The organism is Olsenella uli (genome assembly GCF_901212655.1).
In the GTDB taxonomy this organism is placed as follows: domain Bacteria; phylum Actinomycetota; class Coriobacteriia; order Coriobacteriales; family Atopobiaceae; genus Parolsenella; species Parolsenella uli_A.
Map to the genome: position 1 here is coordinate 1 of NZ_CAAKON010000009.1, position 88,754 is coordinate 88,754.

An 88,754-nucleotide genomic window follows, 5' to 3' on the forward strand; every position below is an offset into this window, starting at 1 on the left:
TTGGCCATGGAGGCCCCGAGGGACTCCTGCGCGTGTGTGGCCTTGAGCATCTTGGCCACCCTCTCGCGCTTCTGCCTGGGGACCTTGCCGAACGCGTTGCGGTGGAGGCGGACGGTGCGGCGCTGGTGCCTGGCCTGCGGGAACGCCTCCCCGAGCGCGCCGGGCATGCCTGGGGACTTGTCGCCGGTCGCCATGCGGACGCCCGATGGGCCACGCCCGCGCAGCCGCGGCGGGAACTCCCTCCACGAGTCCTTGGACTCGGCGAGGCCCCCGGAGCGGCCGATGGCCTCGCGGACGCCCTCGCCGCTCACGCCGGTGGCGACCATGACCGACGCGTTCTCGCAGGCGCCGCCCCGGCCGCGCTTGAGGTGCGCGCCGCCGGCGGACACGTGGGGGCACTCGCCCCCGGGCGGCCGGTTCCCCCATTCCTCGACCGAGGCGAACGCCTTGTCGTCGGGGTTGGAGACGGTGCCGGCCGACACGCCCGCGCCCCACGGCATCTGGCTTACGCCCTCGATGCGCCGGGTGGACGCGCCGGCGAGGCACGTCCCGACGACGGCCCCCTCGACGCCGGCCTCGCGCCTGCGGCATCGCTCGGTCACCGCGGTCTGGAACGTGGCGCCGCGCAGCCTCGGCACGTCAGGCTCCGCCTCGCCCGCCGACGTGACGGGCCTTCGCTTGTGGTGGCCCGACCGGTACGCCTCGCGCCCTGCCGCGCGCTCGCAGCGCCCGGCGTTCACCGATTCGTCGGCCTCCTCCCCGAGGAGCTGGCCGATGACGTCGCGCACGGTGTTTTTGGCGGGCTCCTCGATGTCGAGGCGCAGCGACTCCTCGTTAATTGATCCGATTGGTTCGGACATGGCTCCAGCCTTTCTCGGTCTTCTTCTGTTTGGTCGCAAAGAATCATGCCGATGGCTGGTGACCATGTCTTTTGCTTTCCTGGATGTACTCAGCTGTCAATTTGCGAAAGAAATTAAACGTGACCTCGTGACGTTGGGCTTTGCGCTTGGGTGCTCGGAGTTCATCATGCTGGGCGTGGAGCCCGACATGGCCAACGTCCTTGGCGCGCCGCTCTCTGCCGTGGACGACCTCGTGGGCCGCTTTGCGTTCGTCTATGCCATCTGCACGCCGGTACTTGGGCTCACCACGGGCCACTTCCGTCGCTTCTCGCTGCTCATCGCCTATCTCATGGTGTTCAACCTGGGCAACCTTCTGGCTGGCGTGGCGGCGAGCGCGTTTCTCACCGCTGTGGGCGTGGCCACGATCATCTCCAACCTCTCGAGCGGCGTTATCGCCTCGCGCTTTGGCATGGAGAGCCTCGCTGCCGGTGACAAGGTGGCCCTGCGCGGGCCTGCCGGCCAGCCCACCCCGGCCACCGTTGTGCCCGTGGCGCCGTCCAAGATCGTGGCCGACGCTGACCACGAGCTCGCCGGTAAGGCGCTCAACTTCGAGACCGAGCTCGTCGAGGTCGAAGGCTAGTCCTGACGTAGTACCCGTCTGAGCCTGCTCGCCCGGGCGGGCAATCGGCCCAAGCGCCTTGTCAGCCCAGGCGAGCCATGGCGCCCGCCCGGCTGCCATCCAGCGATGCTCGCGTCGCGTTGCTCCAAAGCAGACTATAGTCCCCGTCACGGCGTAAACGTTGTGATGGCTACCATAGCCGGCGTGAAGCATATGTATATACCCCCATGGGCATTAATTCGCGTTTCAGATAGTTTTTAGTCGAATATGGCTCTCTAGGGGTAAAAAATAGAACAAAAAGACTGCCATAAAGAACACGGAAGCTCCTTGGTGGCATGATGCCTGCTGTACAAAGCTATCGGTAGACCAACATGCTGCCGATATGCGCAGGCCATCTTTTTGCATCAGGAGTGACCATGAACCAGCACGCTCGTTCCAACGCATCGAACTCCATTAGCCGCCGCAGCTTTATTGGCGGCGCGGCAGCCCTCGTGGGCATGTTTGGCATCGGCGGCCTTGCCGGCTGCGGTGGCCAGCAGGCTCCCGCGGCTGCGACCACCGAGGCGGCTGCCACGACCGCGAGCACCTCGGGTGTTGATGAGGTCCTCGACGCGGCGTCGCTCAAGCGCATCGGCGGCAAGACCACCTACCCGTTCACCTACACCACGTACAACTACAACCGTGAGCCGGTCGAGGTCACCATCGACAAGGCCCCCGAGCGCGTGATGGCCGTGCAGCAGAACAACATCGAGACGATGCTGGCCCTCGGCCTCAAGGACAAGATCGTCATGGCCTACGGCCTGGACGACCCCTCTGCCCTGGGAGATCTCAAGGCCGACTTCGACCAGATCCCGTTCCAGGACGGTCAGCCTAGCAAGGAGGACGTCATCGGCGTCAACCCCGACTTCATCACGGCGTGGTACAGCACCTTTGCCGATGACTTCCTGGGCGATGTCGACTTCTGGCACAACCGCAGCTGCGGTACCTACATGTCGCGCAACAGCGCCTGCCGCGGCAAGACGGGCACCTACCACCAGACCATCTACGATGAGTTCCAGGACATCCTGCTGCTCGGTCAGGTCTTTGACAAGCAGGACGAGGCACAGGCGCTCGTCGACAAGATGCTCGACGAGGTCAAGAAGGTCCAGGACTACGCTAAGGCGCAGAACAACCACCCCACGGTGGCCGTGCTCGAGAACGAGGACGACAGCTACCGCGTCTACAGTGAGCTGACGCTTGGCGGCAACGTGGCCGAGGAGGCTGGCGCCACCCTGGCTGTGGGCAAGGGCGCGAGCACCGCGAACATCAGCGCCGAGGACCTGCTCGCTGCCAACCCCGACGCCGTGTTCATGGTGTGGTATGACGGCTTCCGCGACGCCACCAACTGTGTGACCGACATTACGGAGAACGACAAGTTCAAGAGCCTTGACGCCGTGAAGAACAATAAGGTGTTCCCCGTGGCGCTCACGGGCATCTACTGCAGCGGCCTGCACACCATCGACGGCCTGCGCGACTTCTACCAAGCGCTCTACCCTGATATGAAGTAAGGATTATCACCATCTGCACGCCGGCGAGCGTGGGCGCCCCAAGGGATGCCCACGCTCGCTTTGCGTGCCTTCGGTTTGGATACGACCATGGACTTGAAGAACGGAGTGGTTCGCGGTAAGCAGGTGTGGTGGGTGGCTGCCGTGGTGCTCCTCGCATTGCTCATCCTGTCGCTGCTGTGGGCCGTGACCATCGGTTCGGTTGGCCTGTCGGTGGGCGACGTCTACCGTGTGATCGCCTACCACCTGTTTGGCATTGGTGATTCGAGCCTGTACGGCGATGGAACCACCATGGGCGACATCGTGTGGCAGGTTCGCCTCCCGCGCCTTGTCCTGGCGATCGCCATTGGCATAGCGCTTGCCGTGGTGGGCTGTGTCATGCAGGCCGTGGTGAAGAACCCGCTTGCCGACCCCTACATCCTTGGCGTCTCCTCTGGCGCCGAGCTTGGTGCCACGCTCGCGATCCTTCTGGGTGTGGGCGCCGCGTTCGGTGATGGCTACGAGGGGATCATGGCGTTCCTCGGCGCATTCCTCGCGTCGATGGCCGTGGTGGGCATGGCCAACGTGGGCGGACGCTCGAGCAGCATCAAGCTCGTACTCGCTGGCACGGCCCTCTCAGCCATCTGCGGCGCCGTGTCGAACTTCCTACTGTTCGTGGTCAACAAGAACAGTGACGCCGTGGCCGCCGTGGTGCGTTGGACGATGGGCAGCCTCGCGGGTGCCGAGTGGGGCACCAACCAGCTCGTCCTCGCCATCGCCCTCGTGGGCGCCGTGTTCTTCTGGTCGCAGTACCGCGCGCTCAACATGATGCTACTCGGAGACGAGACGGCCGTGACGCTGGGTACCGACCTTTCGCGTCGGCGCATCGTCTACCTTGCGGTGGCCTCGCTGCTCGTGGGCTTCGCCGTGTATGCCGCCGGCATCATTGGCTTCGTGGGTCTCGTGGTGCCGCACATCGTGCGCATCCTGTTTGGCACCGACCACAAGAAGCTCATTCCCCTCGCTGCCCTCGTGGGAGCCATCTTCCTGCTGTGGGCAGACGTGCTGTGCCGCGTGGTCATTCCCCAGCACGAGATTCCCATCGGTATCCTCACGGCCTTCGTGGGTGCGCCGGCGTTCGTGTACCTGATGCTGAGGCGCACGTATGGCTTTGGGGGTGGCGAGTGATGGCGGAGGAAAAGACGCAGGTGTCCGCGGTGGACGAATCCAGCACCGCAATGGCTGGAACGCCCGCATCGGACGATCCCCGCGATGTCGCCGCTGTGACCGCGCGACGTGACGCCCGTCCCGCGGGAGCTAGCGTGCCCGCGGCCCTTGCGTGCCCGATGGAGCCTATGGAGATTCGCGCCGAAGACGTGAAGGCCGAGCTCGGTGGCACGCAGATCCTCAAGGGGATCAATCTCGACGCGGGTGCGCATAAGGTTGTGGGTCTCATCGGTCCCAACGGTAGCGGCAAGTCGACGCTGCTCAAGTGCATCTATCGCGTGCTGGCTCCGACGGGTGGTGCCGTGTACCTCGGCGACCAGCGGCTTTCTGACTATTCGGTGCGGGAGAGCGCCCAGCGCGTGGCGGTGCTCGCGCAGCACAACTACTACAACTTCGAGTTCTCCGTGCGCGACGTGGTGCTCATGGGTCGCTCGCCGCACAAGCGCAGCATGGAGCGCGACAATGCGCACGACTACGAGGTCGTGGCAGACGCTCTGCGCATGGTGGGGATGCAGGACTTCGCCACGCGCGGCTTCTCGACGCTTTCGGGCGGCGAGCAGCAGCGTGTGATCCTGGCTCGCGCCCTCGCACAGCAGACGCCCTGCCTCATCCTCGACGAGCCCACCAACCACCTCGACATCAAGTACCAGCTCGAGCTCATGGATATCGTGAGGGCGCTCGACCGCACGGTGATCTGTGCGGTGCACGACCTCAACATCGGTGCCATGTACTGCGACGAGCTGTTCGCCATCAAGGACGGTGAGGTGGTGACGAGCGGCACGCCCGAGGAAGTCATCACGCCGGCGCTCATTCGCAAGCTCTACGACGTGGAGGCAACGGTGTTCGTCGATGACGACGGCGTGCGCCACGTGCTCTACCGTCCTGGCTCTGTACGTTAGTCCCGAGGTGCTATAGCTCCAGCAACCTCGCACATCTTTGGGAGGCGCGCTTCAAGCAAGACGCCTCACTCCGTGAGCTTTATGGGAGGGGGCGTCTTGCTTTGCCAGTGCCTGATTCTCGTGCCTGGCTTTTGCCTACGCTTGGCTCTTACGCTCGCGGAGTTTGGGGACGATGCGCTTGACGATCCAGAGCACGGCGGCTACCAGCACGGTCGCGATGATCACGCACTTCATGATGTTCGAGATCCACTCGGCGTCTGCGGTGACACTCTGCCAGGCCGAGCCGGCGCCGTAGCCTAGGGTGCACAGCACGCTGTTCCACACGGTCGATCCCGCGAAGGTGTAGAGCGCGAACGTGGCCACGTTCATCTTGGTCGTGCCGGCCGGTATTGAGATGAGGCTGCGTACCACCGGGATACAGCGGCATATGAGTACCGTGACCTGGCCCGTGCGACCGAACCAAACGATGGCGCTCGAGATGTCGTCACCCTTGAAGCCCAGAAGGCGCATGGGTTTAGTGTCGAAAAAGGCCATGAGGCGCTCGCGGGAGGGCAACCGACCCACGCCGTAGAGGATGAACGCGCCCGCAACCGACCCTATGGTGGCGGCGATGATGACGCCGGGCGGCTGCATGTCGCTTTAGTGCACGAAGAAGCCGCCCATGGGCAGGATGAGCTCGCTGGGGATGGGCGGAAACACGTTCTCGAGGAGAATCAGCGCCGACACGGCGAAGTAGCCAAACTGGTCGATGAAGCTGAAGAAGGCGTCTTCCATGCGTTCCCTGATGTCGGTGGGTGCAGGCTGGGCACTGGTGCCCATGTTGCCTGTCGGGCTCTGGCGTCCGTGCCGCCTGCCGGGTGCTGGCGCCCGCGTCTCCCGTGGCGCACGGGTGCCCGATGCTGCCGGCACGCGCACCGTCTTCGGTCTTAACGACCTCACACGCGGCCGCACCGTGGCTCGCAACGGGGGCGCGAGCCTGGAGAAGGCGCGCCGCCGCGGTTTCCTCGAGTACGTCGAGGGCCCGGCGACCGGCTTTGCCCCCGGCTGGGACGAGGGCGCCGCGGGCGGCGAGGCCGACGAGGAGACTGGCGCCGCGGACGCCTCGCAGCCCGCCACGGCTTGCTCCTGCGCGAGCTCCGTGGACGCCTCGAATTCCGCTACGGTCTGCCCCTGCGACGCGACCAAGGAGGCGTAAGGCCATGTCCTTCGAGATCTCTCGCGACAAGTATGCCGCGATGTATGGCCCCACCACGGGCGACAAGATACGCTTGGCCGACACCGACCTCGTGATCGAGGTCGAGCGCGACCTCACCTGCTATGGCTACGAGGCCAAGTTCGGCGGCGGCAAGACCCTGAGCGACGGCATGGGCCAGAACGTCAAGGGCACCAGCACCAACGGCGTGCTGGACCTCGTGATCGCCAACGCGCTCATCCTCGACTACACCGGCATCTACAAGGCTGACATCGGCATCCGCGGTGGCTACATCGTGGCATCGGCCACGCCGGCAACCCCGACACCATGAACGGCGTGGCCCCAGGCATGACCGTGGGCGCGGGCACCGAGGCGCGCGCTGCCGAGGTGCTCCTTCTTCAAATCTGCGACTCCGTCTTTCCCATAGGGGCCTATTCGCACTCCTATGGCCTGGAGACCTACATCCAGCTGGGCCTCGTCCACGACGAGGCCACGGCCTGGCAGTTTGTGGAGCGCCAGATTCGCTTCCCGCTCACCTACACGGAGCTTTTGGGCATGCGCCTTGCCTTCGATGCTGCGCAAGCCGGTGACCTCGGGCGCATTGCCCTCGAGGAGGCCTGCATGGCGGCCTCCAAGGTGCCGGATGAGACCCGCACGGCCTCGCAGAAGATGGCCGCGCGCTTCTGCAAGACGGCCGCCGGCTTCCTCGAGGGCGAGGCCGCCAAGCGCTTCTCTGCTTATGTGGCGGGGAAGGAGGTCGCGTCGGACGATTATGCCGATGCGGTTGCTTCGTCTATGCGTGGAGGCATCGTCTCTCCTTCGGGTGGCGCGATTGGCGTTGCTGTGCCCGAGCGTAAAGGCCTTGCTTTTTTTGAGGGTGGTGCGGCCGGTGCCCCTTGTGCTCGGCCCGTTAGACGCCCCGTCCACATGGTCAACGCCGCTTACGGCGTCTTTGCCGCGCTTGCGGGCGTCGACGAGGTTGAGCTCCTGCGCCGCTACCTCTACAGCCAGGTCTCCGCGATGGTGACCAACTGCGTCAAGACCGTGCCGCTCTCGCAGACGGCCGGCCAGCGGCTCTTGTTCCGCTCGGCCGCACTGCAAGTCGAGGTCGTCGAGACCGCCCTCCATGCCAGCAAGGACCTCCTCGGCCTTTCCATGCCCGGCTTCGACGTCCGCTGCATCGAGCACGAGACCCTCTACTCGCGGCTGTACATGAGCTGACGAGTTCGGCTTTCTCCCGTCGTCCCGTTCGCGGCCTCCCGTTCCGCATCCCCTCTCGCCGAGAGTAGTCATTACGCACGTTTTCACGGCTTGAAACGGTTCCAAATGTGCGTAATGACTACTCTCGGCGAATCCGCGCTCCCTGCGACGTCCACTCCCCGCGCTCCCTGCGACGTCCGCTCCCCGCGCTCCCTGCGACGCCCGCTCCCGCGCGGCCTGTGGCTACGCCCGCTCCCTGCGTACCCTGGTCGGCTAGTAGCGCTGGTTCCCGCCGTGTTCATCGGCAAACTCGCTGATGGGAATGTATCCGCGGTCGGTGAGCACCTCTATGACGAAGGTCTCGTCGCTCGTGCGCGACTTCCCGTGTGCGCCCTCGTAGGTTGCCTGCGTAATGCGCGTGGGGTATTCGCCCCCGTCGGCCACGATGTAGAGCTTGCCTATGAGGTCGGTCTGCCCGTCGAAGGGTGTGTAGGGCGAAAACTCCCAGCGGGCGTCGAGGCCGAACCTCTCGTTCACTGCCTCGACGGCCGCGGCGCCCTGCTGTGCCTGCTCGGCCTCGTAGTTTGGGTTCACGGCGTAGACGGCCACGCCGAGCAGCGCGCCAACGAGGCCCACGATTGCGAGAATCCCAGCGCGCTTGGTCTTTGCGTCCATGGCGAACCCGGGGTAGTCATGGCGAAGGGCGAACCAGCGGTCCTTGAACTTGAGCCCGTTCCAGACGGCGAGGAACAGGAAGATGCACGCGACGGTCACGATCGCGAAGCTCGTGGAACTCGTGTTGAGGTCGACGTAGATGGTGTTCATGTTGCCGCTCATCGAGTAATCCATGCGGCCTCCCTGTAGCGGCTTGGTGCGTGCCCGCAATGATACGCCTAGGATTGCGGCGGCGATTGCGGTGTCCGGCCGTACGTGGAGGGACTGGCCGTGGCATACGTTCGCATCGGGGTTGCGGGGCCCGTGGGCTCGGGAAAGACGGCGCTCATCGAGGCGCTCACACGCAAGATGGCAGTCGACTATTCCATCGGCGTCGTTACGAATGACATCTATACCAAGGAAGACGCCGAGTTCCTCATACACCATGCCGTTCAAGGTGATGCGTCCGTTCCCCGTGCGCAAGGGCGCCCTTACGCACGCGGGCGAGGGCGCGGATCCCATCCAGGTGATGGTGATGTCCACCTCAGCGGGCATCATGGCTGGCGATGACCAGCGCGTGGGCATTTCCGTGGGCGGGGGCGCTACCTTGCAGGTCACCACGCAGGCGTTCGAGAAAGTGCATCGCATGGAGGGCGTGGGGTCGGCCCGCCGCACAATCCGCCTGGCCGTGGCAAGCGGTGGCTACCTCGACTACAGCCCCCGGCCTCAGATTCCCTTTGCCGGCTCGGCATATGCGGCGTCGACCGAAGTGGACCTTGTCGACGCAACGGCGCACCTTTCCTCCGCGGTGGTTTGCGCCTTAGCGGTCGAGCTCCTTGCGCACTGTGACCCCGCGCGTAATCGAAGCGATGCAGGCCACCACTATCAAGCAGGCAATAGCCGGGATGGCGGCGGAGACCGCAGGCCCCAGAATTGCCCCCGCAATCGAGAACAGGATGCTCACGACGTTGATCTGCGTGTGGGGCCCGAGCCTGCTCGGAACGTTGGCGCCCTTGATGCCCTGCGCCGCAGCCAGGAGGGCCGCGATGCCTGCCGCGATGAGCAGAATGTTCGCAAGCATGGCAAGCGTGGCGGCGTCCATGCCAAAGGCTTCCGCCTGGGCGTCGCCAGAAGAGACGATGCCGGCAATTCCCACGATGAGGGCGGCCACCATAAGGATGGCCTGGATAAAGCTGATGATTTTGAGTTGCTTGCGTGCTTGTGACATGCGTCCTCCCTTGCCAGAGCGCGTGCGCGCCGAATCGTTCGATGCCTATAGGGTATACCCGTGCCGGCGGCTGAGGAGGCCGGGGCCGCGGGGAAGGCGAGGGGGGGTCGGGTTCGCGGGGACCATGGGCTGACGGAGCCGCGGAGGACGTAGAGACCGGAATCCGAGGGAGCTGGAGGCGGCAAGCGCCGACGGCGCAGGCCCAAAGACGCAGACCTCGCTACTCGGACGCCTTCGCCCTCGTCGCAGCCTCGTGATACTGCCGCTCGTATCGCAGCGCAAACCCCCACGGGCAGCGCCACCGAGAGCGCCGCAAAGGGCACACCCGCGAGCGAAGGCCAGTTGTAGGCCATGCCGGCGTCGAGCACGTGCTGGCCCACCATGGCGCCGATGGCGTTGCCGCCGTTGAATGCCACCTGCACGCAGGCGGAGCCAATCATCCCGCCGCCGCCCTGGCCACACTCCACCATGGTCGAGCAAGCCCGCGCCCCGCCCCGGCGGCCCCGGGACTCGTCAGTGCGCGGCGATGGCCGGCGTTCCCGCCACGAAGGCGAGGTCGCCCGGCTCGATGCGCGTGTTGCCGTTGGGGATGATGGACTCGTCGCCGCGCTTGAGCATCACGATGACCATGCGGCTCGTGTCGGGCAGCTCGCGCAGAAGCTTGCCCGCCCAGCGGTGGCGTTCGCCCACGTGAATCTCGCGCAGCTTGAAGTCGTCGCGCGCCTCGAAGGTGGGCGCGGCGTAGACGAGCAGGTCGCCGGGCTCGATCACGGTGCCGCCACCCGGCACCACGCGCTCGTTGCCGCGGCGCAGGATGAGCACCACGATGAGGTCGCGCGGGGTGGGAACGTCGCGCAGGGCCCGGCCGATCCAGGGGTGGGAGGGGTCAACCTTGATCTTGATGAGCGAAAGGTCGCTCTCCTCCTGGAAGTCGTTGAAGGTACGCATGACGTTGGCGACCGGGTCGATCATGTTCAGGCGCTTCGCCAGAGCAGGCAGCGCCGAGCCCTGAATCACGAGCGACAGGATGACCACCACGAACACGAGGTCGAAGATGTTGAACGGTAGCTCGACCGCAACCGTCCAGGTGTCCGTCGCAAGCGTGCCTGGCATGGCCACTCCGGCGGTCACCACGTAGAGCGCAAACACGACGGAGGCGGCGCCGCGCAGGCCCGCCCACGATGCGAGGGCCACCTTGGAGAGGCTCGCGCCAAAGGGCTTGAGCACCACGAGCGCGGAGATCGGCCGTCCCACGAAGGTGATGAATGCAAACACGGCAAGCGCCAGCGGCAGCACGTCTGTCAGGCGGCTCGGCGTCACGAGCAGGCCCAGCAGGAAGAAGATCGCCATTTGGCAGACCTCGGTGATGACGTCGAAGGTGCGGGCCATGTCGCGCTTCTGGGGGATGTCGGCGTTGCCGAGCCACATGCCGCAGAGGTAGACGGAGAGAAACCCGTTGCCGTGCAGCACGCCGGGCAGGGCATAGGAGATGATTGCCGCGGCGATGAGGAAGATCGTCTCGCCCTGCTCCATCGAGAAGTCGAGCCGGTCGAGGGCGAGCTCTGCCAGCTTGCCGATGCCGATGCCAAACGCGAGGCCGATGATGATCTCCTCGGCCACCATGAGCGGCACGTTGATGTCTGACCCCACGAGGATGGTGGTGAGGATCACCGTGAGCATGTAGCTCATGGGGTCGTTGGAGCCGCTCTCGATCTCGAGCAGGGAGTCAGTGCCGTCGCGCAGCGAGAGCTTGGCCGAGCGCAGCACGTTGAAGACGCTCGCAGCGTCCGTGGAGGCGATGACCGAACCCACGAGCAGGCCCACAAGCCACTCGAGCCCCAGCACGTAGTGGCAGAACGCGCCCACGAGCCCCGCGGTGATGCCCACGCCCGCGGTTGAGAGCAGCACGGCCTGTGGCGCCACCGGCTTTGCCTCGCGCACGTTGGCGTTGAAGCCGCCATAGAACATGATGAACAGCAAGCCCGTGCAGCAGGCAAACTCGGTGAGGGCGTAGTCGTTGAAGTGGATGTGGATGGGGCCGTCCACGCCGCAGAGCAGGCCGAGGCCGATGAACACGAGCAGAGACGGCACCGGGAGCTTGGACGCGATGCGGTTGGACAGGACGCAGACCGCGATGACGAGGCCGGCAAGCAACAGGATGTTGTACATGTGAGGTACCTAACATTTGGGGACCACCCGATTATGCCCAATGACGGGACTTCGCATGGTGGCAGGGGCCGAACGGTCCAGCTTGGGTACAGTGGGGGAGTTGACGTTTCCGGCTATGCCCCTCGGGGCGGTAAGGCGGCCCATGGCACCAGAGAAGAAGCCATCGCAGGCAAGCTCGCTCCAGGCGAGCATGAAGGATAAGGTCCTTCGCTCTGCCAAGAAGGTCCAGGGCGTCCGACTCAAGCGCAAGGAGCCGGCGGAGCGCGCGCATGGCGACAACCCCTTTGTGGCCAGGTGCCGGCCCGAGCGCACGAGCCACTACCCAACGACGGGCCTCGTCGCCCGGTGGTGCGTCGTGGCGGCCATCGCGCTTCTGGTGGTGATTCGCTTCGACTCCGTGCTCGACGCGCTGGGCGTCATCGCGGAGATTCTCGCTCCGCTGCTCGCGGGCGCGGCCTTTGCCTACGTGCTCAACCTCGTGATGGAGCGCTGGGAGTCCATCTGGTTCCCCAACGTGAGGCGCGGCCCGCTCGCGGCGTTGCGCAGGCCGGTGTGCCTCATGCTGTCCGTGGCGAGCGTCGCGGCAGTGATCGCTGTGGTGGTCATGCTCGTGCGCGAGGAGCTGGTCGACGCCATCGCCGCCCTGTGGCGCGGCATCCTCTCCGCGAGCGAGGTGGCGAGCGAGACGGTACAGGCATCCGGCGCGCCGGCGGACTCCACCCTGCTCGGCTCACTGAGGGAGCTCGCTCGCTCCTCGAGCAGCTGGCAGCGCGCGCTGGAGAGCTACATCGAGGAGTCCGGCGGTGTGGGGGCGCTTGCCACCTCGCTCTTTGGCTGGGGCGGCAAGCTCGTGGGCGGCCTGGTGAGCTTCCTGATCTCCGTGGTCTTTGGCCTGTACCTGCTTGCGGGCAAGGAGGCCGCGCAGGCGGGCTTCGACCGCGCGGCGCGCCTTGTGCTGCCAAGCCACCTGTGCCAGATCGTGTCGCACGTGGCGTCCGTTGCCAACGAGTGCTTCTCGCGCTTCATCTTTGGCCAGTGCGCCGAGGCCTGCGTGCTGGGCAGCCTGTGCGCCATCGGCATGGCAATCCTCGGCATGCCCTATGCCGCTACGGTTGGCCTCGTGGTGGGCGTGGGCGCGCTCATCCCGTACGTGGGCGCCTGGATGGCGGGCGCCATCGGCGCGCTTATCGTCTTTTCCGTGGAGCCGATGCAGGCGGTGTGGTTCCTCGTGTTCCTCGTGGCACTGCAGGAGGTGGATGGCCACTTCGTGTACCCCAACGTCGTGGGCGTGGCCACCGGCGTGTCCAGCATCTGGGTGCTGGTGGCGGTGTTCGCGGGCGGCAGCCTGTTTGGCCTCACCGGCGTGCTGCTCTCGGTGCCGGTGGTTGCCACGTGCCAGTGCCTGCTGGGCGAGTGGGCCGACGCGCGCGAGGCGGAGCTCGCGGAGGCAGATGCGGCCGAGAGCGAGGCGGAGGCTGTCGTGGCTGGCGATGGAGCGCAGGCCGGCGGCTCTGCCGAAGACGGCGGTTCGGCCCAGGATGCCGTGGCAGGGGATGGTGGCCCGACCGACGGCGCGAGCGCGGACGAGCGCGGCGCGGTTTCTGGTGTCGCGGCTTCGGATGCTGCGGCTGACAACGCTGACCCTGCTACCATGTCCTAGCGATTCATCGACAACCAACAAGGAGCACCCATGTCCAACGAAGGCAAGAAGGTCCGTGCCCACTACCGCGGCACGCTCGACGACGGAACGCAGTTCGACAGCAGCTACGACCGCGGCGAGCCACTGGAGTTCACCTGCGGCGCCGGCCAGATGATTGCCGGCTTCGACGCTGCGGTGAAGGATATGCAGCCGGGCGAGAAGAAGACCGTGCACCTGGAGCCGTCCGAGGCCTATGGCGAGCGCCGTGACGACCTCATGATCGAGATTCCGGCCGACCACGCGCCGAAGGGCCTCAAGGTGGGCGACAAGGTGGCCCTGCGTGGTCCCATGGGCCAGCCCGTGCCCGTCACCGTGGCCCAGATCACGCCGGAGAAGGTCGTCGTGGACGCCAACCACGAGATGGCCGGCAAGGCGCTCAACTTCGAGATCGAGCTCGTGAGCGTCGAGGACTAGCGGGGAAGAGGCCTGCCTCCCTGCAACAAAGTGGGAGCCTCGCCGTCCAAAACGGGGACGAGGCTCCCAAGCTGTGGGGGTGATGTTGATTACCCGTCTAATTGGGGTGGGGCCGGCCGGGCGTCGCGCTACTTCTCGGAGGCGTCGCGCTACTCCTCGCGCCCGCGCAGGTTGGGGATGACGCGTTTCACTACCCAGAGCACAGCCGCAACCACGACGACGGCGAGGATGACGTACTTCACGACGTCACTGACCCACTCTGCCTCGGCGGCGATGGTCTTCCAGGCAGAGCCGGCGCCATAGCCCAGCGCGCAGAGCACGCTGTTCCACACGGCGGAGCCCACGAGCGTGTAGAGGGCAAACTTGGCCGGGCTCATCTTGGCGGTGCCGGCGGGGATGGAGATGAGGCTGCGCACTACGGGCACGCAACGGCAGATGAGGACGGTGACCTGACCCTTCTGGTCGAACCAGGTGATGGCGCTGGAGACGTCGGTGCCCTTGAAGCCGAGCAAGCGCATCGGCTTCGTCTCGAAGAACGCCGTGAGGCGCTCGCGTGAGAGCAGCCTGCCCACGCCGTAGAGGATGAACGCGCCCGCCACGGAGCCCACCGTGGCCGCAACGATGACGCCCGGAAGCTCCATGGCGGTCTCGTGCACGAGGAACCCACCCATGGGCAGGATGAGCTCGCTTGGGATGGGCGGAAACACGTTTTCGAAGAGGATGAGGGCCGAGACGGCCAGATAGCCAAACTGGTTGATGAAGTCGAGGAAGGCGCCTTCCATGTGTCTCCTGTCGTGATGCCGGCGCCGCGCCGGCGTGCGGTGGGCAGGGGCCCGTGGCCAGAACGTCTCAACCAGTGTATGCGCCACTCCTCTCCATCCATCGAAGCCCCACGGGATGCGGTTATGTGGTGGCTGCGTGTGGGCGCCGTGAAGGCGGCATGCAGGAGCAATGAAGGGCCGGTGAAGCCGCCTTTTTCGCGTGTAAGGAACCCCCGCGGGGGTAAACCGTAAGTACCTTCCTTCCTTTCGCCCCCGCCGCGCCCCCACGCGACGGGGGCACCCTTTTACCAACCAGGGCCCCGTGCCACCTTCGCGGCACGGGGCCCTATCCGTTTGTATGAGGTGCCACAATGTCGCACGCCACTTTACGCGAAGGAGCTCTCCCATCTGGGCGCCTCTCTGCGTCGAGCCGCCCCCAAGTAGTTCCAAGCCAGCCGACCCGTAACGAGCCCGATAACAACAGCTCCCTCCCACCTTCCCGAGCGAACAATCCGCAGCGCGCAAAGCGTGCGAGGACGTGAGTGAGGGAAGGCGGGAGGGGAGCGTCGTCCAGGTATCCGGCGAAGGTTACTTGACCCTCATTGCGCGCATTGCGTTCAGGATTGCGATGATTGCCACGCCCACGTCACCAAAGACCGCGAGCCACATGCTGGCGATGCCGAGCGCCGCCAGCACGAGGATGAGCAGCTTCACACCGAGCGCGAAGATGATGTTCTGCCACACGATGCGCATGGTCTTGCGCGCCAGGTGGATAGCCTTCGAGATGTTCGAGGGCTTGTCGTCCATGAGTACCACGTCGGCCGCCTCGATCGCGGCGTCCGAGCCCATGGCACCCATCGCGATGCCCACGTCGGTGCGCGTCAGCACCGGTGCGTCGTTGATGCCGTCTCCCACAAACGCAAGCTTCTCGCGCGGGCCCTCCGCCGCGAGCAGCTGCTCCACGCGCTCAACCTTGTCGGCTGGCAGCAGCTGGGCGTGATACTCGTCAATGCCGAGCTTCTGTGCCACGGCCGCGGCAACCTCCTCGCGGTCGCCGGTGAGCATGACGGTCTTCTTGACGCCGCAGGCGTGCAGGTCGCGAATGGTCTGTTCGGCGTCATCCTTCACCACGTCGGCAATCACGATGTGGCCCACGTAGCGGTCGTCGACGCTTACGTGCAGGATGGTGCCGGTGAGCTCGCAGTCGTGCCAGTGCTCGTGATGGCCCTCCATGAGCTTGTCGTTGCCCACGAGCACCACATGCTCGTCGATGCGGGCCACCACGCCGTGGCCGCTCTCCTCCTGCACGTCGGCGATGCGCTGGCGGTCGATCTCGCCCGAGTAGGCGGCCTTCACGGACAGCGCGATGGGATGGTCGCTGAAGGCCTCGGCGTAGGCGGCGCTGGAGAGCACGTAGTCCGGCTCGATGCCCTCCTCGGGGTGAACTGCCACCACGTTGAACGTGCCGTTGGTGAGCGTGCCGGTCTTGTCAAACACGACGGTGTCAACCTCGGCGAGGGTCTCGAGGTAGTTGGAGCCCTTCACGAGCACGCCGAGTCGGCTGGCGCCACCGATGCCGCCAAAGAAGGAGAGCGGCACGCTGATCACGAGGGCGCACGGGCAGCTCACGACGAGGAACGTGAGGCCGCGAAGAATCCAGTCGCTCCAGGCGCCCATGCCCGCGAGCGGCGGGATGATGGCGAGCAGCACCGCCGCGCCGGTGACGGCCGGCGTGTAGACCTTGGCGAAGCGGGTGATGAAGTTCTCGGTGCGGGCCTTCTTCTCGCTCGCGTTCTCCACGAGCTCGAGGATGCGGCTCACCGTGGACTCGCCGAAGGGCTTGGTGGTCTTGACCTTGATGAGGCCGGTCATGTTGATGCAGCCGGAGATGACGTCGGCACCCGCCTCCACGTGGCGCGGCACGGACTCGCCGGTAAGGGCCGCGGTGTCGAGCTGCGTGGAGCCCTCGGTGATGACGCCGTCGATGGGCACGCGCTCGCCGGGCTTCACCACGATGATGCTGCCCACGGCAACCTCGTCCGGGTCGACCTGCTCGAGCTTGCCGTCCTTGCCTTCGATGTTGGCGTAGTCCGGCGCGATGTCCATCATGGCGGCGATGGACTTGCGGCTCTTGCCCACCGCGTAGGCCTGGAACAGCTCGCCCACCTGGTAGAACAGCATGACGGCCGCACCCTCGGCCATGTGCGGGTCCGTGTCGGGGAAGAAGACCATGGCAAACGCGCCGAGCGTGGCGACGGCCATGAGGAAGTTCTCGTCGAAGACCTCACCGCGGCCGATGTTGTGAAACGCCTTTGCGAGCACGTCGTGTCCGGCAATGACGAACGGCACGAGGAAGAGCACGAAGCTCGCGTACACGTCGCCGGGCTCGCCGAAGGCCGCCTTGAGCGCCCCGAACTCGTCGAGCGCTGCCACCACGAAGAAGATGACGAGCGCGAGGATGATACGGTGCAGCTTGTGCTGCTGCGACTCCTTCTTATGACGACGCCTCTTCTTCGGCTTGGCCTTAGCCTCTGCCATGGCAACTCCTTAGAACATGCAGGCAACGGGGTTTTCGTCGCCAAACTCTGAACACATGAGCATTCGCTCATATAATCCGACTATCGAAGCCCTCGCGCCACCGTGATGGTTCCAGTAGGGGATATCCACCCAGGTAGCCACGGGGGCTAGCTAGTCAAAACTGGATTTCCGGTCGCTCGAGGGCTTGAGCTCACGCACATTGCGCAGCCGCGATGTGTTTGTGGCGAGCTGCCCGTGCGGGCGAGGACGTGCGCGAACCCGGGCCCCCGAGCGACTCCAGAGGGCCCCGGCTCTCTAGCGAATGATCTCGCAGTCCGGCTCCTCGTCGGCCGTGAAGTCGACGACGCGGCCGAGCACCTCGTCGAACTCGTCGTCGGCGGCCTCGAGCGTGAGCTTCTGCGTCATGAAGTTCACGGACACCTTCTGCACGCCGTCGAGCTTGGCCAGCTTCTCCTGCAGCTCGCGAGCGCAGTTGGCGCAGTCGATCTCGTCGAGCTTGAAGGACTTCTTCATGGTGGTGCCTTTCTCTCGGAGGCGCGCCCGCGGGTCTGCCTCGCTTGTTGACGTTCGTTCGGGACGTTGCGCTGCGTCCCAACCCGCTTGCCCCTACTCGCAGATGTGGTTGAGGCCCTGATTGAGCATGGTGTAGACGTGGTCATCCGCGAGGGAGTAGACGATGTTGCGCCCGTCGCGCTCGAACTTCACGAGATGCGCCTGCTTGAGCGTGCGCAGCTGGTGCGAGACGGCGCTTTGGGTGGTTCCGGTCTGCTCGGCGATGTCGGCCACGCAGAGGTCGCGGCCCATGAGGGTGAAGAGGATCTTGATGCGCGTGGTGTCCGAGAAGACCTTGAAGAGGTCTGCGAGGTCATAGAGCAGCTCCTCCTCGGGCATGCACTCCGGGGCCTCGCCCACCGGGATGGGGCAGTGCTGGGAGTCTGCCTGTACGGCTTCGTCTGCGTGCGTGGTGGTTTCCCTGTCGGCCATGGCGCCTCCTTGTTTATCCGTACATCTGAACAATCATTCATACGTTTCGTTTTCGATTATATGAATGGACGCTCATACGTCAAGGTACGTTAGCCATTTGACGGCATTTGGACGGCGTGCGGAATCGAAAGGCGGGCTTCGAGGCCCTTGGCGTTTCTGACGCTACGCCTCCACATGCACCTGACGGTACGCGATGCCGCAGCGGTCGAGGACGTTCTTGGACACAAGGTTGTCGACCGTGCCCTCGTACTTGTCGCTGAGGTAGACCACCTCGCCAATGCCCGCCTGCACGAGGGTCTTCGCGCACTCGTGGCAGGGGAAGAGCGTCACGTAGACGGTGGCATGGTCTAAGTCCTTGAGCGAGCCGCGGTAGTTGAGAATGGCGTTTGCCTCCGCGTGAATCACGTAGTTGTGCTTATCTAGCAGCGGGTCAGTGGTGGTTTCCCAGGGAAACTCGTCATCGTTGAGCCCGGTGGGCGTGCCGTTGTATCCCACGGAGAGAATGCGGTGGTTGGTGTCCGCGATGCAGGCGCCCACCTGCGTGTTGGGGTCCTTGCTGCGGAGGCTTGCCGCGATGGCGACGCGCATGAAGAACTCGTCCCAGCTGATGACGTCCGTACGCTTTCCCGGCATGTCTGCTCCTTTGCCGCGCCCGCTTCGAGGCCCTCGGTCTGTCCCGTCTCGGGCCGCGCCCGCCCGAGAGCCTCTCAAACTATTTGAGATTCTACCTTGACACGGCTCGTTTGAGGTCCATCATGATGGGCACAACGCAGGCATCCACAAGGGTGGATGTCGTCGAAGGGACTATGCAATGAGCCGCATCAACAACGCCATCGAGATTATTGCCGCGATTATTAGCTAGCGGGTTGGTGCAAACGAGCCAGCCCGTGATTCGCGGGCGGCTATCGAACGGGGCCGTCGGAAGCGATTCCTTCGGCCCCGTTTCCTTTTGCGTCAATCCGCTGGGCAGAGCCCATGCGTCGGCAGCCGCGAGCCCAAACAGGTCCGCTGCCGGCAAGACCGTCACGTACGAGAACGACGCCATGCAAACACTTCGGCGCACGTTGGAACACCCCAATCGCCCGACCGCCAGACCCCTTGAGGCGGAGGCGTCGCGACAACCCACATCCGGCCCCGCGGGGCCACGAAGGAGAACCCATCATGTCCGAGAACGATTCCTGCTGCTGCAGCTGCTCTGCCACCAAGCCCGCCGTCACCCTCAATGTCAAGCAGGAGGCCCTTGCCGAGGCCCTCTACCAGGCCTATCGCCGCAACTTCTACGGCCAAGAGAACAATCCGCTCAACATGGCCGACTGGGAGGGCGTCGTCACCGATGACGACACCGCCTATGCCGTGCAGGATGCGGTGATGGCCAAGAAGATGGGCCCCGTCGCCGGCTACAAGGTCTCGCTCACGAGCGAGGAGACCCAGAGGATGTTCGACTCCGGCTCGCCGCTCTATGGCGCGCAGGTGGCCGAGCGCTTTGTGCCCACGCCCTGCACGCTCGACCTACGTCACCTCAACGAGCCGCTCGTGGAGGTGGAGTTCTGCTTCACGGCCAAGAAGGACCTTTCGGCCGACATGTCGCTCGACGAGCTGCTGCACAACTGCACCGTCGCCGGCGACATGGAGGTGCCCGACGCTCGCTTTGCCGCATGGTTCCCCACGCTTTCCAAGTACCTCGTGATGAGCGACTGCGCGGTGGGCGGCTACGTGCTCTATGGCACGCCGGTCGATGGCGCCGAGCTCACGGTCGAGGGCATGGCCCAGGTGCATGCCAAGGCCTACCACAACGGTGAGTTCGTCAAGGAGGGCGACTCCTCCGAGGTGCTCGGCAACCCGGTGAACTCCCTCAAGTGGCTCGTGGGCAAGCTCGAGAGCCAGGGCAAGAAGTTCACCAAGGGCATGCATGTCTCCGTGGGCACCGTGTTCGTGCCGCCTGCGTTCACGGCCGGCGAGTGGCGCGTCGAGTTCTCCGGCCCGTTCGGCACGCTGGAGGTCACGGCTAAGTAAGCCTTGGGTTAGCCCGGCTACAAAGGAGCGCATACGGGCCAGACGGGCGGTTGCCTCAGGCGTGCGCGGATCTCCCACTCGTTGGGGACGGCCCTCGCCACGATGGCGTGGAAGCGCGCGTTGTGGCTGGGCTCGAGCAGGTGTGCCAGCTCGTGCGCCACGACGTAGTCGAGGCACTCGGGCGGATACGCCGCGAGCCGGATGTTGATGCGGATGCGACCGGTTCGCGGCGTGCACGACCCCCAGCGCGTGCGCATGTCACGCAGCTGCCAGTCGGAGGCTTGGGCGCCTATGAGTGCCTCCATGCGACCAACTGCCTCGGGCAGCGTCCTTGCAACCTCCGAGCGGTAGATGCCCGCCACCTCCTCGGGCGGCAGGGGCGCGCCGGCCATCTGGGTGACGCCCCAAAGCGGGTACGTGTCCGATTCGGCGTCATGATCGCGATTTGCTGCCTCGGTGCGCCGCGCCTGCCGCTCGAGCGCCGCCCGCACCCATGCCGCCCGCTCGGCCAGAAACGCCTCCGCCCGCTCGCGGCTCGTGTGCCATGGGATGCTCAATGTCACGCTGCCGTCGCGCCGCACGCGCAGGTTGAGGTTGCGCACGCGCTTGCGCGTCACCAAAACGGGGATGGGCCGCTCGGACCCATCCCCGTTCGTTACGTATGCCGTGAAGCTGGTTGCCAACGTGGCGCCGCCGGCCTAGGCGAACTCGATCTTGCCGGCCTCGGCATCCATCGACTGCACGATGGCAAGGCTCTCGAGCTGGTAGCCGCGCTCGCGCAGGCTCTTGCCGCCCGGCTGAAAGCCCTTCTCGATGGCGATGCCAATGCCCTCGACCACGCAGCCCGCCTCGTCGCAAATCTCGAGCAGGCCGTTCAGCGCGCAGCCCATGGCGAGGAAGTCGTCGATGACGAGCACGTGCTCGCCGGCGGAGAGGAAACGCTTGGCCACGATGACGTTGTACTCGCGCTTCTTGGTGTAGCTGCGAATCTTGGTGCGGTACTGGTCGCCGTCGAGGTTGATGGACTCGGTCTTGCGGGCAAACACCACCGGCACGTTGCCAAAGTGACGCGAGGCGGCAACCGCGATGCCGATGCCCGAGGCCTCGATGGTCAGGATCTTGTCGATGTGCTTGCCGGCGAACAGGCGGGCCCACTCGGCGCCCATGTGGTCGTAGAGCTCGACGTCGCACTGGTGGTTGAGGAAGTTGTCCACCTTCAGGACGTTGCCTTCGCGAACGATGCCGTCCCTCTGGATGCGCTCCTCAAGCTCCTTCATGCGATGGGTCCTCCCTGCTCGTGGTGTGCGGGCACGTCGCGCGTGTGGGCGTGCCGCTCGATTGCGTGTTGGCCAATCCGCCGGCCCGCGCCATGGCTTCGATGCGGGTCTCCGGCGAATGGTGCGCCCAAGCCGACGGGCGCGTGTATTCGAAACATTATGCAGCGTTCGAGGCCGTCTGTCCCCGCGCAATTACTTCTTTACACGCCAATACGCGCCTGAAACGTAACGGCAACGTTCAACAGATACGCTGATGAGACGAAAGCGGGGAGTGTGCCCGGTGCGAAGCGCCCGGGACGCTCCCCGCACTCGCCCGCAGACAAGGCCTGGCGCATGCCGCCTGGGCCAAGAGGCCGGCGCCAAGGGGCCCCGGCATCCGAGAGGTGTGTGCCATGGCGCTAATCAGGCCGCTGACCGAAGACTTCAACGAGTACGTGCGTGACGAGTCACGTACCGTGGGCGAGGCGGATACCATTTCCTTCCCAACAACCGAGCAAGACGTCCGTGACCTGCTGCGCGAGCTCCATGGTGACGGAACGGTGCATGCGGACGGCACGCCGGGCGGCGCCGTTCCCATCACGGTACAGGGTGCCCGCACAGGTCTCGCGGCGGGCGCCGTGCCCTATGGCGGACATGTCATGAACCTCTCGCGCATGACCGGGTTCCTCGGTCTGTGCAGGGGCGAGGACGGCACCTACTACCTGCGGCTCCAACCGGGCGTGGTGCTCTCCGCCCTGCGAAAGGCCCTGGCAGACAAGGCCATTCCCACCGATGGCTGGGACGAGGAGAGCCTGAAGGCCCTCGACGAGCTCTATGCGGGCCCCGAGCAGTTCTTCCCCACGGACCCCACCGAGGCCTCCGCGTGCCTGGGCGGTATCGTGGCGTGCAACGCCTCGGGTGCGCGCAGCTACCACTACGGCCCGGCCCGCCCGCACGTGAGCGGCCTGCGCGTGGCACTCGCGGATGGTGACATGGTGAGCCTGCGCCGGGGCGAGGTGCATGCCAACGGCCGCACGCTCCACCTCGTTACCGAGGGTGGCCGTGAGCTCACGCTCGACCTGCCCACCTATGTGATGCCCAAGACCAAGAACGCCTCCGGCTACTACGTGGAGGACAACATGGATGCCGTGGACCTGTTTGTGGGTTCCGACGGCACGCTCGGCGTCGTGACCGAGATCGAGGTGGCGCTCATGCCCACCCCGCCGGTGGTGTGGGGCGTCAACTGCTTCTTCCCCAGCGAGGCCGCCTCGCTGGACTTCACGGTGGCGGTGCGCCCGCGCCTGCGCCATGCCGCCGCCATCGAGTTTTTCGACCAAGGTGCGCTCGACATCCTGCGCTCCCAGCGCGAGCACAACGTTGCCTTCGCGGCCCTGCCCGATGTGCCCGAGCGCTATAAGTGCTGCGTCTACGTGGAGCTCGACTGCGCGGACGCGGACGAGGCCCTGAGCGAGCTCTACCAGGTTGGCGACGCCCTGCGCGAGGTGGGCGTGAGCGAGGACGACACCTGGGTGGCACGCACCGAGGTCGACCGCGAGCGCCAGCTCTTCTTCCGCCACGCGGTGCCCGAGAGCGTCAACATGCTCATCGACGAGCGCCGTCGCACGGACCCGGTGATCACCAAGCTGGGCAGCGACATGTCCGTGCCCGACGACCGCCTGCACGACGTTGTGGCCTACTACAGAAAGACGCTCGCCGAGGCTGGCCTCGAGAGCGCTGCCTGGGGGCACATCGGCGCCAACCACCTCCACGTCAACGTGCTGCCGCGCAACGCCGAGGACTTCAAGCGCGGCAAGCAGCTCTTTCGCGAATGGGCGGGCGAGATCACACGCATGGGCGGCGCGGTCTCTGCCGAGCACGGCGTGGGCAAGATCAAGCGAGACTTCCTGCTCACCATGTACGGGCCCGAGCACATCGTCGAGATGGCACGGCTCAAGCGCGAGCTCGACCCGGCGGGTCAGCTCGGGCGGGGCAACCTGTTCGACGAGTCGCTGCTGAGCGGCGAAGCGGAGGGCGCGGCCACGCCCGCCGCCTCCGCGGAAGGGGGTGAGCGCCGATGAAGATCGTCGCCTGCGTGAAGGCGGTTCCGTCCACCACCGAGGTGAAGATGGACCCCAAGACCAACACCATCGTCCGCGATGGCAAGCAGTCCGTCATCAACCCGTTCGACACTGCGGCGCTTGAGCTGGGCATTCAGCTCAAGGAGCGCCTGGGCGGCACGCTCTGCGCCATCTCGATGGGCATTCCCGACACCGTGCGCCTGCTGCGCGACGCGGTCTCGCGCGGGGCCGATGACGCCCTGCTCCTCTCCGACCGCGCCTTCGCCGGCGCGGACACCCTGGCAACCTCCTACGCACTCTCGCTGGGCATCGAGCGGCTCGCGGGCGACGCGGCCGCCAGCGAGCGCCCTGCCGGGGACATCGACCTGGTGCTCTGCGGGCGCATGGCGGTTGACGGAGACACGGCGCAGATTGGCTCCGAGCTCGCAGGCATCTTTGGCATGCCCTGCGTCACGGCGGTGACCGAGCTCATGGAGGCCGACGAGGCGCACGTGGTGGTGCGCCACGAGACAGACGAGGGCACGGCCACCGTGGACGTGCCGCTGCCCGCGGTGCTCACGGTCTCCAAGGACATCGCGACCCTGCGCATGCCGTCCATCTCGGGCGTTCGCGCGGGCGAGGCTGCCGAGGTGTGCGTGCTGAACGCCGAGCAGGCCGGCGCCGACCTGACGCGCTGCGGCCTCAACGGCTCGCCGACGCAGGTGGTGCGCTCGTTTGTGCCCGAGCATGGCTCCGGCGCGGTTGAGGTGGCGGGCTCGTCTGACGAGCAGGCGGACGCCCTGATGGCAATCTTTGAGGAGGCCGTGCGATGAGCGGGTTGGTAGTCGACACGAACAAGTGCGTGGGCTGTCGCCGCTGCGTCCGCGTGTGTGGAAATGACGGCATCGAGGTCACGGACCGAAAGGCGCACGTGCTTGATGGCTGCATCTCCTGCGGCATGTGCGTGGACGCGTGCCCCGTGGGTGCGCTCAAGATCGAGAAGGACGAGGTTGGCGGCGTTGACCTTGCCGCCTACCACGACATCTGGGTGTTCAGCCAGGTGAGTGCCCGGGGCGAGATGCTGCCCGTGGCGCTCGAGCTCGTGGGCAAGGGCCGCGAGCTGGCAGACCAGCGCGGCTGCAAGCTCGTGGCCGTGGTGGGGGAGCCGGCAGACGCGGGCGAGCAGAACGCGGCCAAGCTCGTGGCCGCTGGTGCCGACGAGGTGATTCGCTGCCGCGATGACCGCCTGGCCCTGCCGGACTCCGAGGTCTTTGCCGAGTGGCTCGTGGCGCTCGCCCAGGAGCGCAAGCCCGAGGTCATCCTCTACGGTGCCACCGACTTTGGCCGCGAGCTGGCGCCCCGTGTGGCGGTGCTGCTCCAGACCGGTCTTACTGCCGACTGCACGATTCTGGAGATGGACCTCGAGAAGGGCCTGCTCCAGCAGACGCGCCCGGCCTTTGGCGGCAACCTGATGGCCGCCATCGTATGCCCGGGCCACCGCCCGCAGATGGCCACTGTGCGACCGGGCATCTTTGCCGTGCCGGAGGCCGTTGCCGAGGGCATCGCCGTAGATGCCGCCGTGGCGGCTGGCCGCGTGGCGGACGTTGCGCTTGGCGACGACGTGACGCCCATGGTACGCGTGACGGGGGTTGAGCCCAAGAACGCGGAGGGGTCAATCACGGAGGCAGACGTGCTTGTGGTGGCCGGTCGCGGCATCGGTAGCAAGAAGGCGCTTCCGCTGGTGAGGCGCCTGGCAGAGCTCCTTGGCAAGAAGTATGACTGCACGAGCGGCGTGGGCTGCACGCGCCCGCTCGTGGAGAGCGGTTGGCTTGACTACTCGCACCAGGTGGGCCAGACGGGCGTCTCCGTTGCGCCCAAGCTCATGGTGAGCGTGGGCGTCTCCGGCGCCATCCAGCACACCTCGGGCATTGGCGGGAGCCAGACCATCGTGGCCATCAACGAGGATGCCGAGGCGCCCATCTTTGGCCTCGCCCAGTACAAGGTGGTGGGCGACTGCCTCGAGGTGCTTCCCGCGCTCATTGCCAGGCTGGAGGAAGAGCTCGCCTAGCGTTGCGGTACCCATGGGATGGCTAACGGGCTTGGAGCCGCGCTTGTGGCTTCGAGCCCGTTGCACTTTCGGGTGTTCAGAGGGATGTGCTCTCATATGCCGTTGCGCTTGGGCGCGTGACGCCCCCGGTTATTTCCGGGCGCTTGAGTTTGTGACGCGGCTGGCATGCGAAAAAAGCCCCGGGCTGCATCGTTGCGGCCCGGGGCCTTTTGCTGGCTATGACAGGCGAGACTTAGGCCTCTGCGGGCGCGGCCTCCTCGGCAGGCGTGCCGCCGCCGAGGGCCTCCATCATGGAGTGCGCGGCCTTCTTGCCGGCGCCCATGGCCAGAATGACGGTCGCGGCACCGGTGACGATGTCGCCGCCGGCCCAGACCTTCGGGTTGGACGTCTTTCCGTCCTCGTCGGCAACGATGTAGCCCCACTTGTTGAGCTCAACGTCGGCCGCGAGCTTCGGGAACGGGTTGGCGAAGGTGCCGATGGCGGTGACGGCCACGTCGCACGGGATGTCGAACTCGGAGTTCGCCACGGCCTGTGGGCGGCGACGACCGCTCGCATCGGGCTCGCCGAGCTCCATGCGCTGCAGGCGCACCTTGCTCACGAAGCCGTTCTCGTCGGCGATGAACTCCACCGGCGACACCAGCGGCAGGACCTCCACGCCCTCCTGCTTGGCGTGGTGCAGCTCGGCGCGACGGGCCGGCATCTCGGCCTCGGTGCGACGATAGGCCAGGGTGACCTTGCCGGCGCCCAGGCGAAGCGCGGTGCGGGCGGCATCCATGGCCACGTTACCGCCACCGAACACCACGACGTTCTTGCCGTGCTTGGTGGGCGTGTCGTACTTGGGGAAGTTCTCCGCCTTCATGAGGTTCACGCGGGTGAGGTACTCGTTGGCGCAGAAGACGCCGGGGAGGTTCTCGCCCGGGACGTTCAGGAAGCGGGGGAGGCCGGCGCCCACGGCGAGGTACATGGCGTCGAAGCCCTGCTCCTCGAAGAGCTCCTTGGCGTCCGTGATGCGGCCCACGACGCTGTTGTACTCGAACTTGACGCCCAGCTTCTGCAGGCCGTCAATCTCGCGCTTGACGATGGTCTTGGGCAGACGGAACTCGGGGATGCCGTAGGTGAGCACGCCGCCGCCGGTGAAGAACGCCTCGAAGACGGTGACGTCATAGCCGTTCTTGGCCAGCTCGCCGGCGCAGGCAATGCCGGACGGGCCGGAGCCCACCACGGCCACCTTGATGCCATTGGACGGCTTGACCTCGGGCTCGTGCGCGAGCTCGCCGGCGTTGTCGCCCAGGAAGCGCTCCAGCTGGCCGATGGCGATGGGGTTGCCCTTCTTGTTGAGGACGCAGTTGCCCTCGCACTGGTTCTCCTGCGGGCAGACGCGGCCGCAGACGGAGGGCAGCATGCTCTCCTCGTGGATGACGTCGAGGCCCCCGCCAAAGTCGCCCTGGCGAATCTTCTCGATGAAGCGCGGGATGTTGATGTTGACCGGGCAGCCCTCGACGCAGTGCGGCTTCTTGCAGTCGAGGCAGCGGTTGGCCTCGGCGATGGTGTCGGCCATGGTGTAGCCGCGGTCGACCGGACGGAAGTCCTTCGCGCGTTCGGAGGCAACTTCCTCGTTGTCGGGCGTGCGCGGGGCCTTCATGTTGGGCTTATACTTACCGTTTACCTGTGGCATGCGCAGGTCTCCTCCTCATAGGCCTTGAGGGCGATGCCCTCTTCCGTGCGGTACGACGCCTGACGGGCGCGCAGGTCGTTCCAGTCGACGAGCGTGGCGTCAAAGTCGGGGCCGTCGACGCAGGCAAACTTGGTCTTGCCGCCCACCTCGACGCGGCAGCAGCCGCACATGCCGGTACCGTCGACCATGATCGGGTTCAGGGAGGCGACGATGGGGATGTTCTCTTCCTCGCAGGTGATGGCAGAGAACTTCATCATCGGCACCGGGCCCACGCAGAAGGCGGCGTCGATCTCGCCGGACTCGCAGAGGCGCTTGAGCGGCAGGGTCACGACGCCCCTCTCGCCCTCGGAGCCATCATCGGTGGTGATGAAGAGGTGCTCGAGCGACAGGGCCTTGAACTGATCGGTGAGGATGAGGAGGTCCTTGGTGCGGGCGCCCATGATGACGGAGACCTTCTTGCCCTGCTCGACGAAGGTGCGCGCCACGGGGTAGGCGATGGCGAGGCCCACGCCGCCGCCGATGACGGCCACGCGGTCGCCCTCAAGCTCGGTGGGGTTGCCCAGCGGGCCGGTGACGTCGAGGATCGAGTCACCCTCCTCGAACTTAGATAGCATCTCGGTGGTCTTGCCAATCACCATGAAGATGAACTCGACCCAACCCTCCTCGGGGTTCCAGCCGGCGAGGGTGAACGGAACGCGCTCGCCCTCCTCGTTCGCGCGGACCATGAGGAACTGGCCGGCATGGGCCTTCTTGGCCATCTGCGGCGCCTCCACGCGAAACTCGAACACCTTCTCCGAGAACTGCGTCTTTTTGAGGATCTTGTACATGCAGATCTCCTCTCCTGCTTCTCTTTAAGCTCGCTGATGACGACACGCGGGCAAACCCCGTCCCGTTCATGGCCGCGGGCGAGCAAATACACACGCGGAACAATCTTATCCGGTAAGGGCTATGCCTGGACCGGGATTCTGGTGAGAGAGAAGCCGCTACCTGCTGTGATTTTGAGAGCAAGACGTCCATTTGTCGTGCTAGTCGACGCGCAACGCAACGCATCAGAAACAAATCTGCATGGTCATCAAGAATCCGCCGAACGGTAAAACAATGGTCCGGAACCCAATCGGATTCCGGACCAAAAAACAAGCTAGGCGCCTACGGACAGCCAGGGTCCAGCAAGCGCTCGGCACCGGGCCTTACCGGGCCCCCGGCTTGCCGGCGCCGTTCACGTGATCGCGTGCGTAGATGACGCCCTGCGCGAGGCAGAGCCCGGCGGCACTGGCGGCGTCGGCGCAGGTCACGTCGAACTCCTCCAGCTCGGCCTTGCGGTACTCCTTGAGCACCCAGTCCGCCACGGGCATGCGTCCCGGTGGCATGCCGATGCCCACCCGGATGCGGCTGAAGTCACGGCTGCCCAGCTTGTTGATGATGGACTTGAGGCCGTTGTGCCCGGCGTGGCCGCCGCCCACCTTCACGCGCACGTCACCGGGGTCAAGGTCGAGCTCGTCGTGGATGACCAGCAGCTCCTCGGGCGCCACGCCGTACTCGGCGCACAACTTGGAGATGGGGCCTCCGCTCGTGTTCATGTAGCTCTGCGGCTTGGCGAGCACCACCTCGCGCACGCCGGGCCTGCCGTCCTCGTCCACGCAGCGCACACGCACCACGGCAACCTCGGCGCCGCACTGGCTCTTCCAGTAGCCGGCACCCAGCCTGCGGCCCAGCTCGTCGATGCTCCTAAAGCCGGCGTTGTGTCTCGTGGCCGCATACTCCTCGCCAGGGTTGCCCAGGCCTGCCACAAGGCGAATCGTCTTTGGCTGTGCTGCAGCCATGATGCCTCCTCATGCGAGGGGCCGCGCGCCTCGCGGCGTGCGGCCCCAAAGTCTCGGGTATCGGATGCTGTCCGGCAGACTGCACCCTTGGGCGTCCATGGCGAGCGAGGCCATGGGATGGGGCGGCCCGGCGCGGACCTGGCCGCTTACAGGTTGAAGCGGCCGCCCACCATGCCAGACACCGAGGTGTTGGTGAAGACGTGGTAGATGCACTCAGAGATCTCGTTGGCAACGGAGATGGTCTTCACCTTCGTGCCAAGCTCCTCGGCCGCGTGCGGCACGGAGTCCGTGACGACGCACTCCACGATGGGCGCGTCCTCCAGGCGCTCGATGGCGGGGCCGGAGAAGATGCCGTGGGTGGCGCACACGTAGATGTCGCCGGCACCCATGTTCTTGAGCTCCTTGATGGCGCCGCAGAGCGTGCCTGCGGTGTCGATCATGTCGTCGTTGATGATGCAGGTCTTGCCCTCGATGTCACCGATGATGCCCATGACCTCGGCCATGTTGTGGCGCGGACGGCCCTTGTGGGCGATGGCGAGGCTGCAGCCCAGGTCATCGGAGAGCTTCTTGCAGGCCTTGGCGCGTCCCACGTCCGGGGAGACGACGACGGTGTTGTCCCAGTCGAAGTTCTTGTTCTTGAAGTACTCGCCAAAGAGGGGGAGTGCCGTGAGGTGGTTCACGGGCACGTCGAAGAAGCCCTCGATCTGGCCCTGGTGCAGGTCGAGCGTGATGACGCGGTCCACGCCGGCGGTCTCGAGCAGGTTGGCCACGAGACGCGCCGTGATCGGCTCGCGCGGGGAGGCCTTGCGGTCCTGGCGGGCGTAGGCGTAGTGGGGAATGACGGCGGTGATGGAGCGAGCCGAGGCACGGGTGGCGGCGTCGGCCATGATGAGGGTCTCCATCAGCAGGTCGTTGACGTTGGCGCCAACGATGGACTGGATGAAGAAGACGTCGCAGCCGCGGACGGACTCGTCGAAGCGGGCGTAGATCTCGCCGTTGGCGAAGTGCTCGAGCGTGAGGCCCTCCACCTCGATGCCCAGGGTCTTGGCGATGGACGCCGCGAGGTCAGGGTTGCTCGTGCCCGTATAGATGCGGAGTCGCTTTCTGATGGGGACGAGCTGGTCGAGGTCTTCGTACATGAGTCCGCCTTCCCGTGTGAGGTCCGGAGTCGTTTCTTGCCGATTGTCTAGCTTACTATTTCTTGCTTTGTGATGGAGCTCAGCCGGTGTTTGCTCCCATAAAAATGCGGGTCAAGCGTTTTGCCCGCCTGGCCCGCACACCGTCTGTCTACGTTTTGTGGCAGTTTGCGCGTGACCCCGGCAACGCCGTTGCGTCACCGGGGCCATCCTCATACCTTGTCGCCGTGCCCTACTTCTGGGCCTTCAGCGCCTCGCGATGCTTGTGCGCCCAGCCCTCGATGTTGGTCTGGCGCGCGCGCCCCACGCCCAGGGCGTCGGCCGGCACGGGCTTCGTGATGACGGAGCCGGCGGCCACGAGCGCGCCGTCGCCAATCTCGGCGGGCGCCACCATCATCGTGTCAGAGCCCACGAAGACGCCGTCGCCGATGACGGTCTTGTGCTTGTGGACGCCGTCGTAGTTACAGGTGATGGAACCGGCGCCGATGTTCACGCCGCTGCCCATGGTGGTGTCGCCGATGTAGGAGAGGTGCGGCACCTTGGACCCCTCGCCGATCGTGGACTTCTTGATCTCCACGTGCGTGCCTGCCTTGGAGCCGTCGAGCATGTGGGTGCCGGGGCGCAGGTAGGCGCGCGGGCCGCAGTCCACGGCGTTCTCGAGCACGGCGTCGATGGCCACCGTCTCGTCGATGACGCAGCCGTCGCCGGCTCGCACGTTCGTAAGGCGCGTCTGGGGGCCCAGCTGGCAGTCCTCGCCCACGTGGGTGTCGCCGATCAGGAAGGTCTGCGGCCACACCACCGTGTCGCGGCCGATGGTGCAGTCTGGGCCGATCCAGGCCTGCATGGGGTCGATGAAGGTGACGCCCTCGGCCATGAGGCGGTCGTTGATGCGGTCGCGGGCGATGCGCGTGGCGCGGGCGAGCTCGGAGCGGCTGTTCACGCCCAGGCCCTCGGTGTAGTCGTTCACGTGCACCACGGCCACGCGGTCACCGTGGGAGCGGAGAATCTCGATCATGTCCGGGAGGTAGTACTCGCCCTGGGCGTTGTCGTGCCCGATCTCGCCGATGTGGGCGGCGAGCTTGGCGCCGTCGAAGGCATAGCAGCCGGCGTTGAGCTCGTGGAGCGTCTCGAGCTGCTCGGGCGTGCAGTCCTTCTGCTCGATGTTGCGGATGACGTTGCCTCCGGCGTCGAGCTCGATGCGGCCGTAGCCGGTGGGGTCGGGGGCGGTGATGGTGAGGATGGAGGCCGCCGTGACGCCGTCTGCCACGGACTCCACGAAGCGCCGGATCGTCTCGGGGCGGGCGAGCGGCAGGTCGCCGTTCAGGACGACGACGGGGCCGGCATCGACGCCGGTGGCCTCGAGGGCGCAGCGCACGGCGTGGCCGGTGCCGAGGCGCTCGGTCTGCTCGACGCACTCGACGCTGACGTCTGCGCGCTCGCCGTAGGCGGCGCCCACGATGGCGCGGACCTCGTCGGCGTGGCTGCCCACCACCAGCACGATGCGCGTGCAGCCGCCGGCGATGGCGGCGTCTGCCACCCAGCACACCATCGGCTTGCCGAGGATCTCGTGCGCAACCTTTGCGTGGTTGGACTTCATGCGGGTTCCCTCGCCCGCGGCGAGGATGATTGCGGTGGCGTTGGCCATGGGATGTCTCCTGTCGTATGCGGGGCGCGGGGCGCCCGTCACAGTTGGCGCCATGATACCGCACGCGTGCGAAGGGGCCGTGGCCGTTGGCCGTGCGTCTCGGGGGACTTGCTCGCGGCTCTTTGCTGGCCGTGCCGTCCTGATCGAAACGCGACCTCATCACGTATGCAAGTGTGCCCGTCCGCGAACGGCTGCCAAAGGCGGGCGCCGGGCGAATCGCGGAGGCGTTCCTCAGCGTAAACAAAAACCAGCGCGTGGCTGGGGCACTAGGATTCGAACCTAGGTAACGGGAATCAAAATCCCGGGTCCTGACCACTGGACGATGCCCCAGCCTCGCGCTGGCGTTGATAGTGTAACAGCTCGCGGCGGGCGCGAGAGCGAACTCGTATTGATTGCCGCCTACTGATACCGGAGCGCCTCGACCGGGTCGAGCTTGGCGGCGCGGCGGGCGGGGTAGTAGCCAAACACGAGGCCGATGAGCACGCAGATGCCGCAGGCGACACCCACCGCGCCCGCCGAGATGGCCGGGGCCACGCTGCCGCTGGCACCCATGCTCGAGGCGAGCCCGCTCGTGCTCGCCACGTACGCAAGCGCCCAGCTCCCGCCGTAGCCAACCGCCACGCCGATGACGCCACCGGCCACGCTGATGGCGATGGACTCCCACAGAAACTGCGTGGTGATGTCGCCGCGCGTGGCGCCCAGCGCGCGCCTGAGGCCGATCTCACGGATGCGCTCCGTGACGCTGGTGAGCATCATGTTCATGATGCCGATGCCTCCCACCAGCAGCGATATGCCGGCGACGGCACCCATCATGAGCGAGAAGGAGTTCATGTACTCGTTCAGCGAGTCGATGGCCTCCTTCATGGACTGTACGTAGATGGAGCTCTCGATCTCGTCGTCGGGAACGTTCTGCATCTTGGCCAGCTGCTGCTTGGTCTTCTCTACGAGCGAGGAGATGTCCACACCCTCGCGGGCAAAGCCCACCACGTCGTTGAGGCCCCGGCCGCCCGCGCCCAGGCGGTCCCTCACGGTGTTGGGCGGCAGCCATGCGTTGCCGTAGCCGTCGCCACCGCCCATCATCGAGCTTGAGGGGAGCACGCCCACCACCTGGTAGGGTGAGCCGTTGATCCGCACGGTCTTGCCCGTGGGGTCGGCGTTGGGATCGCCAAAGAGCTGCCGCATGCCGTCCGTGGTGAGCAGACACACCTGGGCGCCACCCGCGGCCTCCTCGGCCGTCCAGAGGCGTCCCGTGGAGACGGAGAGACCGCTTGCGCGTAGGTAGCGCTCGTCCCCACCGTAGAAGGTGGCGCTGAGCTGACCGTTGTCGGAGGTCATCTCGCCGCCGGTGACGTATGCGCCGGTGATGAACTCGTACTTGGGCAGCGCCTGCTCGAGGGTCTCCAGGTCGTCCTCCGTGAGGCCGTGGGGCGCGTACATCGAGACGCGCCGGGCGGCGTCGAGCCCCAGCTCGCCTACGAGCGAGTTGCGGATGCCGCCGATGAGCGAGGTCATGGCGATGACGGCGGCGATGCCGATGACGATGCCGAGCACGGTGAGCAGCGAGCGCCCTCGGTTGGCGTCGAGGGCGCTCACGGTCTCCGCGGCGAGGTCGCGTGGGGTCATGGCTACACCTCCGGGATTCGTGGCGTGCGGGTGGATGTGGCGGCGCCTGATGGGGCGGGTGTGGAGGCCGGCGGGCTCGCTCCGGCGTCCGCGACGTCTGCCCTCGTTCGTCCGAGCGTGCCGCCCACCCGGCCTGCCGTCTCGTAGGCGCCCGCCTGAATCTTGCCGTCCAGGATGTGGACCGTGCGGTCCGCGCGAGCGGCCACGTCTGGATCGTGCGTGATGAGCACGATGGTCTTGCCGCGGTCGCGCAGTCGCTCGAAGGTCTGCATGACCATCTCGCCGGTGGCGGAGTCGAGGTTTCCCGTGGGCTCGTCGGCCAGGATGATGGCCGGGTCGCACACGAGGGCGCGCGCGATGGCCACGCGCTGCATCTGGCCTCCGGAGAGTTCGTTGGTCTTGTGATCCCAGTGGTCCACCGGCAGGTTCACGGCCGAGAGCGCCGCCACGGCGCGCGGCTCGCGCTCTCGGCGCGGCACGTCGGCGTAGGCGAGCGGCAGCATCACGTTGCGCAGCACGGTGGCGCGGGGCAACAGGTTGAAGCTCTGGAACACGAAGCCGATGCGCCTGCCGCGCACGAAGGAGAGGTCGTCGTCGGAGAGCTCGGAGACGTCGAGCCCCTCGAGGCGGTAGGTGCCGGTGGTGGGCGTGTCCAGCAGGCCCAGGATGTTCATGAGCGTGGACTTTCCCGAGCCCGAGGGGCCCATGATGGCAAGGAACTCGCCTGCCTCCACGCTGAGGGACACCCCGCGCAGCACGTGGTTGAAACCCGCGCCCGTCTCGAAGATGCGGTGGACGCCGCGGATGTCGATGACGGGCATGGCTAGCTCACCTGCACCGCGCCGGAGCTGCCCGAGTCTCCCGGCTCGGGGGTTGGCGATTCTGCGGGCTCGTCTGGGGCGCCTGCCGCGTTGGCGCCGGCCTCGGCTGCGGTGTCGCTTGCCGCGTCACCGGCCGCGTCCGTGGCGCCGCCTACGGGGTTGACCATCATCGAGTCTGCCGCCGTGCCGTCGAGCACGGTACCGCCCGTCTGCGCGCCTTCGGGGAACGTGAGCGCCTCCATGCCGGAGATGACCACGGCGTCGCCCTCGGCGAGGCTTCCGTCCGTACTCTCCACGGCCGCCTCGGAGCCGTTGTTCGCGAGCACCGTCACCGTGGCCATGCGCCCGGCGTGGAGCTCGGCGTCGTCCTCCACGTAGACGATGCCGGTGCCGTCGCCCAGGTCCGTGAGCGCGGCGGCGGGCACGATGAGGGCGGTGTCGATGGTCTCGGTCACCACGCTCACGTTGGCCGTCATGCCGGGCTTCAGTCGCGCGTCTGGGGCGGGAATCACGAGGTCGACGGCATAGGTGACCCCGCCGCCCCCGTAGCCGCCGTACATGCCCGACGAGTCGCTCGAGCTCGTGGTGGCAATCGAGCGCACGGTGGCGTTGAGCATCGCGTCCGGGGCGGCGGAGAAGGTTGCGGTAGCGGCCTGTCCCACCTGCACCTTGTTGACGTCTACCTCGCTTACCTGCATGGTGACGGTCATCTGGGAGAGGTCGGCGATCTGGCAGAGCGAGCCCGTGGGGCCGCTCGACCCGTCGCCCATCGCGGCCTGGCCAACCGAAGCCCCCGTCTGGGCGCTCAACTGGATGATGCTGCCGGCTGCAGGCGCGCGCACGGTGCGCTGCTCGGCCTGCTCCACGGCCTTGTCGTAGGCGTCGTTTGCCTGCTCGAGGGCGATGTTCGCGCTCTGCACCTGTCCCTCGGCGGACGTGACGGCCTGCTCGGCGGAGCGCACGCCCTCCTTGGCCGAGGAGATGCCTGCGTCAACCTCGCTGGAGTTGTCGCCAACCACGGCGCCGGTCTCGTCGGTGAGCTGCGTTACGGGCGCGGCCTTGGCCTTCTTGAGGGCGTCCTTGGCGTCCGAGAGCGACTCGTGGGAATCGGCGAGCGCCTGCTTGGCCTGCGTCACGCCGGATTCGGCCGTGCGGATGCCGCGCTCGGCCTCGGCCACGGCGCGGTCGAGCTCGTCATTCTTGATGGTGAAGAGCACATCGCCCTCGGCCACCTGCTGGCCAAGCACCACGTTGACGCTCTCGATGGTGCCGTCTATCTGGGGAGTCACGAGGGTGGACGAGGCTGGCTTGATGGGGCCCGACCCCGTAATCTCGTTGGTGAAGGGGCCGCGGTAGACCGGCTGGGTGATGACCTGAGTCTCGCTGCCGGCAGGTGCGGAGGTGGAGGCGTGGCGCCAGATGGCGACGGCGGCCACCAGCGCCACGACCACGCCCGCCGCGATGCCGCGGCGGATGAGCTTCTTCCTGCGGCGCTCGGCGCGCAGGCGCTTGAGCTGGGCGTAGGCCTCCTGCTCGGCGGGGTCGAGCGTGCCGTGGACGTTCGCGCCGGCGGGGATGTCGGCTGAGTCGGCGCCGGGACGGGTCTGGTCTGCCCTGAGCACCTCGAGGTTGGGCATGCTGGTGGGGAGGCGCTTGGTCTGCGCGTCCTCGTCCGTCGGCCCGCCTGGGGCGCTGGCCTGGCCCTTCGAGCCAGGGCCCGTCCCAGGCGGGCTGCCCGGGCCCTTCTCGGCCGAGAGGTCGAGGGTCTCGACGCCCCTGGGCTCGTCTGTCGAAGCGTGTTTGCTGCCGTGTCTGTTCTTCCGGAATCGCATGGCGTCCCCCTCACCTGGCGCCCCGGGGTTCCGGCGCGCGGCCAATGTGCGTGTCAGATGACGTTCGTCGGTGGTGCAATTGCCCTGGTCGGCGGTGCCCGTAGGCACCAAGCTACCCGAATGGAGGCTTGAAGGACCCCTGGCCTGGGCGCTGTTCCGCCGAAGGCCCCTCCCACTCCGCCAGCGAGTCCGCGCGCGCCGTCTTGCGCGCGACCGGCGGACGAGCTTGGGAGAGGGGGTTGGGCAAGACGGGGCCGAGGGTGGCGTGTCCCCGCTCGCCGCGAGCCAAATTCGCTGCCGGCGTGGCTCGCGCGTGGCCGACGGGCCGGCTGGGGCGGAGGGTGGCCAGCCCCGGTCGCGAGATGAGTCAAATAGGAGGGCAACGTGACTCATCGAAAGCGCGGCCTGCGAGGCACTCCCCTACAGGGCGTCCTGGCGGAGGGTCTCCACGAGGTTCTGGGCGCGGGTGCGGCGCAGGGCGTAGGCCACGGAGAGCGCTAGCACCACGAGCGTGCCCGCCGCGGCGATGCCGATGTAGCCCCACGGCACCGCAAAGCCGAGGTCGATGAACGAGTCCTGCATGGCCCGCCACATTGCCCAGGAAACGAGCATCGCGAGCGCAAGGCCTATGGCGAGGCCGCGCCAGGCATAGCTCGCGCACTCGTAGGCGATCATGCGGCCAAAGGCTCGCTCGCCCATGCCCACGCTCCTGAGCACCGCAAACTCGCGCGTGCGCAGGATGATCGAGTTCGTGAGCGTGTTGAAGACGTTGGCCAGCGCGATGAGCATCGTGATGACGCTGAACAGGGCCACGAAGAGTTGGACGAGCTGCGTGGTGTCGATGTTTGCCTGGCGGTCTGCGGCGATGTTGTAGACGGTGCCGCTGATGGCGCCCGCGTCTCCCGCGCTCTCCGCTTTGAGGAGCGCATCCGTGCGCTTCTCGGTAGCGTCGGGGTCATCGGACGCGAGGAACGCCTGGCCATGGGCCACGCTCACGGTGCCGCCCGTTCCCGCCTCAGTGTCGGCGAGGGCGCTCATGGGCATGACCACGGCGGGGAAGGAGCCCACGGCACCGCTCGAGAGCAGCACGTTCGGGGCGTGGTCGGCGAGTGCGGAAACCTCGATGTCCTGGCTGGCTGCGCAGGCCTGCTCGGCCGGAACGTCGCGCAGGTCATAGGCGCCGCCCTCGTCCCGGGCAAGGTCGTAGCCGTCCTCGGCGATTCTGCCCCAGCGCGCCACGGGCTTGCCGTCCGCATCCTCGTAGATGCCTAGGTAGCTGTAGCCGGTGAGGTCGCCCGTGCCGGTTGGGGCGTATGGGGCGTAGGCCTTGAGCGTGCCGGCCTGCGTGTAGGGCACGAGGTCGAGGTAGCGCTGGCCGTTGTCGCTCTTGTACAGGTTGAGGCCGATGGCGCGAGGATGGGCGGGGTCCGTGAACTGGCTTGCATCGAGCCCAAGCTCGGCCACATAGGCAGCCCACGAGGCATCGTCGAGGTAGTAGACGTTGACCATCCCCGTGTAGTCGCCGTTCGCGGCGTAGGGGGAGAGCACGTTGTCGGCAGCTCCCGGGCCACTCGCGCCGTAGCGCGAGCTGCCGGCCTCGGTCGTCCATTCGAGGTCGAATCCGGCGACCTCCTTCATGGTTGCGATGGCATTCGCGTCAAGCATGGACGCAGGCACGATTGCCCGGGCGGAGCCGGAGAGGTACGAGCCCCTGCTTGAGGTGCCATTGGGTGCGGAGGCGTCGGCCACGAGCCTCTGGAAGCGATCGGCGAACGTGGGGGACGAGCTTAAGGCCTCGCTGTCGCTGGAGCCGTTCGCCCCCGTCGCCTCGCCACCTGCTGCCTCTGCGCCCCGCCCACCGCGTGCCGCCGAGTCGTCGACGGACGCGCTGAGCGAGACGTCCGCCTCGAGGGCACGCTCTGTCGTGGAGCCGCTGAGCCCTGCCACGGGCCGCATGTACGTGTCGAGCACGCCACAGGTCACCACGAGGGCCACCGACACGGCAAGCGACGCCACCACGATGCGGCCGCGCGAGCTCGAGCGCGTGAGGTTGCGGTGCGCCACGAGGCCGGGGACGCCAAAGGCGAGCTGGGCAAGGTGGCTGCCGAGGCCCGCGCCGCGGCGCCTGCACAGGCGTGCGAGCCTACCCTCGCGCACGGAGCTCGTCTGGCGGATGGCGTCGACGGCGCTCACGCGTCCGGCGCGTGCGGCGGGGATCCAGGCGGATACGAGCAGCGTCACGAGCGAGAGGGCGCAGGCAAGGGCCACGGCGCGCGGGTCCACCAAAAGGTCCAGGGTGCCCTCGGTGCCGAGCAGGGCCGCAAAGCCCCGCTGCGTCACCCGGAGCGTGGCGGCCGTGCCCGCGATGCCGGCGAACACGCCCATCGGGATGCCCACGACACCCAGCGCGAGAGCCTCGGCAACAACGGTGTGCCTGAGCTGCCGCTTGCTCGCGCCGACGCCGGAGAGCAGGCCAAACTGGCGCATGCGCTCGGTTACCGAGATGGCGAAGCTCGTGTAGATGAGCGAGACGGAGGCCACCATCACCACGACGGTGAGGATGGTCGCGAGCTGCCAGAGGGTGTTCCAGATGGCGCGCTCGTCGGTGAGGCCCTGGTAGCGCAGAAGGCCGTTGTGGAGCACGTAGCCGCCGGTCTCCACGCCGCTGGCGGCGAGGGTGTTGCCCCCAAGGCCAGACTTGGCATAGTCCACGCCCGTGGAGAAGAGCAGGGCCGACCACTCGTCCAGCTCACGGTAGCTCTTGAAGTCCGTGGCGAGGTAGGGGGCGGCAAAGCCGTCGTTTGCAAGGTCATTGCCGGCGGCATCGCCGTTCGCGGTATCCTCGCTCATTGGGCCGACAAGCGCCACAGGCCCGGCTGCCGAGCTGTCGAGCGCGCCCGAATAGGCCCAGTGGTTCATGATGAAGCCGATGAAGCCCACAACGGTAAAGGTGCGGCTGCGCATGTTCTCGAGCTTCTCGCTGCCGTCCTCGTAGCCGTTCTCCTCGCTTGCGTAGGCGTCGATGGCCGAGAGCCTCGTGCGGGTGCCGTCGCCAGCCGTGTGGACGCGGTCGCCCAGCTCGAGGGTCACGCTCGAGCCAATGGCGAGCGGCCCCGTGCCCGATATGCCCGCGCCGTCGGGCGTGACGCCCTCGAGGACGCGCGGCAACACGATCTCGCTCGGGTTTTGCGGCATGCGTCCGCTTGTGACCGCGGAGACCTGCGCGAGCCCCACGTCCTCGGTGGCCTCCGTGCCCCAGGCGCTGCCGGTGCCCTTCAGCATGGACGGGAGCGACTTCACCGTGATAAGCGCGCCGGTCTTGGTCGCAACCTGGTCCGAGGGCTTTGCGCTGCCGAGCTCCCGCGCTGCCGCAAGCTCTGTGACGTGGCTGTTCGCGCGGAGCTCGGAGAGCTTGTGGTCACTCACGCGAGGGCTTGCGACCTGCCAGGTGCCGTCGTACTGCACTTCGCGCTGCAGGAGCCCTCCGCCGATGGAGGTGACGCTCGTGAAGATGGCCGTGATGAGCGCGCACGAGAGCGCGATGCCGATGACGGTGGCGATGGTGCGCGCCCGGTTGCGGGCAAGCGAGCGCAGCGTGAAGCGGGTGAGGATGCCCATGGCTAGACCTCGATCCCACGGGCCCTGAGCTGCGCCCCAAGCTCGGTACCTGCGCGCGGGCCGTCTGGCGTGCGCTCGTGCCCGACGGGCGCCGATGCCGCCACGGTGGCGAAGCGCGTGCCGCCGCGGCGCTCGTCGCTCTGGATGCGGCCGTCCTCGATGGCGATGACGCGGTCTGCCATGAGGGCGACGTCCTCGTCGTGCGTGATGACCACGAGCGTCTGCCCCAGCTGCCGGTTGCTGGCGCGCAAGAGGCCCATGATCTCGGCGGAGTTCTTGGAGTCGAGGTTGCCGGTGGGCTCGTCTGCCAGCACGATGGCCGGCGCGTTCATGAGGGCGCGGCCGATGGCCACGCGCTGCTGCTGGCCGCCGGAGAGCTGGTTGGGGAGGTGATGCTCGCGCCCGCTCAGGCCCAGGGACCCCACGAGCATGTCGAGGCGCTTCTGGTTGACCCTGCGGCCGTCGAGCAGCACCGGCAGCGTCATGTTCTCCACCACGTCCAGCACGGGGATGAGGTTGAAGAACTGGTAGACGAGGCCCACCTCGCGACGTCGGAAGACCGCGAGCTGCTCGTTGCCCCGGGCGTAGATGTCCTCGCCGCCCAGGCGCACGGTGCCCTCGGTGGGGCGGTCAACGCCGCCGAGTAGGTGCATGAGCGTGGACTTGCCCGAGCCCGAGGACCCGATGATGGCCACGAACTCGCCGGTATCGAGCGAGAGCGAGACGTCGTCGAGCGCGCGCACGGCCTGCTCGCCCGTGCCGTAGACCTTGGTGAGGTGCTCTGCGGTGAGGATGCTCATGGGGCTCCTTTTGGTTGCGCCCCGCCGCCGCGGCGGGGCGGGGGATTGGTCCCTTGTGCCGACATCCATGGTGACGCCTCGGCCTTGCTCCAGCCTGACCGCTTCGTGACGGTTCTGTCACGCGGGCGAGTGCGCCCTCGCGCGTGGCTGCTTTGACGGGCGGCGTCGGTGCGCACCTTGGCGCAGGTTTGCGCCCTGTGCTTGTCTTCGGCGGTGTGCCCCGGCGCCCCTGGTACCGTTGCCCCGTGCGCCGCCTGTCGAGGCCTCGCCCCCTCGGCCCCTGGCATCAGGGGCCCCAGATGCGGGCATGGGTTGGCCGAGATCCTCGCTCCCTTGCCTCCTACACCACGGCCTTGAAGAAGGTGATGTCGAAGCGCGCGCCGGTGATGTTGCCGTTCGCGTCGATGACGTTACCTGCGGTGATGCGACCATCCTGAGCCGTGATGAGGCTCTGTGCCAGCGAGAGGCCGATGCCCACGCCGCCGGGGCTCACGTCCGACGGGTCCGAGGCGCCGCCGCGGTAGAAGCGCTCGAACACGTGGGGGAGGTCTGCCTCGGCGATGCCGGGACCCGTGTCGGTGACGGTGATGCGGCAGGCCAGGGCGTCCTCGCTGGTCTCGACGCGCACGACGCCGCCCTCGGGCGTGTGTTCCAGGCAGTTCTTGAGTACGTTCTCGAGCGCCTCGCGCATCCAGGCCGCGTCACCCGTGAAGCTTGTCCCGGACTGCGATGCCTTCTCGAGGCGCACACCCGCCAGCTCGAGGTGGATGGCCAGGGGCTCCGCTGCCTCGTCCACCAGGGCGACGACGTCGACCGGCGCGCTCTGCAGGTGCACGGCGCCCGCGTCGATGCGAGCGAGCTTGAGCAGGGCCTCCACGAGCCACTGGACCTGCGTGAGCAGACGCTCGCTCGTGCGTAGGTGCTCGAGCGCCTCGGCAAGAGCGGGGGAGCCTTCGCAGCAGGCCGCCTCGAATGAGGCCGCCTGCTTGGCCACCAACTCCTTGCGAGCGAGCGCCAGTGTGAGCCCAAGCGAGGTGAGCGGGGTCCTGAGCTGGTGCGATATGTCTGCGAGCGAGTCTGCGAGGGATGCCTTCTCGCGCGCAAGCTCCTCGGCGGTGAGCGTGAGGCGGGTCAGGGCCTTGTCCACCTCGCTTGCAAGGATGGCCAGCTCGCCCTCGTTCATGTCTGCAAGGCTGACGGTGCGGCCTGCATGCAGGGCCTCGTCCACCCGCTCCGCCATGCGGGCGAGCGCGCGCTGGCGCCTGAGCGTGAGCGCGAGGAAGGCACCCATGACGATGCCGCCGCAGAGCAGGATCGCCACGGCTCCCCATGCGTCGCCCAGTGCGAGGAAGACGCAGCTGCCCGCAAGCACGACAGCCGCGGAGACGGCGACCGTCCACCTGAGCTCTCGGTCCCTCATCAGCACGGCGCTCCCCCCCTCTCATGAGTCAGTCTGCCGTCTACTTTGACTCATCGAGTGCTGGTTTTGGACGAGGCTCCATCTCCTGGTTCCGGCCCACGCTTTCCTATCTTTGCGCCGCCCGGCCACGGCTTGCATTTTGCCTATCCTCTCCGGCGTTCAGTCGCAGACCTTGTAGCCCAGGCCGCGTACGGTGGTGATGAGTTTGGGGTGTGCCGGGTCGTCCTCGATCTTGTCACGCAGCCGCTTGATGTAGACCGAGAGCGTGTTCTCCTCGATGTAAGCGCCGGCATCCTCCCAGAGGGCATCGCGCACCATGTCGCGCGTCACGAGCTTGCCGTGGTTGCCGACAAGTAGCAGGAGCAGCTTGTACTCGAGCGCGGAGAGCGCGAGCTCCCGGCCGTTTCGCGTGACACGGGCGCGGGCGGGGTCGATTTCGAGCGGCCCAAGCCTGATGGAGCGCCGCTCGGGTTGGGAACGGCGCAGGACCACCGCGATGCGTGCCAGGAGCTCGCGCGGGCGAAAGGGCTTGGCCACGTAGTCGTCCGCGCCCATGGTGAGGCCGGTGACCGTGTTGAACTCGTCACCCGAGGCGGTGAGGAAGATGACGGGCGTCTTGGGGCTTGCCTGCTTTATGGCGTTGCAGACGGCAAACCCGTTGCCCTGGGCAAGGGTGACGTCGAGCAGCACGAGGTCGTAGGGACAGAGGTTGCCGCCAGAGCGGCGAGCGTGGACCTGCGGGCAACTGACGGAGGCTGCCGGATTCGCTGCGGCGGGCCTAGGGTTGCTGCCATGGGCGCTCGATGTGGGGGAGGCCGTATTGTCACGCGTGCTTGGGCCGCGGGAAGGCGTGTTGCCGCATGTCCTGGCGATGGCCTCGTCCTGCGTGGCGCAGGAATCCACCTCGAAGCCCTCGCCCTCGAGTAGCTCCGAGAGCGTGGACGTGATGATGGGGTCGTCCTCTACCAATAGAATGCGCATGAATGCAGGTCCGTTCGTAATCATGCGGACGCTCGCTGTGTGGAGCGCCTCTACTCCTCCAGTGCGGCGCAGAGGGCGTCGAGCAGGGCCACGGCCAGCATCTGCGCGTCGTTCGTGGTGAACGTACCGTCGTAGGTGGGGTCGTTCGGCAGCTCGACGCGCACCACGGGCGGCTTCCTGCGCGAGCTCTCGATGGCCGTGCGCAGGCGAAGCGCGAGATCGTCACCCTCACCCATGGAAACGTTGACGACGTTGGAGACCGCCGGTCGCGGCGTGGTGGCCAGCACGAAGACCGCGAGGTCGCCGTCCTCGGCGCCGTCGACGGAGTCCACGAGGCGCAGGCCCGTCTTCTCCGAGGTGGCCGTGGCGATGTTCCAAAGGCGACCGGCCACGTTGCGGGAGATGGGGTCCTCTGCGGTGATGGCGAGCTGGGCCTCCTCCAGCACGAGCGCGGCTCGGGCAAAGCCCATGGGGCCCTGCGGGTGCGGGCCGGCAGCGGGCTTGCCGGCCCAGACGTGGCGCAGGCGCTCGAGGGCATCGAAGGTGTCGGAGAACGCGATGCCGTCGGCCAGCATGCCCACGTTCTCCTGGAACAGCTTCACCGCGGCCTCGGTGTGCACGCCGTAGTATCCGTCCTCCTCGCCGCAGGAGAAGCCCAGCACGTTGAGGGCCTTCTGCAGACAGCGCACGTCGTTGCCGTGGAAGTTGGGGAGGCGCAGGTAGAGCGTTCGGTCTCCCATTTGGTAGCACTCGTCCACCAGCACGGACCAGCATGCGGTGTCCACCTCGGTGGAGACGGGCAGGCCGTGCTCCACGCGGAAGCGGGCGACGGCGTTGGAGGTCGAGGAGCCAAAGCTGCTGCTCGTGCGCTCTGCCTCGTCAATCTCGTAGCCGAGCGACGCCAGACGCTCCTGAACGTCCTCGACGACCGCTCCCGTCATGCCCTCGCGAATCGAATCCATTGGTAGCACCAATCTCGTTAGTTGCTGAACACCGTAGTAGTATGCCCTACCTCGCGCGCTGCGTGCGCCGAAAGGACGGGAGCCACAGGCTTGGCGGACTCCGAGCCGGCCCTGGACCTCTTCCCGTGTCTGGGGGCGGGCCCTTTTCGCGACCGGTGAGATAGACCCCGTGCTATCTGCTACGTGCGCCGAAAGGACGGCGGCGCGTCCTTAGTGGTCCCTCTGCACGAAGAAGTCCGCCATCGAGAGCAGGAGGTCGCGCGCCTCGGGCGTGATGAGGCCGCATGTGCAGAGGGCGGCAGCCTGCTCCTTGGCCGCGTCGGCCTCGGCGTGCGCGAGCTTTTGGCAATGCGCGATGCCGCCGCCGTCCTCGAGCAGTCCCACGGCACGCGCGAGCTCGGTCTCGCTCGTGGTGCCGCTCTCGAGCAGGCGCACGAGCTCGGAGCGCCCCTCCTCGCCCAGGTTTGCGAGGGCCCATACCACGGCCAGCGTGCGCTTGCCCTCGGTGATGTCGCTTCTGAAGTCCTTGCCCTGTGCAGCGGCGTTGCCCACGAGGTTCAGCAGGTCGTCCTGAATCTGGAAGGCGATGCCGGCATGACGCCCCAGCTCGATGAGCCCGCGCGCCGCGTCTGGTCCGGCGCCGCCTGCGAGCGCGCCGATGTAGAGCGGCGAGGCCACCGTGTACCAGGCCGTCTTGCTCGTGACCATGTAGAGGTAGTCGGCAGCCGTGACGTCCCAGCGGCCGTCGCGCGCCCAGCCCAGGTCCAACGCCTGGCCCTCGAGGGTGTGGCGCTCCATGCGCACGAGCTCGGAGAGCACGGCCAGGCGCTGGCTCTCGCTCAGCCGCTCGTCTGCGAGCACCACCTCGAAGACCTGCGTGAGCGCCAGGTCTCCCATGTTGGTGGCCACGCCCACGCCCTCCTTGAGGTAGAGGCAGGGCTCTCCGCGGCGCAGCTCGCTCTCGTCGGCGATGTCGTCGTGGATGAGCGCGGCGCTCTGGAAGAGCTCGATGGCCACGCCGGCCGAGAGCGCGTCCTCGGCGGTGCCGCCCACGGCCTCGGCGCCCAGCAGCGCCAGCACGGGGCGCACGCGCTTGCCGCCGCCCTCGGTGAAGCGGGCGAGTGGGGCGTAGAGGTAGCGATCGAGGTCGGCGCCCGGGGTGCCGTCCGTGAGCGGGGAGGCGGCCGCGCGGGCGAGCGCGGCGTCTACCAGGGGGAGCTTCTCGCGCAGGTAGGCTGTGAACGACATGAAAGACCTTTCGACGCACGTGGTTCGTCGCACATGGGACGCCCCCTCACCGTTGCCGGTGCGGGGGCGCCAGGGATCTCGATTTACCCCTCGAACCCGTTGGGGTTGTGGCTCTGCCATCTCCAGGAGTCGCGGCACATGTCGGCGATGTCAAACTGCGCCTTCCAGCCCATCATGCGCTCGGCCTTGGTGGCGTCGCCGTAGACGGTGGCCACGTCGCCGGCGCGGCGCGGGCAGATCTTGTACGGCAGCTCGTGGCCGCAGGCCTTGGAGAAGGCGGCGACGACCTCGAGCACGCTCGTGCCCTTGCCGGTGCCCAGGTTGAAGACCTCCACGCCCGTCTTGCCGTTCATCCAGGCAAGCGCGCTCACGTGGCCACGGGCGAGGTCAACGACGTGGATGTAGTCGCGCACGCCGGTGCCGTCCGGGGTGGGGTAGTCGTCGCCAAAGACCTGCACGGCCTCGCGCTTGCCCACGGCAACCTGTGCCACGTAGGGCACGAGGTTGTTGGGGATGCCCTTGGGGTCCTCGCCGATGAGGCCGCTCTCGTGCGCGCCGATGGGGTTGAAGTAGCGAAGCAGCACGACGTTCCAATCCGGGTCGGACGTGTGGAGGTCCGTGAGGATCTGCTCGATCATCCACTTGGTCCAGCCGTAGGGGTTGGTGCAGGCCTTCTTGGGGCTCTCCTCGGTCACGGGCACGGCGTCCGGGTCGCCGTAGACGGTGGCGGAGCTGGAGAAGATGATGGACTTGCAGCCGTGCGCGCGCATGACGTCAACGAGCGCCAGCGTGTTCTCGAGGTTGTTGTGGTAGTACTCGATGGGCTTCTGCACGGACTCGCCCACGGCCTTGAAGCCGGCGAAGTGGATGACGCGGTCCACGGGGTGCTCGTCGAAGATGCGGTTCATGGCATCGCGGTCGAGCACGTTGTCCTCGTAGAAGGTGAGGCGCTCGGCGGCTTTGTCGCCTACGATCTGCTTGATGCGGTCCAGGCACACGGCGCTGGAGTTGGAAAGGTCGTCTACCACGACGACCTCGTAGCCGGCCTGGAGCAGCTCGATGACGGTGTGGCTGCCGATGAACCCGGCGCCGCCGGTGACGAGGACGCAGGTGTCCTGGGGCGTGATCGCTTCGCTCATGCAATTCCTTTCATGGCGCCGCCGGCCGGCGGCTGGATGGCACGCGTGGGCGGGCCCGCCTTGAGGAGGACCCGCCCGCTTGCATCAAAGTATATCGCTCGAGTATGGGGAAGCGGGCCGCTGCGATGCCGGCTCCATATGCGAGCCGCTACGCCGCCCAGCCCCAGCGCGGCGTCACGATGTTGCCGTAGGAGCTGATCCAGCTGTCGAGCCCAATGGTGCGGATGTAGCCGATGTTGTCCATCACCGTGCCGTTGCCGATGTAGATGCCCACGTGCCCGTAGGTGCGCCCCGCGCTGGAGCCGCCGGCGTAGGTGGAGACGGCGATGATCATGCCCGGCTGCAGGTCTCCCTTGTTGGAGCTCGTGCAGAAGTTCCAGTACATGTTGTTGGCATTGCCGCCCGGGTATCCCAGGCCGGCCGCGCTGTAGACGCGGCTCACCCACATGGCGCAGAGACCTGCGCCCGGCGAGCCCACGCGCTTGCAGGCGGACACGATGGCGGCGCCCTTCTCGGACGCGCTGGCGCCGGAGAGCGTGCCGGTGACGCCGGCACCTCCGCCACCCGAGCTGCCGGAGCTGCCCTGAGCCGCGGCGGCCGCGCGGGCGGCGGCCTCGGCCTCCTTCTGGCGCTTCTCCTCCTCGGCGGCCGCGAGAATCTCGGCGTCGCGCTTGGCGATGAGGTCCTTCACGTCCTGCGAGAGGCCGTCCACCAGGTCGGACGCCTCCTGCTGCTTGGCCTCGACGGCCGCGAGCTGCTGCATCTGGTCGTTCTTGAGGGTCTCCAGCTCGGACTTCTGGTCCTCGAGGTCGCTCTTTGCCTGCTCGAGGTCTACCTTGGCCTGCTCGAGCTGGGCCTTGGCGTCCTTGACGTCATTGATGAGCTGTTCGTCGCTCGCGTTGATCTTGCCGAGGTAGGTGAGGTTGCTCGTGAGCTCGTCAAAGCTCGAGGAGTTCAGCAGCACGGACAGCAGACTTGAGTTGCCCGTCTTGTAGCTCTGGGAGATGCGGCCGCTCAGCTGGTTCTGCTTGTCGTCAAGCTCGGACTGCTTGCTGTCAATCTCCTTCTGCTTGCCGTCGATCTTGGACTGGGTGTCGTCAATCTGGCCCTGGACCTGCTCAATCTGGCTCACGGTGTCGTTGAGCTGCTGGTTGAGCGCAACGTACTGGTCCGAGATGCCGTTGAGCTTTGCCTGGGCGTCCTCGTACTGCTGCTGGGCGGCGGCGAGGGCGTCCTGCGTCTCCTGGGAGGCCTGGGGCTCGGCGAGCGAGCGAAGGGGGTTGCCGAGTGCGACGGCGCCCACAACGGTGAGGCCCAGCATGGCCTTGAGGGCCGTGCGGCGCGTCACGAGCGGGCAGTGTGAGGAATCGCGCCTGCCCAGGGCATCCGTGATGCCCATGCGGGAGGCGCCTGAGGGGGCTGCGGGCAAGTCGCCCGCGGAATGGTGAGCGGTATCGTCCCCGTGGGGACGGAGAGTTCTTCGCGACATGTTGGCTCCAATTAAAGTACGTCTGCCTGTCGGCGGCTCTGCGTTTGGACAGGATACCGCAAGAAACCTGACCTCAGGATTAATCCACGGGCGGGTGCGGCTGGCGCACGTGAGAGCGGGTACGGGGCATTGCGAAGGGCGTCGTGGCCGAACCGTGTGGCGAGTGCGCGGGCGACGGCTTGCGCGGGCGCGGCTGCCGCGGCCGTCCGCGCTGGCCGTGGCGCTACGATGGCCGCTCGCGCAGGATGCCCTGCAACACGCGCAGCACCTCGATGGCCGCTCGCGCAGGATGCCCTACAACACGCGCAGTACCACGATGCCGGCGAGCCAGGCGGCGCAGAGCGCGCAGAAGGCGAGGTCGCACGTCTGCACGTGCTGTTCGTGGTAGCGGGTGCGGGCGTCGCCGCCCTCGTAGCAGCGGGCGTCGAGCGCGCGCGAGAGGTTCTGCGCGTGGCGCATGGCCCCGGCAAACACCGGCACCAGCACGGCGCCGAGGGCGCGCAGGCGCGAGAGCGCCCCGCCCTCCTCAAAGCTGCCGCCGCGCGCGGCCTGCGCGTCCATGACGGATTGCACCTCGTCGGACAAGATGGGCACGAAGCGCAGCGCCAGCGACATGACCATCGCAATCTCGTGCGTGGGTACGTCGAGGCGGCCGAGCGGGGAGAGCAGCGACTCGAAGGCGTCCGTGAGCGCGGTGGGCGTGGTGGTGAGCAGCAGCATCGCGCCAAAGCCCACCATGATGACGAGGCGGATGCCGTAGAGCGCGGCAGACCAGGCGCCCACCTCGGTCACGACGAGGGGGCCGAGGGCGGCCAGCGTAGCCCCTCCCTGCATGGCAAAGAGGTTGAAGAGGGCCACCACCAGCGCAAACGGCACGATGGGCATCATCGAGCGCCCCACGGTGCGCGCTGGGAGGCGCGAGGCGGCCACAAGAGCCACGAGCGCTGCGAGGGTGAGCAGCAGCTGGGTGGGCGTGGTGACGGTGCACGAGGCCACCATGACCACCACGAGCGCCACGGACTTGATGCGGGCGTCGAGCTTGTGGACCACGGAGGCTCCGGGCTGGTAGCTGCCGATGGGCGAGGCTAGCATGCGGGCACCTCCTCGCGAACGTCCGGGTTGCCTTCGGGTGTGCCGGCGCTGGGAGCCACGGCGAGGCTCGTGGTCACAGCGCGTCGAAGCGCGCCTACAAGCTCGGGTGTCGTGAGCGGGCTTCCGGCAACGGCAATCTCGCGCGCGCGGAGCTCGCAGGCGAGCGCGAGCGGCGCCGGGATGCCGAGGCCAAGCTCGCGCAGGCGCCCTTCCTGGGCAAAGACCTCGCGTGGGGTGCCCTCCAGCGCCACGCGCCCGGTGTCGAGCACCAGCATGCGGTCTGCGAGGGTGGCCACGTCCTCCATCGAGTGCGAGACCATGAGGATGGCCACGCCACGGGCATGCAGCGCGCGTATCACGTTGCGCAGGCGCTCGGCGCCGCGCGGGTCCAGGCCCGCCACGGGCTCGTCGAGAACGAGCACCTTGGGCTCCATGGCGAGCACGCCGGCGAGCGCGGCGAGGCGCTGCTGGCCGCCCGAGAGGTCGAAGGGCGAGGCGTCCACCTTGCCCGCAAGGCCGAGGAACGCGAGCTGCTCGCGCACGCGACGCTCCACCTCGGCGGGCTTGAGGCCGAGGTTTCGGGGCCCGTACGCGACGTCCTCGAAGACCGTGTCGGCAAAGAGCTGTCGCTCGGGGTGCTGCATGACGTAGCCTACGAGGCCGCGAAGCTGGCGGCGCCGGCGACGGTCCGTGGTACGGATGCCGCAGACCTCGATGGCACCCGAGTCCGGCGTGGCAAGCGCGCAGACGAGACGGGCGAGGGTGGACTTGCCGGAGCCCGTCTGGCCGGTGAGGGCCACGAGCTCGCCGGGACCAACCTCGAGCGAGACGCCGTCGAGCGCGGGGACAGAGCCGTAGCGGAACCTCACATCGCTCACGCGGAGGGCGGGTGCGACGGGCTGGCTCGCGGGTTGCGAGTGCGCGGCCGCAGGGGCGGAGGTGCCGGCGGGGTGCGTCTCGGCAGCGGGCCGGGTCTGTTCCTGGGAGGCGAGTTCGGGAGATGAGGCCGCCTGGCCCGCGCCCTCGTGCTCGAGCAGCTCGTGCGCGAGCTCGTCTGCGGACGTGTGGGGAGAAAGCCCCAACTCAAGCGCCACATGCGTGGCGAGCGGCACGTCGAGGCCCAGATCGCGGAGCTTGGTTGCGTGGGCGAACACCTCGTGGGGCGCGCCCTCAAGCACGATGTGGCCGTGGGCGAGGACCACCACGCGGTCCGCGGCCAAGGCCTCGTCCATGAAGTGCGTGATGTGCACGAGCGTGGTGCCGGCAGCCTGCAGCTTGTCGAGTACGCGCATGATGCCCCGGCGCCCGCGAACGTCCAGCATGGCACCGGGCTCGTCCAGCACGAGCAGGTCTGGGTGCATGGCGAGCGCTCCGGCTATGGCCACACGCTGCTGCTGGCCGCCGGAGAGGCGGGGGGGGTCTGCCTGCGCGTAGGCGCCCATGGCCACGCGGGCAAGCTCCTCGTCTACCCGGCGGACGATCTCTGCGTGCGGGACGCCGAGGTTCTCTGGGCCAAAGGCCACGTCGTCGGCCACGATGCTCGTGACAATCTGGTCCTCGGGGTTCTGGAACACGAGCCCCGTGTGGTGGCGGGCGTGGCGGTAGGCCTCGGCATTCGGCGCGGTACCGTCAAATGCGACGCGCCCGGCGAGCTCCACCGTGCCCTCGTCCGGAGCCTCCAAGCCGCAAATCACCTGGGCCAGCGTGGACTTGCCCGAGCCGTTGGGACCCAGCACGCAGAGTCGCTCGCCATCCATGACCTCGAGCGATATGCCATCCAGTGCCCAGGTGGCGCCCTCGCTGTACGAGAGACGGACCCCCTCAAGCCGAACGCGTGGCTTGAGGGGGTCCGTCTGGCACGGCGCGTTGATGCTGCGGATCACGCTACTCCCCAACGAGCTTGGAAACCGGCTTGTACACCAGCTGCGTCACGACGCAGTTGAGCACGATCTTGAGCAGGTTGAACGGCAGGAGGATCGGCACGATCATCTGGATGACCTGCTCGGTGGTGACGCCGGAGTAGAGCGGGGTCACGATGATGTTGCCCACGATGGCCACCACGAGCGTCGCCACGGCGCCGAGCAGCATGCCCAGCGTGGCGCCCTTGCGCGTGCGCGCCTTGGCGTAGACGAGCGCGGTGGGAACGGTGAGGGCCAGGGCGCAGAGGATGCCCATGAGGCCGCCGAACGGGTTCATGAAGAGGTGCGGCAGCCAGGAGAGCACGCTCACGAGCGCGCCGGTGCCGGGGCCAAAGGCCAGGCCGGCGACGAGGTCGACCACGCCGGACGGATCGTACTTGAGGTAGGGGGCCGGCGGGAACACCGGCAGCTCCACGAAGCTCGCCACGAGGGAGAGCGCCACGAACAGAGCGCAGATGGCGATGCGGCTCGTGGACCAGCCGCCGGCGGTGGTGCCGGTGGTGGAGTGGGAGGCTGGACGTGCAGTGGGAGATGTGGCCATGATGGGCCCTCCGTTTCTTCCATCCGGACTCAGGCGCGTCTGCGCTCATTACCGTTGGCCCCGGATTCGCACCGGGTCAGCCGCGTATTCGCGGGTCGCGGGCTTCGGGCGCCGCAGCGTCCGTTACCGCCAGTGGGGAATCTCACCCCGCCCTGAAACTGACGATGCACAGCCTAGGCGCGTCTCTTTGTCGCGTCAAGGGCGAATTGCTGCCAGTTCACTGGTGTCTACATTGGCCCGTCGCATCCGGCCGACTCTGTGAGAGCCAACGACGCCGGCGAGAGGGCATTGGCCCGTCGTGGCGGCCCCGCGTTGCGTGAATGCCGTCCGTTTCGCCCTCGATGGCCATTCGGCCGTCTTGCAGAGGCGAAAAACGGATGCCGGGTTCTTGACTTTTGACCAAGGGTTGCCGACTACTCCTCAGAGGCAGCCGCGGACATGCCTGCGCGCCCTCACGAACGACGCAAGGTATGCCAGGAGGCTCACCGAAAGCAGTCCCATGACTTCCGTCGGCGTGGTCGGGGCGTTTGCGAGCCAGCTTGCATCCCCCGGGTAGGCGGCCGTGCCGCTTGAGCTCATGACGCCGAGGAACCCGATTGCGCCAGAGGCCGTGCTACCGGGTGCTCCGGATGCCAAGCATGCGCAGACGAGCGTGCCGCCCACGGCAGCCGTTGGAGCCCAGGGGTTGCGGCCCAGGGAGGCGGCGGAGGAGAGCAAGCTCATGACAAGCGACGAGAGGGCCAGCCTCGCGAGGTTGGAGGCTATCGAGGCGCCGACGTTGGAGACGCATGGCGCGGCGTCGGAGGTCATCACGACGGGATAGTCGAGGCTTCCGAGCCCATTGCGTGCGGCGACGGCCGCGGCGAGGCCCCAGCCCAGCACGGTGACGAGCATGCCCGCAACCCAGGCTATCGAGCTATCAATCACTCGTGCCGTCCGCGCTTCCATCGGGGCCTGTGCGAGCAGTCTGCCGCTTGAGCGGTCGAAGCCGAGCACGCAGGCAATGACGAGCGTCGGAACGGTCCACAGGGCCCCGGGTAGGAGAGACGGCACTGCGGCGAGGCGGAACGTCGCCGGCTGCTCAGCGGTGCTCGCGTAGACGTCCCATCCGCCGTCATGGAGCGCGCGGGTGAGGGCGAGCTCGGCCCGGACGTCCGCCTCGGACCCTACGCCGCCCGCGCCGAATGCGCAGAGCCCGGACTCGCCCACGCGAATGGCGACCTCGGCGGCATGCGCGGCATCGGCCGTGAACGAGTGCCAGTCTCCCGTGAGGTCCGGTCGCACCTGCTCGAGCGCCACGAGCGCCACGTCGTACTCAAGCAGCAGATTCGCTTGCTCACTGGTTTGGGGGCTAATCACGCCGCTCTTAACCGCGTCATCAAAAAGGGCACGGCGCCGGTGGTAGAGCTCGGGGCAGAAGCCCGTGGTGCCTGGCAGGAGGCTCGAGCCCACGCATATGACGGCAACCAGTACGAGCATGCCCAGCACGACGCGGCTTCTGAGCAGCAGGCCTAGCCGCGTTCTCAGGTAGGCGCCGGCGCCCATGGCTAGGGCCTCCTGAAGCGCTTGCCGCGTTGCGGCGTGGCGAGGCCGTTTCGGGTGTCCGTTGGCGCCTGGATGCCGTGGCCCGCGCCATCGCGGGAGCCGTTCTCGCCGTAGAGCTCGTTGTAGAGCGCGAGCGAGCTCGCCCCTCCGCTCGGCACCTCCACGAGTCTGCCGTCGCGCACGAACAGGACGCTGTCGCAGACGCGGTCCACGTTGTCGAGAATGTGCGAGCTCATGATGATGCCCGTGCCGTGCGCCGCCACTTTGCGCACGAGCCTCGAGTTGAGCTGCACGTTGGTGGGGTCAAGCGCGTTCATGGGCTCGTCGAGCAGGAGGTAGGCCGTATGCGCCATGTAGGCGATGGCGAGCGTGAGCTGCTGCTTCATGCCCTGGGAGAGCTTGCGAACCGGTCGTGACAGCCAGCCGTCGATGCCGCAGCGCCGGGCGACGTCGTCCACGGAGTAGGGAGAGCCCCAAAGCCGCTTCGTGCTCTCCAGGTGAAAGCGCGCCGAGGCGTCCGGGTAGAGCAGAGTGCCCTCGCCGGGAGCGTAGAAGACGGCGCGACGGAAGGCGCGCTCGTCCCTGGGTGACACACCGTCTACCTGCAGCTTGCCCGAGCAACCGCGCATATGCGCGCCGGCGAGGAGACGCAGCAATGTCGTCTTTCCCCAGCCGTTGGGGGCGACGAGACCTTTAACCTGGCCGGCGTCGAGAGTAAGCTCGGCGTCGCTGAGCAGGACCCTTCCGCCGCGACGCGCCGTGATGTCAGTTGCGCGGAGCATGGGTTCCACCTCCGGTTGCTGGGGCGTGGGCAGGGCCATGGCTTTGCGAGGCGCTCGTGGCGGCGCGTGTGGCAGGCCGGCGGAACGTGGCTGGCTGCGGGCTCTCGGTCCTCGCGCTTCGAACGAGATGCACGCTCGGCCTGCGAAGGGCGTGTGCGGCCAAGGCGAGTGCGAGCAGGGCGGCCGCCGTGCCGCCGAGCATGAGCGCCGCCCGCGTCAGGTCCACGCCTCGGATGATCGTCTCGACGGCACCAGAGCTCGTATCTATGTAGAGGAGCTCCCGTGAGAGGTCATCCGTCTCAAGGGGCGTGCCAGCGACGCGGCGCAGGTTGAGATAGGTCTGGGGAAGCCATTGGAGTGCGGCGTTACCTGAGCGGGCACAGAGGTCGTAGATGGGCATGAGGGGGACCGCGCAGAACAGCGCTGCTGTTACTGCTCCGAGCGCGGCGCTGCCGGAGGCCTTCGCCACGAGCTCAACCAACGCCGAGACAACAAGCGCCATGAGCGCGAGTATGGCGAGCTGGGAGGCAATGACGGAGCCCACGCACGTCTCGATGATGGTCCCGTCCCGCATGAGCGTGACTGGATGGGCGAGCGAGCCGGCTCCGTTGCGAATGCCCGTCACGAGCGCCGCCGGCGCGCAGGCCACGGCCACGAAGCCGAGCAGCGACACCACGACAGAGGACGAGGAGGCAAACAGCTTGACGGCGGGGCCGCCTGGTGCCTGCGCAAAAAGCCTTTGCCTGGTGCGAAGCCGAGCGACGCGCCAAGCTATCACCGTTGCCGGGACGCACCACAGCAGGCAGGCGTTGCTGAAGAGCAGGCTCTGTGGTGTGAGGAGGCTGAGCGGCAGGTTGTAGAACCCTTCGGATAGGTAGCCGGCGGGCTGGAAGGGGATCGCCCCTGCGAGGTAGATGAGCGCAGGACACTCTCCGGGGAGGTCCCACCAAAGCTTGCCGTTGGGGTCGCGCGCTGCCCCAAACTCCGCAAGGCGGCGATAGCGCCGCGCGGAGAAGCGAGCTGCCAACTCGTTGTCGTGGCCGTTGGAACCTCGGGTCAGCGTTCCGTCTTCGAGAAACGCCCCTTTCAGCTCGTAGTAGGTGGCGAGGATTTCGTAGCGCTCCGATTCGGTCTCGCTAGCGCCAAGCCCGTCGGTAGCCTGAGAAAGCTCCTGCCATGCGCGAGTCTCCGCCGCGGTCTGCGTCCCCGAAACGTTCTCCGCTGCTTGCCTGGCGTTCAGCAGTTCGCCGCTCTCGAATGCTGTGACGGGGTCGGCATACGAAGCCGCTTCCACGACGCCTTCGCTTGGGGGCACTGCCGCCGGTACGAGCATCAGTGCTGCAAAGACCACCAAAAGCACCAACAGGATTATGCTGCGGAGGGTGTATTCAAGGCTAGCTTGCGAACGGAAGGTCATTGGGATGTCCTTTCGCTTGCCGGCGGGTTTTAAACAATCGTGTGGGTGACAAGGGTGGGCGCGGAAAAGGCGGGCAAAGGTATTGGGGAGGCAGCAGATAAAAGTATTGTTGAATTAGTATAGTAGTAAGAAATACTATAAGACCCAATAAGTAATATGCTGAAAGGTATATAAGTGAACATGAGCGGCTTCTTATGTTGACTGCATAGCGTGTGGCCTCTGGCTACATGTTGCTAACGTCTTGAAACGAGTAGGTTTTTGGTGACCTATTTGACCGTGACTCAACTGTAACTATGCTAATTAGTCCTGCTAGCTAACGTGTATCTAGGGCCGTGCGTCCAGAATGAGCGATTTGAGATTGTATATGGATATCAATTGCAAGAATCTTATCGACAACCTCGTCGCCCTCGTTGGCGCCGAGCACGTGCGCCTGAGCGAGCCGATGGGCGAGCACACCACGTTCAAGGTCGGCGGCCCCGCGGACGTCTTCGTCGAGCCGCAGACCACGGCACAGCTCATCTGCGTGCTGCGCGCCTGCCGCGAGGCAGGGACTCCGTACTTCCTGCTGGGTCTGGGCTCAGACCTGCTCGTGGGAGACAAGGGCTTTCGTGGCGTCATGGTCGCCTGTCCCGCCGGCCTCGACGGCATCGAGGTCTCCGGTTCCCGTATCACCTGCCAGCCGGGTGCGGCCATCGCCGAGGTCTCGCGCGTGGCGGCAGACCATGGCCTCACGGGCCTCGAGTTTGCCTGCGGCATCCCGGGCAGCGTGGGCGGCGCCGTCTTCATGAACGCCGGCGCCTACGACGGCTGTATCGCAGACGTCCTCGCCAGCGCAACGGTGCTCGGGCCGGACGGTGATGTCTTCGACCTGCCGGTATCCGACCTGGAGCTGGGATATCGCACGAGCCGCGTGCGCACGCAGGGCCTCGTGGTGCTCTCGGCCACGTTTGCGCTGCATGCGGGTGACGAGGCGGAGATTCGCGCCAAGATGGCCGACCTCACGGAGCGCCGCGAGTCCAAGCAGCCGCTCGAGCTGCCGAGCGCGGGCTCCACGTTCAAGCGGCCCGAGGGCCACTTTGCCGGCAAGCTCATCACTGACGCCGGGCTCAAGGGCTACCAGGTGGGCGGCGCGGCCGTCTCCACCAAGCACGCCGGATTCGTGGTGAACCTGGGCGGCGCCACCGCGGCAGACGTCCGCGCCGTCATCTCCCACGTGCAGGACGAGGTTGAGCGCCAGTTTGGCGTGGCACTTGAGCCCGAGGTGCGCTTCGTGGGGGAGTTCTAGGGCGGCTAGGCAACGAGCGAGGCTCGCAGGGTGATGAGGGGACTCACGATGGTCTCCATCGTGGTGAAGTCCTCGGGCATCGTGGTCATGACCACGATGAGGAAGTCGCCGTCGTCGGTGCGCACGGCACCGGCGTCCACGGTGGTGCCGTAGCCGCTCTCCTCGTCCGGGTACCAGCCGGCTTTGGACCACGTGGTGCCAAGCGAGCCCGCCGTGACGCGAATGGCCGAGGTCTCGGGCTTCTCGAACTCGCTCGCAAGCCACTCTGCGCCGGCGCTGCCGCCGGAGAGGTACTCGTAGCAGCCCTTCCAGAGGGCAAGCATCTGATTGGGCGTGAAGAACTCGTACTTGTTGTCTGCGATGCTCGCGCCGCTCTGGATCCGGGCGGCGGCGTCCACCGCGTCGGTGGCGCCGTGGCTGGGCAGGCTGGCCGCGCCGGTGGCCTCAACCAGCTTGGCAAACGGCGTGTTGCCGTAGGCATCGCGGAGGCTGGAGTAGGCCGCGTTGTCCGAGTACTCGAGGATGGCCGAGATGCGCGAGGCATCGCTCTTCACGGCGTCTCCCAGCTCGTACTCAACCACGCTCGTGACGTACGGGCCCTTGATGGAGCTCGCGGAGTAGAACGCCGCGTCTGCGTTGTAGGTCACCGTGGCGCCCGTGTCGAGGTCGAGCAGGGCATAGCCCACCTCGTAGCCCTCGTCCTCGATGGCCCTTGTGGCCTCGATGAGCTCGCCCATGACGCTGCGGGACGGCTTTTGCGCATCACTGACCTGCGGCCAGTCTGGGTTGCTTGGGACAAGCTCGCTGGGAAACAGCAGCGAGGGCGCAAAGCTCGCCTCTGCGGCCGCGTCAAAGAGCTCCGTGTTCTCGATGCCGCCGGTGCCCGCATAGGTGGTGTGCGCACCGGCGGCGGGCGTCATGCGCCCATGGATGCCAAGGGCGAGGACCGCGGCTGCGGCCACGCCGGCGATGGGCACGATGGGGATGCGACGCTGGGGCTTGGAGGTCGCGCGGCATCTGTCGGACATGGTGGTTCCGTTCTGGCGGCGGGGCCCGCCGGGTTGGGTGGCGCGGCGGGCCCGAGTCGTTCTTGCGGGTGGCATGGCAGCGGCGCAGGCATGCCCGAGGCGCTGGCGTGCCGGTCTTGCCGCCTGGGGCGGGATGCGCGGGATGCGCAGGACGCCCCAGGCGCGAGAAGCATGGAACACGCGGGTCGCCCCGGTACGCCTGCGTCCCTCTCGGCTAGTTCTTGAGCGAGTTGAGCGGCGCGGGGAAGCGTCCGCCTCGGTGGGCGAGCACGGTGCCCGCGTTGGGGTTCACGCGCATGACCGGGGCTCGGCCAAAGAGGCCGCCAAACTCCACGGACTCGCCCTCGCTCTTGCCGATGGCCGGGATGAGGCGCACCGCGGTGGTCTTGTTGTTGATGACGCCGATGGCCATCTCGTCGGCGATGATGCCGGCGATGGCCTCCACGGGCGTGTCGCCCGGCACGGCGATCATGTCCAGGCCCACCGAGCACACGCAGGTCATGGCCTCGAGCTTCTCGAGCGAGAGAGCGCCCGCCTCGGCCGCCTCGATCATGCCGGCGTCCTCGGAGACGGGGATGAATGCGCCCGAGAGGCCGCCCACGCTGGAGCTCGCCATGACGCCGCCCTTCTTGACGGCGTCGTTGAGCATGGCCAGCGCGCAGGTGGTGCCGGGGCCACCGCACTGGCCCACGCCGATGATCTCGAGGATGCGTGCCACGGAGTCGCCGATGGCGGGGGTGGGGGCCAGCGACAGGTCCACGATGCCCTTTTCCACGCCCAGGCGTCGTGCGGCCTCGCGGCTCATGAGCTCGCCGGCGCGCGTGATCTTGAAGGCCGTCTGCTTGATGCGCTCGGCCACCTCCATCATGGACGCCGTCTCGGGCAGCTCCTCCAGGGCCGCGGCCATGACGCCGGGGCCCGAGACGCCCACGTTGATGACGGCATCGGCCTCGCCGGAGCCGTGCGTGGCGCCCGCCATGAAGGGCGAGTCCTCCACCATGTTGGAGAAGACCACGAACTTGGAGGCGCCGATGGAGTCGTGGTCGGCCGTGAGCCTGGCGCAGTCCAGCACGGTCTGGGCAACCATGAGCACGGCGTCCATGTTGATGCCGGCACGCAGGCTGGCGACGTTCACGCTGGAGCACACGCGGTCCGTGGTGGCGAGGGCCTCCGGGATGCAGGCGATGAGGCGACGGTCCGCGTCGCCGATGCCCTTGTGCACGAGGGCGGAATAGCCGCCAAGGTAGTCAATGCCAAGCGTGGCGGCCGCTCGGTCGAGGGCGTGGGCGAGTGGCACGAGGTCTGTGTCCGGGCAGGCGGCGGCGATCTGCGCGATGGGCGTCACGGAGACGCGCTTGTTGACGATGGGGATGCCGTACTCGCGCTCCAGGTTCTCGGCCACGGGCACGAGGCGCTCGGCCGTTCGGGTGATGCGCTCGTAGACCTTGTCGCACATGCGGCTCAGGTCCTCGTCGGCACAGCCCATGAGCGAGATGCCCATCGTGACGGTGCGTATGTCGAGGTGCTGTTCGGTGACCATGTTGAGGGTCTCGACGACCTCTTCTGCGGTGATAGCCACGGATGTCCCTCCCGAGCGTGTTCGCTCTGCTAGGAATCGGTAATGCTCCTATTATGACGCGTGCGAAGCCGATAAGTCAGCCTCCCGCCCGGTTGCCATCCAATCTGACTCATTCGTGGCGTGCGTCTCGAGTCCTAGGCTGAATCTCCGGGATGAGTCAAACTGGATGTCAGGCATTCGGGTGGTGACCCATTGGCGGTGTGGTGGTGTGCAGGGAAGGTGCAGCGACTGAGCTTGCGATGGGCTGAGAATGCCATTGGGCGTGACATACTTGCAACCGAGGCTAATGCTGGTGGCGGGCGTTCGTCGCATGCGTCGATGGCGGCGTGTGAGGCGCGTCCCTTGTCCTGTTCCGGGAGGTTCCCATGGCGGATTCCGAATCGACCGAGCCCAAGATTCACCCACTCTTTCCAGGTCGTGCGTTCATCAGCACGGTGCTCGACGCCCTTGAGTCAAAGGAGACCATGTCCAGTGCCATGACGGGCGTCTACCTGCAGCGATCTGCGATGGCGGGCTTCTTTGTGGGGCTGTTCTTCACAACCTACTTCGCGGTCTTCTCGGCCTGTGCGGCCCTGGGGGCCACGGGCGCGCTCGCGGGCAGGATCTTGGCCCCGCTCGTGTTTGGCTGGGCGCTCGTGTTCATCTACTACACCAACTCCGAGCTGCTCACGGCCAACATGATGGTCATCTCCATCGGCTGCTACCACCGTCGCATCGTGCTCTCCCATGCCGTGCGCCTGTTGCTGTACTGCCTGGTGGGGAACCTCATCGGGGCGCTGATCTTTGCCGTGTTGATTCGCTTCTCGAGCGTGCTCGATGCGGGCATGCTGGAGCAGATGACGGCTGCGGTGGCGAGAAAGGCCGGCTATGTGGCGACGCTTCCCGGCGCCGTGGACCTGTTCATCCGGGCCATGTTCTGCAACTTCTGCATCAACATCGCGATGCTGCTCGTCTACAACGGCAAGCTGCACAACGACTTCACCAAGTGCACGATCATGATCGTGGCGGTGTTCGTCTTTGCCTTCCTGGGCTTTGAGCACAGCATCGCAAACTCCGCGCTGTTCATGATCATGGGTCTGCGCGGCGGCGTGGACGCAGGCGCGGCCGTCCTGAGCGTGCTCGTGACCATCCTGGGCAACCTCGTGGGCGGCGGCGTGCTCATCGGCCTCAACTTCGCGATCATGAACCGCGACTCCTGTCGCGTCCGCCACTGATTAGTGGGGACAGGCCCTTGCGAGGGTATGCGAGGGAATGGGCGGGCCCGGGGCCCGTCAAAAAATGCGGGGTCGGGCGCTCGCGTGATGCGTCCGGCCCCTTTTCCGTGCCGTTTCGTGCCTGTGTTTGGGTGCCCTACCTGCGGCGGAATGCGAAGATGGTGCGGCTTCGGTAGGGGTGATCAGGCCCAAAGACGGGCTGGGCGAAGGTGGGGTGGTTGACGGCGTCGGGATAGAATTGCGTCTCCAGGCACACGGCGTCGTGGTCGGCGTAGGTCACGCCGCCCTTGCCGCGTTCGCCGCCGATGAAGTTACCGGCGTAGACCTGCATGCCTGGCGTGTCCGTGAGCACGTCCATGGCGATGCCGCTCCTGTCGCCCGCAAGCGTCGCCACTCGGCGCAGTGCACCCACGAAGCCCTCGTCGTCGGCCGTTGGCTTCGCCTCGCGCAGAGCGTAGTTGTGGTCATAGCCGCCCGCGCTCGCAATGGGAGCAAAGCCAGACTCGACGCCTGCGCGCAGCGGCTGAGGCTCGCGCAGGTCGAACGGGGTGCCACCGACCGGGAGCAGACGACCGGTGGGCACGAGGTCGTCGCGCGTCTCGGTGTAGGCGTCGGCAAGCACCTGAAGCGTGTGGTCGAGCGCCGTTCCCGAAGCGTGACCGTTCAGGTTGAAGTAGCTGTGGTTGGTGAGGTTCACCACCGTAGGCGCGTCGGGCAGTGCCACGTAGGTGATGGCGAGCTCGTTTGCGGCCGTGAGCCCGTAGGTCACCCGCACGTCGAGGTTGCCGGGGAAGCCCTGGTCCCCGTCCGGGCTTTGGAGGCGGAGCTCGATGAGGGCACCGTCCTCGCCCCGCTCGGCGCGGACAAACTCCCAAAGGCGGTGATGCCAATAGTCCGGCCCGCTGTGCAGACTGCTGCCGCGGTCGTTTCTTTGCGGCGTATAGGTGGCGCCGCCAAGCTCAAAGTGCCCGGAGTCGATGCGGTTGGCGTGACGGCCCACCACGGCGCCAAAGTTGGGCCCGTTGACGGCATAGCCTGCGGCCCCGTCGTAGCCCAGCACGACGTCCGTGAAGCTCCCGGCTTCGTTTGGCGCGCGGAGCGAGACGAGGCAAGCCCCCAAGTCGGTGACCTCGGCCGTCATGCCATGGGCGTTGGAGAGGCGCCACAGGCGCGCGGCCTGGCCGTTGGGCATGGCGCCAAAGGGGATGGGGGAGATGGCGGTGGGCACGGTTGCTCCTGTTCGTGCGGCTGTTAGCTCGGGCGCCTGTCGTTGGCGTGTCGGTTGTCTCCGATACCATACGACGCGTGTCGCCCCGCAAGCCCGATTATTCCGCGAGCGCTAAATCGTTTAATCTGCAACGGTTTCATCGCGGCTCCCCAACATGTTTAAAACGATGGTGGGCTATGCTAGGCGACATTGCCAACGGCCGGCTTCGACGTCGGGCGCTTGCGTGGGCCGCGGTTGGGTCTCGGGGCAGCATGCCGCCAGGGCCCTCGGGCTGCTCGCGGTCAAGGGGTTGCGGCAGTCGACAGCACGGAGACGATGGGGAGAACCACATGGCACCCAAGGTGACGCTTAAGGAAATCGCCCGCGAGGTGGGGCTTTCGCCCACGTCGGTGTCGCTCGTGCTCAACAACAAACCATGCAAGATCTCCGAGGCCAACCGTAAGCGTATCAAGGAGGTCGCGCGCAAGAAGCACTACATCCCCAACCAGATAGCCCGCAGCCTCGTCACTCAGCACTCGCATACCCTTGGCCTCATCGTGCCCAACATCGAGAGCCGCTTCTTCTCGTCGCTCGCCAAGAACCTTGAGCTTAGGTGCCGAAAGCTCGGATACGCCCTGTTCATCACCAACTCAGACGAGAGCCCCACGGCCGACGCCGAGCTCGTTCGCCTGCTCGTGAACCGGGGAATCGACGGCCTGTTTCTTGTGGTCTCCGACGAGTTCACCACCGATGCGCAGCTGCTCGAGGACCTCTTCCAGCTTCCGGTGCCCTACGTGATGGTGGACCGCTTCATCGACGGCCTGGCCTGTGACAAGGTGCGCTTCGACAACGTTGAGGGTGGCTACCTGGCCTGTCGCCACCTCATCGAGTGCGGGCACCGGCGCATCGCGTGCATCGCCAACACGCGCTCCCACACGGGTGACGAGCGCGTGGCGGGCTACCGACACGCGCTGGACGAGGCGGGACTGCCATTCGACGAGTCGCTCGTGCTGCACAGCGACTACTACATCCCCACGGCCTACGAGGCGGCCGGGCAGCTGACGGGCCTCGACGTCACGGGTGTGCTCGCCACCAGCGACAACATCGCGCTTGGCGTGCTCAAACGCCTCTACGAGGAAGGGCGTCGCGTGCCACGCGACTACTCCGTGGTGAGCTACGACAACTCGGCGGCGGACTCCCTGTTCGAGCCGGCGCTCACCTCCATCGAGCAGAACGTGGGCGAGCTCTCCGAGGCGGCCATCGGGCTCATCTTGCAGCGCCTGGACGAGTATGCGCGTGGTGAGGAGGGCAAGGGGCCCCAGGAGCGCCTCCTCACGCCGCGCCTCGTCCTCAAGGACAGCGTCCGCGAACTCGGGTAGCTGTCTGGGATAGCCGGCGCCTTCGAACTCGGGTAGCTATCCGCCGTCGGGGTCGGTCGGTGCGGAGGAGGGTTGACCGGTGCTGGAGCCGGTCGGCGCTGGGGAGGGTTGCGGGGCGTCTGTTTCCGAATGGTCTCGGGTGGTTGCCGTGGGCGCGACGGCATCAAAGATGGCGTATACTGCGCCCTTGTCGCTTTCGATGAAGCGTCCGGGACCAGGCCATGGAACCGGACGCGGAGAAATCTCTGGAGAACTCTTAACTGAGTGCCGACGGTGCAAGACCTAGCCGCGCATGCCCCGAGCTGCGCAGCCAGGTCGAATCTCTCAGGCAAACGGACAGAGACGTGACCTTGGCTCGCAAAGGCGCCGGCCGGCGCCCGCTGCCACCGTCGTTTCCTCAGTTGCGCTCCCGGGCTTTCTCGCAGACCAAGAAAGGCCAGCCGTGGAGCAAGCACTTCTCACCGTCACCCAGACCATCAACTCGTACCTCTCGAACTACGTGCTCATCTTCCTGCTGATTGGCACGGGGCTCTTCTTCACCATCCGCACCAACTTCGTGCAGGTGCGCTGCTTTGGCGAGGCCTTCCGCAAGCTGTTCGGCGGCTTCTCCCTGAACGGCGGCAAGCAGAAAAACGGCGGCATGAGCTCCTTCCAGGCCGTGGCCACCGCTATCGCGGCGCAGGTGGGCACGGGAAACATCGTGGGTGCCTGTGGCGCCATCCTCATCGGCGGCCCTGGTGCCATCTTCTGGATGTGGGTCATCGCCTTCCTGGGCATGGCTACCTACTACGCCGAGGCTGTGCTGGCGCTCGAGACGCGCGTCCGCGACGCGGAGGGAGCCATCCACGGTGGCCCCGCCTACTACATCACCACTGCCTTCAAGGGCGTGTTCGGCAAGTTCCTCGCCGGCTTCTTTGCCGTTGCCATCATCCTGGCGCTTGGCTTCATGGGCTGCATGGTGCAGTCAAACTCCATCGCCGAGACCATGAGCACGGCCTTTGGCGTGCCCGGCTGGACGGTTGGCATCGTGGTGGTTCTGGTGGCGGGCTTCATCTTCCTGGGCGGCGTCGACCGCCTTGCCTCCGTCACGGAGAAGGTGGTGCCAGGTATGGCGCTGCTCTACATCGTGGGGTCCCTTGCCGTGATCATTGCCAACGCCCCGCGCGTGCCCGAGGCCTTTGGCCTCATCCTGCGCTTCGCCTTTGACCCGCAGGCCCAGATGGGCGGCGTCACCTTTGGCCTCATTGCCACGCTCTCCCAGGGTGCCAAGCGCGGCCTCTTCTCCAACGAGGCAGGCATGGGCTCTACCCCGCACGCGCACGCGCTCGCGCACGTCAAGAACCCGCACGACCAGGGCGTCCTTGGCATCGCGGCGGTCTTCATCGACACGATGGTGGTGGTTACCTGCACTGCGCTCGTGGTGCTCGTGACGCTCTATACGGGCGAGGGCGCGATGACCGTCGACGCCACGGGCGTGGCGGCCGGCCTCACCAAGACCAATATGGCCCAGGTTGCCTTCGGTACCCTCTTCGGCGAGGCGGGAGGCAACATCTTCGTGGCCATCTGCCTGCTGTTCTTTGCCTTCTCGACGATTCTTGGCTGGAACCTCTTCGCCAAGACCAACGTGGACTACCTCTTTGGCAAGAAGGCGGTGCCTGTGTTCAGCTGCATCGCGCTCGTCTTCCTCTTCCTGGGGTCGACGCTCTCCAACGACCTCGTATGGGAGCTTGCGGACCTCTTCAACCAGCTGATGGTGATCCCCAACTGCATCGCGCTGATAGCGCTCAACAGGGCCGTGGCGAAGTGCGCGAGGGCGCGCGGCAAGGGCTGCGAGCTCAAGGACGCCTAACGCCGGATGGCGCCAGGCGCCTGCGGGTCCCACTGGGGGCCGAGCAGCGCCTCGGCCTCCTCGAAGTACTCCGGGTGCTCGGCCACGACGTCCTTGTGGTCTGCGAGCGCCTTGTGCAGGTGCAGGCTCACGAGGTAGGAGGCATCGCTCGGGCTGCGCCTGGCGATGGCGTCTCGAATCTGGAAGTGCTGGTCCATCACAACGTCCCAGCCCACGCCCTTGGTGATGGCGGCGAGCCAGCGGAAGCGCTCGAAGTGGGTGTTCGTGAGGGCCAGCCACTCCCACACCTCGTGGCGGTTGGCGATGTCGAACATGAGCTCGTGCATCTGGTTGTCCGTGATGAAGAACTGCTGCTCGTCACGGGCGGCAACCGCCTCCTGCTGCTTGGCGATGATGGCGTCGAGTCGTGCGAGGTCGTGCTCGTCTGCCATGGCGCAGCACTCGATGGCCACCTGGCTCTCCAGGTGCTCACGCGTGAAGCGGGCGTTCTCCGCGGCGTGGCCATCGATCCTGGAGACGAAGGTGCCGCTCTGGGGCACCGTGCGCACGAGGCCCTGCTGTTGCAGACGCACGAGCGACTCGCGCACCGGCGTGCGGCCAAGCCCCAGCTCCTCGCAGATGTCCTTGGGCACGAGACGCTGACCTGGCGTGAACTGCGCATAGACGATGGCCTGACGCAGCGTCTGGTAGGCCTGGTCTTGCAGAGTGCAGGCGTCGCTTGTGGGAGCCATGGTGTCTCGTTCCTCATGTGGTTTGGCAGATGCCCCGCAGATACTACTCGCAGCCGTGCGCATGGTGAGGCTTATGGGCGGCGAGAAGGGGGCCAGAGTCATATATCAGTTTACAGAATCATGACCAAATACCAGCAAAAATGGTTGGGGAAGCGCTCGCGGCCCGGGAGCGACCGCTCGCGGAATCCGAGGTCATGAATTTGTGATTGCTATGCGAACCCTGGGCTCTATGACTAATATATCAGTCAAAGTTCAGCCGAGGTCGACGCCAGCGTGTCGTACCTACGACGAGAAGGAGACCCATGGCAACTCTCACGAACTGGCAGGCAAGCGCAGACGAGCTCAAGGAGCGCGGCGTTCGCCTTCCCACCTATGACGTCGCGGCCCTGAAGCAGGCCGGCGTCGAGCAGCCGGTCTGGATCCACTTCGGCGGCGGCAACCTCTACCGCGCCTTCCACGCCCAGATTGCCCAGGACCTTGCCGACAAGGGCCTTCTCACGCGCGGCGTCGTGGTGGCCGAGACCTTCCGTCCGTTCACGCTCGACGAGGTCTATGGCCCCTACAACTACGACATCCTGCAGGTTGTCATGAATGCCGATGGCACGCTCGCCGAGCGCGTCCTCGCGGTGACCGCTGGCGGCGTCTTCGCCAACTCCCAGCGTCCCGAGGACCTCGCGCGCGCCAAGCGCTACTTCGAGAGCCCCGAGCTCCAGCTGGCCACCTTCACCATCACCGAGAAGGGCTACGGCCTGCGCGACGCCTCCGGCGAGCTCTTCGGCTTCGTGAAGCAGGAGCTCAAGGATGGTCCCGAGCATGCCGCCAGCTCCATGGGCATCGTGGCCTCGCTGCTGCTCGCCCGCTTCAACGCCGGCGCGGCGCCCGTGGCCATGGTCTCCACGGACAACTTCTCCCAGAACGGCGCCCGCTTCCGCGAGGCCATCCTTACGGTGGCCAACGGCTGGCTCGAGCACGGCCACGTCATGCAGGAGTTCGTCGACTACGTGTCCGACGAGGCCCGCGTGAGCTTCCCGTGGTCCATGATCGACCGCATCACCCCCAACCCCTCGCCGGAGACCGAGGAGGCCCTCAAGCGGCAGGGCTGGGAGGACCTGGGCCTCATTGCCACGCCGAGCGGCGCCCACTTCGCCGGCTTCGCCAACACCGAGGCCGCCCACTACCTCGTCGTAGAGGACAGCTTCCCCAACGGCCGCCCGGCCCTGGAGGAGGGCGGGGTCATCATGTGCGACCGCGACACCGCCGAGAAGGCCGACACCATGAAGGTTACGGCCTGCCTGAACCCGCTCCACACCTGCCTCGCCGTCTACGGGTGCCTGCTCGGCTACACCCGCATCTGGCAGGAGATGGAGGACGCCGACCTGGTGGCCCTCATCAAGCACCTCGGCTACGACGAGGACCTGCCCGTGGTCGTGGACCCCAGGGTCATCGACCCGGAGGCCTTCATCGAGGAGCTGCTCGCGAAGCGCCTGCCCAACAAGGCCCTGCCCGACGCCCCGCAGCGCATCGCCACGGACACCTCGCAGAAGGTCGCCATCCGCTACGGCCACACCCTGGGCGCCTACCTGGCCGCCGGCAAGGACGTCTCCGGCCTCACCTACATCCCGCTCGTGATCGCCGGGTGGCTTCGCTACCTCACCGGCGTGGACGACAAGGGCGAGGCCTTCACCCCGAGCCCGGACCCGCTGCTCGAGCAGCTGCAGGCCCACGTCGCCGGCCTCAGGCTCGGCGAGGCCACGGCCGAGATTGTGCACGCCGCGGCCCAGCCGATCCTCTCCAACAAGGAGATCTTCACGGTCGACCTCTATGAGCTCGGCCTGGGCGAGAAGGTCGAGGGCATGCTCCTCGAGCAGCTCGCCGGTCCCGGCGCCGTCCGCGCCACCATCGAGAAATACATCTAGCCCGTCCTGGACGGACGGGCCCTCCCAGGGGGTCCAGGTCGGCCCAAAAGAGGAGCGACGCGTGCACCTGGTACGCGAGCGACGAATGAGGGACGAGACGGGCCGCCTGGGAAGGACCCAAGTGAGACAAGCCTTCTAAGAAAGGAAACTCCCCATCATGGAGCTGACATTCCGCTGGTATGGTCCCGAGTCCGAGAAGATCACGCTCGAGCAAATTCGCCAGATCCCTGGCTGCAAGGGCATCGTTGGCACGCTGTTCGACATTCCCGCGGGTGAGGTCTGGCCGCGCGAGCGCATCCACGAGCTGCGCGAGATGATCGAGGCAAACGGTCTCACGCTCAAGGTCATCGAGTCCGTCAACATCCACGACGACATCAAGATCGGCCTGCCCACGCGTGACAAGTACATCGAGAACTACAAGGAGACCATCCGTAACCTCGCCGCCGAGGGCGTCAAGGTCATCTGCTACAACTTCATGCCGGTCTTCGACTGGGTGAAGTCCGACCTGGACTACAAGCTGCCCGACGGCTCCTCCACGCTGGCCTTCATTCGCAAGAACATTCCGGACGACCCGCAGCAGATCATCGACACGGTGGCCAACGGCTCCGGCGACTTCACGCTTCCCGGCTGGGAGCCCGAGCGTCTCGCCCAGGTCAAGCAGCTGTTCGAGGACTACAAGAGCGTCGACGAGGACAAGCTCCGCGAGAACCTCGTCTACTTCCTCGAGGCCATCATGCCCACCTGCGAGGAGTGCGACGTCAAGATGGCCATTCACCCGGATGACCCCCCGTACTCCATGTTCGGCCTGCCGCGCATTATCAAGAACCGCGAGGACCTCGACTGGCTGTGCACCGCGGTGGACACGCCCTACAACGGCATCACGCTCTGCTGCGGCAGCATCGCCGAGGAGCCGGGCAACGACATCTACGGCATCCTCGCCGAGTTCACGAAGCGCGGCCGCATCCACTTCGTGCACATGCGCAACATCAAGTACATCAACCCCGACGAGCCGGGCAACAAGGACTTCTACGAGGCCCCGCACCCCAGCCCCTGTGGCTCGCTCGACATGGTGAAGATGATGAAGGCCCTGCACGACAACGGCTTCGAGGGCTACATCCGTCCGGACCACGGCCGCATGATCTGGGGCGAGACAGGCCGCCCGGGCTACGGCCTGTACGACCGCGCGCTGGGCATCGCCTACATCAACGGCGTGTGGGAGTCGCTCGAGAAGCTCTCCTAGGAGCTGCGAGTTCGCTGAGATGGGTTTGTTGATTTGAGAGGACGGGTATCGTGCTGCTGAATGATGACTTTCTGTTGACGACCGATTGGGCAAAGAGGTTGTTCCACGAGCACGCCGAACACATGCCCATCATCGACTACCACTGCCACCTCGTGCCGGCCGAGATTTGCGAGGACAAGGGCTACGAGAACCTCGCGCAGGTGTGGCTCTACGACAACGGCTTTGGCGACCACTACAAGTGGCGCCTGCTACGCGCCAACGGCACGCCGGAGTCCGTCATCCGCGGCGACGACGACTACGCCAAGTACCTGGCGTTTGTTGACGCTCTTCAGAAGGCACCCGGCAATCCCATCTACGAGTGGAGCCACCTGGAGCTCCGCCGCGTCTTTGGCATCGACCTGCAGATTACGCGCGCCAACGCGCAGGAGATCTGGGACCGCGCCAACGCCCTGCTCGCCACGCCCGAGTTCCACGCCAAGGGTCTCATCAAGAAGTTCAACGTGAAGTGCATCTGCACCACGGATGACCCTGCGAGCGACCTGGCCTACCACAAGCGCCTTGCCGCCGAGGAGGAGCAGAACGGCTTCCGCGTGCTGCCGACGTTCCGCCCGGACGGCCTCATGGGCATCGACGCTCCCGGCTTCCCGGCCTACATCGCCAAGCTCGCCGAGGCCACGGGTGCCGCTGTCAGTGACTGGAAGAGCCTCAAGGCGGCGGCCGAGGCTCGCGTGGAGTACTTCCACGAGGTGGGCGCCCGCCTTGCGGACCATGGTGCCAATACCTTCTGCTTCACAACTGCCTCTGATGACGTGGTGGACGGCATCGTGCGCCGCGCGCTTTCCGGCGAGGCTGTGACGCCCGAGGAGGTGGGCCAGTACCAGACCGCTCTCACGCTGGCCCTCATGGCGGCCTACGAGCGCCACAGCTGGGTGCTCCAGATTCACGGCAACTGCTTCCGCAACGACTCAACCCTCGGGTTCGAGCAGTGTGGCCCCGACTGCGGCTTTGACTCCGTGGGTGACCAGCCAGACTTCGTCTTCCAGCTCAAGCGGCTCTTTGACGCCGCCCAGCAGGACGGCGCGCTGCCCCGCATCATCCTCTACAGCCTCAACGACACCGACTGGCTGGCCGCCGCGTCGCTCTGTGGCTCCTTCCAGGGTGGCTGCAAGATGCGCATGCAGTTTGGCAACGCCTGGTGGTTCAACGACACCCTCTCCGGCATGGAGAAGCAGATCACCATGTTCGCGGAGCAGGGTTTGCTTGGCAACTTCACCGGCATGCTCACTGACTCCCGCAGCTTCCTCTCCTACCCGCGCCACGAGTACTTCCGCCGCGTTCTGTGCCGCGTGCTCGGTCGTTGGGTGGAGGAGGGCAAGCTCCCGGATGACGATGCGTTCCTGGGGGCGATTGTGGAGGATGTCTGTTATAACAACGCCCGCACCTACTTCGGCTTCTTCGACGCCGAATAAGGCGCCATCTCGGCCTTCGCCCCTCTTGGCGCCGGGCTGATGCGAGGGTTACGTAATCTGCACGCTTTTCTGCCGCGTTCGTGTCATGGTTGGTCGGACGCGGCAGTTTCGTAGAAGGGGAGGGCACATGGCCGAGGAGTTTCCCGCCATAGCGTCTCCGCTGCACCTGGGGCCCGAGGGCAGGGGCGCCACGCTCAAGAATCGCATCGTGTTCTCGCCCACGACCTTTGGCCTGCCGCACGATGCCTACGTGCGGCGCATCGCGGGCATCGCCCGGGGCGGCTGCGCCATGGTCGTCATCGGCGACGTCCCCGTGCGCAGGCACGAGCGCGCGAGCCTCTTCTCGCGCAAGGGCGCGGCCGAGTACCGCGACCTCGTCGAGGCCATCCATGCCGGAGGCGCCCTCGCCGCCGCCCAGCTCCACGAGTCAGACTCTGACTTCAAGGCGCTCATTCCCTACGTGCCGGGCGTCCTTATGAAGAAGATTTCGATGATGGAGCTCCGTCACATCCTCAACGAGAAGGCAAAGGAGCTCGTCACGAACATGCCCGTCCGCAAGGTGCGCGCCATCACGGCGGCCTTTGGCCCGGCGGCGGTGCGTGCCCGCGAGCTTGGCTTCGACGTCATGCAGATTCACGGTGATCGCATGGTGGGCAGCTTCTCCAGCGCCCTCATGAGCAGTCGCGAGGACGAGTACGGCGGCTCCCCAGAGCGCCGCACCCGCTTTGCCGTGGAGGCCGTGCGCGCCGTGCGCGAGGCGGTGCCCGAGATGGCCATCGACTACAAGCTCGCCGTTCGCCAGGAGGACCCCCGCTATGGGCAGGCGGGCGTGCTGCTTGAGGAGCTGCCGGTCTTCGTGCCGCTGCTGGAGGAGGCAGGCGTCTCCAGCTTCTCGGTGGCGCTTGCCAACCATGGCAGCCTCGAGGACACCATCCCTCCCCGCAAGCATCCCTACTTTGGCAGCGAGGGCTGCTTCCTGCGCTATGCGGACGAGGTTCGCAAGCTCACGAAGCTGCCAGTCTCGGGCGTGGGCTCGCTCGGTACGCCCTCGTTTGTGGAGGAGCAGATCGCGGGCGGGCGCATCGACTTCGCGCTCATGAGCCGCCAGCTGCTGGCAGACCCCGAATGGCCCAACAAGGTGCTCGACGGCCGCGCGGGCGAGGTCCGGCGCTGCGTGCGCTGCAACAAGGACTGCCTTGGCGGCATGCAGCGCCACGAGGGCACGCACTGCGTCTTCGATGCCAAGACCGGCGCCGCCGGCTGAGCCTCCTGCTGCCGCGAGCGGTCATAACCTCGAGCCCAAGGGGCAGGCGGTCCCCTGAGGTCGAGGTTATGGCCGAGGGCCGCATGACCGGGGCCCGCCCTTGCTCGGGCTCGCCCCGCTCACGTTGCCGCGCTTTCGCCCCTAGACTTCAGCTAATACATCAATTTTGCCGCTAGCTTCAGTGGGCAACCGGGCAATCGGCCAGTGAGCCGCACGATGGGAACCTGTGTCCAAGCCTCCGCTCGCAGCCGCATTAATTCATTGATTACCTGCGAAAACTGGCATCCCAGTACCGTTCTCCGGCTAGGTGTGGCCGTCCGGTGCCCTCACGGGCCAAAACCGACCGTTCGCCGGATGGATGCATCCTGCCCTCAAGAATCCCTAAAACACCCCATAAACTGATACATCAGTTAGCATGCCCAGGACCCGGAGGGTCGGCATGTAGGGCACGCGGACCGCACGCGAGGCGCGCCGGCGGGCGTGGCGTGAGAAGGGATACCCATGCGCACCTATGAGAACCTGAACGAGGGCTGGAGCTTCACGGGGCCAGATGGCACCGCCGCCCAGGTCAACGTTCCGCACACGTGGAACGCCATCGACGGCCAGGACGGCGGCAATGACTACTGGCGCGGCGCCTGCACCTATGCTCGCACGTTCACCACGCCTGCGCACGAGGCAGATCAGGTTGTCTACCTTGAGTTCGATGGCGTCAACGCCTCGGCAGACGTGGAGCTCAACGGCGCCGCCCTCGCGCACCACGACGGCGGCTACTCCACCTTCCGCGTCAACGTCACCGACACGCTCGGGCCCACGGGCGAGGCCAACGAGCTCGTTGTGCGCGTGGACAACTCCAAGAACGACCGCGTCTACCCGCAGAAGGCCGACTTCACCTTCTACGGTGGCATCTACCGCGACGTCAAGCTCCTCGTGGCGAGCGGCACCCACTTCGCCCTCGACCACTTTGGCGGCCCCGGCCTTGCCGTGACGCCCAAGATCGATGACGCCGCCACCACGGCCGAGGTTCGCGTCCAGGGTTGGGTCGAGGGTCCGACCGCGGAGGGCGCCGTCGTGCGCGTCAGCCTCACCGACGCCGAGGGGGCCGAGGTGGCCTCCGCGAGCGCTACCGTGTCCGACGGCGTGGCCGACGCCACGCTCGCCATCGAGAACGTCCGCCGCTGGGACGGCGTCAAGGATCCCTACCTCTACGCCGCGTCCCTCACGCTTGAGGTTGCCGGCGTGCCCACGGATGCCGTGAGCTGCCGCTTTGGCGTTCGCAGCTTCCACATCGACGCCGACAGGGGCTTCTTCCTGAACGGCCGCAGCTACCCGCTGCGCGGCGTCTCGCGCCACCAGGACCGCAAGGGCATCGGCAACGCCCTCACGCCCGAGATGCACCGCGAGGACATGGAGCTCATCAAGGAGATCGGTGCCAACACCATCCGCCTCGCGCACTACCAGCACAGCCAGGTCTTCTACGACCTGTGTGACGAGGCCGGCATGGTGGTCTGGGCCGAGATTCCCTACATCTCCGAGCACATGCCGAACGGTCGCGAGAACACCATCTCGCAGATGAGGGAACTCATCATCCAGAACTACAACCACGCGAGCATCTGCGTGTGGGGCCTCTCCAACGAGATCACCATCTCCACCAAGGACAACGCTGACATGCTGGACAACCACCGCGTGCTCAACGACCTCGTCCACGAGATGGACCCCACGCGCCCCACGACGCTCGCCTGCTACGCGATGTGCCTCTGGAACAACAAGAGCGCCCACGTCTCCGACGTCGTGGCCTGGAACCTCTACCTGGGCTGGTACGTGCCCGGCCTCTGGCTCAACAAGGCCTGGCTTGGCGTCTGGCGCCTGCTCCACAGGAACCGTCCCATCGGCATGAGCGAGTATGGCTGCGAGGCCATGCCCAACCTCCACTCCTCCAAGCCCCGCCGCGAGGACCACACGGAGGAGTACCAGTGCGTCTACCACGAGTACATGCTCAAGTTCTTTGACAAGCGCCCTTTCTTCTGGGCCACGCATGTCTGGAACATGTTCGACTTCGCGGCCGACGCGCGCGACCAGGGTGGCGAGCCCGGCATGAACCACAAGGGCCTCGTCACCTTTGACCGCAAGACCAAGAAGGACGCCTTCTTTGCCTACAAGGCCTGGTGGAGCGACGAGCCGTTCGTGCACGTCTGCGGCAGCCGCTATGTTGACCGTCCCGAGAAGACGACGCTCGTGAAGGTCTACTCCAACCAGCCCGAGGTGTCGCTCTACGCCAACGGCCAGCTCGTGGGCACGCAGCGCGGCGAGCACACCTTTGCCTTCTACGTGACGCTGGGGGAGGGAGAGACCAGGATCGAAGCCCGCTCCGGAGACCTCAACGACGGCTGCACGCTCCGCAAGGTCGACAAGCCCAACCCCGCCTACAAGCTGCACGAGGGCAAGAAGCAGAAGAACAACTGGACGGACAACGAGGCGTAGCGCCCATGCGCGTGCCCGGCGGCCTCGCCTGCCGGGGTCTGGCCGCGCGCTCGGCTGAGCCGTTGACGCTCGCCCCTCGTGCGGCCCGGACTCCCGGCGGCGAGGCCTTCGGCCGCCGACCGCGGCCGCGAGCTCCTCTTAGGAAGGAAGGAATCTATGAGCTCATATAAGGTTCAGAAGAAGCTGTGGAACAAGGGGAGGCGCCGTGCGGCGAGGCCGTTCAAGGGCCTCTCATTCCTCATGGCGATCCTGTTCATCGTCTGTTGCGTGGCGCTGTACATCGTCGAGTGGTTCCCGATGTCGTTCGACCTCGTCACGAACTCCTCACGCTACACCATCAAGAAGCCCAACCCCAACGCCCAGTACTTCCAGAGCGACTTCGCCTCCGACGAGGAGCGCGTGGAGTATGGCAAGCAGCTCTCCCAGACGGTCGAGGCCGAGGGTGCAACGCTGCTCAAGAACGACGGTGACGCGCTGCCGCTGCCCGCCGGTGCCAAGGTGAGCCTCATCGGTAACGCCAGCACCAACCCGGTCTACGGCGGCACGGGCTCCGCCGGCCTCGACACCTCCGAGGTCAAGACCTTCAGGCAGGCGCTCGAGGACAACGGCTTCAAGGTCAACTCCGACCTCTGGAGCTTCTACACCGAGGGCGCGGGCGCCGAGTACTCCCGCAAGGCTCCCTCGGGCATGGTCGCCACCGCCGAGGATACCTACTCCGCCAACGAGGTTCCCCTCTCCGCCTACGGCGACGCCGAGTGGAACAGCATGGCCGAGTACGGCGACGCCGCCATCATGGTGGTCTCGCGCGTGGGTGGCGAGGGTGCTGACCTGCCGAGCGACACCGCCGATGCCGAGAGCGCCGGTTACCTGGGCCTCGACAACAACGAGCGCGACATGCTCAAGAAGCTCAAGGAGCTCAAGGAGGCCGGCAAGGTCAACCGCATCATCGTGCTGCTCAACTCCTCCAACTCCATCCAGCTGGACTTCCTCTCCAACCCCGCCTATGACGTGGACGCCGTCATGTGGGTGGGCGGCATGGGCGGCCAGGGCATCTCCGCCGTGGCCGACATCCTCTCCGGCCTCGTGAACCCGTCCGGCCGTCTCACGGACGCCTTCCTGGCCGACAACACCACGAGTCCCGCGATGGCCAACTTTGGCTCCTGGGACTATGCCAATGCCGAGGAGGCCGGGCTCGACAAGTACAACGGCAACTACGTCATCTACCAGGAGGGTATCTACGTAGGCTATCGCTACTACGAGACCCGCTACGAGGACTACGTCATGGGCACCGGCAACGCCGGCGGCTATGACTACGCGGCAGACGTGGCCTTCCCGTTTGGCTCGGGCCTGTCCTACACCACCTTTGGCTACAGCAACATGCAGGTGACCTACGACAGCGCGAGCGACACCTACAAGGTGCAGCTCGACGTTACCAACACCGGCAGCGTTGCCGGCAAGCACACGGTGGAGGTCTTTGGCCAGAGCCCCTACACGGACTACGACCGCGCCAACGACGTGGAGAAGAGCTCCGTCCAGCTCGTGGGCTTTGACAAGACCGACGAGCTGCAGCCCGGCGAGACCGAGACCGTGGTGGTCTCCGTCTCCGGCGCCGACCTCGCCTCCTACGACGCCAAGGGCGCCAAGACCTACATCCTGGACGCCGGCGACTACCGCCTCACCGTTGCCGCCGACGCGCACGCCGCCGCCAACAACTTCCTGGCCGCCAAGGGCTACACGCCCGCCACGACCGACGGCCGCATGGACGCCACCGGCGACGCGAGCCTCGTCTACACCTGGAACAACCCGGTGCTCGACACCACCACGTACGCCACGAGCGCCAAGACCGGCGCCCAGATCACCAACCAGTTCGACGACGCCGACATCAACGCCTACGAGGGTGCCTCCGAGGATGGTGTCACCTACCTGTCCCGCGCGGACTGGGACGGCACCTTCCCGCGCGAGGTCGTGAAGCTCACGGCCACCGAGGCCCTCGTGAAGGAGCTCGCCTACAGCCGCTACGATACCGGCTCCTACACGGGCGAGTATCTGAACGCCTCCATGCCCACGCTTGGCGCCAAGAACGGCCTCAAGGCCGTGAACCTGCAGGGCAAGGACTTCGACGACCCGATGTGGGACGAGCTGCTCGACCAGCTGACGGCCGACGACATGGCCTACCTCCTGGGCAGCGCCTTCCACTACACGCAGCCCATCGAGAGCGTCGACCTCACCGGCACGCGTGACGAGAACGGCCCCACCGGCCTCACCACCACGCTCTTTGGCGGCAAGAAGACCAACGTCAAGACGATGGGCCTGCCCTCCGAGGATGTCATGGGCGCCACCTACAACACCAACCTGCTCAACGACGTGGGCCGCGTCATCGGCAACGACTGCATCGCCGCCGGCGTCTCGTTCCTCTACGGACCGGGTGCCAACATCCACCGCACGAGCTACTCCGGCCGCAACTTCGAGTACTTCTCCGAGGACGGTTTCCTCTCCGGCAAACTGCTTGCCGCCGAGTGCGCGGGCATCGAGTCCAAGGGCGCGCACGTGATGATCAAGCACTTCGCGCTCAACGACCAGGAGCTCGACCGCTCCGGCATCTGCGTGTGGGCCAACGAGCAGGCCATCCGCGAGGTCTACCTCAAGGCCTTCGAGGCCGCCTTCACCGAGGCCGACGCCAACGGCGTCATGAGCTCGTACAGCCGCGTGGGCGCGCACTGGAACGGTGCCGACCACGGCATGATCGGCGGCGTGCTTCGCGGCGAGTGGGGCTGCAAGGGTGCCGTCATCACGGATAACTCTGCCCTCAACAACCACTGGATGGATGGTCCGGACAGCGTGCTCGCCGGCGCCGACCTGTTCGACTCCATGACCGAGATCGAGTACGACCAGCTGCTCAAGCACGCGAAGGACCCGGTTGTGGTGTCTGCGATGCGCGACTCCTGCCACCGCGTGATCTACTCGATCGTGAACTCGCTCGCCGTGAACGGCATGGATGCCAACAGCGAGGTCGACGCCCACGACCCCGGCTACCTCGCCGCCATCAAGGCTGCGGCCTCCGGCACGGGCGCGCTCACGGTGCTGTTCATCGCTCTGGGCTGCAAGCGTCGCATCGCCTACGGCCGCGCGAACCCGAAGCCCCGCAAGGCCAGCTTCGTGGAGTAAGGGGGCAAGAGGGCGGAAAAGCGCTCGTAGATGCCGATAAAGGCTATCAGCGACTGACATATCACAAGGCACCAGCCCAATGAGAGGGCGGCTTCGGCGAGTAACCGAAGCCGCCCTCAGGCGTTATAGCTCGCCGTTTACCTATCTGTAACTACCGTTCAGCCTATCTACAGCTTGCGGATGACAACCTTTAAAGAAATCGAACGGAGACTGATATACCAGTCATGAGCGCAGGGGTAGCAGGGCTCCCGCGGGTAAGCCGGAGTCTGCGGGTCATCACAGACGCCACATGCGTCTTCTGGCTACCAACCTGGGTGAAGCGCCTGCACCGCAATCCTCGGATGCGGGCGCCGGAGGAAGGGGGAGCGAGTGAAGGGGCCACGGGCCCCGCATGCGGCTGTTGCCACGCGGGCAACGTGCCGCCCACACGTACCGAAAGAGGGAAGTGCATGAGCGAGAAGAAACCACAGAAGGGAAATGGTAAGAGGGTCCTCTACAAGGGTCTCACCTGCTGCTTCGCCTTCACCTTGTCTCTGTCCATGGGCGCGGGAACGCTGCTTGAGGGCTACAGGGCAACGATTGACACCAACCTGGGCACCACGAGTGAGAAGTTCGTCTCCACGAGCACGGACGACGAGCAGCTCTACCAGGACTACACGCCGCCCACGAGCGTGCTGAACGAGGATGGCACGGGCAACTCCAACGCCCTCATCCAGGAGGCCATCGACCTCAACCGTAAGCAGGAGGCCGAGGGCGCCGTCCTGCTCAAGAACAACACCAACGACGGCAAGGGACTGCCCCTGCAGAGCGGGTCCAACGTGACGCTGCTCGGCATCCGCAGCTCCGCGATGCTGCTGGGCGCCGGCATGGGCCCCACCGTCCGCGGACCCTTCATCAGCCTTGAGGAGGCCCTGTCCGAGAACGAGACGGACTTCGCCAACCACATCACCCGCAAGGCCAACATGAAGACCGTCAAGCGCGACGACGGCTCCAGCGACATCGTCTTCGAGACCCCGACGGCCACCATCACCGGCTGGTCTGGCGACGAGTTTGGCTTCGACGGCGCGGGCTTCAACCTCAACCCGACAATGACCGGCGCCTACGCCGAGCTCTCCAAGACCTTCGCGGTCTCCGAGAACGACGCCGTCTCCCCGAACTACAACCCCAACGAGCCCTCGCCCGAGGACATCGCTGGCGTGGCCGCCGACTACGAAAGCAGCTTCGCCCAGTACGGCGACGCCGCCATCGTGACCATCGGCCGCCCGAGCTCCGAGTCCAAGGACTACCTGCCCGGCTCCGTCGACTCCAGCACCGGCGCCTCCGAGCCGCTGCAGCTCACGGACAACGAGCGCTCGCTCATCGACATGGCCAAGAAGGCCTCCAAGAACGTAATCGTGCTGCTCAACACCTCCACCCCGATGGAGATCGACGAGCTTGCCGATGATCCGGACGTCTCCTCCATCCTGTGGGTGGGCTTCCCGGGCTGCTATGGCACGCTCGGCGTCGCCGACATCCTGTCCGGCAAGGTGAGTCCCTCCGGCGCCCTGTCCGACATCTACGCCGCCAACAACATGAGCTCGCCCGCCATGCAGAACATGGGTGACTACTCCTACGCCAACGCCAAGGACGTCATCACCCGCTCCGTGGGCCAGTTCGGCGACACCTCCTCGAAGTACGTCATCGAGGCCGAGGGCATCTACACCGGCTACAAGTATTACGAGACCCGCTACTACGACGCGGTGAAGAACCAGGGCAACGCCACCTCCACCGCCGGTGCCTATGTCAGCGACGGCAACTGGAACTACGCCGACGAGGTCACCTACGGCTTTGGCTACGGCCTCTCCTACACCACGTTCACGCAGGAGCTCGAGGGCCAGCCCACCATCAACGTCACGAAGGACGGCGACGCCACCGACGCCACCGCCACCTTCAACGTGAAGGTCACCAACACGGGCAACGTGCCGGGCAAGTCCATCGTCCAGGTCTACGGCCAGGCTCCCTACACCGTCGGCGGCGTGGAGAAGAGCGCCGTGCAGCTGCTCAACTTCGGCAAGAGCGACCTGCTGCAGCCGGGCGAGAGCCAGACCGTGACGGTCGAGTGCGACCTTCAGTACATCGCCAGCTACAACTCCAGCTATGACAACGGCGACGGCACCACGGGCACCTACATCCTCGACCCGGGCAGCTACCGCTTCGCCATCGGCAACGGCGCGCACGACGCGCTCAACAACATGATGGCCTCCGAGGGTCACACCGGCCTGGTGGGCGAGTCCGACGCCGCCAAGTGCTGGACCACCGACATCACCGAGGACCAGATCTCCAAGACGGCCTTCTCCGTCTCCAAGACCGGCCAGAAGGTCTCCAACCAGCTCGAGACGTCCGACTGGAACCACTTCCAGCCCGGCGAGGTCACCTACCTCAGCCGCGCCGATTGGGCGGGCACCTGGCCCAAGACCTACGAGGGCATGACCCTCACCGATGACGAGCTCATCAACAACGTCAACGCCAACTACTACGAGGTCAAGACCGACGACGACACCTCCTCGATCGGCTGGGGTGACAAGAGCTCCAACGTCATGTTCTGGGACCTCAAGGGCAAGGACTTCGACGACCCGCTGTGGGGCGAGGCGATGAACAAGATCACCCTCGAGGAGGCGCTCTACATTGCCACCTTCGGTGGCCCGTCCATCCCCGGCGCCGAGTCCCTGGGCACCTATGAGGACTTCATGACGGAGAACGCCGGCAACGGCATCTTCGTCCAGCTCTCCGCCTCCAAGGACAAGAACGCCCCGTGGGCCATCGCCGACAGCGACCCCAACGCCGCCTGGTACGGTGACGTCTTTGGCTGCGCTCCGCTGACCGCCGCCGCCTTCGACCCCGACCTGTTCTACGAGCTCGGCCAGTTCGTTGGCGTCGAGTCCCTGTTCACCGGCATCCCCATCCTCTGGGGCCCGGGTCTCAACACGCACCGCCAGGCCTACAACGGCCGCAACGGCGAGTACTACTCCGAGGACTCCGTCCTCTCCGGCGTCGCCGCCATGGAGTTTGCCATCGGCGCCCAGGACTACGGCCTGATTGCCGCCCCGAAGCACTTCGCCTTCAACGACCAGGAGACCAACCGCTACGGCGTGGCCCCCTACATGACCGAGCAGAAGGCTCGCGAGGGAGACCTGCGCGCCTACCAGATCGCCTTCGAGGCCACCAAGTACGACACGGCCGACCACGACGCGGGCATGATGGGCCTCATGACCTCCTTCTCCAAGATCGGCCCCGTGGAGTGCACCTCCTCCACTGGCCTCATGACCAACATCCTCAAGAAGGAGTGGGGCTTCGCCGGCTACGCGGTCACCGACATCTACGACGACACCGACCTCTATGGTGCCGTCCTCAACTCTGGCGTGACCTGCTTCGACACTCGCGGCATCTCTGGCTTTGGTGGCGGCACCACCATCGAGGGCACCTCGATCTTCGCCAAGCAGAACAACGGCATCGCCGCCGGCCTCGAGACCGTCAAGGGCGACGCCAACCTGCAGGAGCACGTCAAGGATTCCGCGCACAACGTGCTCTACGCGCTGGCCAACTCCAACCTGGCCAACCGCTACAACAGCACGGCGCACATCGAGCAGCAGGCCACCTGGTGGCGCATCGCCTACGTTGCCCTCATCGCCGCCTCCGCGGTCCTGATGGTCACCTTCGGCGCGCTGTACGTCCGCTCCGGCTCCAAGAACAAGAAGGAAGCGTAAACCATGGCGCAGATCAAGAAGGGCCCCGCCCTCATCGCGAACGGCCTCGGCGTCATCATCGCCATCGTGGGCCTCGTGGTCACCGTCATGTGCTCCACGATGAGCGCTGACTACGCGCTCGGCTCCCTTGGCCTCTACGTTGCCGAGATCGTGGCCGCCGCGGTTCTCGCGCTCGTGGCCGCCTGGGCCGGCAGCGAGAGGGGCATCGTCTCGCTCGTCGCGAGCGCCGTGTCCGTGTTCCTACTCGTGAACGTTGCCGTGAGCGTCATCGGCTCGCGCATCCTGCTGGCCTCCGGCCTGTTCACGTGGAACTCCGCCAACCAGGTTGGCTGGGGCGTGTTCAACACCACCATCGCCGCCACCGCGCTTTTGCTCGTGGCCGCTCTGGTGATCGTGGTTGCTGCCTTCCTGCCCGAGGGCAAGAAGAAGACCGCGTAGCAAGCTCGTCTCGTGACGCAGGGCCCGTCGCCGGCAATGGGCGACGGGCCCTGCCCGAGGGCAGGCGCTTAGACCAAACAAGAGGGGCGCCGTCGGCAACGTGCCGGCGGCGCCCCCTCTTTGCTGTCTGCTTTCTGCGGCATGCGGGCTCGTTGCCATCGCTGGCGTTGGTGGCCCATTGGCTTCGCTCGCAAATGAGTCAGCCATTGCCGGGTCTGCCATCCCGTTTGACTCATGCTTTGCTTACGGCTTGCTGGGGCCTCGCTTTGCGGGCTTACTCCGCGAAGTACTCCGGGAAACGCTCGCGCACGACGACCAGGTAGGCGAGAAGTCCGTTCAGGTACTGGGTCTCCAGCCTACAGACCTCGCTGGCGTCGCGGGCCTCGATGGCGTCGCGCACGGCGGTGTGCTGCGCCACCACGGCGTCCCAGTCGAACTTCTCCGTGAGCATGGAGAGCCAGCGTACGCGGTCGAGGCTCACGGAGAAGCCGTCGATCCACAGCCAGACCTCCTCCTTGCCCACGGCCTCGAAGAGCCTGCGGTAGAAGCAGCCGTCGCAGGTGTAGAACGCCTGGGCGTCGCGTGAGGCGGCGGCGACGCGCTGCCTTCCCAACACCTCGCCAAGGCTCGCGAGAATCTCGTCTCCGTCCTGGGAGCAGCACTCCACGGCCACGGCCGTCTCGAGGTTCTTGCGCACGTAGCGGGCGCTTTCCGCCGCATGCAGGTCGATGGGTGAGACGTAGGTGCCGCTGTGGGGCACGGAGTAGACGAGCCCTTCCTGCGTAAGGCGCACGAGGGCCTCGCGGATGGGCGTGCGCCCCAGGTCGAGCTCCTCGGTGAGGCGCTTCATCGGCAGGCGAACGCCGGGCCGGTAGGCCGCGTGGATGATGCCGGCGCGAATGGCCTCGTAGGCCTGTTTCTGCTGGCTCTCTGATAGTTCGTCTGCCATGGGTTGCCCCCGTTCAGTGTGCCGAGGCTCCTGCTCGGGCAACATAGCATACGCCACGTCCCGGCCCTCGAGGGGCGCCGTTCCAAGATGCCGCGGACGAAGCACGGCCTGAAATCACGCCCCGGGCCACGCCGGCCGCCATAGCGCATTCTGCCGCCAGGGGCACCTCGCATACGTCTGGCCCCAAAAACCTACCGTTGGCCCGGTTGGTTCGCGCTCTTGCAAACAGGTATACCAGTTTGTGTGAGACTGATATACCAGAACGCCAGAAGGGGAAGCCGAGCGGGGGGGGCAAAGGCTCGGCAAACGTGGTGTTCGAGCTGCGTGTTCGTCTCAAGACGCATGCCAGAGCGCATTGGGTCCCCGAGGGGCCTCGCGCGGGGAAAAGGAGAGAAGCATGGCACAACAGACAGGCGCGGAGGCCACGGTGGGGTCCGGCGGCGGAGCGAGGGTTCGCCCGTTCTCGATGCTCGACAAGCTCGGCTACACCCTGGGAGACCTCGGCTGCTGCTGCACCGAGCAGTTCCGCTCGATGTACCTTTCCACCTTCTATATCCTGGTGCTGCAGATCAACCCGGTGCACGTGGGCATCCTGCTGCTCATCACCAAGATATGGGACGCCATCAACGACCCGCTGGTGGGCGCCCTCGTGGACATGCACCGCGCCAAGCCGGGCAAGGCCAAGTTCACCCCCTGGATCCGCCTCTTCTCGTTCCCGATGGCCGTCCTCTGCGTGCTGGGCTTCATCAACGCCAGCGACTGGGACTACGCCATCCGCATTGGCTACTGCTTCATCACCTACGTGCTCTACGAGTTCCTCTACACCTGCGTGAACGTGCCCTTCGGCTCGCTCTCTGCCGTCATGACCGAGGATCCCAAGCACCGCACGGCGCTCTCCCGCTACCGCAGCCTCGGCGGCACCATCTTCATGACGGTGCTCGTCATGGTGGGCCCGCTGTTCCTCTACGTCGACAACAACCCGGTGCCGGGCCGCTTCCTCATGCTCGCCTCCATCTGCGCCCTGCTGGGCTTCCTGTTCCTGCAGATCACCTGCGCGTGGTGCAAGGAACGCGTCATCGCGCCGCCGCGTCCCAAGGACGAGAAGTTCAACTGGCTCGAGGTCATCAAGAAGATCGGCCGCAACCGCCCGCTCATCGGCGTCATCGTCTTCAGCCTGCTCGGCATCGTAGGCGCCTCGGTGGTCAACGGCCTCAACGTCTACTTGTTCCGCGACTACTTTGGCAACGTCAAGCTGCAGTCTGCCATGGGCGGCATCTCCACGCTGTTCTCGCTGGCCGCGTTCTTGCTGATCCAGCCGCTCGCCAACCACTTTGGCAAGAAGGAGTGGTGTGTCATCGGCGCCGGCGTGGCCGCCGCCGTCATGGCCGTGCTGTTCTTCTTCCCGCTGCATGACCCGATGGTCTTCATCGGCATCTACTGCGGCTGCTACCTGTTCGCCTCCGCCATGCAGGTCCTCATCTGGGCGCTGCTTAACGACGCCATCGACTACCACGAGTACATGACCGGCGAGCGCAGCGAGGGCGTTATGTACTCCGCGTACTCGTTCTTCCGCAAGCTCGCCAACGCCGCCTCCGGCTCGCTGTCCGCCTTCATCCTCGGCTTCATCGGCTACAACGTCACCGCCGGCGCCGTGCAGACCCAGCAGGTCATCGACAGCATCTGGAGTGCCTGGACCGGCTCCTATGCCATCGGCTACGGCCTCGCCGCCATCGTGCTGGCGCTCGTGTACCCGCTCACCAAGTCCAAGACCGAGGAGATGCTCGCCGAGCTCAAGCGTCGTCGCGCCGAGCGCGCCGCCCAGGGCGAGGCCGTCGTCCAGGATGTGGAGGAATAGCTCATGCAGACTCTGCAGGTATCGTTTGCCAATCGGTCGGGTCACGTGCTCAGGGGCATCGTGACCCTGCCGGAGGGGAAGGGTCCGCGCCCCTTCGTCGTGCATCTGCATGGCTTTGGCGGGTCGCTCTCGGGCCACAAGTACATGTACACCAACATGGCCAGGGCACTGGCGCACGAGGGAATCGGCTGCGCCCGCTTCGACTTCTTTGGCTGCGGCGAGTCCGACGGCGAGTTTGGCGAGACCACCCTCACCGGGTTCCATCACGACGCCGAGGACATGTGCGCCTGGGCGATTGAGCAGGGCTACGCCGACGCCGCCCACCTCGTGCTCTCGGGCCAGAGCATGGGCGGCTACGTGGCCGCCTCCGTGGCGCCTGCCGTGGCTCCTGCCGCACTCGTGCTGCAGTGCCCGGGCGCGGCCATGTGGTACGGCGCCGCCGAGCGTGCGGACATGGTGACAAAGGCGGGCAAGGACAGCGTCGACCTCGAGGGCCTCACCTATGCCATGGCGTTCAACTACGACATGGCGTCGCATCCCGACCCCTTCGAGGAGGCTCGGGGCTACGAGGGGCCGGTGCTGATCATCCGCGCCAACGACGACAAGCTCGTGTCGTCCGAGAACTGCGAGAGCTACCAGGCTCTCTATCCCGGCTCAACCTATCTGGAGACGGAGGGCGGCGGGCACAACTTCGCCTCCCAGCCCTCGCGCAGGATGGTGGAGCGCGAGGTGGCCGCCTTCATCAAGGCAAGCCTGTAAGAGACCCATCCGCGGGTCAGCCCGGCGATGGCGTACGGAGCCGGGCCGACCCGTGCGAGACGTTTGGTCGCGTCCGCCCGGGGAGGCGGCGCGCAGCATGAGGCGGCGCCTGCGCCGCGCAAGGAGAGAAGGCCGCGTGCGGCCGGAAGGGAATCCCATGACCATGAAACTGCTCGAGCCCATCCAGATCGGCCCGATGACCCTCAAGAACCGCATCATGTTTCCGCCCCTCACCACGGGCTACGAGGAGCGCGACGGCAGCATCGGCGACCAGAGCCGTGCCTTCTACGAGCGTCTCGCCAAGGGTGGCGCGGGCTACATAGTCCTGGGCGACGTCAACCCCGTGGCCAGCTTCTCGCCCACGCCCAAGCTCTTCTCCGACGCCCAGATTCCGAGCTTCGCGGCCCTGGCGAACGCCGTGCACGCCCACGGCGCCAAGCTGGGCGCCCAGATCTTCCACCCCGAGTACGACGTGGACGCCATCAACGCGCTCGCCCGCGCCGGCCGCATGGACGAGGTGCGCCCCAAGCTCCACCACGACATGCTGCACTTCACCGACGAGGTGACCGAGGAGATGCTGCTCTCGATTATCGACAAGATGGTCGCCTGCGCGAAGCGCTGCCAGGCCGCCGGCCTCGACGCCATCGAGGTGCACGGCGACCGCCTCGTGGGCTGCCTCGTGAGCACGCGCATGAACCATCGCACGGACAAGTTTGGCGGCTCGCTCGAGAACCGCGCGCGCTTCGCCCTCATGCTCGTGAAGGCGCTCCGCGAGGCGGTGCCGGGCATGGCGATCGACTACAAGTTTGCCGTGGTGACGCCCGAGCGCGGCAAGGGCGGCGTGGACCTCGCCGACGCGCCCACCTTTGCCAAGTGGCTCGCGGAGGCGGGCGTCGACACCCTGCACGTGGCCCAGGCAAACCACACCGGCAACATGGCCGACACCATCCCGCCCATGGGCGTGCAGCCCTACGCGTTCTTCGCCGACATCGCCGGGCAGATTCGCGAGGTGGTGGACGTGCCGGTGAGCACGGCCGGCCGCATCATCTCGCCCGAGATGGCCGAGGAGATCCTGGAGGCTGGCAAGGCCGACTTCGTGGGCGTGGCGCGTCCGCTGCTCTGTGACCCGGACTGGGGCGTCAAGCTCGCTGCCGGCAAGCCGGAGACGGTTCGCCGCTGCATCTCGTGCAACAAGGGCTGCACGGACGCCATCCAGAGCCGCAAGTTCGTCTCATGCGTGCTCAACCCGGAGAACGGCTACGAGCTCACGCGCAAGGTGGAGCGCACGGCCGAGCCCAAGCGTGTGGCCGTCGTGGGCGGCGGCATCGCCGGCCTCACCGCAGCGCGCGTGGCAGCCGAGCGCGGCCATGCTGTGACGCTCTTCGAGAAGGAGGAGCGCCTGGGCGGCCAGCTGGGCATCGCCTCCGTGCCGCCGCGCAAGCAGGAGATGCTGCGCGCCGAGGCCGATGCCGAGCGCGCGGCGAAGGCCGCCGGCGCCGAGCTGCGCCTGGGCGTGGCCGCAGACCAGGAGGCCCTGCTCTCCGAGGGCTTTGAGGCCGTGATCGTGGCCACGGGCGCCACCAACGTGAGCATCCCCGTGCCCGGTGCGGACGGCGCCAACGTCGTGAGCTCGTGGGACGTGCTCGCCGGCAAGTCCGAGGTGGCGGGCCGCGTGGCCGTCATCGGCGGTGGCCTCGTGGGCTGTGAGTGCGCCGAGTACCTGGCCGGGCGCGGCTGCAAGGTCTCCGTGGTGGAGATGCTCGACAAGATTGCGGCGGGGGAGAGCGCCACGGTGCTGCCCACCCTCATGGAGAGCTACGAGCGCCTTGGCGTGGAGCAGCACCCCAGCACCAAGCTCGTGAGCATCGACGCGACGGGCATCGACTGCGAGGGTGCCGACGGCGAGGCCCTGCGCATCTCCTGCGACTGGGTGGTGATGGCCGTGGGCGCCCGCCCGGTGGCCTTCTCGGCCGACAAGCTCGAGGCCGCCGGCGTGAGCGTGACGCGCGTGGGTGACGCGGGCGAGCGCGCGAGCGACATCCAGAATGCCACGAACACCGCCTACGACGCCGCCTGCGCGATCTAGCGCGAGACCTGGCGTGCCGGCCAATCACGTCCCATAGCGTTCCTCCCAGCGCCGCTGGCCCTATACGCCGGCGGCGTTTTTTGTGCCGCGGGACAGGCAGCCCGTGCTCGTCACGTGAATGCAGGCGGGTATGTGATATATCAAAGTGCGCCGTCGGACTCGCATTTTGCGTCGGATTTACGAGGATCAGCCACGTGCGAAACTGTCTTTCAGTTGCCGGCGGAGCATTCTGCCACCCCAGCGGAAGGGTCGCAGCGCTCATATCACTCGTTTACCTCTCAAAACATACCGTTGGCGGGGTCGGTTGAAATGCCTGCCTGCTTCCTGAAGGAAGTCGGTAAACTGTTATATCAGTTAGCTTTGAGCCGATGAATGCTTGGGTGTGCGCCCTCGTCCCGTCGGTCGGAAGGAAGACGGTTCCACAGGCTCGTGCCGGAACGCTCGCGCATCGCGCCCCGCGCGTCGCGTCCCGCACTCCGGCGCTTGCCCACGGGGCCGAAACCCCTCACGCGAAGGAGTGTTGCCGAATGGCAGAGAACGCGACCCAAGCCAAGCAGTCCAGCGGAGGCGGCAGCGGCCTCAACCGCGCGAAGATGTACCAACTCGTGCTGTTCCCGTTCAACAACGGTGCCACGAACGTGTACTACGTGCTGCTCATGAACTACATCGCCTACTACGCCAACGGCGTTCTGGGCCTGCTGGTGGCGTTTGCCACCACGATGGTCACCGTGACGCGTGCCCTCGACGCCGTCATCGATCCGTTCGTGGGCATGTTCATCGATCGCACGGAGACCAAGATCGGCAAGTTCCGCCCGTTCATGATTCTGGGCAACGTGGTCATGGCCGTCTCGGCCCTGCTCGTCTTTTACGGCACGCGCCTCATCCCCGAGGACGCCACGGCCGTGAAGTACGTGCTCTACACCGTCTTCTACATGTGCCTCATGGTGGGCTACTCCATCCAGACCTCGTGCACGCGCTCTGGCCAGACCTGCCTCACCAATGACCCCAAGCAGCGCCCGACGTTCACGCTGTTCAACACCATCGCGTCGCTCGTGGGCATGGGCGTCACCATGGCCACGGCCTCCATCGTGGGCGGCAGCGTGGGCTACGGCACCGAGGCGTTCTTCAACTTCCTCATCCCGCTGGTCATCATCCTCTCCGGCGTCCTTACCGCGTTGGCCGTCATCGGAATCGCCGGCAAGGACCGCAAGGAGTTCTGGGGTCTGGGCAACGAGGACGAGAAGCCGCAGCTCAAGGTCAAGGACTACGTCGAGATCTTCAAGGCCAACAAGGAGCTCCAGCGCCTCATGGTGGCGGCCTCCGGCACCAAGTTCGCCTTCGCCATCGCCACGAACACCTCCGTGGGCGTGCTGCTCTACTCCTGCATGATGGGCAACTACAACGGTCTCTACCTGCCGATGTACATCCTCGGCTACGCCTTCTCCGCACCGTTCTTCATCGGCGGCCTGCGCATCAGCCAGAAGTACGGTCAGAAGAAGACCCTCGTCTCCTTCACGAGCCTCGCGCTCATCATGTACCTCGGCGTCACGGCGATGCTCGCCATGTGGCAGCCGGGCAATCCGGACCTCACGCTCTCCATCTTCAGCACCGAGGGCGGCCTGCACACCACGCTCAACCTCTACACGATCATCTTCATCGTGCTCTACGGCCTGGGCTACGGTGCGTACTACTCCACGGCCGACATGGCCATCCCCATGATCGCCGACTGCTCCGACTACGAGATGTACCGCTCCGGCAACTACGCGCCGGGCGTCATCGGCACGCTGTTCAGCTTCGTTGACAAGCTCGTGAGCTCGCTGTCCACCACCGTCGTGGGCATCGCGATCACCGTCGTGGGCCTCGCCACCCTGCCCGACACCACCACGCCCTACATGGATGGCATGAACTGGCTCACTATCGCGCTGTTCTGCATCATCCCGATCGTGGCCTGGCTGCTTACCCTCTGGGCGATGAAGGGCTACACGCTCACGGGCGAGCGCATGAAGGAGATTCAGGCCGTCAACGCCTGCCGCAAGGACGCCATCTCCGAGGGCATGTCTGTGGACGAGGCGCTCGGCACGTGGCAGACGATTGACCAGGTGCCCGACATGTACCGCGAGAGCTAGGACCGGGCGCTCGCGCGGGCACCAGGGATGCCGGTGGAGTTGCCTTCGGCGCCCTGGCCGACGATGTGGCGGATGCCGTCGGGGTAGTCCCCGTCTCATATGAACGTTTGCGCATCGGCGCGGTGGCCCCAAGGCCGCCGCGCCGTTTT

General features: G+C 66.5%; 69 protein-coding genes, 1 tRNA gene, 2 pseudogenes and 2 riboswitches. Of the genes and pseudogenes, 31 read left to right on the forward strand and 41 right to left on the reverse strand.

All coding sequences use genetic code 11. The annotated features are described in order from the left end of the window. Positions 1-860, reverse strand: an 860-nt coding sequence (locus tag EFAMC2_RS01745) for a transposase (protein ID WP_187325088.1), incomplete at its 3' end; no start/stop codon positions are given. Positions 861-987: 127 nt separating this feature from the next. Between EFAMC2_RS01745 and EFAMC2_RS01750 the strand changes: the two genes are divergently transcribed. The 4 genes from EFAMC2_RS01750 (at position 988) to EFAMC2_RS01765 (ending at position 5,107) form a co-directional block, all read left to right on the forward strand. Further along, a complete protein-coding gene (locus EFAMC2_RS01750; protein WP_154026402.1) occupies positions 988-1,479 on the forward strand; it encodes a hypothetical protein in 492 nt (163 codons plus the stop codon). A 395-nt stretch (positions 1,480-1,874) separates the two neighbouring features. After that, on the forward strand, positions 1,875-3,005 hold the full coding sequence (locus EFAMC2_RS01755; RefSeq protein WP_187325089.1) for an ABC transporter substrate-binding protein: 1,131 nt from the start codon (positions 1,875-1,877) through the stop codon (positions 3,003-3,005). Positions 3,006-3,092: 87 nt separating this feature from the next. Continuing rightward, complete coding sequence (locus EFAMC2_RS01760; RefSeq protein WP_187325090.1) at positions 3,093-4,169, forward strand: FecCD family ABC transporter permease; 1,077 nt, start codon at positions 3,093-3,095, stop codon at positions 4,167-4,169. Next, positions 4,169-5,107, forward strand: coding sequence for an ABC transporter ATP-binding protein (locus tag EFAMC2_RS01765; RefSeq protein WP_222838503.1), 939 nt, complete (start codon positions 4,169-4,171; stop codon positions 5,105-5,107). Before EFAMC2_RS01760 ends, EFAMC2_RS01765 begins: the two co-directional genes overlap by 1 nt. A 135-nt stretch (positions 5,108-5,242) precedes the next feature. Here EFAMC2_RS01765 and EFAMC2_RS01770 read toward each other — a convergent pair whose 3' ends face one another. Then, the gene (locus EFAMC2_RS01770) at positions 5,243-5,740 is read right to left on the reverse strand and encodes a DedA family protein (RefSeq protein WP_261979976.1); all 498 of its coding nucleotides are present in this window, start codon (positions 5,738-5,740) and stop codon (positions 5,243-5,245) included. 6 nt (positions 5,741-5,746) lie between these two features. Continuing rightward, entirely contained in the window at positions 5,747-5,881 is a 135-nt protein-coding gene (locus EFAMC2_RS10220) for a hypothetical protein (RefSeq protein WP_261979977.1), read from the reverse strand. Here EFAMC2_RS10220 and EFAMC2_RS01775 point away from each other — a divergent pair. Genes EFAMC2_RS01775 through EFAMC2_RS10225 form a run of 3 tightly spaced genes read left to right on the forward strand, consistent with a single transcriptional unit; the run spans position 5,880 to position 7,520 of the window. Then, positions 5,880-6,302: a hypothetical protein gene (locus EFAMC2_RS01775; RefSeq protein ID WP_154026407.1), complete on the forward strand. Its 423-nt coding sequence runs from the start codon at positions 5,880-5,882 to the stop codon at positions 6,300-6,302. The genes EFAMC2_RS10220 and EFAMC2_RS01775 overlap by 2 nt on opposite strands. A gap of 4 nt (positions 6,303-6,306) precedes the next feature. Further along, positions 6,307-6,630 (forward strand): hypothetical protein, encoded by a 324-nt coding sequence (locus EFAMC2_RS01780; RefSeq protein ID WP_315985339.1) that lies wholly within the window; start codon positions 6,307-6,309, stop codon positions 6,628-6,630. Then, positions 6,627-7,520 (forward strand): urease accessory protein UreF, encoded by an 894-nt coding sequence (locus EFAMC2_RS10225; RefSeq protein ID WP_315985340.1) that lies wholly within the window; start codon positions 6,627-6,629, stop codon positions 7,518-7,520. Before EFAMC2_RS01780 ends, EFAMC2_RS10225 begins: the two co-directional genes overlap by 4 nt. Positions 7,521-7,772: 252 nt before the next feature. On the opposite strand, the gene EFAMC2_RS01785 is transcribed toward EFAMC2_RS10225, so the two are convergent. Beyond that, the gene (locus EFAMC2_RS01785; protein ID WP_154026409.1) at positions 7,773-8,348 is read right to left on the reverse strand and encodes a hypothetical protein; all 576 of its coding nucleotides are present in this window, start codon (positions 8,346-8,348) and stop codon (positions 7,773-7,775) included. A gap of 96 nt (positions 8,349-8,444) precedes the next feature. Here EFAMC2_RS01785 and EFAMC2_RS10495 point away from each other — a divergent pair, with 96 nt between their 5' ends. Then, a complete protein-coding gene (locus EFAMC2_RS10495) occupies positions 8,445-8,723 on the forward strand; it encodes a GTP-binding protein (protein WP_410054795.1) in 279 nt (92 codons plus the stop codon). Next, positions 8,689-8,940: pseudogene (locus EFAMC2_RS10500) on the forward strand (urease accessory protein UreD); the annotation flags it as partial. The gene EFAMC2_RS10495 and the pseudogene EFAMC2_RS10500, both read left to right, overlap by 35 nt. A 33-nt stretch (positions 8,941-8,973) precedes the next feature. On the opposite strand, the gene EFAMC2_RS10230 reads toward EFAMC2_RS10500, so the two are convergent. Together EFAMC2_RS10230 and EFAMC2_RS01800 are read right to left on the reverse strand one after the other, a co-directional pair. Continuing rightward, entirely contained in the window at positions 8,974-9,381 is a 408-nt protein-coding gene (locus EFAMC2_RS10230; RefSeq protein ID WP_261979978.1) for a hypothetical protein, read from the reverse strand. Between the two features lie 513 nt (positions 9,382-9,894). After that, positions 9,895-11,550 carry a potassium/proton antiporter gene (locus EFAMC2_RS01800; RefSeq protein WP_154026413.1) on the reverse strand — a complete coding sequence of 552 codons (1,656 nt, stop codon included), beginning with the start codon at positions 11,548-11,550 and terminating at the stop codon, positions 9,895-9,897. A gap of 142 nt (positions 11,551-11,692) precedes the next feature. Between EFAMC2_RS01800 and EFAMC2_RS01805 the strand changes: the two genes are divergently transcribed. Next, the gene (locus tag EFAMC2_RS01805; protein ID WP_187325092.1) at positions 11,693-13,210 is read left to right on the forward strand and encodes an AI-2E family transporter; all 1,518 of its coding nucleotides are present in this window, start codon (positions 11,693-11,695) and stop codon (positions 13,208-13,210) included. Between the two features lie 30 nt (positions 13,211-13,240). After that, on the forward strand, positions 13,241-13,663 hold the full coding sequence (locus tag EFAMC2_RS01810) for a peptidylprolyl isomerase (protein WP_154026417.1): 423 nt from the start codon (positions 13,241-13,243) through the stop codon (positions 13,661-13,663). Positions 13,664-13,812: 149 nt separating this feature from the next. Here the strand turns inward: EFAMC2_RS01810 and EFAMC2_RS01815 are convergent, their stop codons facing one another. The 5 genes from EFAMC2_RS01815 to EFAMC2_RS01835 form a co-directional block, all read right to left on the reverse strand. Further along, positions 13,813-14,445, reverse strand: a complete 633-nt coding sequence (locus EFAMC2_RS01815) for a DedA family protein (protein WP_154026419.1) — start codon at positions 14,443-14,445, stop codon at positions 13,813-13,815. Positions 14,446-15,012: 567 nt separating this feature from the next. Beyond that, positions 15,013-16,962, reverse strand: a complete 1,950-nt coding sequence (locus EFAMC2_RS01820) for a heavy metal translocating P-type ATPase (protein ID WP_154026421.1) — start codon at positions 16,960-16,962, stop codon at positions 15,013-15,015. A gap of 294 nt (positions 16,963-17,256) precedes the next feature. After that, positions 17,257-17,475, reverse strand: a complete 219-nt coding sequence (locus EFAMC2_RS01825; RefSeq protein ID WP_154026424.1) for a cation transporter — start codon at positions 17,473-17,475, stop codon at positions 17,257-17,259. 93 nt (positions 17,476-17,568) lie between these two features. Next, positions 17,569-17,853: an ArsR/SmtB family transcription factor gene (locus EFAMC2_RS01830; protein ID WP_261979983.1), complete on the reverse strand. Its 285-nt coding sequence runs from the start codon at positions 17,851-17,853 to the stop codon at positions 17,569-17,571. A gap of 255 nt (positions 17,854-18,108) precedes the next feature. Continuing rightward, positions 18,109-18,579: a deoxycytidylate deaminase gene (locus EFAMC2_RS01835; RefSeq protein WP_154026428.1), complete on the reverse strand. Its 471-nt coding sequence runs from the start codon at positions 18,577-18,579 to the stop codon at positions 18,109-18,111. 528 nt (positions 18,580-19,107) lie between these two features. Here EFAMC2_RS01835 and EFAMC2_RS01840 point away from each other — a divergent pair. Next, positions 19,108-19,959, forward strand: a complete 852-nt coding sequence (locus EFAMC2_RS01840; RefSeq protein WP_154026430.1) for a 2-keto-4-pentenoate hydratase — start codon at positions 19,108-19,110, stop codon at positions 19,957-19,959. Positions 19,960-19,976: 17 nt separating this feature from the next. Here the strand turns inward: EFAMC2_RS01840 and EFAMC2_RS01845 are convergent, their stop codons facing one another. Together EFAMC2_RS01845 and EFAMC2_RS01850 are read right to left on the reverse strand one after the other, a co-directional pair. After that, positions 19,977-20,642, reverse strand: coding sequence for a M48 family metallopeptidase (locus tag EFAMC2_RS01845; protein WP_154026432.1), 666 nt, complete (start codon positions 20,640-20,642; stop codon positions 19,977-19,979). A gap of 15 nt (positions 20,643-20,657) precedes the next feature. Further along, positions 20,658-21,236 carry a xanthine phosphoribosyltransferase gene (locus EFAMC2_RS01850; protein ID WP_154026434.1) on the reverse strand — a complete coding sequence of 193 codons (579 nt, stop codon included), beginning with the start codon at positions 21,234-21,236 and terminating at the stop codon, positions 20,658-20,660. A gap of 392 nt (positions 21,237-21,628) precedes the next feature. Between EFAMC2_RS01850 and EFAMC2_RS01855 the strand changes: the two genes are divergently transcribed. From EFAMC2_RS01855 to EFAMC2_RS01865, 3 genes are read left to right on the forward strand one after another with little or no spacing between them, the layout of a single operon-like run. Next, complete coding sequence (locus EFAMC2_RS01855; RefSeq protein WP_154026436.1) at positions 21,629-23,293, forward strand: FAD-binding oxidoreductase; 1,665 nt, start codon at positions 21,629-21,631, stop codon at positions 23,291-23,293. Then, on the forward strand, positions 23,290-24,105 hold the full coding sequence (locus EFAMC2_RS01860; protein ID WP_154026438.1) for an electron transfer flavoprotein subunit beta/FixA family protein: 816 nt from the start codon (positions 23,290-23,292) through the stop codon (positions 24,103-24,105). Before EFAMC2_RS01855 ends, EFAMC2_RS01860 begins: the two co-directional genes overlap by 4 nt. After that, positions 24,102-25,340, forward strand: a complete 1,239-nt coding sequence (locus tag EFAMC2_RS01865) for an electron transfer flavoprotein subunit alpha (protein ID WP_154026440.1) — start codon at positions 24,102-24,104, stop codon at positions 25,338-25,340. Before EFAMC2_RS01860 ends, EFAMC2_RS01865 begins: the two co-directional genes overlap by 4 nt. A 232-nt stretch (positions 25,341-25,572) precedes the next feature. Here the strand turns inward: EFAMC2_RS01865 and gltA are convergent, their stop codons facing one another. The 23 genes and pseudogenes from gltA to EFAMC2_RS01980 form a co-directional block, all read right to left on the reverse strand. Next, positions 25,573-27,015, reverse strand: a complete 1,443-nt coding sequence (gltA, locus tag EFAMC2_RS01870) for an NADPH-dependent glutamate synthase (RefSeq protein ID WP_154026442.1) — start codon at positions 27,013-27,015, stop codon at positions 25,573-25,575. Further along, entirely contained in the window at positions 27,003-27,842 is an 840-nt protein-coding gene (locus EFAMC2_RS01875) for a sulfide/dihydroorotate dehydrogenase-like FAD/NAD-binding protein (protein ID WP_154026444.1), read from the reverse strand. Before EFAMC2_RS01875 ends, gltA begins: the two co-directional genes overlap by 13 nt. Positions 27,843-28,202: 360 nt before the next feature. Beyond that, complete coding sequence (pth, locus tag EFAMC2_RS01880) at positions 28,203-28,835, reverse strand: aminoacyl-tRNA hydrolase (protein WP_154026446.1); 633 nt, start codon at positions 28,833-28,835, stop codon at positions 28,203-28,205. A 146-nt stretch (positions 28,836-28,981) separates the two neighbouring features. Further along, a complete protein-coding gene (locus EFAMC2_RS01885; RefSeq protein ID WP_154026448.1) occupies positions 28,982-29,974 on the reverse strand; it encodes a ribose-phosphate diphosphokinase in 993 nt (330 codons plus the stop codon). 229 nt (positions 29,975-30,203) lie between these two features. Then, entirely contained in the window at positions 30,204-31,616 is a 1,413-nt protein-coding gene (gene glmU, locus EFAMC2_RS01890; protein ID WP_154026450.1) for a bifunctional UDP-N-acetylglucosamine diphosphorylase/glucosamine-1-phosphate N-acetyltransferase GlmU, read from the reverse strand. A gap of 255 nt (positions 31,617-31,871) precedes the next feature. Beyond that, positions 31,872-31,946: transfer RNA gene (locus tag EFAMC2_RS01895), tRNA-Gln, on the reverse strand. Positions 31,947-32,015: 69 nt separating this feature from the next. Next, positions 32,016-33,239, reverse strand: a complete 1,224-nt coding sequence (locus tag EFAMC2_RS01900; protein ID WP_154026452.1) for an ABC transporter permease — start codon at positions 33,237-33,239, stop codon at positions 32,016-32,018. 2 nt (positions 33,240-33,241) lie between these two features. Then, positions 33,242-34,060: an ABC transporter ATP-binding protein gene (locus tag EFAMC2_RS01905; protein ID WP_154026455.1), complete on the reverse strand. Its 819-nt coding sequence runs from the start codon at positions 34,058-34,060 to the stop codon at positions 33,242-33,244. Between the two features lie 2 nt (positions 34,061-34,062). Continuing rightward, positions 34,063-35,892 carry an efflux RND transporter periplasmic adaptor subunit gene (locus tag EFAMC2_RS01910; protein WP_154026457.1) on the reverse strand — a complete coding sequence of 610 codons (1,830 nt, stop codon included), beginning with the start codon at positions 35,890-35,892 and terminating at the stop codon, positions 34,063-34,065. Positions 35,893-36,312: 420 nt separating this feature from the next. Next, entirely contained in the window at positions 36,313-39,510 is a 3,198-nt protein-coding gene (locus EFAMC2_RS01915; protein ID WP_154026459.1) for an ABC transporter permease, read from the reverse strand. A gap of 125 nt (positions 39,511-39,635) precedes the next feature. Beyond that, positions 39,636-40,310 (reverse strand): annotated as a pseudogene (locus EFAMC2_RS01920) (ABC transporter ATP-binding protein); the annotation flags it as partial. Positions 40,311-40,650: 340 nt separating this feature from the next. Next, entirely contained in the window at positions 40,651-41,730 is a 1,080-nt protein-coding gene (locus tag EFAMC2_RS01925; protein ID WP_154026463.1) for a sensor histidine kinase, read from the reverse strand. A gap of 159 nt (positions 41,731-41,889) precedes the next feature. Continuing rightward, positions 41,890-42,735 carry a response regulator transcription factor gene (locus EFAMC2_RS01930; RefSeq protein ID WP_261979979.1) on the reverse strand — a complete coding sequence of 282 codons (846 nt, stop codon included), beginning with the start codon at positions 42,733-42,735 and terminating at the stop codon, positions 41,890-41,892. A 26-nt stretch (positions 42,736-42,761) separates the two neighbouring features. Further along, the gene (locus tag EFAMC2_RS01935) at positions 42,762-43,673 is read right to left on the reverse strand and encodes a peptidoglycan-binding domain-containing protein (RefSeq protein ID WP_154026465.1); all 912 of its coding nucleotides are present in this window, start codon (positions 43,671-43,673) and stop codon (positions 42,762-42,764) included. 210 nt (positions 43,674-43,883) lie between these two features. Next, a complete protein-coding gene (locus EFAMC2_RS01940; protein WP_154026467.1) occupies positions 43,884-44,921 on the reverse strand; it encodes a polyprenyl synthetase family protein in 1,038 nt (345 codons plus the stop codon). 83 nt (positions 44,922-45,004) lie between these two features. Next, positions 45,005-46,060 carry a UDP-glucose 4-epimerase GalE gene (gene galE / locus EFAMC2_RS01945; RefSeq protein WP_154026469.1) on the reverse strand — a complete coding sequence of 352 codons (1,056 nt, stop codon included), beginning with the start codon at positions 46,058-46,060 and terminating at the stop codon, positions 45,005-45,007. Positions 46,061-46,208: 148 nt separating this feature from the next. Next, positions 46,209-47,459: a coiled-coil domain-containing protein gene (locus EFAMC2_RS01950; protein WP_154026472.1), complete on the reverse strand. Its 1,251-nt coding sequence runs from the start codon at positions 47,457-47,459 to the stop codon at positions 46,209-46,211. Between the two features lie 384 nt (positions 47,460-47,843). Next, complete coding sequence (locus tag EFAMC2_RS01955; protein WP_154026474.1) at positions 47,844-48,641, reverse strand: energy-coupling factor transporter transmembrane component T family protein; 798 nt, start codon at positions 48,639-48,641, stop codon at positions 47,844-47,846. Beyond that, a complete protein-coding gene (locus EFAMC2_RS01960) occupies positions 48,635-50,524 on the reverse strand; it encodes an ABC transporter ATP-binding protein (protein ID WP_261979980.1) in 1,890 nt (629 codons plus the stop codon). Before EFAMC2_RS01960 ends, EFAMC2_RS01955 begins: the two co-directional genes overlap by 7 nt. A gap of 1 nt (position 50,525) precedes the next feature. Further along, positions 50,526-51,101, reverse strand: coding sequence for an ECF transporter S component (locus EFAMC2_RS01965; RefSeq protein WP_154026475.1), 576 nt, complete (start codon positions 51,099-51,101; stop codon positions 50,526-50,528). A 7-nt stretch (positions 51,102-51,108) separates the two neighbouring features. After that, a riboswitch (FMN riboswitch) is annotated at positions 51,109-51,265 on the reverse strand. Positions 51,266-51,521: 256 nt separating this feature from the next. Beyond that, a complete protein-coding gene (locus EFAMC2_RS01970) occupies positions 51,522-52,646 on the reverse strand; it encodes a hypothetical protein (RefSeq protein ID WP_154026477.1) in 1,125 nt (374 codons plus the stop codon). Positions 52,647-52,648: 2 nt separating this feature from the next. After that, on the reverse strand, positions 52,649-53,428 hold the full coding sequence (locus EFAMC2_RS01975) for an ABC transporter ATP-binding protein (RefSeq protein WP_187325093.1): 780 nt from the start codon (positions 53,426-53,428) through the stop codon (positions 52,649-52,651). After that, a complete protein-coding gene (locus EFAMC2_RS01980) occupies positions 53,412-54,722 on the reverse strand; it encodes a hypothetical protein (RefSeq protein WP_154026481.1) in 1,311 nt (436 codons plus the stop codon). The genes EFAMC2_RS01975 and EFAMC2_RS01980 overlap by 17 nt, the downstream gene beginning before the upstream one ends. A gap of 487 nt (positions 54,723-55,209) precedes the next feature. Here EFAMC2_RS01980 and murB point away from each other — a divergent pair, with 487 nt between their 5' ends. Next, positions 55,210-56,130, forward strand: coding sequence for a UDP-N-acetylmuramate dehydrogenase (murB, locus tag EFAMC2_RS01985; RefSeq protein ID WP_154026483.1), 921 nt, complete (start codon positions 55,210-55,212; stop codon positions 56,128-56,130). A gap of 5 nt (positions 56,131-56,135) precedes the next feature. Here the strand turns inward: murB and EFAMC2_RS01990 are convergent, their stop codons facing one another. After that, positions 56,136-57,158, reverse strand: coding sequence for a serine hydrolase (locus EFAMC2_RS01990; protein WP_154026485.1), 1,023 nt, complete (start codon positions 57,156-57,158; stop codon positions 56,136-56,138). 214 nt (positions 57,159-57,372) lie between these two features. Beyond that, positions 57,373-58,737 carry a PFL family protein gene (locus EFAMC2_RS01995; RefSeq protein ID WP_154026487.1) on the reverse strand — a complete coding sequence of 455 codons (1,365 nt, stop codon included), beginning with the start codon at positions 58,735-58,737 and terminating at the stop codon, positions 57,373-57,375. 365 nt (positions 58,738-59,102) lie between these two features. On the opposite strand from EFAMC2_RS01995, the gene EFAMC2_RS02000 reads away from it, so the two are divergent. Continuing rightward, a complete protein-coding gene (locus EFAMC2_RS02000; RefSeq protein WP_154026489.1) occupies positions 59,103-59,951 on the forward strand; it encodes a formate/nitrite transporter family protein in 849 nt (282 codons plus the stop codon). 136 nt (positions 59,952-60,087) lie between these two features. Here EFAMC2_RS02000 and EFAMC2_RS02005 read toward each other — a convergent pair whose 3' ends face one another. Beyond that, positions 60,088-61,179, reverse strand: coding sequence for an aldose epimerase family protein (locus EFAMC2_RS02005; RefSeq protein WP_261979981.1), 1,092 nt, complete (start codon positions 61,177-61,179; stop codon positions 60,088-60,090). Between the two features lie 329 nt (positions 61,180-61,508). Between EFAMC2_RS02005 and EFAMC2_RS02010 the strand changes: the two genes are divergently transcribed. Both EFAMC2_RS02010 and EFAMC2_RS02015 read left to right on the forward strand, forming a co-directional pair. Next, positions 61,509-62,537 (forward strand): LacI family DNA-binding transcriptional regulator, encoded by a 1,029-nt coding sequence (locus tag EFAMC2_RS02010; protein ID WP_154026491.1) that lies wholly within the window; start codon positions 61,509-61,511, stop codon positions 62,535-62,537. 235 nt (positions 62,538-62,772) lie between these two features. Next, a riboswitch (glycine riboswitch) is annotated at positions 62,773-62,887 on the forward strand. A gap of 92 nt (positions 62,888-62,979) precedes the next feature. Further along, on the forward strand, positions 62,980-64,386 hold the full coding sequence (locus EFAMC2_RS02015; RefSeq protein WP_154026493.1) for an alanine/glycine:cation symporter family protein: 1,407 nt from the start codon (positions 62,980-62,982) through the stop codon (positions 64,384-64,386). Here the strand turns inward: EFAMC2_RS02015 and EFAMC2_RS02020 are convergent. After that, complete coding sequence (locus EFAMC2_RS02020; RefSeq protein ID WP_187325095.1) at positions 64,383-65,117, reverse strand: GntR family transcriptional regulator; 735 nt, start codon at positions 65,115-65,117, stop codon at positions 64,383-64,385. The two genes, EFAMC2_RS02015 and EFAMC2_RS02020, sit on opposite strands and share 4 nt — an antisense overlap. Before the next feature lie 302 nt (positions 65,118-65,419). Between EFAMC2_RS02020 and EFAMC2_RS02025 the strand changes: the two genes are divergently transcribed. The 8 genes from EFAMC2_RS02025 (at position 65,420) to EFAMC2_RS02060 (ending at position 80,830) form a co-directional block, all read left to right on the forward strand. Then, a complete protein-coding gene (locus EFAMC2_RS02025) occupies positions 65,420-67,033 on the forward strand; it encodes a mannitol dehydrogenase family protein (RefSeq protein ID WP_154026496.1) in 1,614 nt (537 codons plus the stop codon). A 157-nt stretch (positions 67,034-67,190) separates the two neighbouring features. Then, positions 67,191-68,273, forward strand: coding sequence for a mannonate dehydratase (locus EFAMC2_RS02030; protein WP_154026498.1), 1,083 nt, complete (start codon positions 67,191-67,193; stop codon positions 68,271-68,273). Positions 68,274-68,323: 50 nt separating this feature from the next. Then, on the forward strand, positions 68,324-69,742 hold the full coding sequence (gene uxaC / locus EFAMC2_RS02035; RefSeq protein ID WP_154026500.1) for a glucuronate isomerase: 1,419 nt from the start codon (positions 68,324-68,326) through the stop codon (positions 69,740-69,742). 127 nt (positions 69,743-69,869) lie between these two features. Beyond that, positions 69,870-71,006, forward strand: coding sequence for a bilirubin reductase (bilR, locus tag EFAMC2_RS02040; protein WP_154026502.1), 1,137 nt, complete (start codon positions 69,870-69,872; stop codon positions 71,004-71,006). A 501-nt stretch (positions 71,007-71,507) separates the two neighbouring features. Next, positions 71,508-73,484 carry a glycoside hydrolase family 2 protein gene (locus tag EFAMC2_RS02045; protein WP_154026504.1) on the forward strand — a complete coding sequence of 659 codons (1,977 nt, stop codon included), beginning with the start codon at positions 71,508-71,510 and terminating at the stop codon, positions 73,482-73,484. A 156-nt stretch (positions 73,485-73,640) separates the two neighbouring features. Next, complete coding sequence (locus EFAMC2_RS02050) at positions 73,641-76,649, forward strand: glycoside hydrolase family 3 protein (protein ID WP_154026506.1); 3,009 nt, start codon at positions 73,641-73,643, stop codon at positions 76,647-76,649. 449 nt (positions 76,650-77,098) lie between these two features. Continuing rightward, complete coding sequence (locus EFAMC2_RS02055; RefSeq protein WP_154026508.1) at positions 77,099-80,392, forward strand: beta-glucosidase; 3,294 nt, start codon at positions 77,099-77,101, stop codon at positions 80,390-80,392. Positions 80,393-80,395: 3 nt separating this feature from the next. Beyond that, positions 80,396-80,830 carry a hypothetical protein gene (locus EFAMC2_RS02060; RefSeq protein WP_154026510.1) on the forward strand — a complete coding sequence of 145 codons (435 nt, stop codon included), beginning with the start codon at positions 80,396-80,398 and terminating at the stop codon, positions 80,828-80,830. A 274-nt stretch (positions 80,831-81,104) separates the two neighbouring features. Here the strand turns inward: EFAMC2_RS02060 and EFAMC2_RS02065 are convergent, their stop codons facing one another. Further along, positions 81,105-81,779, reverse strand: a complete 675-nt coding sequence (locus EFAMC2_RS02065; protein ID WP_187325096.1) for a GntR family transcriptional regulator — start codon at positions 81,777-81,779, stop codon at positions 81,105-81,107. Positions 81,780-82,176: 397 nt separating this feature from the next. Between EFAMC2_RS02065 and EFAMC2_RS02070 the strand changes: the two genes are divergently transcribed. From EFAMC2_RS02070 to EFAMC2_RS02085, 4 genes are all read left to right on the forward strand, one after another. Beyond that, positions 82,177-83,634 (forward strand): MFS transporter, encoded by a 1,458-nt coding sequence (locus EFAMC2_RS02070; protein ID WP_222838504.1) that lies wholly within the window; start codon positions 82,177-82,179, stop codon positions 83,632-83,634. Positions 83,635-83,637: 3 nt separating this feature from the next. Then, positions 83,638-84,393 (forward strand): alpha/beta hydrolase family protein, encoded by a 756-nt coding sequence (locus tag EFAMC2_RS02075; protein ID WP_154026514.1) that lies wholly within the window; start codon positions 83,638-83,640, stop codon positions 84,391-84,393. Between the two features lie 157 nt (positions 84,394-84,550). Next, positions 84,551-86,479, forward strand: coding sequence for a bilirubin reductase, long form (gene bilR, locus EFAMC2_RS02080; protein ID WP_222838505.1), 1,929 nt, complete (start codon positions 84,551-84,553; stop codon positions 86,477-86,479). Between the two features lie 527 nt (positions 86,480-87,006). Next, complete coding sequence (locus EFAMC2_RS02085) at positions 87,007-88,605, forward strand: MFS transporter (RefSeq protein ID WP_154026516.1); 1,599 nt, start codon at positions 87,007-87,009, stop codon at positions 88,603-88,605. Positions 88,606-88,754 lie beyond the last annotated feature (149 nt).

What these genes read in the sequence shown, in the direction of transcription:
- EFAMC2_RS02030 (WP_154026498.1), top strand. Translation starts at nt 67,191, where the DNA reads ATGGAGCTGACATTCCGCTGGTATGGTCCCGAGTCCGAGAAGATCACG.
- EFAMC2_RS01805 (WP_187325092.1), top strand. Translation starts at nt 11,693, where the DNA reads ATGGCACCAGAGAAGAAGCCATCGCAGGCAAGCTCGCTCCAGGCGAGC.
- EFAMC2_RS02025 (WP_154026496.1), top strand. Translation starts at nt 65,420, where the DNA reads ATGGCAACTCTCACGAACTGGCAGGCAAGCGCAGACGAGCTCAAGGAG.
- glmU (WP_154026450.1), bottom strand. Translation starts at nt 31,616, where the DNA reads ATGGCCAACGCCACCGCAATCATCCTCGCCGCGGGCGAGGGAACCCGC.
- EFAMC2_RS02010 (WP_154026491.1), top strand. Translation starts at nt 61,509, where the DNA reads ATGGCACCCAAGGTGACGCTTAAGGAAATCGCCCGCGAGGTGGGGCTT.
- EFAMC2_RS01770 (WP_261979976.1), bottom strand. Translation starts at nt 5,740, where the DNA reads ATGCAGCCGCCCGGCGTCATCATCGCCGCCACCATAGGGTCGGTTGCG.
- EFAMC2_RS01855 (WP_154026436.1), top strand. Translation starts at nt 21,629, where the DNA reads ATGGCGCTAATCAGGCCGCTGACCGAAGACTTCAACGAGTACGTGCGT.
- EFAMC2_RS01875 (WP_154026444.1), bottom strand. Translation starts at nt 27,842, where the DNA reads ATGTACAAGATCCTCAAAAAGACGCAGTTCTCGGAGAAGGTGTTCGAG.
- EFAMC2_RS01785 (WP_154026409.1), bottom strand. Translation starts at nt 8,348, where the DNA reads ATGGATTACTCGATGAGCGGCAACATGAACACCATCTACGTCGACCTC.
- EFAMC2_RS01850 (WP_154026434.1), bottom strand. Translation starts at nt 21,236, where the DNA reads ATGAAGGAGCTTGAGGAGCGCATCCAGAGGGACGGCATCGTTCGCGAA.
- EFAMC2_RS01830 (WP_261979983.1), bottom strand. Translation starts at nt 17,853, where the DNA reads ATGCCCGAGGAGGAGCTGCTCTATGACCTCGCAGACCTCTTCAAGGTC.
- EFAMC2_RS01905 (WP_154026455.1), bottom strand. Translation starts at nt 34,060, where the DNA reads ATGCCCGTCATCGACATCCGCGGCGTCCACCGCATCTTCGAGACGGGC.
- EFAMC2_RS02020 (WP_187325095.1), bottom strand. Translation starts at nt 65,117, where the DNA reads ATGGCTCCCACAAGCGACGCCTGCACTCTGCAAGACCAGGCCTACCAG.
- galE (WP_154026469.1), bottom strand. Translation starts at nt 46,060, where the DNA reads ATGAGCGAAGCGATCACGCCCCAGGACACCTGCGTCCTCGTCACCGGC.
- EFAMC2_RS01955 (WP_154026474.1), bottom strand. Translation starts at nt 48,641, where the DNA reads ATGCTAGCCTCGCCCATCGGCAGCTACCAGCCCGGAGCCTCCGTGGTC.
- EFAMC2_RS02075 (WP_154026514.1), top strand. Translation starts at nt 83,638, where the DNA reads ATGCAGACTCTGCAGGTATCGTTTGCCAATCGGTCGGGTCACGTGCTC.
- EFAMC2_RS01825 (WP_154026424.1), bottom strand. Translation starts at nt 17,475, where the DNA reads ATGAAGAAGTCCTTCAAGCTCGACGAGATCGACTGCGCCAACTGCGCT.
- EFAMC2_RS02070 (WP_222838504.1), top strand. Translation starts at nt 82,177, where the DNA reads ATGGCACAACAGACAGGCGCGGAGGCCACGGTGGGGTCCGGCGGCGGA.
- EFAMC2_RS01940 (WP_154026467.1), bottom strand. Translation starts at nt 44,921, where the DNA reads ATGTCGTTCACAGCCTACCTGCGCGAGAAGCTCCCCCTGGTAGACGCC.
- EFAMC2_RS02000 (WP_154026489.1), top strand. Translation starts at nt 59,103, where the DNA reads ATGGCGGATTCCGAATCGACCGAGCCCAAGATTCACCCACTCTTTCCA.
- EFAMC2_RS01835 (WP_154026428.1), bottom strand. Translation starts at nt 18,579, where the DNA reads ATGCCGGGAAAGCGTACGGACGTCATCAGCTGGGACGAGTTCTTCATG.
- EFAMC2_RS02085 (WP_154026516.1), top strand. Translation starts at nt 87,007, where the DNA reads ATGGCAGAGAACGCGACCCAAGCCAAGCAGTCCAGCGGAGGCGGCAGC.
- EFAMC2_RS01760 (WP_187325090.1), top strand. Translation starts at nt 3,093, where the DNA reads ATGGACTTGAAGAACGGAGTGGTTCGCGGTAAGCAGGTGTGGTGGGTG.
- EFAMC2_RS01860 (WP_154026438.1), top strand. Translation starts at nt 23,290, where the DNA reads ATGAAGATCGTCGCCTGCGTGAAGGCGGTTCCGTCCACCACCGAGGTG.
- EFAMC2_RS01885 (WP_154026448.1), bottom strand. Translation starts at nt 29,974, where the DNA reads ATGTACGAAGACCTCGACCAGCTCGTCCCCATCAGAAAGCGACTCCGC.
- gltA (WP_154026442.1), bottom strand. Translation starts at nt 27,015, where the DNA reads ATGCCACAGGTAAACGGTAAGTATAAGCCCAACATGAAGGCCCCGCGC.
- EFAMC2_RS01755 (WP_187325089.1), top strand. Translation starts at nt 1,875, where the DNA reads ATGAACCAGCACGCTCGTTCCAACGCATCGAACTCCATTAGCCGCCGC.
- EFAMC2_RS10230 (WP_261979978.1), bottom strand. Translation starts at nt 9,381, where the DNA reads ATGTCACAAGCACGCAAGCAACTCAAAATCATCAGCTTTATCCAGGCC.
- EFAMC2_RS01975 (WP_187325093.1), bottom strand. Translation starts at nt 53,428, where the DNA reads ATGCTCCGCGCAACTGACATCACGGCGCGTCGCGGCGGAAGGGTCCTG.
- EFAMC2_RS01950 (WP_154026472.1), bottom strand. Translation starts at nt 47,459, where the DNA reads ATGGGCATCACGGATGCCCTGGGCAGGCGCGATTCCTCACACTGCCCG.
- EFAMC2_RS01930 (WP_261979979.1), bottom strand. Translation starts at nt 42,735, where the DNA reads ATGATTACGAACGGACCTGCATTCATGCGCATTCTATTGGTAGAGGAC.
- EFAMC2_RS01840 (WP_154026430.1), top strand. Translation starts at nt 19,108, where the DNA reads ATGTCCGAGAACGATTCCTGCTGCTGCAGCTGCTCTGCCACCAAGCCC.
- EFAMC2_RS01810 (WP_154026417.1), top strand. Translation starts at nt 13,241, where the DNA reads ATGTCCAACGAAGGCAAGAAGGTCCGTGCCCACTACCGCGGCACGCTC.
- EFAMC2_RS01765 (WP_222838503.1), top strand. Translation starts at nt 4,169, where the DNA reads ATGGCGGAGGAAAAGACGCAGGTGTCCGCGGTGGACGAATCCAGCACC.
- EFAMC2_RS10220 (WP_261979977.1), bottom strand. Translation starts at nt 5,881, where the DNA reads ATGGAAGACGCCTTCTTCAGCTTCATCGACCAGTTTGGCTACTTCGCC.
- EFAMC2_RS01775 (WP_154026407.1), top strand. Translation starts at nt 5,880, where the DNA reads ATGCGTTCCCTGATGTCGGTGGGTGCAGGCTGGGCACTGGTGCCCATG.
- EFAMC2_RS02050 (WP_154026506.1), top strand. Translation starts at nt 73,641, where the DNA reads ATGAGCTCATATAAGGTTCAGAAGAAGCTGTGGAACAAGGGGAGGCGC.
- EFAMC2_RS01915 (WP_154026459.1), bottom strand. Translation starts at nt 39,510, where the DNA reads ATGGGCATCCTCACCCGCTTCACGCTGCGCTCGCTTGCCCGCAACCGG.
- pth (WP_154026446.1), bottom strand. Translation starts at nt 28,835, where the DNA reads ATGGCTGCAGCACAGCCAAAGACGATTCGCCTTGTGGCAGGCCTGGGC.
- EFAMC2_RS01990 (WP_154026485.1), bottom strand. Translation starts at nt 57,158, where the DNA reads ATGTCCGACAGATGCCGCGCGACCTCCAAGCCCCAGCGTCGCATCCCC.
- EFAMC2_RS02045 (WP_154026504.1), top strand. Translation starts at nt 71,508, where the DNA reads ATGCGCACCTATGAGAACCTGAACGAGGGCTGGAGCTTCACGGGGCCA.
- EFAMC2_RS01780 (WP_315985339.1), top strand. Translation starts at nt 6,307, where the DNA reads ATGTCCTTCGAGATCTCTCGCGACAAGTATGCCGCGATGTATGGCCCC.
- EFAMC2_RS01865 (WP_154026440.1), top strand. Translation starts at nt 24,102, where the DNA reads ATGAGCGGGTTGGTAGTCGACACGAACAAGTGCGTGGGCTGTCGCCGC.
- EFAMC2_RS02055 (WP_154026508.1), top strand. Translation starts at nt 77,099, where the DNA reads ATGAGCGAGAAGAAACCACAGAAGGGAAATGGTAAGAGGGTCCTCTAC.
- EFAMC2_RS01965 (WP_154026475.1), bottom strand. Translation starts at nt 51,101, where the DNA reads ATGGCCACATCTCCCACTGCACGTCCAGCCTCCCACTCCACCACCGGC.
- EFAMC2_RS01925 (WP_154026463.1), bottom strand. Translation starts at nt 41,730, where the DNA reads ATGAGGGACCGAGAGCTCAGGTGGACGGTCGCCGTCTCCGCGGCTGTC.
- EFAMC2_RS01970 (WP_154026477.1), bottom strand. Translation starts at nt 52,646, where the DNA reads ATGGGCGCCGGCGCCTACCTGAGAACGCGGCTAGGCCTGCTGCTCAGA.
- EFAMC2_RS01900 (WP_154026452.1), bottom strand. Translation starts at nt 33,239, where the DNA reads ATGACCCCACGCGACCTCGCCGCGGAGACCGTGAGCGCCCTCGACGCC.
- EFAMC2_RS01910 (WP_154026457.1), bottom strand. Translation starts at nt 35,892, where the DNA reads ATGCGATTCCGGAAGAACAGACACGGCAGCAAACACGCTTCGACAGAC.
- EFAMC2_RS02060 (WP_154026510.1), top strand. Translation starts at nt 80,396, where the DNA reads ATGGCGCAGATCAAGAAGGGCCCCGCCCTCATCGCGAACGGCCTCGGC.
- EFAMC2_RS01815 (WP_154026419.1), bottom strand. Translation starts at nt 14,445, where the DNA reads ATGGAAGGCGCCTTCCTCGACTTCATCAACCAGTTTGGCTATCTGGCC.
- bilR (WP_222838505.1), top strand. Translation starts at nt 84,551, where the DNA reads ATGACCATGAAACTGCTCGAGCCCATCCAGATCGGCCCGATGACCCTC.
- EFAMC2_RS01800 (WP_154026413.1), bottom strand. Translation starts at nt 11,550, where the DNA reads ATGTACAACATCCTGTTGCTTGCCGGCCTCGTCATCGCGGTCTGCGTC.
- EFAMC2_RS01820 (WP_154026421.1), bottom strand. Translation starts at nt 16,962, where the DNA reads ATGGCAGAGGCTAAGGCCAAGCCGAAGAAGAGGCGTCGTCATAAGAAG.
- EFAMC2_RS02065 (WP_187325096.1), bottom strand. Translation starts at nt 81,779, where the DNA reads ATGGCAGACGAACTATCAGAGAGCCAGCAGAAACAGGCCTACGAGGCC.
- EFAMC2_RS10225 (WP_315985340.1), top strand. Translation starts at nt 6,627, where the DNA reads ATGAACGGCGTGGCCCCAGGCATGACCGTGGGCGCGGGCACCGAGGCG.
- murB (WP_154026483.1), top strand. Translation starts at nt 55,210, where the DNA reads ATGGATATCAATTGCAAGAATCTTATCGACAACCTCGTCGCCCTCGTT.
- EFAMC2_RS01935 (WP_154026465.1), bottom strand. Translation starts at nt 43,673, where the DNA reads ATGGATTCGATTCGCGAGGGCATGACGGGAGCGGTCGTCGAGGACGTT.
- bilR (WP_154026502.1), top strand. Translation starts at nt 69,870, where the DNA reads ATGGCCGAGGAGTTTCCCGCCATAGCGTCTCCGCTGCACCTGGGGCCC.